Source organism: Streptomyces sp. NPDC059247, assembly GCF_042754005.1.
GTDB lineage: Bacteria > Actinomycetota > Actinomycetes > Streptomycetales > Streptomycetaceae > Streptomyces.
The window spans coordinates 397373-512715 of the sequence record NZ_JBHYZW010000003.1; the positions used below are offsets into that span (position 1 = coordinate 397373).

At 73.0% G+C, this 115343-nt stretch carries 92 protein-coding genes and 1 riboswitch (2 of these 93 running past the window's edge); of the genes, 49 read left to right on the forward strand and 43 right to left on the reverse strand.

All coding sequences use genetic code 11. The annotated features are described in order from the left end of the window. Positions 1 to 849, forward strand: partial view of a glycerate kinase gene (locus tag ACFXGN_RS08845; RefSeq protein ID WP_384855346.1) — the 3' portion only. The gene continues 303 nt to the left of window position 1, outside the view; the window shows 849 of its 1152 coding nt (coding positions 304–1152); its start codon lies beyond the left edge, outside the window; it ends in the stop codon at positions 847 to 849. 100 nt (positions 850 to 949) lie between these two features. Here the strand turns inward: ACFXGN_RS08845 and ACFXGN_RS08850 are convergent, their stop codons facing one another. From ACFXGN_RS08850 to ACFXGN_RS08875, 6 genes are all read right to left on the reverse strand, one after another. After that, positions 950 to 2374, reverse strand: a complete 1425-nt coding sequence (locus ACFXGN_RS08850; RefSeq protein WP_384855348.1) for an aminotransferase class V-fold PLP-dependent enzyme — start codon at positions 2372 to 2374, stop codon at positions 950 to 952. 215 nt (positions 2375 to 2589) lie between these two features. Continuing rightward, positions 2590 to 2706, reverse strand: a riboswitch (SAM riboswitch). 124 nt (positions 2707 to 2830) lie between these two features. Next, positions 2831 to 3895, reverse strand: a complete 1065-nt coding sequence (gene trpD, locus ACFXGN_RS08855) for an anthranilate phosphoribosyltransferase (protein ID WP_384855350.1) — start codon at positions 3893 to 3895, stop codon at positions 2831 to 2833. A gap of 143 nt (positions 3896 to 4038) precedes the next feature. Further along, positions 4039 to 5670 carry a cytochrome bc complex cytochrome b subunit gene (locus ACFXGN_RS08860; protein ID WP_384855352.1) on the reverse strand — a complete coding sequence of 544 codons (1632 nt, stop codon included), beginning with the start codon at positions 5668 to 5670 and terminating at the stop codon, positions 4039 to 4041. Beyond that, positions 5667 to 6719 carry a Rieske 2Fe-2S domain-containing protein gene (locus ACFXGN_RS08865; RefSeq protein WP_384855355.1) on the reverse strand — a complete coding sequence of 351 codons (1053 nt, stop codon included), beginning with the start codon at positions 6717 to 6719 and terminating at the stop codon, positions 5667 to 5669. The genes ACFXGN_RS08860 and ACFXGN_RS08865 overlap by 4 nt, the downstream gene beginning before the upstream one ends. Continuing rightward, on the reverse strand, positions 6716 to 7525 hold the full coding sequence (locus tag ACFXGN_RS08870) for a c-type cytochrome (RefSeq protein ID WP_384855357.1): 810 nt from the start codon (positions 7523 to 7525) through the stop codon (positions 6716 to 6718). Before ACFXGN_RS08870 ends, ACFXGN_RS08865 begins: the two co-directional genes overlap by 4 nt. Positions 7526 to 7600: 75 nt before the next feature. After that, the gene (locus ACFXGN_RS08875; protein WP_384855360.1) at positions 7601 to 8221 is read right to left on the reverse strand and encodes a heme-copper oxidase subunit III; all 621 of its coding nucleotides are present in this window, start codon (positions 8219 to 8221) and stop codon (positions 7601 to 7603) included. Positions 8222 to 8424: 203 nt separating this feature from the next. On the opposite strand from ACFXGN_RS08875, the gene ACFXGN_RS08880 reads away from it, so the two are divergent. Further along, on the forward strand, positions 8425 to 8826 hold the full coding sequence (locus tag ACFXGN_RS08880) for a hypothetical protein (RefSeq protein WP_384855363.1): 402 nt from the start codon (positions 8425 to 8427) through the stop codon (positions 8824 to 8826). A 14-nt stretch (positions 8827 to 8840) separates the two neighbouring features. Here ACFXGN_RS08880 and ACFXGN_RS08885 read toward each other — a convergent pair whose 3' ends face one another. From ACFXGN_RS08885 to coxB, 4 genes are all read right to left on the reverse strand, one after another. Further along, positions 8841 to 10094, reverse strand: a complete 1254-nt coding sequence (locus tag ACFXGN_RS08885; RefSeq protein WP_384855366.1) for an Ig-like domain-containing protein — start codon at positions 10092 to 10094, stop codon at positions 8841 to 8843. A 121-nt stretch (positions 10095 to 10215) separates the two neighbouring features. Continuing rightward, the gene (locus ACFXGN_RS08890) at positions 10216 to 10614 is read right to left on the reverse strand and encodes a cytochrome c oxidase subunit 4 (protein WP_351779510.1); all 399 of its coding nucleotides are present in this window, start codon (positions 10612 to 10614) and stop codon (positions 10216 to 10218) included. Further along, positions 10611 to 12347, reverse strand: coding sequence for a cytochrome c oxidase subunit I (gene ctaD / locus ACFXGN_RS08895; protein WP_384855369.1), 1737 nt, complete (start codon positions 12345 to 12347; stop codon positions 10611 to 10613). Before ctaD ends, ACFXGN_RS08890 begins: the two co-directional genes overlap by 4 nt. Further along, a complete protein-coding gene (gene coxB, locus ACFXGN_RS08900) occupies positions 12344 to 13339 on the reverse strand; it encodes a cytochrome c oxidase subunit II (protein WP_384855372.1) in 996 nt (331 codons plus the stop codon). The genes ctaD and coxB overlap by 4 nt, the downstream gene beginning before the upstream one ends. A gap of 332 nt (positions 13340 to 13671) precedes the next feature. Here coxB and ACFXGN_RS08905 point away from each other — a divergent pair, with 332 nt between their 5' ends. Then, positions 13672 to 15060: a cysteine desulfurase/sulfurtransferase TusA family protein gene (locus ACFXGN_RS08905; RefSeq protein ID WP_384855375.1), complete on the forward strand. Its 1389-nt coding sequence runs from the start codon at positions 13672 to 13674 to the stop codon at positions 15058 to 15060. 293 nt (positions 15061 to 15353) lie between these two features. Here ACFXGN_RS08905 and ACFXGN_RS08910 read toward each other — a convergent pair whose 3' ends face one another. Beyond that, the gene (locus ACFXGN_RS08910; RefSeq protein WP_384855377.1) at positions 15354 to 16328 is read right to left on the reverse strand and encodes a carbohydrate kinase family protein; all 975 of its coding nucleotides are present in this window, start codon (positions 16326 to 16328) and stop codon (positions 15354 to 15356) included. Positions 16329 to 16458: 130 nt separating this feature from the next. On the opposite strand from ACFXGN_RS08910, the gene ACFXGN_RS08915 reads away from it, so the two are divergent. Together ACFXGN_RS08915 and ACFXGN_RS08920 are read left to right on the forward strand one after the other, a co-directional pair. Next, positions 16459 to 16665 (forward strand): hypothetical protein, encoded by a 207-nt coding sequence (locus ACFXGN_RS08915; protein ID WP_384855380.1) that lies wholly within the window; start codon positions 16459 to 16461, stop codon positions 16663 to 16665. Between the two features lie 68 nt (positions 16666 to 16733). Further along, on the forward strand, positions 16734 to 18293 hold the full coding sequence (locus ACFXGN_RS08920) for a hypothetical protein (RefSeq protein ID WP_384855383.1): 1560 nt from the start codon (positions 16734 to 16736) through the stop codon (positions 18291 to 18293). Between the two features lie 204 nt (positions 18294 to 18497). On the opposite strand, the gene ACFXGN_RS08925 is transcribed toward ACFXGN_RS08920, so the two are convergent. Beyond that, positions 18498 to 18854: an iron-sulfur cluster assembly accessory protein gene (locus tag ACFXGN_RS08925; RefSeq protein ID WP_351752758.1), complete on the reverse strand. Its 357-nt coding sequence runs from the start codon at positions 18852 to 18854 to the stop codon at positions 18498 to 18500. A gap of 273 nt (positions 18855 to 19127) precedes the next feature. Between ACFXGN_RS08925 and nadA the strand changes: the two genes are divergently transcribed. Next, complete coding sequence (gene nadA / locus ACFXGN_RS08930; RefSeq protein WP_366441549.1) at positions 19128 to 20324, forward strand: quinolinate synthase NadA; 1197 nt, start codon at positions 19128 to 19130, stop codon at positions 20322 to 20324. A 116-nt stretch (positions 20325 to 20440) separates the two neighbouring features. On the opposite strand, the gene ACFXGN_RS08935 is transcribed toward nadA, so the two are convergent. The 5 genes from ACFXGN_RS08935 to ACFXGN_RS08955 all read right to left on the reverse strand — a co-directional run bounded on the left by ACFXGN_RS08935 (position 20441) and on the right by ACFXGN_RS08955 (position 27682). Further along, positions 20441 to 23611 carry an efflux RND transporter permease subunit gene (locus ACFXGN_RS08935; RefSeq protein ID WP_384855386.1) on the reverse strand — a complete coding sequence of 1057 codons (3171 nt, stop codon included), beginning with the start codon at positions 23609 to 23611 and terminating at the stop codon, positions 20441 to 20443. 187 nt (positions 23612 to 23798) lie between these two features. Then, positions 23799 to 24488: a response regulator gene (locus tag ACFXGN_RS08940; protein WP_384855389.1), complete on the reverse strand. Its 690-nt coding sequence runs from the start codon at positions 24486 to 24488 to the stop codon at positions 23799 to 23801. Further along, positions 24485 to 25714 carry a sensor histidine kinase gene (locus tag ACFXGN_RS08945; protein ID WP_384855392.1) on the reverse strand — a complete coding sequence of 410 codons (1230 nt, stop codon included), beginning with the start codon at positions 25712 to 25714 and terminating at the stop codon, positions 24485 to 24487. Before ACFXGN_RS08945 ends, ACFXGN_RS08940 begins: the two co-directional genes overlap by 4 nt. Positions 25715 to 26577: 863 nt before the next feature. Continuing rightward, a complete protein-coding gene (locus ACFXGN_RS08950; protein WP_384855393.1) occupies positions 26578 to 26856 on the reverse strand; it encodes a hypothetical protein in 279 nt (92 codons plus the stop codon). Between the two features lie 31 nt (positions 26857 to 26887). After that, positions 26888 to 27682 (reverse strand): PspA/IM30 family protein, encoded by a 795-nt coding sequence (locus ACFXGN_RS08955; protein ID WP_384855396.1) that lies wholly within the window; start codon positions 27680 to 27682, stop codon positions 26888 to 26890. Positions 27683 to 27955: 273 nt separating this feature from the next. Between ACFXGN_RS08955 and ACFXGN_RS08960 the strand changes: the two genes are divergently transcribed. The 3 genes from ACFXGN_RS08960 (at position 27956) to ACFXGN_RS08970 (ending at position 30768) form a co-directional block, all read left to right on the forward strand. Further along, positions 27956 to 28561, forward strand: coding sequence for a DUF3043 domain-containing protein (locus tag ACFXGN_RS08960; protein WP_384855398.1), 606 nt, complete (start codon positions 27956 to 27958; stop codon positions 28559 to 28561). Between the two features lie 107 nt (positions 28562 to 28668). Next, the gene (locus ACFXGN_RS08965; RefSeq protein WP_384855909.1) at positions 28669 to 29403 is read left to right on the forward strand and encodes a class I SAM-dependent methyltransferase; all 735 of its coding nucleotides are present in this window, start codon (positions 28669 to 28671) and stop codon (positions 29401 to 29403) included. A 291-nt stretch (positions 29404 to 29694) separates the two neighbouring features. Continuing rightward, a complete protein-coding gene (locus ACFXGN_RS08970; protein ID WP_384855401.1) occupies positions 29695 to 30768 on the forward strand; it encodes a S1C family serine protease in 1074 nt (357 codons plus the stop codon). A gap of 331 nt (positions 30769 to 31099) precedes the next feature. On the opposite strand, the gene ACFXGN_RS08975 is transcribed toward ACFXGN_RS08970, so the two are convergent. Further along, a complete protein-coding gene (locus ACFXGN_RS08975) occupies positions 31100 to 31306 on the reverse strand; it encodes a hypothetical protein (RefSeq protein ID WP_366441541.1) in 207 nt (68 codons plus the stop codon). 91 nt (positions 31307 to 31397) lie between these two features. Here ACFXGN_RS08975 and ACFXGN_RS08980 point away from each other — a divergent pair, with 91 nt between their 5' ends. From ACFXGN_RS08980 to ACFXGN_RS08995, 4 genes are all read left to right on the forward strand, one after another. Then, a complete protein-coding gene (locus ACFXGN_RS08980) occupies positions 31398 to 32600 on the forward strand; it encodes a bifunctional adenosylcobinamide kinase/adenosylcobinamide-phosphate guanylyltransferase (RefSeq protein ID WP_384855404.1) in 1203 nt (400 codons plus the stop codon). A 46-nt stretch (positions 32601 to 32646) separates the two neighbouring features. Continuing rightward, complete coding sequence (gene cobT, locus ACFXGN_RS08985; RefSeq protein WP_384855407.1) at positions 32647 to 33735, forward strand: nicotinate-nucleotide--dimethylbenzimidazole phosphoribosyltransferase; 1089 nt, start codon at positions 32647 to 32649, stop codon at positions 33733 to 33735. 105 nt (positions 33736 to 33840) lie between these two features. Continuing rightward, positions 33841 to 35637 carry a phosphatidylglycerol lysyltransferase domain-containing protein gene (locus ACFXGN_RS08990; RefSeq protein WP_384855409.1) on the forward strand — a complete coding sequence of 599 codons (1797 nt, stop codon included), beginning with the start codon at positions 33841 to 33843 and terminating at the stop codon, positions 35635 to 35637. Then, the gene (locus ACFXGN_RS08995) at positions 35634 to 36362 is read left to right on the forward strand and encodes a hypothetical protein (RefSeq protein ID WP_384855411.1); all 729 of its coding nucleotides are present in this window, start codon (positions 35634 to 35636) and stop codon (positions 36360 to 36362) included. Before ACFXGN_RS08990 ends, ACFXGN_RS08995 begins: the two co-directional genes overlap by 4 nt. On the opposite strand, the gene ACFXGN_RS09000 is transcribed toward ACFXGN_RS08995, so the two are convergent. Beyond that, the gene (locus ACFXGN_RS09000; protein ID WP_384855413.1) at positions 36302 to 37066 is read right to left on the reverse strand and encodes a hypothetical protein; all 765 of its coding nucleotides are present in this window, start codon (positions 37064 to 37066) and stop codon (positions 36302 to 36304) included. The genes ACFXGN_RS08995 and ACFXGN_RS09000 overlap by 61 nt on opposite strands. Before the next feature lie 67 nt (positions 37067 to 37133). On the opposite strand from ACFXGN_RS09000, the gene ACFXGN_RS09005 reads away from it, so the two are divergent. From ACFXGN_RS09005 to ACFXGN_RS09035, 7 genes are all read left to right on the forward strand, one after another. Further along, the gene (locus tag ACFXGN_RS09005; RefSeq protein ID WP_384855415.1) at positions 37134 to 37898 is read left to right on the forward strand and encodes an adenosylcobinamide-GDP ribazoletransferase; all 765 of its coding nucleotides are present in this window, start codon (positions 37134 to 37136) and stop codon (positions 37896 to 37898) included. A 1277-nt stretch (positions 37899 to 39175) separates the two neighbouring features. Further along, positions 39176 to 40684: a leucyl aminopeptidase gene (locus ACFXGN_RS09010; RefSeq protein WP_384855418.1), complete on the forward strand. Its 1509-nt coding sequence runs from the start codon at positions 39176 to 39178 to the stop codon at positions 40682 to 40684. A 280-nt stretch (positions 40685 to 40964) separates the two neighbouring features. After that, positions 40965 to 42353: a dihydrolipoyl dehydrogenase gene (gene lpdA / locus ACFXGN_RS09015; RefSeq protein WP_384855421.1), complete on the forward strand. Its 1389-nt coding sequence runs from the start codon at positions 40965 to 40967 to the stop codon at positions 42351 to 42353. Positions 42354 to 42415: 62 nt separating this feature from the next. Continuing rightward, a complete protein-coding gene (gene sucB, locus ACFXGN_RS09020; protein ID WP_384855423.1) occupies positions 42416 to 44197 on the forward strand; it encodes a 2-oxoglutarate dehydrogenase, E2 component, dihydrolipoamide succinyltransferase in 1782 nt (593 codons plus the stop codon). A gap of 120 nt (positions 44198 to 44317) precedes the next feature. Beyond that, complete coding sequence (locus ACFXGN_RS09025; protein WP_351779577.1) at positions 44318 to 44941, forward strand: GntR family transcriptional regulator; 624 nt, start codon at positions 44318 to 44320, stop codon at positions 44939 to 44941. Positions 44942 to 45220: 279 nt separating this feature from the next. Beyond that, positions 45221 to 47926, forward strand: coding sequence for a pyruvate dehydrogenase (acetyl-transferring), homodimeric type (aceE, locus tag ACFXGN_RS09030; RefSeq protein ID WP_384855427.1), 2706 nt, complete (start codon positions 45221 to 45223; stop codon positions 47924 to 47926). Between the two features lie 211 nt (positions 47927 to 48137). Beyond that, positions 48138 to 49097, forward strand: a complete 960-nt coding sequence (locus ACFXGN_RS09035; protein WP_384855429.1) for a helix-turn-helix transcriptional regulator — start codon at positions 48138 to 48140, stop codon at positions 49095 to 49097. A 207-nt stretch (positions 49098 to 49304) separates the two neighbouring features. Here ACFXGN_RS09035 and ACFXGN_RS09040 read toward each other — a convergent pair whose 3' ends face one another. Then, on the reverse strand, positions 49305 to 50240 hold the full coding sequence (locus ACFXGN_RS09040; RefSeq protein ID WP_384855432.1) for an SDR family oxidoreductase: 936 nt from the start codon (positions 50238 to 50240) through the stop codon (positions 49305 to 49307). A 97-nt stretch (positions 50241 to 50337) separates the two neighbouring features. On the opposite strand from ACFXGN_RS09040, the gene ACFXGN_RS09045 reads away from it, so the two are divergent. Then, entirely contained in the window at positions 50338 to 50859 is a 522-nt protein-coding gene (locus ACFXGN_RS09045) for a DUF4240 domain-containing protein (RefSeq protein WP_384855911.1), read from the forward strand. 85 nt (positions 50860 to 50944) lie between these two features. Here ACFXGN_RS09045 and ACFXGN_RS09050 read toward each other — a convergent pair whose 3' ends face one another. Together ACFXGN_RS09050 and ACFXGN_RS09055 are read right to left on the reverse strand one after the other, a co-directional pair. Continuing rightward, positions 50945 to 51778, reverse strand: a complete 834-nt coding sequence (locus ACFXGN_RS09050; protein ID WP_384855435.1) for an SDR family NAD(P)-dependent oxidoreductase — start codon at positions 51776 to 51778, stop codon at positions 50945 to 50947. Beyond that, positions 51778 to 52572: an SDR family NAD(P)-dependent oxidoreductase gene (locus ACFXGN_RS09055; RefSeq protein WP_384855438.1), complete on the reverse strand. Its 795-nt coding sequence runs from the start codon at positions 52570 to 52572 to the stop codon at positions 51778 to 51780. Before ACFXGN_RS09055 ends, ACFXGN_RS09050 begins: the two co-directional genes overlap by 1 nt. Before the next feature lie 133 nt (positions 52573 to 52705). On the opposite strand from ACFXGN_RS09055, the gene ACFXGN_RS09060 reads away from it, so the two are divergent. Then, positions 52706 to 53377 (forward strand): TetR/AcrR family transcriptional regulator, encoded by a 672-nt coding sequence (locus ACFXGN_RS09060; protein WP_384855441.1) that lies wholly within the window; start codon positions 52706 to 52708, stop codon positions 53375 to 53377. Here the strand turns inward: ACFXGN_RS09060 and ACFXGN_RS09065 are convergent. Continuing rightward, the gene (locus ACFXGN_RS09065) at positions 53364 to 53867 is read right to left on the reverse strand and encodes a GNAT family N-acetyltransferase (protein ID WP_384855444.1); all 504 of its coding nucleotides are present in this window, start codon (positions 53865 to 53867) and stop codon (positions 53364 to 53366) included. The genes ACFXGN_RS09060 and ACFXGN_RS09065 overlap by 14 nt on opposite strands. Before the next feature lie 963 nt (positions 53868 to 54830). Between ACFXGN_RS09065 and ACFXGN_RS09070 the strand changes: the two genes are divergently transcribed. Together ACFXGN_RS09070 and ACFXGN_RS09075 are read left to right on the forward strand one after the other, a co-directional pair. Next, positions 54831 to 55742, forward strand: coding sequence for a TIGR01777 family oxidoreductase (locus tag ACFXGN_RS09070; RefSeq protein WP_384855447.1), 912 nt, complete (start codon positions 54831 to 54833; stop codon positions 55740 to 55742). A 186-nt stretch (positions 55743 to 55928) separates the two neighbouring features. Then, positions 55929 to 57302, forward strand: a complete 1374-nt coding sequence (locus ACFXGN_RS09075) for an NAD(P)/FAD-dependent oxidoreductase (RefSeq protein ID WP_384855450.1) — start codon at positions 55929 to 55931, stop codon at positions 57300 to 57302. A 927-nt stretch (positions 57303 to 58229) separates the two neighbouring features. Here ACFXGN_RS09075 and ACFXGN_RS09080 read toward each other — a convergent pair. Then, a complete protein-coding gene (locus tag ACFXGN_RS09080) occupies positions 58230 to 59909 on the reverse strand; it encodes a regulator (protein WP_384855452.1) in 1680 nt (559 codons plus the stop codon). Between the two features lie 288 nt (positions 59910 to 60197). Here ACFXGN_RS09080 and lipB point away from each other — a divergent pair, with 288 nt between their 5' ends. From lipB to ACFXGN_RS09100, 4 genes are all read left to right on the forward strand, one after another. After that, entirely contained in the window at positions 60198 to 61058 is an 861-nt protein-coding gene (gene lipB / locus ACFXGN_RS09085; protein WP_384855454.1) for a lipoyl(octanoyl) transferase LipB, read from the forward strand. Between the two features lie 102 nt (positions 61059 to 61160). After that, positions 61161 to 62117 carry a lipoyl synthase gene (gene lipA / locus ACFXGN_RS09090; protein ID WP_384855457.1) on the forward strand — a complete coding sequence of 319 codons (957 nt, stop codon included), beginning with the start codon at positions 61161 to 61163 and terminating at the stop codon, positions 62115 to 62117. A gap of 292 nt (positions 62118 to 62409) precedes the next feature. Beyond that, the gene (locus ACFXGN_RS09095) at positions 62410 to 62625 is read left to right on the forward strand and encodes a hypothetical protein (RefSeq protein ID WP_384855460.1); all 216 of its coding nucleotides are present in this window, start codon (positions 62410 to 62412) and stop codon (positions 62623 to 62625) included. Between the two features lie 10 nt (positions 62626 to 62635). Beyond that, positions 62636 to 63340 carry a DUF4191 domain-containing protein gene (locus tag ACFXGN_RS09100; protein WP_351779616.1) on the forward strand — a complete coding sequence of 235 codons (705 nt, stop codon included), beginning with the start codon at positions 62636 to 62638 and terminating at the stop codon, positions 63338 to 63340. 177 nt (positions 63341 to 63517) lie between these two features. On the opposite strand, the gene ACFXGN_RS09105 is transcribed toward ACFXGN_RS09100, so the two are convergent. Continuing rightward, positions 63518 to 63985: an RDD family protein gene (locus ACFXGN_RS09105; RefSeq protein ID WP_366441517.1), complete on the reverse strand. Its 468-nt coding sequence runs from the start codon at positions 63983 to 63985 to the stop codon at positions 63518 to 63520. Positions 63986 to 64250: 265 nt separating this feature from the next. Between ACFXGN_RS09105 and glnA the strand changes: the two genes are divergently transcribed. Further along, complete coding sequence (gene glnA / locus ACFXGN_RS09110; RefSeq protein WP_384855464.1) at positions 64251 to 65675, forward strand: type I glutamate--ammonia ligase; 1425 nt, start codon at positions 64251 to 64253, stop codon at positions 65673 to 65675. Positions 65676 to 65755: 80 nt separating this feature from the next. Here the strand turns inward: glnA and ACFXGN_RS09115 are convergent, their stop codons facing one another. Next, positions 65756 to 66031 carry a hypothetical protein gene (locus tag ACFXGN_RS09115; protein WP_351779623.1) on the reverse strand — a complete coding sequence of 92 codons (276 nt, stop codon included), beginning with the start codon at positions 66029 to 66031 and terminating at the stop codon, positions 65756 to 65758. Positions 66032 to 66180: 149 nt separating this feature from the next. Between ACFXGN_RS09115 and ACFXGN_RS09120 the strand changes: the two genes are divergently transcribed. Together ACFXGN_RS09120 and ACFXGN_RS09125 are read left to right on the forward strand one after the other, a co-directional pair. After that, complete coding sequence (locus ACFXGN_RS09120) at positions 66181 to 66549, forward strand: arsenate reductase family protein (protein WP_384855466.1); 369 nt, start codon at positions 66181 to 66183, stop codon at positions 66547 to 66549. After that, positions 66546 to 67997 (forward strand): PLP-dependent aminotransferase family protein, encoded by a 1452-nt coding sequence (locus ACFXGN_RS09125; RefSeq protein WP_384855469.1) that lies wholly within the window; start codon positions 66546 to 66548, stop codon positions 67995 to 67997. Before ACFXGN_RS09120 ends, ACFXGN_RS09125 begins: the two co-directional genes overlap by 4 nt. Positions 67998 to 68457: 460 nt before the next feature. On the opposite strand, the gene ACFXGN_RS09130 is transcribed toward ACFXGN_RS09125, so the two are convergent. Then, entirely contained in the window at positions 68458 to 69357 is a 900-nt protein-coding gene (locus tag ACFXGN_RS09130) for a Gfo/Idh/MocA family protein (protein ID WP_384855472.1), read from the reverse strand. Positions 69358 to 69658: 301 nt separating this feature from the next. On the opposite strand from ACFXGN_RS09130, the gene ACFXGN_RS09135 reads away from it, so the two are divergent. From ACFXGN_RS09135 to ACFXGN_RS09150, 4 genes are all read left to right on the forward strand, one after another. Then, complete coding sequence (locus tag ACFXGN_RS09135; RefSeq protein WP_384855474.1) at positions 69659 to 71194, forward strand: hypothetical protein; 1536 nt, start codon at positions 69659 to 69661, stop codon at positions 71192 to 71194. After that, the gene (locus ACFXGN_RS09140) at positions 71191 to 72432 is read left to right on the forward strand and encodes a hypothetical protein (protein ID WP_384855477.1); all 1242 of its coding nucleotides are present in this window, start codon (positions 71191 to 71193) and stop codon (positions 72430 to 72432) included. Before ACFXGN_RS09135 ends, ACFXGN_RS09140 begins: the two co-directional genes overlap by 4 nt. Before the next feature lie 206 nt (positions 72433 to 72638). Next, positions 72639 to 73670 carry a glutamine synthetase gene (gene glnII / locus ACFXGN_RS09145; RefSeq protein ID WP_384855480.1) on the forward strand — a complete coding sequence of 344 codons (1032 nt, stop codon included), beginning with the start codon at positions 72639 to 72641 and terminating at the stop codon, positions 73668 to 73670. Positions 73671 to 74077: 407 nt separating this feature from the next. Then, complete coding sequence (locus ACFXGN_RS09150) at positions 74078 to 74641, forward strand: winged helix-turn-helix domain-containing protein (RefSeq protein ID WP_384855482.1); 564 nt, start codon at positions 74078 to 74080, stop codon at positions 74639 to 74641. Here the strand turns inward: ACFXGN_RS09150 and ACFXGN_RS09155 are convergent, their stop codons facing one another. Together ACFXGN_RS09155 and ACFXGN_RS09160 are read right to left on the reverse strand one after the other, a co-directional pair. Then, positions 74642 to 76210, reverse strand: coding sequence for a PepSY-associated TM helix domain-containing protein (locus ACFXGN_RS09155; protein ID WP_384855485.1), 1569 nt, complete (start codon positions 76208 to 76210; stop codon positions 74642 to 74644). It lies immediately after the preceding gene. A gap of 45 nt (positions 76211 to 76255) precedes the next feature. Further along, a complete protein-coding gene (locus tag ACFXGN_RS09160) occupies positions 76256 to 76879 on the reverse strand; it encodes a hypothetical protein (RefSeq protein ID WP_384855488.1) in 624 nt (207 codons plus the stop codon). A gap of 298 nt (positions 76880 to 77177) precedes the next feature. On the opposite strand from ACFXGN_RS09160, the gene ACFXGN_RS09165 reads away from it, so the two are divergent. The 5 genes from ACFXGN_RS09165 (at position 77178) to ACFXGN_RS09185 (ending at position 83714) form a co-directional block, all read left to right on the forward strand. Next, entirely contained in the window at positions 77178 to 78179 is a 1002-nt protein-coding gene (locus ACFXGN_RS09165; protein ID WP_384855491.1) for an NAD-dependent epimerase/dehydratase family protein, read from the forward strand. A gap of 199 nt (positions 78180 to 78378) precedes the next feature. Beyond that, entirely contained in the window at positions 78379 to 79179 is an 801-nt protein-coding gene (locus ACFXGN_RS09170; protein WP_384855494.1) for a tyrosine-protein phosphatase, read from the forward strand. A gap of 85 nt (positions 79180 to 79264) precedes the next feature. Beyond that, positions 79265 to 81664: a hypothetical protein gene (locus tag ACFXGN_RS09175; RefSeq protein WP_384855914.1), complete on the forward strand. Its 2400-nt coding sequence runs from the start codon at positions 79265 to 79267 to the stop codon at positions 81662 to 81664. A 101-nt stretch (positions 81665 to 81765) separates the two neighbouring features. Continuing rightward, positions 81766 to 82650, forward strand: a complete 885-nt coding sequence (locus tag ACFXGN_RS09180; RefSeq protein WP_384855496.1) for a metal-dependent hydrolase — start codon at positions 81766 to 81768, stop codon at positions 82648 to 82650. Next, on the forward strand, positions 82650 to 83714 hold the full coding sequence (locus ACFXGN_RS09185; RefSeq protein WP_384855499.1) for a PDR/VanB family oxidoreductase: 1065 nt from the start codon (positions 82650 to 82652) through the stop codon (positions 83712 to 83714). Before ACFXGN_RS09180 ends, ACFXGN_RS09185 begins: the two co-directional genes overlap by 1 nt. A gap of 182 nt (positions 83715 to 83896) precedes the next feature. On the opposite strand, the gene ACFXGN_RS09190 is transcribed toward ACFXGN_RS09185, so the two are convergent. Next, complete coding sequence (locus tag ACFXGN_RS09190; protein WP_384855501.1) at positions 83897 to 84481, reverse strand: hypothetical protein; 585 nt, start codon at positions 84479 to 84481, stop codon at positions 83897 to 83899. A gap of 37 nt (positions 84482 to 84518) precedes the next feature. Here ACFXGN_RS09190 and ACFXGN_RS09195 point away from each other — a divergent pair, with 37 nt between their 5' ends. Next, positions 84519 to 85253 carry a TetR/AcrR family transcriptional regulator gene (locus ACFXGN_RS09195; protein WP_384855502.1) on the forward strand — a complete coding sequence of 245 codons (735 nt, stop codon included), beginning with the start codon at positions 84519 to 84521 and terminating at the stop codon, positions 85251 to 85253. A gap of 166 nt (positions 85254 to 85419) precedes the next feature. Here the strand turns inward: ACFXGN_RS09195 and pulA are convergent, their stop codons facing one another. The 7 genes from pulA to ACFXGN_RS09230 form a co-directional block, all read right to left on the reverse strand. Next, complete coding sequence (gene pulA / locus ACFXGN_RS09200) at positions 85420 to 90651, reverse strand: pullulanase-type alpha-1,6-glucosidase (protein ID WP_384855917.1); 5232 nt, start codon at positions 90649 to 90651, stop codon at positions 85420 to 85422. A 133-nt stretch (positions 90652 to 90784) separates the two neighbouring features. After that, positions 90785 to 92500, reverse strand: coding sequence for a carbohydrate-binding module family 20 domain-containing protein (locus ACFXGN_RS09205; protein ID WP_384855505.1), 1716 nt, complete (start codon positions 92498 to 92500; stop codon positions 90785 to 90787). 123 nt (positions 92501 to 92623) lie between these two features. Further along, the gene (locus tag ACFXGN_RS09210) at positions 92624 to 93715 is read right to left on the reverse strand and encodes a LacI family DNA-binding transcriptional regulator (protein ID WP_384855508.1); all 1092 of its coding nucleotides are present in this window, start codon (positions 93713 to 93715) and stop codon (positions 92624 to 92626) included. Further along, the gene (locus tag ACFXGN_RS09215; protein WP_384855511.1) at positions 93703 to 95370 is read right to left on the reverse strand and encodes a glycoside hydrolase family 13 protein; all 1668 of its coding nucleotides are present in this window, start codon (positions 95368 to 95370) and stop codon (positions 93703 to 93705) included. The genes ACFXGN_RS09210 and ACFXGN_RS09215 overlap by 13 nt, the downstream gene beginning before the upstream one ends. Positions 95371 to 95419: 49 nt before the next feature. After that, entirely contained in the window at positions 95420 to 96322 is a 903-nt protein-coding gene (locus tag ACFXGN_RS09220; protein ID WP_384855920.1) for a sugar ABC transporter permease, read from the reverse strand. Continuing rightward, positions 96316 to 97329, reverse strand: coding sequence for a carbohydrate ABC transporter permease (locus ACFXGN_RS09225; protein WP_384855513.1), 1014 nt, complete (start codon positions 97327 to 97329; stop codon positions 96316 to 96318). Before ACFXGN_RS09225 ends, ACFXGN_RS09220 begins: the two co-directional genes overlap by 7 nt. Before the next feature lie 20 nt (positions 97330 to 97349). Next, positions 97350 to 98627 carry an extracellular solute-binding protein gene (locus ACFXGN_RS09230; protein ID WP_384855516.1) on the reverse strand — a complete coding sequence of 426 codons (1278 nt, stop codon included), beginning with the start codon at positions 98625 to 98627 and terminating at the stop codon, positions 97350 to 97352. Positions 98628 to 98974: 347 nt separating this feature from the next. On the opposite strand from ACFXGN_RS09230, the gene ACFXGN_RS09235 reads away from it, so the two are divergent. Further along, positions 98975 to 100009 (forward strand): LacI family DNA-binding transcriptional regulator, encoded by a 1035-nt coding sequence (locus ACFXGN_RS09235; protein ID WP_384855518.1) that lies wholly within the window; start codon positions 98975 to 98977, stop codon positions 100007 to 100009. Between the two features lie 76 nt (positions 100010 to 100085). After that, positions 100086 to 101012, forward strand: coding sequence for a phosphatase PAP2 family protein (locus tag ACFXGN_RS09240; RefSeq protein ID WP_384855521.1), 927 nt, complete (start codon positions 100086 to 100088; stop codon positions 101010 to 101012). Positions 101013 to 101120: 108 nt separating this feature from the next. On the opposite strand, the gene ACFXGN_RS09245 is transcribed toward ACFXGN_RS09240, so the two are convergent. Beyond that, complete coding sequence (locus tag ACFXGN_RS09245) at positions 101121 to 104108, reverse strand: bifunctional [glutamine synthetase] adenylyltransferase/[glutamine synthetase]-adenylyl-L-tyrosine phosphorylase (RefSeq protein ID WP_384855524.1); 2988 nt, start codon at positions 104106 to 104108, stop codon at positions 101121 to 101123. Between the two features lie 928 nt (positions 104109 to 105036). On the opposite strand from ACFXGN_RS09245, the gene ACFXGN_RS09250 reads away from it, so the two are divergent. Further along, positions 105037 to 107175, forward strand: a complete 2139-nt coding sequence (locus ACFXGN_RS09250; RefSeq protein WP_384855527.1) for a PIG-L family deacetylase — start codon at positions 105037 to 105039, stop codon at positions 107173 to 107175. Between the two features lie 231 nt (positions 107176 to 107406). Next, positions 107407 to 107838 carry a VOC family protein gene (locus tag ACFXGN_RS09255; protein WP_384855530.1) on the forward strand — a complete coding sequence of 144 codons (432 nt, stop codon included), beginning with the start codon at positions 107407 to 107409 and terminating at the stop codon, positions 107836 to 107838. A gap of 21 nt (positions 107839 to 107859) precedes the next feature. Here the strand turns inward: ACFXGN_RS09255 and ACFXGN_RS09260 are convergent, their stop codons facing one another. Further along, positions 107860 to 108354, reverse strand: coding sequence for a GNAT family N-acetyltransferase (locus ACFXGN_RS09260; RefSeq protein WP_384855532.1), 495 nt, complete (start codon positions 108352 to 108354; stop codon positions 107860 to 107862). 73 nt (positions 108355 to 108427) lie between these two features. Then, positions 108428 to 109789, reverse strand: a complete 1362-nt coding sequence (locus ACFXGN_RS09265; protein ID WP_384855535.1) for a glutamine synthetase family protein — start codon at positions 109787 to 109789, stop codon at positions 108428 to 108430. Between the two features lie 347 nt (positions 109790 to 110136). Between ACFXGN_RS09265 and ACFXGN_RS09270 the strand changes: the two genes are divergently transcribed. From ACFXGN_RS09270 to ACFXGN_RS09285, 4 genes are all read left to right on the forward strand, one after another. Continuing rightward, the gene (locus ACFXGN_RS09270; protein ID WP_384855923.1) at positions 110137 to 110496 is read left to right on the forward strand and encodes a hypothetical protein; all 360 of its coding nucleotides are present in this window, start codon (positions 110137 to 110139) and stop codon (positions 110494 to 110496) included. 71 nt (positions 110497 to 110567) lie between these two features. Beyond that, positions 110568 to 111245, forward strand: a complete 678-nt coding sequence (locus tag ACFXGN_RS09275) for a DUF3105 domain-containing protein (RefSeq protein ID WP_384855537.1) — start codon at positions 110568 to 110570, stop codon at positions 111243 to 111245. Between the two features lie 2 nt (positions 111246 to 111247). Then, positions 111248 to 111868, forward strand: coding sequence for a DUF305 domain-containing protein (locus tag ACFXGN_RS09280; RefSeq protein ID WP_384855925.1), 621 nt, complete (start codon positions 111248 to 111250; stop codon positions 111866 to 111868). A gap of 129 nt (positions 111869 to 111997) precedes the next feature. Further along, positions 111998 to 112417 (forward strand): CBS domain-containing protein, encoded by a 420-nt coding sequence (locus ACFXGN_RS09285; protein ID WP_384855540.1) that lies wholly within the window; start codon positions 111998 to 112000, stop codon positions 112415 to 112417. On the opposite strand, the gene ACFXGN_RS09290 is transcribed toward ACFXGN_RS09285, so the two are convergent. The 3 genes in view from ACFXGN_RS09290 to ACFXGN_RS09300 are tightly spaced (at most 13 nt apart) and all read right to left on the reverse strand, a layout consistent with a single transcriptional unit that may run on beyond the window. Continuing rightward, entirely contained in the window at positions 112402 to 113298 is an 897-nt protein-coding gene (locus tag ACFXGN_RS09290; protein ID WP_384855543.1) for an alpha/beta fold hydrolase, read from the reverse strand. The genes ACFXGN_RS09285 and ACFXGN_RS09290 overlap by 16 nt on opposite strands. Further along, a complete protein-coding gene (locus tag ACFXGN_RS09295; RefSeq protein ID WP_384855546.1) occupies positions 113295 to 114101 on the reverse strand; it encodes a DUF998 domain-containing protein in 807 nt (268 codons plus the stop codon). The genes ACFXGN_RS09290 and ACFXGN_RS09295 overlap by 4 nt, the downstream gene beginning before the upstream one ends. Positions 114102 to 114114: 13 nt before the next feature. After that, positions 114115 to 115343: the 3' portion of an APC family permease gene (locus ACFXGN_RS09300; RefSeq protein ID WP_384855549.1), read on the reverse strand. Its footprint extends 250 nt past the window's final position; only the last 1229 of its 1479 coding nucleotides appear in the window; its start codon lies beyond the right edge, outside the window — the gene reads right to left on this strand; the stop codon is at positions 114115 to 114117.

Genomic DNA, 115343 nt, shown 5'->3' on the forward strand with positions numbered 1-115343 from the left:
GCCGACCGGCGCGACCCGGGCGCCACCACCACCTACGGGGTGGGCGAACTGATCCGCGCCGCCCTCGACACCGGAGTCCGCCGCGTCCTGATCGGCTGCGGCGACTCCGGCACCTCGGACGGCGGGGCGGGAGCCCTCCAGGCCCTCGGCGCCCGCCTCCTGGACGTCCACGGGGCCGAACTCCCCCTCGGCGGCGCCGCCCTGACCCGGCTGCACCGGATCGACCCGACGGGCCTCGACCCCCGGCTCGCCCGCACCGAACTGCTGGTGGCCTGCAACCCGTACAACGTGCTGTGCGGCGAGCGGGGCGTGGCCCGGGTGTTCGGCCCGCAGAAGGGCGCCTCGCCCGAGCGGGTCGAGGAGCTGTCGACGGCGCTCGACCGCTGGGCCGCGCTCCTGGTACGGGACCTGGGCGCGCCCGCCGCCATCGGTACGGCCCCGGGGTCGGGGGCCTCGGGCGGGCTCGGCGCGGGGCTCGCCGCGCTGGGCGCCCGGCTGCTCCCCCGCTTCGACGTGCTGCTCGACCACGTGGACCTGGACGCCCGGCTGGCCCGCGCCGATCTGGTGATCACCGCGGAGGGCGCCCTGGACGGGCAGACCGTACGGGGCAAGATCCCGGCGGAGGTGGCGCGCCGGGCGAAGGCCCACGGGGTGCCGGTGCTCGTGCTGGCGGGGACGCTCGGCCGGGGCGCCCACGAGGTGCGGGCGGTCGGCGTCGACGCGTACGGCTCGATCCTGCCCGCGCCGATGGCCCTGCCGGAGGCGCTGGACCGGGGCGCCGAGTTCCTGGCGGACGCGGCCGAGCGGTCCCTGCGCATGGTCCTGGTGGGGACCCGGCTGGCGGCCTGAGGAACCGGCCCGCGCCCGGAGCGGCCGGGCGCCGCAGCGGCCGGGCGCCGGACCGGCCGGGTCCTGGTCCCCGCCGGTCGGCGCCGGGGTCCGGCAGGGGTCAGCCGCGGTCCGGGACGCAGCGGCCGTCCTCGGTGCGGTACTTCCACTGGGCGCCGTCGCGGACGAGCTGCTTCACCGCGCCGACGAACCGCTCCACGTGCTCGTCCGGCGTACCGGCGCCGAAGCTCACCCGGATGGCGTTGAGGGAGCGCTCGCCGGGCGCCGCCTCGGGGGCGCCGCACTCGCCCGGGTCCTGCGGGTCGCTGCCGAGCAGCGTGCGGACCAGCGGGTGGGCGCAGAACAGGCCGTCGCGGACGCCGATGCCGTACTCGGCGGAGAGCGCGGCGGCGAAGTGGGAGCTGTTCCAGCCCTCGACGACGAAGGAGATGACGCCGACCCGGGGCGCGTCGTCGCCGAAGAGCGAGAGCACCCGCACCTCGGGGACCTCGGCGAGACCGGTGCGGACGGTGTCGATCAGGTGCCGCTCGCGGGCGACGAGGGAGTCGAAGCCCGCCTCGGTGAGCGCCTTGCAGGCGGAGGCGATGGAGTAGACGCCGATGACGTTCGGGGAGCCCGCCTCGTGCCGGGCGGCGGTGGTGTGCCACTCGACGTCCACGCCGCCGTCGGCGCGGCGGGCCACCTTGCGGGAGGCGCCGCCGCCCGCGAGGTAGGGCTCGGCGGCCTGGAGCCAGTCGGCGCGTCCGGCGAGGACGCCGGAGCCGAAGGGCGCGTACAGCTTGTGTCCGGAGAAGGCGATCCAGTCCACGTCGAGGTCGCGGACGGAGACCGGGTGGTGGGGCGCGAGCTGGGCGGCGTCGAGGACGATCCGGGCGCCGTGCGCGTGGGCGGCGGCGGCCAGTTCCCGCACCGGCCACAGCTCGCCGGTGACGTTGGAGGCGCCGGTGACGCAGACCAGGGCGGGGCCGTGGGGGTCGCGGTCGGCGAGCGCGCGCTCCAGGGTCTCGACCGCCTGGGCGGGGGTGCGGGGGGCGCTCAGATAGGTGACGTGCGCGTCGCTCCAGGGCAGCAGCGAGGCGTGGTGCTCGGTCTCGAAGACGAAGACCTGGCAGTCCGCGGGGATCACGGCGGCGAGCAGGTTCAGCGAGTCGGTGGTGGAGCGGGTGAAGACGACCTGGTCGTCGGCGCGGCAGTCGAGGAACTCGGCGACGGTGACGCGGCTGTTCTCGAAGAGGTCGGTGGAGAGCTGGGAGAGGTAGCCCGCGCCCCGGTGGACGCTGCCGTAGTAGGGGGCGTAGGCGGCGACGTCGTCCCAGACCCGCTGGAGGGCGGGGGCGCTGGCCGCGTAGTCGAGGGCCGCGTAGGTCACCTCGCCGCCGGTGACGAGCGGGACGGTGACGTCCCGGCCGAGGACCGGCAGCGGGGCGGCGCAGCAGGGGTCGGCGGACTCGTCGGCCGTGGAGGAGACGGTGGTCCCGGCGGTGGCGGTCTCGACGGTGGCGACGGCGTCAGGGCGTGCGGACATGGCGGTATCTCCCGGCGGGCGGTGCTGAATGGCTTCGGTGGTCCCGTACGCGGCCGGGGACGGCGGGGTACGGGTGTACGCCTCGGACGGCAGGGGCGCGCGTGGGTACGCGGAAGTGGCCCGGTCCGGGGTGAAGTGGGGGCGGACTCGCCCTATCGCATTCGCTTGCTCACGGAAAACGCTCCTCGAGAGACCAGGACCCCTGGTGTTCGAGGGGTCCGCGCTTGCCGTAGACCTCGCTGCCTACGGCCTGGTCATCACCCGGGGCACCCCGCCACGGACGGAGGGTTGCCGGACAGCAAGCCGGGGCCAAAACGCTGTCACTCGTGACCTGAGAAGCATCCTGCCACATGATCGACGAAGCGCAAGACCCCGGTCCGCATGGTGGACCGGGGTCGTACGGCAGAGGGGACCGGGAGGGGCCGGAGGGGCGGGAGGCCGCCCCCGGGGCCCGTCCTAGGCGTTGCTGACGGTGATCCAGCGCTCCAGGGCCCGGCGGGCGGCGCCGGAGTCGATGGCCTCGGCGGCCCTCGTCATCCCCGCCGCGATCCGCTCCGCCAGGGTGCCGCCGCCCGGCTCCAGGGCGGTCAGCGCCGCCGCCGAGTTGAGCAGGACGGCGTCCCGCACCGGTCCGGTCTCCCCCGCGAGCAGCCTGCGGGCGACGTCCGCGTTGTACGAGGCGTCGGCGCCGCGCAGCGCTTCCACGGGGACCAGGTCGATGCCGACGTCCCGGGGGTCGAAGGACTCCTCGCGGACCGTGCCGTCCCGGACCACCCAGACCCGCGAGGTGGCGGTGGTGGTCAGTTCGTCGAGTCCGTCGTCGCCCCGGAAGACCAGCGCGGAGGAGCCGCGCTCGGCGAGCACCCCGGCGATGATCGGGGCCATCCGGGCGTCGGCCACGCCGGTCGCCTGGGCCCCGACGCGGGCCGGGTTGGTGAGCGGGCCGAGGAAGTTGAAGACGGTCCGCACCCCGAGCTGGCCCCGGGCGGTGGCGACGTGCCGCAGCGACGGGTGGAACTTCACCGCGAAGCAGAAGGTGATGCCCGCCTCCTCGGCGACCTCGCTCACCCGGCGCGGGGTCAGCTCCAGGTTGACGCCGAGCTTCTCCAGGACGTCGGAGGCGCCGGAGGCGGAGGAGGCCGCCCGGTTGCCGTGCTTGACGACCTTGGCGCCGGTGCCCGCGACCACGATCGCCGACATGGTGGAGATGTTGACGGTCTTCGCGCCGTCGCCGCCGGTGCCGACGATGTCCACGGTCCGGCCGGGCACCTCGATGGTGTTGGCGTGCGCGTACATCGTGCGGACGAGGCCGGTGATCTCCTCGACGGTCTCGCCCTTGGCGCGCAGCGCGACCGCGAAGCCCGCGATCTGCACGTCGGTGGCCTCGCCGCTCATGATGCGGTCCATGGCCCAGGCGGAGTCCTCGGTGCTGAGGTCGCCGCCGTCGAGCAGGGTGTTCAGCACGGCCGGCCAGGAGCGGCCCGCCGACGTAGGTCCTCCAGCGGGGGCAGCGGCGCTCATGGCGGCTCCTGGTCGGTGTGTGACGGATGTGCGTGCGGATACGGGCCCACCCTATCGACCCCCGGGGACGGCGAAGAGCCCCGTCCATCGAATGGACGGGGCTCTCACCGTGGCGACCTTCACATGGTCAGGTGTTCAGGTGATCAGTGGTGGCCGTGGCCGCTCTGGATCTCCTTGTACTCCTCGGCCGTGGGCTTGGCGATCTGGCTGTCGTCGCCGTAGTAGCCCTTGCTGAGCTTGACCCGGAGCTTCTCCAGACCGCTGACCTTGCGCGCGACACCGTTCTCGTCGACGGCCGGCGGCAGCTCGGCGGCCTCGTACTGCTCGTGCGCCGTGAGGCGGTACAGCTCGCCCTGGCTGAGCGGCTCGTGGACCTCGACGAACTCACCGTGCGGCAGGCGCTTGATGATGCCGGACTCGCGGCCGTGCAGCACCTTGTCCTTGTCCCGGCGCTGGAGGCCGAGGCAGATCCGCTTGGTGACGATGAACGCGATGACCGGACCGGCGAAGAAGAAGATCCGCACGAACCAGGTGATGGCGTTGATCGACAGGTGGAAGTGGGTCGCCCAGATGTCGTTTCCACCACCCACGAGCATGATCATGTACGCGGTGATCCAGGCGACGCCGAAGGCGGTGCGCGTCGGAGCGTTGCGCGGGCGCTGCGCGATGTGGTGCTCGCGCTTGTCGCCCGTGATCCAGGACTCGATGAACGGGTAGACCGCGATGGCCGCGAGGACCGCCGGGAAGATCGCCAGCGGGATCATCACACCGAGGACCAGCGTGTGGCCCCACAGGTTGATCTCCCAGCCCGGCATGACACGGATCAGACCCTCGGCGAAGCCCATGTACCAGTCGGGCTGGGCGCCGGTACCGACCTGGTCGGGGCGGTACGGGCCGATGGCCCAGATCGGGTTGATCGAGGCGATGGCCGCGATGACCGAGATGACACCGAAGACCAGGAAGAAGAAGCCTCCGGCCTTGGCCATGTAGACCGGCAGCAGCGGCATACCCACGACGTTGTTGTTCGTACGGCCGGGACCGGCGAACTGCGTGTGCTTGTGGAAGAACACCAGGATGAGGTGGGCCACCATCAGGCCGAGCATGATGCCGGGCAGCAGCAGGACGTGGGCCGAGTAGAACCGGGCCACGAAGTCGCCGCCGGGGAACTCGCCGCCGAACAGGAACATCGACAGGTACGTGCCCACGATCGGCACGGACAGGATCGCGCCCTGCATGAAGCGGACACCGGTGCCGGAGAGCAGGTCGTCCGGGAGCGAGTAACCGGTGAAGCCGGTGAACATGCCCAGGAAGAACAGCAGGAAGCCGAACAGCCAGTTGATCTCACGCGGCTTGCGGAACGAGCCCGTGAAGAAGACGCGCATCATGTGCACGAACATGCCGGCGAGGAAGATCAGCGCCGCCCAGTGGTGGATCTGCCGGATCAGCAGACCACCGCGCACCTCGAACGAGATGTGCATGGTCGAGTTGAACGCCTCGGACATCAGCTGTCCCTGGAGCGGGACGTACGGTCCGACGTACTCCACCTCGTTCATCGACGGGTGGAAGAACATCGTCAGATAGACGCCCGTCAGGATGATGATGAGGAAGCTGTAGAGGCAGATCTCGCCCAGCATGAAGGACCAGTGGTCCGGGAAGATCTTCCGCATGTTGGCCTTGGCCAGCGTGTAGATCCCCAGGCGGCCGTCGGCCCAGTCGGCCACCCGCTCACCGGCGGGGGCCTTCTTCGTCGTATCCGTATCGGTCACGGTGCTCATCCGCGCTCCCAGAAGGCAGGACCGACGGGCTCGTCGAAGTCGCCGAGCGCCTCGAGGAAGCCCTTGTCGTTCACGCCGATCCGCAGCTGCGGAAGGGCGTGTCCGGCCGGGCCGAAGATGACGCGGGCGCCGTCGGAGAGGTCGAAGGTGGACTGGTGGCACGGGCAGAGGACGTGGTGCGTCTGCTGCTCGTACAGGGAGATCGGGCAGCCCACGTGGGTGCAGATCTTCGAGTAGGCGACGATGCCCTCGTGCGACCACTCGAGCTCGCGCTTGTCCTTGATGTCCTGCGGCTCGATCCGCACGACCATGACGGCGGCCTTGGTGATCTCGGTGAGGAAGTCCTCGTCGTGCTCGGTCAGACCTTCCGGCATCACGAAGGTCAGCGAGCCGACCGCGACGTCCTCGGGACGCAGCGGCTCGTGGGTGTTCATGTTGATGAGCTGAAGCCCCTTGGCCCACCGGGTGGTCCGGAGCTTCTTCTCGGGCAGCGGGCCCATGTCACGCAGCAGCACGATGCCGGAGAGCGGTACGAGCGACAGCGCGCCGAACATCGTGTTGCGGATGAGCTTGCGGCGGCCCATGCCGGACTCGGCGGCACCGGCCGCGAAGTCCGCCATGACCTTCGCCTTGGTCTCGGCGTCGGCCTGGATGGGGTGCCGCTCGTCCGCGATCTCGACATCGGACATCAGGGTGCGGGCCCAGTGGACCGCGCCCGCGCCGATGAAGAAGAGGGCGAGGCCGAGGGTCCAGCCGAGCGCGAAGTTGAGCGCGGACACCCGGCCGAAGGGCCAGATGTACACGATCTTGTCGACCGGGAAGATCACGTACGAGGCGATGAAGCCGACGGTGGCCAGCATCGACAGCGTGAACATGAAGGCGACCGCGCGCTCGGACCGGCGGGCGGCCCGCTCGTCGATGTCCTGGATGCGGGGCTTGTGGGGCGGGAGGCCCGGGTCGGCGAACGGGTCGTCGGCGACCTTCACCGCGCCGTGCGCGGTGTCCTGCCCTGCCGGCAGGGTCTCTTCTGGAATCTCTTGGCTACTCATGACTTCTTGGCCTTAGCGGTGTGGGCCGCGACCCAGATGGCAACTGCGATCAGCGCGCCCAGGCCGAAGACCCAGGCGAACAGACCCTCGGCGACGGGGCCGAGACTACCGAGCGTCAGACCGCCCGGGTTGTCCGACTTGTCACTGTTGACGGCCTGGACGTACGCGATGATGTCCTTCTTCTGCTTCTCCGGCATGGTCGAGTCCGGGAAGGAGGGCATGTTCTGCGGGCCGGTCTGCATGGCCTCGTAGAGGTGCTTCGGGCTCACGCCTTCGAGGCTCGGGGCGTACTTGCCGTGGGTCAGCGCGCCACCGGCACCGGTGAAGTTGTGGCACTGGGCACAGTTCGTGCGGAACAGCTCGCCACCCTTCGCCGCGTCGGCACCGGCGGGGTTGTACTGACTCTCGGCCGGCGTGATCGGACCGGCACCGAGAGAGGCGACGTACGCCGCGAGCTGATCGATCTCAGCCTGCGAGTAGATGACCTTCTTCTTCGGGACCTGGGCGCCCGGCTGCTGGGCCGGCATCCGGCCCGTGCCGACCTGGAAGTCGACGGCGGCGGAGCCGACGCCGACGAGGGACGGGCCGTCAGTGGTGCCCTGACCCCCGGTTCCGTGGCAGCTGGCGCAGCCGACGGAGTAGAGCTTCTTGCCCTCCTCGATGGCGAGGGACTGGGCGGTTTCATCGGCCTTCGCGGTGCCTGCGGGCGCGAACGCGGCGTACAGCCCCCCAGTGGCCGCCAGCGCGAGAAGTAGGACGACGACCGCCGCCAGCGGATGGCGTCGTCGTGCGGAGAGCTTTTTCACGGATTACCCCGGTGTCAGGATCTTCTGCGTCGATGCTTGCTGGATGTCTCGGTCCGCCGGGTCGGCGGGGCCCGATTACTTGATCATGTAGATCGTGGCGAAGAGGCCGATCCAGACGACATCGACGAAGTGCCAGTAGTAGGACACGACGATGGCGGCGGTTGCCTGTTCGTGAGTGAACCTCTTGGCGGCGTACGTCCGGCCCAGGACCAGCAGGAAGGCGATGAGCCCGCCTGTCACGTGCAGTCCGTGGAAGCCGGTGGTCAGGTAGAAGACCGAGCCGTACGCGTCGGAGGACAGCGAGAGGCCGTACTCCTTGACGAGCTCGGTGTACTCGAAGACCTGTCCGCCGACGAAGATCGAACCCATCACGAACGTGATGATGAACCACGTCCTGAGCTTCTTCACGTCACCCCGCTCGGCGGCGAAGACGCCGAGCTGGCAGGTGAGGGAGGAGAGCACCAGGATCGTGGTGTTGGTCGCCGAGAACGGGAAGTTCAAGGCCGAAGCCTTTTCCGCCCAGAACTCGGCACCCGTCACCGATCGCAGGGTGAAGTACATCGCGAAGAGGGCCGCGAAGAACATCAGCTCGGAGCTCAACCAGATGATGGTTCCGACGCTGGTGAGGTTCGGTCGATTGACCGACGGGTGCGCGTGCCCTGTTTCTACTGTCGTTACTGTCGCCACGACCGACATTATGTCGGTCGCTTATCCCGCCCTCACTCCGGGGGGTGCCGTTCGGAGTGTCCGAGGGGTGTGTCCAGCCCGAACGGCCCAGTGCGAGGGCCCTCCGGGCACTCTTCGAACAGATGCTGAACGGGTGTTGACGGGGTGTGGACCGGAGTAGCATCCCGCGCATCGGTCGACGACGACCGCCCGCCTTCCCAGCCGGAGGAACGATGCAGTCGAGTGCCACGGTCCTGGTCTACAGCGACGACGCGAACACCCGCGAGCAGGTACGGCTGGCGGCGGGGCGCAGGCCCGCGTCGGACGTCCCCCCGGTGCGGTTCGTGGAGTGCGCGACACTGCCGGCGGTGCTGAAGCGCCTGGACGAGGGCGGCATCGACGTGTGCGTCCTGGACGGCGAGGCGGTGCCCGCCGGAGGCATGGGCGTCTGCCGTCAGATCAAGGACGAGGTGTTCCGGTGCCCGCCGGTGCTGCTGCTCATCGGGCGCCCTCAGGACGCCTGGCTGGCCACCTGGAGCCGCGCGGACGCCGCGGTCACCCTTCCGGTGGAACCGGTCGAGTTCGCGGCGTCCCTGGCGGCCCTGCTGCGCTCACGCCTGTCGATCGACGCGTGAGCCGGTCGGACTGATCAGATCGAGGGCCGGAGGCGGGCCTTCTCGGTGGCGGGGGTCGGGTCGCCGCTGGGCTCGACCAGCGCGCTGCCTTTGCGCCAGTCGGCCCAGTCCATGTTCCAGTCGCCGAAGCCGTTGCCGAAGGTGTCCATCTCCTCGCCCCAGCTGTTGACGGTCTTGACGATGTCGCCGGGGCGGACGGTCTCGTAGAACCAGGCCGCGTTCCCCGTCGACATGCCGACACAGCCGTGGCTCACGTTCTCGACGCCCTGGGAGCCGACGGACCACGGGGCGGCGTGCACGTACTCGCCGCTCCAGGTGACCCGGGTCGCGTAGTAGACGGGCAGATCGTACGAGTCGGAACTGCCCGTGGAGATGCCGATGCTGGTGCCGCGCATCCGGACGTAGTACTCCTTGCCGAGCACCACCTTGATGCCGTTCCGGGTGGAGTAGCCCGCCTTGCCGGTGGTCACCGGCATACTGTTGATCACTTCTCCGTTGCGCAGCACGGTCATGTAGTGCGCCCCGGCGTCCGTGATCGCCTCGATCCGGTCGCCGATGGTCAGCTTCAGCGGTGCGGAGGCGCCGCCGTAGAGCTTGTCGCCGATCTTGAGGCCGTCCAGGTTGCCGGTGACCGTGACGAGCGCCCCGGCGGGCCAGTACTCCTTCGGGCGGAAGTGCATCGTCTTCTCGTCCACCCAGTACCAGGAGCCCTCGACCGAGGGGGTCGAGCGGACCCTGAGGGCCCGCTCGACGACCCCGCGGGCCTTGCGGTCCTTGACCGGGAGGCTCAGTTCGGCCGTGATGGGCTGCCCGACGCCGTAGGTGCCCGCCTCCGGGCCGAAGGTCACCGTGAGGGCCGTCTTGGCCGGAGCCGTCTCGAACGTGAACGTACGGGCCCCTGGAGCGCCGTCCTCGTCCTCGGTGGCCACCCGGACCGTGTAGCGGGCTCCGGCCGCCAGGGAGGCCGTGGAGCGCCACCGGCGCCCGTCCGCGGTGAGTTCGCCCGCCAGGTGGTGGCCCGCCGAGTCGACGGCGCTGACGTCGGTGATCTGGCCCTCCTCGCCCTTGGCGGTGATCTCCAGGGGCTTCTCGGGATCCGCCTTGGCGCCCTTGGCGGGGGCGCTGACCACGAGCTGTCCGGCCGCGTCGTAGGCCCTCGCCGACAGCGGGTGGCCGTCGGAACCCCCGCACGCCGTTGCGGTGGCGGTGACGGTGACGGCCAGCAGGGTGCAGCTCACAACAGTCCGGATACGCGGCGTGTCGTTCATGCACCCACCGTAAGAACAATCACGTGGGACAGCGCGCCGAGTGCTGCAAAAGAGGGGCCCGGACACTTCGATGACGAAGTGTCCGGGCCCCTCGGGGTGCTCCGTGCGGAGCGGGGTACCGCTACTGGTTCTGGTTCTCGCCGCGGTAGAACTCGAAGACCCAGCCGAAGAGGCCGATCAGGAGCAGCGGGGCGGAGAAGTACAGGATCCACCAGCCCATGGCGACGGCGAGGAAGGCGAGCGCGCCACCCACGGACAGCGCCAGCGGCTGCCAGCTGTGGGGGGCGAAGAAGCCCACCTCACCGGCCTCGTCCGCGACGTCGGCCTCCTTGTCGTCCTGCGCCATCGCGTCGACCCGCTTGGCCGTGAAGGCCAGGTAGTAGCCGATCATGATGGACAGGCCGAAGGCCAGGAAGAGCGCCGTCGTGCCGACCGGCTCCTTGGACCAGACGCCGTACAGGACCGCCATGGCAAGGATGAAGACGCTCAGCCAGATGAACATCTTGCCCTGGATCTTCACTTGCCGGCCTCCTTGCTGCCCGTGAGGGCCTCGGCCTCGTGCGGCTTGTTCTCGAGCTGGTCGAGAGCGGCGATCTCAGGGTGGTGCAGGTCGAACGCGGGCGATTCCGACCGGATGCGCGGCAGCGTGAGGAAGTTGTGCCGCGGCGGCGGGCAGGACGTCGCCCATTCGAGCGAACGGCCGTAGCCCCACGGGTCGTCGACCTCGATCTTCTTGCCGTACTTGGCGGTCTTCCAGACGTTGTAGAAGAACGGCAGGACGGACAGTCCGAGCAGGAAGGAGGAGATCGTCGAGATCGTGTTCAGCGCGGTGAAGCCGTCGGCGTCCAGGTAGTCCGCGTAGCGACGCGGCATCCCCTCGGCACCCAGCCAGTGCTGCACCAGGAAGGTGCCGTGGAAGCCCACGAACAGCGTCCAGAACGTGACCTTGCCGAGGCGCTCGTCGAGCATCTTGCCGGTGAACTTCGGCCACCAGAAGTGGAAGCCGGAGAACATCGCGAAGACGACGGTGCCGAAGATGACGTAGTGGAAGTGCGCCACGACGAAGTACGAGTCGGAGACGTGGAAGTCCATCGGCGGCGAGGCCAGGATGACGCCGGTCAGACCACCGAAGGTGAAGGTGATCAGGAAGCCGACGGCCCAGAGCATCGGTGTCTCGAAGGACAGTGAGCCCTTCCACATCGTTCCGATCCAGTTGAAGAACTTCACACCGGTCGGTACGGCGATGAGGAACGTCATGAAGGAGAAGAACGGCAGGAGCACGCCGCCTGTGACGTACATGTGGTGGGCCCACACGGTCACGGACAGACCGGCGATGGCGATGGTCGCGGCCACCAGACCGATGTAGCCGAACATCGGCTTGCGGCTGAAGACCGGGATGACCTCGGAGATGATGCCGAAGAAGGGCAAGGCGATGATGTACACCTCTGGGTGTCCGAAGAACCAGAAGAGGTGTTGCCACAGCAACGCGCCGCCGTTGGCCGCGTCGAAGATGTGCGCACCGAACTTGCGGTCCGCCTCCAGGGCGAACAGCGCCGCCGCCAGCACCGGGAAGGCGAGCAGGACCAGGACACCGGTCAGCAGCACGTTCCAGGTGAAGATCGGCATACGGAACATCGTCATGCCGGGGGCACGCATACAGATGATCGTGGTGATGAAGTTGACCGAACCGAGGATCGTGCCGAAGCCGGAGAAGGCCAGGCCCATGATCCACATGTCGGCGCCGACACCCGGCGAGCGGACCGCGTCCGACAGCGGGGAGTAGGCGAACCAGCCGAAGTCGGCCGCACCCTGCGGGGTGAGGAAGCCGGCCACCGCGATGATCGAGCCGAACAGGTAGAGCCAGTAGGCGAACATGTTCAGCCGCGGGAACGCCACGTCGGGCGCGCCGATCTGCAGCGGCATGATCCAGTTCGCGAATCCGGCGAACAGCGGCGTCGCGAACATCAGCAGCATGATCGTGCCGTGCATCGTGAACGCCTGGTTGAACTGCTCGTTCGACATGATCTGCGTACCCGGACGGGCCAGCTCGGCGCGCATGAAGAGCGCCATGAGTCCGCCGATGCAGAAGAAGACGAACGACGTGACCAGGTAGAGCGTGCCGATCGTCTTGTGGTCCGTGGTGGTCAGCCACTTGATCACGACATTGCCGGGCTGCTTGCGCCGTACGGGCAACTCGTTCTCGTACGAGTCCTCAGCTGCGGCGGCACCCTGGGTTTCGTTGGGGATGCTCACAGTTGGTTCTTCTCCGCATTCCTGGCCGGGTCCGTCAGCTCGATGCCAGACGGGATGTAGCCGGTCTGCCCCTTCTCGGCCAGCTCCTTCAGGTGCTGCTGGTAGCGCTCCGGGGAGACCACCTTGACGTTGAAGAGCATCCGGGAGTGGTCGACACCGCACAGCTCGGCGCACTTGCCGAGGAAGGTGCCCTCACGCGTCGGGGTCACCTCGAAGGAGTTGGTGTGACCCGGGATGACGTCCTGCTTCATCAGGAAGGGGACGACCCAGAAGGAGTGGATGACATCACGGGAGGTCAGGACGAACCGGACCTTCTCGCCCTTGGGCAGCCACAGGGTCGGGCCCGGGTTGCCGGTCTGGGGGTTGCGGTCGCCGGGGATGCCGGCGTCGTAGACGCCGCCCGCGTTCTCCGGGAAGTCCTCGAGGAACTTGTTGGGGATCGAGGCGAGGTTCTTGTCCGTCTTGGCGTCACCCTTCACACCGGGCACGTTCTCGACGTAGTTGAAGCCCCAGCTCCACTGGTAGCCGACCACGTTGACCGTGTGGGCGGGCTTGTCGGAGAGCGCCAGGAGCTTCGACTCGTCACGCGCGGTGAAGTAGAAGAGCACCGAGACGATGATCAGCGGAGTGACCGTGTACAGCGCCTCGATGGGCATGTTGTAACGGGTCTGCGGAGGTACCTCGATCTTGGTCCGGCTGCGCCGGTGGAAGATGGTGGCCCAGAGGATCAGGCCCCACACCAGGACACCGGTAATGAGCGCGGCGGCCCACGACCCCTGCCACAGGGAGAGGATCACAGGCGCCTCTTCCGTGACGGGGGTGGGCATTCCGAGGCGGGGGAAGTCTTCCCAGTTGTACGAGCAGCCGGTGGCTGTCGCCAGGATCAGGCCCGCAGTCAGCACCTGCGGCAGCTTCCGCCGCATCGGGCGCCGCGACGTGGGGGTACCACCCGCGCCTTGGCTGCGGGGGAGGTCGGAGCCGTTGGGACTCACGTAGCGCCTTCCCGAGAGTCTCGGCCCGCGTTGGTCGGCCACGGTCGTCCGTCTCGCTGGTCGGTCGCCGCCCCGTGCCGCGGGCAGGGGTTTGGATGTTTATGCGGACCAAACCCTACTGGACGCTATTTGGGGTCGCGCGGGGAGGGTGCCCAACGCGCCGCCCGAGTCCCCGAAGGGGTGGACTCCGGGGTTCCGCAGGGGGTCCGGACTCGTCCGTCCGGGTGTCTCGCGGCGCGTCGCGCCCCCCTTCTGACGAGGGCTCACCGCCACCCGGCGGGTCCGGGGCGCCCGGCCGTACGGGGGTTCCCCGCAGGCCCTACCGTGGGCGGATGCCGTACTTCGACGCCGCGTCCGCCGCCCCGCTGCACCCCGTCGCCCGCCAGGCGCTGCTCGCCTCCCTGGACGAGGGCTGGGCCGATCCCGCCCGGCTGTACCGGGAGGGGCGGCGGGCCCGGCTGCTGCTCGACGCGGCGCGGGAGGCGGCGGCGGACGCCGTGGGCTGTCGCCCGGACGAGCTCGTGTTCACTCCTTCGGGGACGCGCGCGGTTCACGCCGGGGTCTCCGGGGCGCTGGCGGGGCGGCGGCGGGTCGGCGGCGGGCTCGTGGTCTCGGCCGTCGAGCACTCCTCGGTGCTGCACGCGGCGGAGGCGCACGCGGCGGCGGGCGGGACCGTGACCGAGGTGCCGGTGGGCCGGTCGGGTGCGGTGGACGCGGACGGGTTCGCGGCGGCGCTCGGCGCCGGGACGGCCCTGGCGTGTCTCCAGTCGGCCAACCACGAGGTGGGGACCGAGCAGCCGGTGGCGGAGGTCGCCGAGGCGTGCCGGGCGGCGGGTGTGCCGCTGCTGGTGGACGCGGCCCAGTCGCTGGGCTGGGGGCCGGTGGAGGGCGGCTGGTCGCTGCTCGCGGCGAGCGCGCACAAGTGGGGCGGTCCGGCCGGGGTGGGGCTGCTGGCGGTGCGGAAGGGGGTCAGGTTCGCGCCGCGAGGTCCTGCGGACGAGCGGGAGTCGGGCCGGGCGCCGGGCTTCGAGAACCTGCCCGCGATCGTGGCGGCGGCGGCCTCGCTGCGGGCCGTACGGGCGGAGGCGGCGGCCGAGGGGGCGCGACTGCGGGCCCTGGTGGACCGGATCAGGGCCGGGGTGGCGGAGCTGGTGCCGGAGGTGGAGGTGGTGGGCGACCCGGTGCGGCGGCTCCCCCATCTGGTGACGTTCTCCTGTCTCTATGTCGACGGGGAGACGCTGCTGCACGAGCTGGACCGGGAGGGTTTCTCCGTTTCGTCCGGTTCTTCGTGCACGAGTTCGACGCTGACGCCCAGCCATGTGCTGCGGGCGATGGGCGTACTGAGCGAGGGGAACGTCCGGGTGTCCCTGCCGGCCGGTACGGCGGCCGGGGACGTGGACCGGTTCCTCGACGTGCTGCCCGGGGTGGTGGCGGGGGTACGGGAGCGGCTGGGCGCCCCGGTCGGCCGGGCGGCGGCCCCGGCGGCGGGAGCGGGCCCGCTGGTGGTGGACGCGCTCGGCAAGCGCTGCCCGATCCCGGTGATCGAGCTGGCGAAGGTGATCGGCGACGTCCCGCCGGGCGGCACGGTGACCGTCCTGGCGGACGACGCGGCGGCCCGTCTCGACATCCCCGCCTGGTGCGAGATGCGCGGCCAGGAGTACGTGGGCGAGGAGCCGTCGGCGCGGGGCGGGACCGCGTACGTGGTGCGCCGGGTGGCCTGAGACGGGGGCCGGGACCGGGAGCCCCGGACCGGGGCGGCTCGGGCCGGTGGGCCTTGGGGCCGGGGCGGCTCGGGCCGGTGAGGCCTGGGGCCGGGGGCGGGCCGGGGTCTGCCAAAATCTGCCGAAGTCGGCCGGGGCGGCTCGGGCCTGGGGGCCCTGGGGCCGGAGGCGGGCCGGAGTCTGCCGAAGTCGGCCAGGTACGGCAGAGGCCCCGGGCCCGTGCGGGGGCGTCCCGGGGCCCGGAGGTTCCGCGGCCTGGAGTGCCCCGGTCCGCGCGGGACCGGGGCGGGCGGTCAGACCAGGTGGGTACGGACCTCGGCGGCGGCGTCCTCGCCGTACGCCTTGGTGAAGCGCTCCATGAAGTTGGCGCGGCGCAGGGTGTACTCCTGGGTGCCGAGGGTCTCGATGACCAGGGTGGCCAACATGCAGCCGACCTGGGCGGCGCGCTCCAGGCCGACGCCCCAGGACAGACCGGTGAGGAATCCGGCGCGGAAGGCGTCGCCGACGCCGGTCGGGTCGACCTTGGCGGTCTCCTCGGCGCAGCCGACCTCGATCGGGGTGTCGCCGACGCGCTCGATGCGCACTCCGCGCGAGCCGAGGGTGGTGACCCGGTGGCCGACGCGGGCGAGGATCTCCTCCTCGGTCCAGCCGGTCTTCGACTCGATGAGGCCCTTCTCGTACTCGTTGGAGAAGAGGTAGGTGGCGCCTTCGAGGAGGGTGCGGATCTCCTCGCCGTCCATGCGCGCGATCTGCTGCGAGAAGTCGGCGGCGAAGGGGATGCCCCGCGTCTTGCACTCCTCGGTGTGCCGGAGCATCGCCTCGGGGTCGTCGGCGCCGATCAGGACCAGGTCGAGCCCGCCGACGCGGTCGGCGACGGCCTTCAGCTCGATCAGCCGCGCCTCGCTCATGGCTCCGGTGTAGAAGGAGCCGATCTGGTTGTGGTCCTTGTCCGTGGTGCAGACGAAACGGGCGGTGTGCAGGACTTCGGAGATCCGTACCGAGCCGGTGTCGACGCCGTGCCGGTCGAGCCAGGCGCGGTACTCGTCGAAGTCGTACCCGGCCGCGCCCACCAGGATCGGGGCGCCGCCGAGCTGGCCCATGCCGAAGCAGATGTTGGGGCCGACGCCGCCACGGCGGACGTCGAGGTTGTCGACGAGGAAGGAGAGGGACACCGTGTGGAGCTGGTCGGCCACCAATTGGTCGGCGAACCGGCCGGGGAAGGTCATGAGGTGGTCGGTGGCGATGGAGCCGGTGACTGCGATACGCACGGCTGGGTGCTCCTGCGGGACGTGGGAAAGGACAGTTCACGCTACCCGCTGGGGCGCCCGCTGCCGAACAGTGGAAACTACCCCAGAGTAGGCCTTTTCCCCAGAGGTGTGTGGTGCGTACGGTGCGCCCATGACCACGTACCCCGCTCCTCGTGAGCGACACGAGTCCGAGTTCAGCCTCGCCGAGCTGCGGGGCGCGGGCGCGCGGATGGTCCCGCACTGGGTCACCCCGGTCCCCCCGGCGCCCGCGCCCGTCTCCCCCGCCGCGATCAACGGAGTGGTCGTCTCCCCGGCCTCGGCCCGGCTGATCGCGGCCACCGCCGAGTACGGCGGCTGAGGGACGGAACCGTCCGCCCGTCCGCTCCGTCCCACCGGCGTCCGCTGTCGAGACGAGGGAGCGTTGCGGTGAGTGATACGGAGAACGGGCGGAGGCGGCGGAAGACGCTCGCCGTCTCGGTGGCGGCGGGCGTGCTGCTCGCCGGGGGCGGCTATCTGGCCTTCGCCGCCACGGCACCCGGAGTCGCGACCGGGGACGTCGGCGTCGGCCCGATGGGCGGCGTGGCCACCGCCCCGGTGAGGAGCGGTACCGGCTCCGGTGACGCCCGGAACGGTCCCGGGATCGCGCCCGGCGAGCCCGATCCCGGCGGCGGTCCCGGCGGGACCGTCTACACAGCCAGGGGCCCACTCCCCCAAGGGCCCCCCTCGGCCGCGGTCCACCGGCCCGAGGGCCTGGTCACCTCCGCGGAGGTGACCAGGCTGGCCTCGGCGCTCGGCCTCGCCGGGAGCCCGGTCCTGGCCGGGGACGTCTGGACGATCCGCCCCGAGAAGGACGGTTCGGGTCCTCGGCTCGACGTGGCCCGGAAGGCGCCGGGGAACTGGTCGTACTCCTGGTTCGACGGCGGACCGATCGGTGACGCCTGCCTGAAGGGCCCCGCCTGCCCCCCGCCGGGCGAGGGCAAGCCCTCCACGGGTGGCGCCCCGCCGAGCGAGGCGGCGGCACGGGCGGCGGCGGCGCCCGTGCTGAAGGCGCTCGGGCAGGGTGGCGCGAAGATCACCGCGAACCGGGTGGTGGACGGCTCGCTGCGGCTGGTGAGCGCCGACCCGGTCGTGGACGGGCTGCCCACCACCGGCTGGTCGACGGGGCTGCACATCGGACGGGACGGGCGGCCGGTCTCCGGGAGCGGGATGCTCAAGAAGCCGGTGGGGGACGGCGGTCACCCGGTGATCGTGGCGGAGGAGGCGCTGGCCGCGCTGAACGAGGACACCAGGAACCCGGGCCCGGTCGGTACGGACCCCTGCCCCGCGGGCGCCCCGCGCGGCGGGGACGGCGCGGGGAAGCCGGGCGGACCCGGCGGGGCGGGCGGCACCGGAGGGTCCGGGGGCGGTGACCGGGTGGACGGCGCGGGGAAGCCCGACGTCGGCGCCACGGTCGGCGGGGACGGCGGGATCGCGCCGGAGCCCCCGTGCCGGAAGGTCGCGGGCACGACACCGCCGCGGGAGGTGCCGGTGACGGGCGCGGAGTTCGTTCTGGCCGCGCGGGACGTGGCCGGTGAGCGGCTGCTCGTACCGTCGTGGCTGTTCACGGCGGACCCGGTGGACGGCCCGCCCTACACGGTGGTGCGGGAGGCGGTCGCCCTGGAGCCGGTCGCCCGGTCGGAGAAGCCCTCGATCGCGCCGACGCCGCCCGCGGACGGTACGGCTCCGGCCCGGCGGGTCGAGTCGTACCGCGCGGAGGACGGTGGCCGGAAGCTGATGGTCTCGTTCTGGGGCGGGGTGTGCAGTACGTACACGGTGACGGCCGAGGAGCACCCGGAGCGGGTGACGGTGCGGATCGCCGAGAAGAGCACGGGCCGGGTGTGCGTCGCGCTCGCCCAGGAGTTCACGCGGACGGTGACCCTGGACGCCCCGCTGGGCTCCAGGCAGGTGGTGGACTCCGCGAGCGGCGAGGCGGTGCCCCGGCGCTGAGCCCCGGCGGGAGGGGGCGAGGGGCGAGGACCGGGCGGGCAGGCGCGAAGGACCCGGCGGGCGCGAGGCTCCGGAGCGCACGCGAGACCCCCGGATACCTGCGAGACGCCCGGGTGCCGGTGAGGTGCCCGGATACGCCGGAGGGCGGCGGGCCGGGAAGGTCTCCCGGGCCGCCGCCCTCCGGCGCGTACCGCTCGGTACGGCTTAGCTGAACGAGTCGCCGCAGGCGCAGGAGCCCGTGGCGTTCGGGTTGTCGATGGTGAAGCCCTGCTTCTCGATGGTGTCGACGAAGTCGATCGAGGCGCCGCCCAGGTAGGGGGCGCTCATCCGGTCGGTGACGACCTTGACGCCGTCGAAGTCCTTCAGGACGTCGCCGTCGAGCGAACGCTCGTCGAAGAACAGCTGGTAACGCAGGCCGGAGCAGCCGCCGGGCTGAACGGCGACGCGCAGGGCCAGGTCCTCGCGGCCTTCCTGGTCGAGGAGGGCCTTGACCTTGGCCGCGGCGGCGTCGGACAGGAGGATGCCGTCGCTGACAGTGGTCTTCTCGTCCGATACGGACATCTGCTTCTCTCCCGATGGTGTACGGAGACTGCTTGCCGACGTTGCAACCGTCGGTGCCCCGGATTCATTCCGGGTCGAGTGGGGTCCTCGCTCCTTTCATGCTCGCACACCCTGTCCAGCGGCGGAGACGGTGCGCCCGGGGGGAGGACGGCCGGTGGGGCGGGGGAGCCGGAAGGCGAATTCGTCACATCGACACTATGGACATCGTCAGCGTGACGTGAAGGGGTTATGATAGATAGCGTCATTTCGACGAAAAGGTTCCCCGAAGAAAGGGTGCGTGACGTGACCACGGCCCAGACCCGTACTGAGCTCGACGTGCAGCCCTCGCCGCTCGCCCTGCTCCTCCTCGGCCGCGAGGCCGACCCGAAGAGCGAGCGGGGCGTGGAGTGTCCCGGCGATCTGCCGTCGCCCTCCGACCCGGACCTGGTGGAGCGCGCCCGCGCGGCCAAGGAGAAGCTCGGGGACAAGGTCTTCGTGCTCGGCCACCACTACCAGCGCGACGAGGTCATCCAGTTCGCCGACGTCACCGGCGACTCGTTCAAGCTCGCGCGCGACGCGGCCGCCCGGCCCGCCGCCGAGTACATCGTCTTCTGCGGTGTGCACTTCATGGCCGAGTCGGCCGACATCCTCACCGGCGACGACCAGAAGGTCGTCCTGCCGGACCTCGCCGCGGGCTGCTCGATGGCCGACATGGCCACCGCCGAGCAGGTCGCCGAGTGCTGGGACGTGCTGACCGACGCGGGCATAGCCGACCGGGTCGTGCCCGTCTCGTACATGAACTCCTCGGCCGACATCAAGGCCTTCACCGGCAGGCACGGGGGCACGATCTGCACCTCGTCCAACGCCGAGCGGGCCCTGAAGTGGGCCTTCGAGCAGGGCGAGCAGGTCCTCTTCCTGCCCGACCAGCACCTGGGCCGCAACACGGCCGTCCGCGACATGGGCATGTCCCTGGACGACTGCGTGGTCTACAACCCGCACAAGCCGGGCGGCGGGCTGACCGCCGAGGAGCTGCGCGCCGCGAAGATGATCCTGTGGCGGGGTCACTGCTCGGTGCACGGGCGCTTCTCGCTGGAGTCGGTGAACGACGTCCGCGCGCGCATCCCCGGGGTGAACGTGCTGGTCCACCCGGAGTGCAGGAACGAGGTCGTGGCCGCCGCCGACCACGTCGGCTCGACCGAGTACATCATCAACACCCTGGAGGCGGCCCCGGCCGGTTCCACCTGGGCCATCGGCACCGAGCTGAACCTCGTCCGGCGGCTGGCGAACCGTTACGCCGACCAGGGCAAGGAGATCGTCTTCCTCGACAAGACGGTCTGCTTCTGCTCGACCATGAACCGCATCGACCTGCCGCACCTGGTGTGGACCCTGGAGTCGCTGGCCGAGGGCACCCTCGTCAACCAGATCCGGGTCGACAAGGAGACGGAGGGCTTCGCGAAGCTCGCCCTGGAGCGGATGCTCGCCCTGCCGTAACGATTCCCCGGACACGGTCGGAGACCGGACACCGGACATCGCCGGACACGGCGGAAGGGGCGCCCCGCGATCGCGGGGCGCCCCTTCCTCATGGCGTGCGGGCCCTCAGGCCGTGGTCACAGGTCGAGCGCCTCGACCATCACCCCGTCGGTGCTCGTATGCTCGAAGGGGTCGTCGGAGTCGCCCTTCGTCTTCTTCCTCTCCGCCTCCCTCTCCGCGTTCTTCGCCGCCTTCTTCGCCGCGCGGCGCTCCTTGCGGAGCTCGACCATCGCGTAGAGCGTCGGCACGAGGAGCAGGGTCAGCAGCGTCGAGGTGATCAGACCGCCGATCACCACCACGGCCAGCGGCTGGGCGATGAAGCCGCCCTCGCCGGTGATGCCGAGTGCCATCGGCAGCAGGGCGAAGACCGTCGCCAAGGCGGTCATCAGGATCGGGCGGAGCCGGTGCCTGCCGCCCTCGACCACCGCTTCGACGACTCCGAGGCCCTGGGCCCGGTACTGGTTGATCAGGTCGATCAGGACGATGGCGTTGGTGACGACGATGCCGATGAGCATCAACATGCCGATCATCGCCGGGACGCCCATGGCGGTGTCGGTGACCACCAGGAGACCGATCGCGCCGGTCGCCGCGAACGGGATCGAGACCAGCAGGATCAGTGGCTGGATCAGCGACCGGAAGGTCGCCACGAGCAGCATGAAGACGATCGCGACGGCCGCGAGCATCGCCAGGAACAGGTTGAGGAAGGCCTCGGACTGGTCCTCGGAGACACCGCCGATGGTGGCGGTGGCGCCCGCGGGCAGGTCCAGGGTGCTGATCTTCGACTGGAGGGCGCTGCTGACCGCGCCGGTGTTGTCGCCGAGCGGCTTGGCCGTGACGGTCGCGGCGCGGGCGCCGTCGATCCGGGTCATGGACACCGGGCCGGGGACCAGTTCGACGGTGGCGACGTCGCCCAGCCGCACCGGGCCGAGCGGCAGGTTCCTGAGCCCGTCGAGGGTGCCGACCGGGCGGGCGGTGGTGATGAGGACGTCCCGCTCGGTGTCGTCGAGGACCGCCTTGGCGGCCGGGGTGCCCCGGACGGCCTGGGCCACGATCATGCCGAGCGAGGCGGAGTCGAAGCCCGCGTCGGCCGCCCTGGCGTTCGGCCGGACGGAGATACGGGGCACGGACTGCGAGAGGTCGCTCTGCACGTCGGTGACGTCCTTGAGCCCGGCGACCGCCGTGCGGACCTGCTCGGACGCCTTCTTCAGGACCTCCGCGTCGGAGGCCTTGACGACCACGCTCAGGCCCTGGCCGCCGAAGCTCTCCCCGGCCGACAGCCGGGTGTCACCGATGCCGTCGAGGGCGGCGAGGCCCTTCTCCAGGGCGTCCTTGGTCTTCTCGTACGCGCCGGAGTCCGCCAGGCTGACCTTGAAGGTGGCCTGGTTGGTGCCGGTGCCGCCGCCGAAGGCCGCCATGAAGCCGGAGGAGCCGATGTTGACCTGGTAGTCCTTGACGCCCTCGGTGTCCGCGAGGAGCTTCTCCACCTTCTTCGCGGCGGCGTCGGAGGCGTCGAGACCGGTGCCGGGCGCCAGCTCCTGCTGGATGGTGAGGACGTCCTGCTCGCCCTGGTCGAAGAAGTTGGTCTTCAGGAGCGGGGCCATGCCGAAGGTGACCACGAGGACGACCAGCGCGATGGCCAGGCTCATCGCCCGGCGCCGGGTCGCGAACCGCAGGACCGGCACGTAGAGGCGCTGGAGACGGCTCTTCTCCTCCTTCTCCTCGGCGATCCTGCGGGCCTCCGCGAGGTCCTCGGGGGTGCCCTTGGGGGCGCGCAGGAACCAGTACGAGAGGACGGGGACCACGGTCAGGGAGACGAGCAGCGAGGCCAGCAGGGCCGCCGTGACCGTCAGCGAGAACGAGCCGAACAGTTCGCCGATCATGCCGCCGGCCAGGCCGATCGGCAGGAAGACGGCGACGGTGGTGAGGGTCGAGGAGGTGACCGCGCCCGCGACCTCGCGGACCGCCGTGAGGATCGCGCTCTGCCGCTCCTCGCCGTAGCCCAGGTGCCGCTTGATGTTCTCCAGGACCACGATCGAGTCGTCGACGACCCGGCCGATGGCGATGGTGAGCGCGCCGAGCGTCAGCATGTTGAGCGAGAGGTCACGGGTCCACAGCACGATCAGGGCGAGGACCACCGAGAGCGGGATGGAGACCGCGGTGACCAGGGTGGAGCGGATCGACGCCAGGAAGACCAGGATCACCAGGACGGCCATGACGAGACCGAGGGCGCCCTCGGTGGTGAGACCGGCGACGGCCTTGGCGACGGCCGGGCCCTGGTCGGAGACCACGGTCAGCTCGGCGCCCGCGCCGAGGTCGCGGCGCAGGTCGGGCAGTGCCTTCTCGACGGCGTCGGAAATGGCGACGGCGCTGCCGTCCTTGTCCATGGTGGCCATGACGGCGAGGCTGGGCTTGCCGTTGGTGCGGGTGAGGGAGACGCGCGGCGACTCCTGCTGGCGGACGGTGGCCACGTCGCCGAGGCGGACCGCCTTGCCCTGGCCGGGCACGGCGGCGGGGATGCGGAGGTCCTCGATCTGGCGCAGCGAGGTGTAGCCGCCGCCGACCTGGACCGTGCGGTTCTTGCCCGCCTCGGAGAAGGCGCCCGCCGGGAGGGTCGCGCCGCCGGAGCGCAGTGCCTCGGCGAGCTTCATGGAGCTGATCCCGGCCTCGGCGAGCTTCGCCTCGTCGGGGGTGACGGAGACCTGGAGGTCCTGGACGCCGCTGACGGCGACCTGGGCGACGCCGTCGATGCCTTCGAGGGCGGGCACGACGGTCCGCTCCAGGAGGGCGGCGAGGGCCTGCTGGTCCTTGCCGCCGGAGGCGGCGAGGACGACGGTCGGGATGTCGTCCGTCGAACCGGCCACGACCTGCGGGTCGACCGTGTCGGGCAGTTGGGCGCGGGCCCGGTTGACGGCCTGCTGGACGTCCGCGACGAGCTGCTTGGTGGACTCGTCGCCGTAGTCGAAGGAGGCCATGACGACGGCCATGCCCTCGGAGGCGGTGGAGGTGAACGACTTCAGGCCGTCGACGGCCTTCAGGTTGCTCTCCAGCGGCTCCACGACCTGCTTCTCGACCACATCGGGAGAGGCGCCCGGGTAGGGAGCGAGGACCGAGACCATCGGCAGCTCGATCGAGGGGAACAGCTGCTGCTTGAGCTGCGGTATCGCGATCGCCCCGAACACCAGGGCGACGATGGAGATCAGCCCGATCAGGGCCCGTTGCGCGAGGCTGAATCTGGACAGCCAGGACATGGGGTCTCTCTTCTGTGGCGTACTCGTCGGCGGGCGGGAGCGGCCAAGGCCCCGGCCCGGACCCGATGGATCCGCCGGAGGTGCCCCCCTTCCATACGATCTGCCATCGGACGCCGGAAGTCCTCGCCCCCCGGGTCCACTTCCTTATGCCGGGCATACCGCGTCCGCAGTACGCCGGGGCCCGCGGTCACTCCACCCTCGGACGTACCAGTCCCGATTCGTACGCCGTGACCACCAGCTGGGCCCGGTCGCGGGCGCCGAGCTTGGCCATGGCGCGGTTGACGTGGGTCTTCACGGTGAGCGGGCTGACGTCGAGCCGGTCCGCGATCTCGTCGTTGGAGAGACCGCCCGCGACCAGGACGAGGACCTCGCGCTCCCGGGCGGTGAGGGCGCCGAGACGTCCGGCGCGGGCGCTGCCGGCCGGGTCGGCGGGGTCGGTGCCGGTGCCCTGCGCGAGGAACGAGGCGATGAGGCCCTTGGTGGCCACCGGGGAGAGCAGCGCCTCGCCCGCGTGCGCGATCCGGATCGCGCCGAGGAGTTCCTCGGGCTCGGCGCCCTTGCCCAGGAAGCCGGAGGCTCCGGCGCGCAGCGACTGCACGACGTACTCCTCGACCTCGAAGGTCGTCAGCATGACGATCCGTACGTGGGAGAGGGCGGGGTCGGCGGTGATCGCGCGGGTGGCGGCGAGGCCGTCGGTGCCCGGCATCCTGATGTCCATCAGGACGACGTCGGCGCGCTCCGAGCGGGCGAGGGCGACCGCCTGGGCGCCGTCCGCCGCCTCGCCGACGACCTCCATGTCGGGTTCGGAGTTCACCAGGACCTTGAAGGCGCTGCGGAGCAGGGCCTGGTCGTCGGCGAGCACTACCCGGATCGTCATGTGTCCTCCCCCGTGCGGGACGTCACGGGAAGTATCGCCTGCACCCGGAATCCGCCGCCGTACCGGGGGGCGGCGGTGAGGGTGCCGCCGAGCGCCCCGACTCGTTCGCGCATCCCGAGCAGACCGTGGCCGCCGCCGGGGGCGGGGTCGTGGTCGGCGGGGGGCGTGCCGTTGTCGAGGACGGTGATCTCGACCGTACGGCCCACCCGTACGACGCTGACCTCGGCCTCGGCGGCCGGTCCCGCGTGCTTGCGGACGTTGGTCAGGGCCTCCTGCACGATCCGGTACGCGGCCAGGTCGACGGTCGCGGGCAGCGGGGCGTCGCCGTCGGCGCGGGCCAGGGCGACGGGGAGCCCTGCCTTGCGGAAGCTGTCGAGGAGTCCGTCGAGGACGGCGAGGCCGGGGGCCGGTTCGGTGGGGGCCTCGGGGTCGCCGGACTGGCGCAGCAGGCCGACGGTGGCGCGCAGTTCGTCGAGGGCGGAGCGGCTGGCCTCGCGGACGTGCGCGAGGGCCTCCTTCGCCTGGTCGGGGCGCCGGTCCATGACGTGGGCGGCGACGCCCGCCTGGACGTTGACCAGGGCGATGTGGTGGGCGACGACGTCGTGGAGGTCGCGGGCGATCCGCAGCCGTTCCTCGGCGACCCGGCGGCCCGCTTCCTCCTCCCGGGTCCGTTCGGCCCGTTCGGCGCGTTCCCTGATGGCGTCGACGAAGGCCCGGCGGCTGCGGACGGCGTCCCCGGCCGCGGCGGCCATGCCCGTCCAGGCGAAGACGCCGAGGTTCTCCTGCACGTACCAGTGGGTGGGGCCGAAGGCCATGGCGGCGACGGTCAGCACCGCCATGGTGAGGAGCCCGACCCGCCAGGTGGTGGGCCGGTCGGTGCGGGCGGCGACCGTGAAGAGGGCGACGACGGCGCTCATCGTGACGGGGGCGGGGCGGCTGTCGCCGATCAGTTCCACGAGGGTGACGGCGACGGTGAAGGCGAGGACCCGGAGCGGGAAGCGGCGGCGCAGCACGAGCGCGACGGCCCCGGCGACCATGATCAGCACGCTGGTCGCGCCGGGCACCTGACGGCCGAACGTCGGACCGCCCGGCTCACCGTGCGGGCCGGTCAGCGACCCGGCGATCATGCAGAGGAGCACGCCGAACGCCAGCGACGCGTCGAAGGCGAGCGGATGCCCGCGGAACCAGCCGCGGAGCCGGACGAGAAGGGTGCCGGTGGAGGTCACGGGGAAACGGTACGGGTCGAGCGCCCCGGCCGAACCGGACGGACCGGACGGACCGGCTGAACCGGACGGACCGGCACGGGGCGGGGCCGGGACGAGGCCCGGCAGGTCCGGGTGGTGGACGTACGGACCCGGGCCCGGCAGGTCCGGGCGGCGGGCGTGCGGACCGGGCGTCGCGGGTCCGGGCCGGACGGTGGACGTACGGCCCCGGGGCCCGGCGGGGTGGAGACCGGGGGCGGCCGAGGGCAGTCGGCGGCCCGGTGGGACCGGGAGCCGACACGACGGTGTCACGGCGGAGCCCGGCCGGGGCATCCGCAGACGGAGAGGGTGACCGAAGAGCCCGGCAAGACGCGGAGGCACGGTACGGGACGGGGACCGGGCGGGGACCGGGCGGGGACCGGGCGGGCGTCGCGGGTCCGGGCCGACGGTGGACGTACGGCCCCGGGGCCCGGCCGGGCGGAGACCGGGGACGGCCGAGGGCAGTCGGCGGCCCGGGGGGACCGGAGCCCGACGCGACGGTGTCACGGCGGAGCCCGGCCCGGGGCACCCGCGGGCGGAGAAGGTGACCCGGCAAGACGCGGAGGAGCGCGGTACGGGACGGGACCCGGCACCTCGGGAGGTGGCGGGCCCCGGTGGGTCACGGTGCTCGGCGGTCGCGGTACGGGACGGGGCCCGGCACCTCGGGAAGTGGCGGGCCCCATGGGTCACGGTGCTCGGCGGCCTGCGCTCGGCGGCCCGGACTTCGTCGGCCGGGTTCCGGCGACCCGGATTCCTTCGGCCCCGGACTTCGTCAGCCCGGGTTCCGTCGGCCCGGGTTCCGGGCTCCCGGATTCCGGCGGCCCTGGTCCCGGCGGCCCCCGGCTTCGTCAGCCCGGGATGAGGCCGTCGTCCGAGAGCATCTCCCTGACCTCGTGCAGGGACGCGTCAGGGGACGGGAGGATCAGCTCCGAGGGTTCGAGCGCGTCGTCGGCGAGTGGCTCGCCGAGGCGGCGCACCGCGTCCAGGAGACCGCCCAGCGTGCGCCGGAACCCGGTCTCGTCCCCCGACTCCATCTCCGCGAGCAGCTCGTCGTCGAGCGCGTTCAGCTCGGCGAGGTGGCTGTCGGCCAGCTTCCACTGGCCCTCCCCCATGATCCGTACGATCATGACGCGTCCTGTTCTGCCGTAGAGCGGTCGGCTACTTCTCGAAGCGCGGGCGGGACTGCTGCTGGCTGTCCTGCGGCGCGGCCGTACCTCCGCCTTCGATCGCCTGCTGCTGCGCCGACGGGCCGCCCGCCAGCTCCGCCTTCATCCGCTGGAGCTCCAGCTCGACGTCCGTACCGCCGGAGAGCCGGTCCAGTTCCGCCTGGATGTCGTCCTTGCCGAGCCCGGACTGGTCGTCGAGCGCGCCGGAGGCGAGCAGCTCGTCGATCGCGCCCGCACGGGCCTGGAGCTGGGCGGTCTTGTCCTCGGCCCGCTGGATCGCGAGGCCGACGTCGCTCATCTCCTCCGAGATGCCGGAGAAGGACTCGGCGATCCGGGTCTGCGCCTGGGCCGCCGTGTAGGTCGCCTTGATGGTCTCCTTCTTGGTGCGGAAGGCATCCACCTTGGCCTGCAGCCGCTGGGCGGCGAGGGTGAGCTTCTCCTCCTCGCCCTGCAGCGTCTGGTGCTGCACCTCCAGGTCGCTGACCTGCTGCTGGAGCGCGGCGCGCCGGGACAGCGCCTCACGCGCCAGGTCCTCGCGGCCGAGGGCGAGCGCCTTGCGGCCCTGGTCCTCCAGCTTGGCGGACTGGCCCTGCAGCTGGTTCAGCTGGAGTTCGAGCCGCTTGCGGGAGGTGGCGACGTCGGCGACGCCGCGCCGTACCTTCTGGAGCAGCTCCAGCTGCTTCTGGTACGAGTAGTCGAGTGTCTCGCGCGGGTCCTCGGCCCGGTCCAGGGCCTTGTTCGCCTTCGCGCGGAAGATCATCCCCATACGCTTCATCACACCGCTCATGGGCTTCGCGCGCCCCCTTCTGACGGACTACGGGTCCAGCTCTTCGACAGGTTCCACAGTACGGTCCCTGGCTCCATTACCGCACTGTTCGGAGGCGGATGCGCTCCTCCCCAAGGACGACTGCGTCCCCGGGCGCCTCCCGCGCAAGGAGTAGACGGATCTAGGGGAAGACCAGGTCCGCCCTCCGTGCGTACCGCCGAAGACGCACTCCGTTAGCGGATCGTTCCCGCCCGGCATGGGGTTCATGCCCACCACCCCGTACCCTTGGGTTTTGTGTTCCGTAGCCGTTCGAAGGACGAGAAGGCCCCCACCGACAAGGTGACGGCGGACCTCTCCACCAGCCAGCCCCGCGACCCCGAGGCCCCCAAGGGCCGCCCGACGCCGAAGCGGAGCGAGGCGCAGAGCCAGCGCCGACGCGCCGCGACGGTGCCGACCGACCGCAAGGAGGCCAACAAGCGCCAGCGCGAGGCCCGCCGCTCGGACCTGGCCCGTCAGCGCGACGCGCTGGCGAGCGGCGACGAGCGTTACCTGCCCGTCCGCGACAAGGGTCCGGTCCGCCGCTTCGTGCGCGACTTCGTCGACTCGCGGTTCGCGATCGCCGAGTACTTCCTGCCGATGGCCGTGGTGATCCTCGTGCTGTCGCTGTTCGGCAACGCCAACCGGGCGCTGCAGAACATCTCGCTGCTGTTGTGGCTCGGTGTGATCATCCTGATCGTCATCGACTCGGTCGGCATCTGGCTCCGGCTGCGGAAGCAGCTGAACGAGCGCTTCCCGGACCAGCCGAAGCGCGGCGCGGTGGCCTACGGCCTGATGCGTACGCTCCAGATGCGCCGACTGCGACTGCCGAAGCCGCAGGTCAAGCGCGGAGAGCGGCCCTGAGCGCCGACAGTTCGGAGTCCGGCGTGCCCGCTTCCGGTGCGGTCACGTCGGAGAACGGCGGGCCGGTGCTGCCCGTCGTCGCGCACTGGCCGGTCGGGACCGGCGGGCTGCGCGACACCATCCGGCAGGAGATAGTCGCCCGGCAGGTGGACGAGCAGATATCCGGCCGCTACCCGGTCGGGCAGCGGCTGCGGGTCCTCGACGCGGGCATGGGACAGGGCGCGCAGGCGCTGCGGCTGGCCCGCGCGGGCCACACCGTCACCGGCCTCGAAGCCGATCCCGGTCTGCTGAAGGCGGCCCGGGCCTCGCTGGCGACCGAGCCCGCCGGGATCCGTGAGCGGGTCCGGCTGATCGAGGGCGACGGACGCGAGACCGGGGTCCACTTCCTCCCCGGCAGCTTCGACGTGGTCCTCTGCCACGGTGTGCTGATGTACGCGGACGAGCCCGACGCGCTGCTCGCCGGCCTGGCCCGGATGCTGGCCCCCGGGGGCCTGCTGTCCCTGGTCGTACGGAACGCGGAGGCCCTGGCGATGCGGCCGGGGCTCGCCGGTGACTGGTCCGGGGCGCTCGCGGGCTTCGACTCGGACGTCTACACGGACGACAACGGCGTGAAGGTGCGGGCCGACCGGCTCGACGCGCTGATGGCGACGCTGGCGGGGATCGCCGCGCCGCTGCACGCCTGGTACGGGGTGCGGGTCTTCACGGACGGCGTCCCGGCCGAGGCGGGTCTGCCCGCCGCCGAGGAGCTCGACCGGCTGCTCGCCGCCGAGGACCGGGCGGGCCGCACGGACCCGTACCGGCGGATGGCGTCCCTGCTGCACCTGTGCGGGGTCCGGGGCTGACCCCCGGCCGAACCCCCGTCGTACCCGGGCCGAACCCGGGCCGGCACCCTGATCCGCCTCCTGACCCGACGGCCCGGTTCCCGCCTCCGGCCCGGCCCACCGGGCCCGACACCCCGGGCCCGGCATCCCGGGTCGGCGCGCCCGCACCGGGTCTCCCGGTCGGCCGTCGCCCGGTCCGTGGTCCTTCCCCGGGTCTCCGGGTCTCCGGGTCTCCGGGTCGAACGTGCTCGGTTCCCCCTGATCGGATGCGCTCGCCGGGCCGGGGGGCGGGGCGGAACGGATACTCCGGACATGGACGTATCCCGTGCCCACGCCCGTACTCCTCGCCGTCTCCTCCCCCTGACCGCCGCCGCCTGTGCCGCCGCGCTCGTCGGCGGCTGCTCCTCCGGCGAGCGGGCGAGCGCGCCCGAGCGCGCCACACAGGCGGCGGCGCCGCTCGTCGCCAACGACCTCCAGTCCGACTACGAGGCGGTCATCAAGAACGTCCTGCCGTCGGTGGTGCAGATCGACGCCTCCGACAGCCTCGGTTCGGGTGTCGTCTACGACGACAAGGGGCACATCGTCACCAACGCGCACGTGATCGGCGAGGAGAAGACCTTCAAGGTCACCGCCGCCACCGGCGGGCAGGCGATCAGCGCCCAGCTGGTCTCCTCCTACCCCGAGCAGGACCTCGCGGTGATCAAGCTGGACACCCTGCCGCAGGGCCTGAAGGCGGCGAAGTTCGGTGATTCGGCCGCCGTCGACATGGGGCAGATCGTCCTGGCGATGGGCTCCCCGCTCGGACTGTCCGGCAGCGTGACCCAGGGCATCGTCTCGGCGACCGGCCGCACGGTCAGCGAGGGACGGGCCGGTGGCGGCACGGGCGCGACCATCCCGAACATGGTGCAGACGTCGGCGGCGATCAACCCCGGCAACAGCGGGGGCGCCCTGGTGAACCTGGACAGCGAGGTCATCGGCATCCCGACGCTCGCGGCGACCGACCCGGAGCTGGGCGGCGGCTCGGCGCCCGGCATCGGCTTCGCGATCCCCGCGTCGATGGTGCGGACGGTCGCGGACCAGATCATCAAGGACGGCCGGGTGACGGACTCCGGCCGGGCGGCCCTGAACGTCACCGGCCGCACGGTGGTGAACGACGACTACGAACCCGCCGGGGTCGCCGTGGTCGAGGCTCCGGCCGACGGCGCGGCGGGCAAGGCGGGCCTGAAGCCCGGCGATGTGATCACCCGGCTCGGGGACACCGACATCACCACGATCACCTCCCTGTCCGAGGCCCTGGCCTCGATGAAGCCCGGTGACAAGGTGGCCACGACGTACGTCCGGGGGACGCAGACGCTCAAGACCGAGGTGACGCTCGGGGAGATGTAGCGGGGCGGGCGCCCGTGGCCGGAGCGCGTGCGGTCCCGGAGGCCGCCGGGCTCGGGCGGGCGCCCCTGGGGTCACCGGGCCCGCGCCCGGCTCCCCGTACCTCTGGAGGCCGTACGGGCTCGGGGCCGTGATTCCGTGCCCCCTGAGGAGTGCCGGGCCCGGGGCCGTGCCCCTCAGCGCCCGTCTCCCCGGAGGCCGCCGGGAGTCCCGTCCCCCTGGTCCCTGGAGGCTCGGGGCCGTCCCTCTTTCGGCCGCCCCCGGGGGTTCCGGGGGCGGACCTCGTTCGGTGGGGCTCGCCGGGGCGGGGGCTCCGGATCTCGCCCGGACCGTCCTAGCCCTCGGCGTCCAGCGGCATCGGGCCGTAGATCTTGGTGCCGTCCTCCGACAGGGTCACCTGGTCGGCGCCGCCGCCCAGCAGGTCACGCCAGTTTTCCCCGATCCAGCTCTCCGCGTCGCCCTGGGTGGGGAACTCCTCGGGGGTCACCACCGGCTCGACCTCGGTGCCGTCGGTCTTCTCGAACCGCCACGTCCATGCCATGTACGCCTCCTGGCGCTCACCGGATGATCGGTTTCCTGCCCGCAGCGTAGCCGGGCGCGCACCGCTCGCGGTGGCGCGGGAGGATCTGAGGGTGGAACTGACTCTGCTCGGCACCGGCGCCCCGCTCGGACTCCCCCGTCCCGGCTGTCCCTGCGCCGTGTGCGCGCTCTCCCGGGGCCCCCGGGTCCGCGCGGCGACGTCGCTGCTCGTGGACGGGGCCCTGCTGCTGGACCTGACCCCGGGGGCCGCGCTCGCGGCGGCCCGCGCGGGTCACTCGCTCGTGGGGGTGCGGCAGGTGCTGTTGACGCATCCGCACGACGGGCCCGCCGTGGAGGTGCCCGCCGGGCTGCCCGTCGCGGGCCGGGTGCCGGACGGGCGGGAGCTGACCCTGATCTCCGGCCACCGGGTGCGGGCGGTCGCGATGGACTCCCCCGGCACCGGGTACGAGGTGGTGTCGGCGGACGGCGAGCGGCTGCTGTACCTGCCGCCCGGCGGCGCCCCGGCCGGTCTCCCGGACGGGCACCGGACGCCGTACGACATGGTCGTCGCCGATGTGACGGGCCGCCCGGACGCGCTGGCCCGGCTGCGGGCGACCGGCGCGGTGGGCCCGGCGACCGAGGTGATCGCGGTGCACCTGGACCACGACGGGCCGACCGGCCCCGAACTGGACCGGCGGCTCGCCTCGGCGGGCGCGCGGGCGGTGCCGGACGGGACGACGCTGTACGTGGGCGAGTACCACGAGGTGCCGGACGTGCCCCGCCGGACCCTGGTGACGGGCGGGGCGCGGTCGGGGAAGTCCGTGGAGGCCGAGCGGCGTCTGGAGACCTTCCCCGAGGTGCTGTACGTGGCGACGGGCGGCGGCCGGGAGGGCGACCGGGAGTGGGCGGAACGGGTGGGGCTGCACCGGGAGCGGCGGCCCGCGTCCTGGCGGACCGCCGAGAGCTGCGACCTGGTGCCGCTGCTCGACGGGGAGGGGCCCGCGCTGCTCGTGGACTGTCTGTCGCTGTGGCTCACGGACGCCATGGACCGGGTGGACGCCTGGGACGACGCGGCGTGGGACTCCGGCGGGCGCGAGGCGCTGCGGGAGCGGACGGCGGAACTGGTGGCGGCGGTGCGGGCGACCCGCAGGACGGTGGTGGCGGTGACGAACGAGGTCGGTTCGGGGGTGGTGCCCGCGACGGCTGCCGGGCGCCGGTTCCGGGACGAGCTGGGGCGGCTGAACGCGGCCTTCGCCGACGAGTGCGAGGAGGTGCTGCTCGTGGTCGCCGGTCAGCCGTTCGTGCTGCGCGGGTAGGGTGCGAGCACCGATGGCCCCGGCTGACAGTCACAAGGCGGAACCCGTGAATCTGGACGACTTCTCCGATCTGATCGAGCGCGCCGACGGCGGCGTCCGGCGCGACGCCGAGGAGCGCCGCCAGCGGCTGGCCGTGCCGCCGGGGGCGCTCGGGCGGCTCGACGAGCTCGGGGAGTGGCTGTCGGCCGCGCAGTCCTCCGTCAAGGTGCGGGCGGTCGAGCAGCCGAAGGTGGTGCTCTTCGCGGGCGATCACGGGATCGCCTCGCTCGATGTGTCGGGCCGGGCGGCGGGCACCGCCCACGAGCTGGTGCGGGCCGTCCTGGACGGGGAGAGCCCGGTCGCGGTGCTGGCCCGGGTCTCGAACGTGCCGGTGCGGGTGGTGGACGCCGGTCTGGACTGCGATCCGGCGCTGCTGCCCGCCGACGTCACACGGCACCGGGTGCGGCGCGGCAGCGGCCGGATCGACGTGGAGGACGCGCTGACGGTCGAGGAGACCGAGGCGGCCGTCCGGCTCGGTGTCGCGATCGCCGACGAGGAGGCGGACTCGGGCACCGATCTGGTGGTGCTCGGCGATCTGAGCGTCGGCGGGACGACTCCGGCGGCCACGCTGATCGCGGCCCTGTGCGGGACGGACGCGTCCGTGGTGACGGGCCGGGGCGGCGCGGGCATCGACGACCTGGCGTGGATGCGCAAGTGCGCGGCGGTCCGGGACTCGCTGCGGCGGGCCCGGCCGGTCCTGGGCGATCAGCTGGAGCTGCTCACGGCGGTCGGCGGGGCGGACCTGGCGGCGATGACCGGTTTCCTGCTGCAGGCCTCGGTGCGTCGGATGCCGGTGATCCTGGACGGTGTGGTCGGGGCGGCCTGTGCGCTGGTGGCGCAGCGGGCTGCGTTCCGGGCGCCGGACTGGTGGCTGGCGGGCCAGCTGAGCGGGGAGCCCGCGCAGGCGAAGGCGCTGGACCGGATGGCGCTCAACCCTCTGCTGGACCACGGCGTCCATGTGGGTGAGGGAACCGGGGCTCTGCTCGCGCTTCCCCTCGTCAGGGCCGCGGCGGCACTCGCCGCGGAGCTGCCCGAACGTCCGGACCCGACCGCTCCGGACGACGTGGACGGTGCCGGGGACGACTCCGGCGACTGACGGGGAGCGGCGGACCGGGCGGCACCGGGACGGCTCCGCGCGACGCGCGCGCGGCCGTCTCCGGCGTCGCCGCATGACCAGCGGCGCCCCATATGATCGCTTTTTATGGGAGAGGTCCGTTTGTCCGCCGAAGGAGCGCCCAGGGGCACCAGCGCCCGGTCGCGGCGCGCCGCCGCGTTCGCCGTCTGGTACCTGCGCGCCGTCACGTTCATCAATTTCCTGAGCGCCGTCTGGGTGTCGTTCGGACAGGACCTGCGCCGTCACAACGAGGCCGACTTCTTCACCCCGTACATGCTCACGGCGGGTTTCGCCTCGGGGGTCTTCACGCTCTTCCTGGCGATCACCATGCGGCGCCGCAAGCGGGCCGCGTGGATCCTCAACCTCGTGCTGAGCGGCCTGTTCCTGCTGCTGTTCGCGCTGGTGATGTTCCTCCCGGAGATCCGGCAGCACACCCAGAACTGGATCTCGCTGGTCCTGACCGCCGCCTTCGTGCTCGCGCTGCTCCTCGGCCGCAAGGAGTTCTACGCGAAGGGCGACCGTTCCAACCCGCTCCTCGCGGGGGCCGTCGCGGTCGGCGGGCTGCTCGTCACCTCGCTGGTCGCCGCCTTCCTCGTCACCGTCACCAACACCTCCTCCGCCCATCCCGGGTTCCTGGAGCGCTGGCGGTACGGCGTGATGCGGCTCGTCACCCTGGCCTCCTCCGGCGACTCCCGCTTCCCCGACATCCACACCCCCGGCTGGGTGGACGTCACCATCAACGTGCTGTCCACGCTGCTGCTCTTCGCGGTGCTGTTCGCCGCCTTCCGCTCCCGCCGGGCCGTCGACCCGCTGACCGAGGCGGACGAGGAGCGGCTGCGGGCCCTGCTCGACAAGTACGGGGAGCGGGACTCCCTCGGCTACTTCGCGCTGCGCCGCGAGAAGAGCGTGGTGTGGTCGCCGAGCGAGAAGGCCGCCGTCACCTACCGGGTGGTCGGCGGGGTGTCGCTGGCCTCCGGCGATCCGATCGGCGATCCCGAGGCCTGGCCCGGGGCCATCGAGCCCTGGCTCGCCGAGGCCCGGGAGCACGGCTGGATCCCGGCGGTGATGGGGGCGAGCGAGGAGGCGGGCACGATCTACGCCCGGCACGGCCTCGACGCCCTGGAACTGGGCGACGAGGCGATCGTGGAGACCGACGAGTTCACCCTGGACGGGCGGGCCATGCGGACCGTGCGGCAGGCGTACAACCGGGTGAAGCGGGCCGGGTACGAGGTCCGGGTCCGCCGCCACGAGGACATCCCGGCCGACGAGATGGCCGAGCTGCTGCGGAAGGCCGACGACTGGCGGGACGGCGCCACCGAGCGCGGCTTCTCGATGGCCCTCGGCCGCCTCGGCGACCCCCACGACGGCCGCTGCGTGATGCTGGAGTGCCGGGACGCCGGGACCGGCGGCGCCGGGGAGGAGGCCGCCGAGGGCGAGCTGCGGGCCGTGCTGTCCTTCGTGCCGTGGGGCCCTGAGGGGCTCTCCCTCGATCTGATGCGCCGCGACCGCGACTCCGAGAACGGCCTGATGGAGTTCATGGTCATCGAGCTGCTCCAGCGGGCGAAGGAGATCGGGATCACTCAGGTCTCACTGAACTTCGCGATGTTCCGTTCCGTCTTCGAACGCGGCTCGAAGCTCGGAGCGGGACCCGTGCTGCGCATGTGGCGTTCCCTGCTCAGTTTCTTCTCCCGTTGGTGGCAGATCGAGTCGCTGTACCGCGCCAACGCCAAGTACCGACCGATCTGGGAGCCCCGATTCATGCTCTTCGAGAAGAGTGCGGACCTGCTGCGCATCGGCCTCGCGGCCGGTCGCGCGGAAGGATTCCTGGAGGCCCCGGGGCTTCCGAAGTGGCTGCACCGCCGACATCTGGAGAGCGGCCGTTGAGCCGGTCCGGCGTCCGGGGCTTCGTCCGCCGCGAGTGGGGCCCGCTGTTCGGCACGGTGCGCGCGGCGCTGGCCGCCCGTGGGTGGCGGGCGGTGCCGATGACCCTGACCGCCGTCTGTCTGACCGCTCTCTTCCAGCTCGTCCAGAACCAGGACTGGGGCTATCAGCCGGTCCAGGCCATCGGCTCCGTACGGGCCGAGGACCCGCTGTGGCTCTCGCTGCTGCGCACCCCGCTCTCGCTCTTCGTCCCGGCGCTCGACCTGCCCGTGTGGGGCGCCCTCGCCCAGATCCTGCTGGTCTTCGGGATCGCCGAGATCTGCCTCGGCCGGTGGCGGACCCTGGCCGTCGCCTATCTGGCGACCCTCGCCGGGACGCTGTACGCGCGTCTGGGCATCGCCCTGGGCCCCGACGGGCCGCTCGGGCTGCCCGCCTCGGACGCGCGGGTCGTGGACACCGGCCCCTCGGCCGCCGTGGTGGGGCTCGCGGTGTACGTCTGCTGGCGGCTGCGGGCCCGCTGGACGGGCGCGCTGGTGGTGCTCGCGATGGTCGTGGAAGTGATCGTCAAGCCGAACCTGGCGGGCAAGGAGCATCTGGCGGCCATCGCCGCCGTCCTGGTCCTGATCGCCGTCCGGCGCGGCTGGGACCGCCGTCGGCGCGGGCCGGGTCAGGACGACGAGGAGCCCCGCCCGGGGACCCGTTCCTGGAAGCCGCCGATCACGTCCTGAAAACGGCGCCTGACCTTGGTCCAGCGTTTGTCGTGGCGGTACGCGCGGACCAGGGAGCGGGCGCGCGCCCGGTGGCGGCGGGGGTAGAGGCGGCGGGCCCACCAGGAGCCGGGGCGGGCGAGCCGGACGGCCCCGACGACCGCGACGAACGGGACCAGGGTCCCGATCAGGGCCATCCGGAACTTCCCCTTCACCAGGGTGACCAGGACGAAGAGGAAGTTGATCGTCAGGGTCAGGACGAAGGTGGTCCGGTCGGTGCGCTCCTCGGCGGTCATGTCGTCGACGCCGAGCGGCGAGAAGCCGCTGAGGGCCAGCAGCACCAGGGCCGCGGTGAGCACCACGACCTCGACGCTCTGGCGGCCCTCCTCGCTCCAGTAGACGTCGTCGAGGTGCAGGATCAGCGCGAACTCGTCCAGGACGAGACCCGCACCGATCCCGAAGACCACGGCGAAGACGGCGGCGCCGGGACCGTGCCGGTCGCTGCCCACGGCGCCGAACCCGCCGAGCACGGTGAGCACCACGCCGGGCACGACGTGATGGATGTGGAGCCCTCCAGAAGAAACGTTTCGGAAAGGTCCCTTGCCCGCCCGGATGAGCCGGGTGACCGCCCGGGTGACCAGGAAGGTCACAACGAACGAGGTCAGCGCCAGGAGCGTCGGGAGTTTCCCGGGCTCGACGATGTTGCGGGCGAACCAGTGACCCATGCCACCCCGATCCGAAATGAGCCGTATGCGCAATCTACCGTCCGGGTCCGACGATTACCCTGCCCGGATGGACGGCCTGCGTTTCGCCTTCGGCACCCTCACCGTGTTCCCCGCCCGCATCACCCGCTGGGACCGGGACGCGGCACGCGCCGGGATGCTCTGCGCCCCGGTCGCCGGGCTCGCCGTCGGGGTCTGCGCGGCCACCCTCGGCAGCGCCTTCCTGCTGCTCGGCTCCGGCCCACTGCTCGCCGCCGTCGCCACCACCGCCGTACCCGCCGCCCTCACCCGCGGCCTCCACCTCGACGGGCTCGCCGACACCGCCGACGGCCTCGGCAGCGCCAAGCCCGCCGAGGACGCGCTGCGCATCATGAAGCAGTCGGACATCGGCCCGTTCGGGGTCATCACCCTGGTCCTGGTGCTCCTCGCCCAGGTCGCCGCGCTCTTCGAGCTGTACGGGGAGGGCTGGGCGCAGGGCGCCGCCGGGACGGTCCTCGCGGCGGTCGTCGCCCGGCTCACCCTCACCCACGCCTCCCGGCACGGCGTCCCCGCGGCCCGCCCGGAGGGCCTCGGCGCGATCGTCGCCGCCACGGTCCCGGTCCGCTCCGCGACCCTCACGACCGCGCTGGTCCTGGTCCTCTGCGCGGCGACGGGCCTGCTGTTCTCCTCGTACGACGCCGTCCACCAGGTCCTGGCGGCGGGAGCCGCGATGGGCGCGGCGGCGCTGCTGCTCCGCCGGTGCGTGCGCCGCTTCGGCGGGGTCACGGGGGACGTGTTCGGCGCCCTTGAGGAGACGGCGGCGACGGTGGCCCTGGTGGCGCTGACCCTGGGCTGACCCCGGGCCGGACCGGGGCGTGGCCGCTCCGGGGCCGTACTCCGGGCGGGCTCGGCGGACTTGGCGCCGCGGCCCGGCGCGTACCGTTCCCGCGACGGGCCGAGGACGTCGTCGGCGCGGGCGGAGGGGCGGTCGCGGCTCCGGCCGAAGTGGGCACCCTGGGCTGTCCGTTCGGCGATGCTCCGGGCGGGGGGCCCGGAACTGCCGCCGGTACCGGTCGCGGTCGGAGGTGACGACGGGTTCGCGGCGCCCGTCGGCGGTGCGCCCACTCGGGAGCCGGGCCCGGCCGCCACCCTCGACGGGGACGCCGAGGCAGCCGGTGCGGGGCGGCCCGTACAGCCGTGACTCCCGCCGCCCGAAGGGGCGTTGCCCTCGGAGGTGAGGGTTCCGGACGGCCGAAGGGGCCCGCCCTCCCGGCGGTGGTGGCGCCCGTCGTGATGCCGTCGAGGACGCCGGACCGGCCGGTGCGGTCGAGTCCGACGCCGGGGTGCGCCCAAGTGCGGGCGTCGACCTGCGGAATCCCGAAGGTCCGTTCGTACGCCCTGAGGGCGGTCCGCTCGGCGGAGCCGTCGCCGAGGGCGGTCCCGTGGGGCGGGACGATCCCCCCGGCACTCGGCGCGGGGGCGCCCGGTCGCGCTGTCGGAGGGGTCGCCGGGGAAGGCGGTGCCCGGCACCGGCCGGTGCCCGTCGTCCGGGCCGATCCGGCGGTACGGGACACCGGGGCCCTTCGGCTCGACGGCGATCGCCCCGAACCCGCCGCCCCGCCGCCGACGACGAGGCCGGTGAGGCGGGTGAGGTCGGTGATGCCGGTCCGGGACGCCGGGCCTGCGCGGACGGCGCGGTGGGGTGGCGAGCGGGGCGGCGGTGGCGAGCGCGGCGATCCGGGACGTACGGGGTCCGGCGCGGGAGCCCCGGCGGGCGCGGGGCCTGGTTCCCGGCGTACGGATTCGGCCGGAGTGCACCGGGGGAGATCCCCCCTCGGCGGGACCTTCCGCGTCCGGGACGGGGGCGGAGGGCCCGTGGAGACGCCGCAGATGGTGCGAGGACGCGCGTGCCGCCCCCGCGCGAATGAGGCATGTGCGCGGGAGCGCCCCGAGCCCGGACGGTAAACATGAAAGAGACATCACGGACGAGTGAACCAACGCCGCCGTGAGCGAACCGGGCACGCGAGCGTAGGCTCGTTCTCGGCGCTCTTCGGGCCGAAATACGATGCGGCGGGCACGGTCGGCCCATCCCTCGACCGCCACAGAACTCAATGGAAGCGAGATTTCACCACCGTGACTGCTCTCACTCTCAGCACTGCCGGTGCGGCGACGCTGCGCGCCGACGTCCTCGTCGTCGGCGTCGCGAAGTCCGGGAAGGCGCTGGTCGTCGCCCCGGGCGCCGAGGCCGTCGACAAGGCCTTCGAAGGCCGGCTCGCCGACGTCCTGGAGACCCTGGGCGCCTCGGGTGCCGAGGGAGAGGCGACGAAGCTGCCCGCCCCCGCCGGCCTCAAGGCTCCCGTCGTCCTCGCCGTCGGTCTGGGCTCCGCGCCCGAGGACGGCGAGTCCTACGGCGCCGAGGTCCTCCGCCGTGCGGCGGGCACCGCCGCCCGCATCCTGACCGGTACGAAGAAGGCCGCGTTCGCGCTGCCGATCGCCGCCGCCGAGGACGCCGGTGCCGTCGCCGAGGGCGCCCTGCTGGGCGCGTACGCCTACACCGCGTACCAGGAGGCCGGCAAGGACGCCAAGAAGCCGCTGGGCGAGGTGGCCCTGCTCGGCGCCAAGCCGCGCGACAAGGCCCACAAGGCCGCCGCCGAGCGCGCCCTGGCCGTGGCCGAGGAGATCAACCGCGCCCGCGATCTGATCAACATGCCGCCGAACGACCTGACCCCGGCCGCGTTCGCCGCCGCCGCCCAGGCCGCGGGCAAGGAGCACGGCCTGAAGGTCCAGGTGCTCGACGAGAAGGCGCTCGCCAAGGGCGGCTACGGCGGCATCCTGGGCGTCGGCAAGGGCTCCGAGAACCCGCCGCGCCTGGTCCGCGTCGCCTACACCCACCCGAAGGCGGAGAAGACCCTGGCCCTGGTCGGCAAGGGCATCACCTACGACTCGGGCGGCATCTCCCTGAAGCCGGCCGGGCACAACGAGACGATGAAGTGCGACATGAGCGGTGCCGCCGCCGTGTTCTCCTCCGTCGTCGCGGCGGCCCGCCTCGGCCTGGAGGTCAACGTCACCGGCTGGCTCGCCCTCGCCGAGAACATGCCGTCCGGCTCCGCCACCCGCCCGGGCGACGTGCTGCGCATGTACAGCGGCAAGACCGTCGAGGTCCTGAACACCGACGCCGAGGGCCGGCTCGTCCTCGCCGACGCGCTGACCAAGGCGTCCGAGGAGAACCCGGACGCGATCGTCGACGTGGCGACCCTGACCGGCGCCATGGTCCTGGCGCTCGGCAACCGCACCTTCGGCATCATGGCCAACGACGACGACTACCGCACCGCGATCCACGAGATCGCGGACGAGGTCGGCGAGGCGTCCTGGCCGATGCCGCTCCCCGCGGACCTGCGCAAGGGCATGGACTCCCCCACCGCCGACATGGCGAACATCGGCGAGCGGATGGGCGGCGGCCTGGTCGCCGGTCTCTTCCTCCAGGAGTTCGTGGGCGAGGGCATCACCTGGGCGCACCTGGACATCGCGGGCCCGGCCTACCACGAGGGCGCGCCGTACGGCTACACCCCCAAGGGCGGCACCGGCTCCTCGGTGCGCACCCTGGTGAAGCTGGCCGAGCGCACGGCGGCCGGCGAGGTCTGAGCGAAGCGCTGACGGTACGGCCCCGGGGACGGCGTCCCCGGGGCCGTACCGTTCGCCCACGACGAAATCCGCACATTCGTACCAGCTGACAACCCCTGCGTACGGACGAGAGGCCGGTCTCACACACCGGCCCCGCGTCCCGTCCGCCGTCAACAAGTGCGAAGATGGGTTCTCGGCAGGACAGGGCCCCCACCACAGGGCCGAAAATAAGCGGCCGGACACCAGCCGCCGCCTGGTCATCGAGGACCGGCGACGAGCGCACATGCATGGAGGACGTGACGTGGCGAACGACGCCAGCACCGTTTTCGACCTAGTGATCCTCGGCGGCGGTAGCGGCGGTTACGCCGCGGCGCTGCGCGGAGCTCAGCTGGGCCTGGACGTCGCACTGATCGAGAAGAACAAGCTCGGCGGCACCTGCCTGCACAACGGCTGCATCCCCACGAAGGCCCTGCTCCACGCCGGTGAGGTCGCCGACCAGACCCGCGAGGCGGAGCAGTTCGGTGTCAAGGCCTCTTTCGAGGGCATCGACATCAAGGCCGTGCACAAGTACAAGGACGACGTGATCTCGGGCCTGTACAAGGGTCTGCAGGGTCTCGTGGCCTCCCGCAAGGTGACCTACATCGAGGGCACGGGCCACCTGTCCTCGCCGACCTCCGTGGACGTCGACGGGCGTCGCGTCGAGGGCCGTCACATCCTGCTCGCCACCGGTTCCGTGCCGAAGTCGCTGCCCGGTCTGGAGATCGACGGCAACCGGATCATCACCTCGGACCACGCGCTGACGCTGGACCGGGTGCCGGAGTCCGCGATCATCCTCGGCGGCGGTGTCATCGGCGTCGAGTTCGCCTCCGCGTGGAAGTCCTTCGGCACCGACGTGACGGTGATCGAGGGCATGAAGCACCTCGTCCCGGTCGAGGACGAGAACAGCTCGAAGCTTCTTGAGCGCGCGTTCCGCAAGCGCGGCATCAAGTTCAACCTCGGCACCTTCTTCCAGTCCGCCGAGTACACCGACAGCGGCGTCAAGGTCACCCTGGCCGACGGCAAGACCTTCGAGGCCGAGGTGCTCCTGGTCGCCATCGGCCGCGGCCCGGTCTCCGCCGGTCTCGGTTACGAGGAGCAGGGCGTCGCCATGGACCGCGGCTACGTCCTGGCCGACGAGTACATGCGCACCAACGTGCCGACGATCTCGGCCGTGGGCGACCTCGTCCCGACGCTCCAGCTGGCGCACGTCGGTTTCGCCGAGGGCATCCTCGTCGCGGAGCGGCTGGCCGGTCTGAAGACCGTCCCGATCGACTACGACGGTGTGCCCCGGGTGACGTACTGCCACCCCGAGGTCGCCTCCGTCGGCATCACCGAGGCCAAGGCCAAGGAGATCTACGGCGCGGACAAGGTCGTGGCCCTGAAGTACAACCTCGCGGGCAACGGCAAGAGCAAGATCCTCAAGACCGCGGGTGAGATCAAGCTCGTCCAGGTCAAGGACGGCGCCGTGGTCGGCGTCCACATGGTCGGTGACCGCATGGGCGAGCAGGTCGGCGAAGCGCAGCTGATCTACAACTGGGAGGCGCTGCCGGCCGAGGTCGCGCAGCTCATCCACGCCCACCCGACGCAGAACGAGGCGCTCGGCGAGGCCCACCTGGCCCTGGCCGGCAAGCCCCTGCACTCCCACGACTGACGCTCACGTCATCACAGGGCGCGACGACCACTTCCCGCAATTCGTTAGGAGCAACTGAAACCATGTCGGTTTCCGTAACCCTGCCGGCGCTCGGCGAGAGCGTCACCGAGGGCACCGTCACCCGCTGGCTCAAGGCCGAGGGCGAGCGCGTCGAGGCCGACGAGCCGTTGCTCGAGGTCTCGACCGACAAGGTCGACACCGAGATCCCCGCCCCCGCCTCGGGCATCCTGGCCTCCATCAAGGTCGCCGAGGACGAGACCGTCGAGGTCGGCGCCGAGCTGGCGATCATCGACGACGGTACGGGTGCCCCGGCCGCCGCTCCGGCTCCGGCCGCCGAGCCCGTGGCCGCCCCGGCGCCGGTCGCCGAGGCCCCCGCCGCCCCCGCCCCGGCCCCGGTGGCCGAGGCTCCGGCCGCCCCGGCGGGCGGTGCCACCGGCACCGACGTCGTGCTGCCCGCGCTGGGCGAGTCCGTGACCGAGGGCACCGTGACCCGCTGGCTGAAGTCGGTCGGCGAGACCGTCGAGGCCGACGAGCCGCTCCTGGAGGTCTCCACGGACAAGGTCGACACCGAGATCCCGGCGCCCGCCTCCGGCGTGCTCCTGGAGATCGTCGTCGCCGAGGACGAGACCGCCGAGGTCGGCGCCAAGCTCGCCGTCATCGGTGCCGCGGGTGCGGCTCCGGCCGCCGCCCCGGCCCCGGCCGCTCCGGCCCCCGCCGCCGCCCCGGCCCCCGCCGCCGCCCCGGCTCCGGTCGCGGCCCCGGCTCCGGTGGCCGCTCCGGCGCCGGTCGCCGCCCCCGCTCCGGTCGCCGCTCCGGCTCCCGTGGCCGCTCCGGCCCCGGTCGCTCCGGCTCCGGCCGCCCCGGCCCCGTCCATCGCCCCGGCGCTGGTCACCCCGGTCCCGGCCGCTCCGGCCGAGGACGGCGCCTACGTGACCCCGCTGGTCCGCAAGCTCGCCACCGAGAACGGTGTCGACCTGACGGCCGTCAAGGGTTCGGGCGTCGGCGGTCGCATCCGCAAGCAGGACGTCCTCTCGGCCGCCGAGGCCAAGAAGGCCGCCCAGGCCCCCGCCGCCGCTCCGGCCGCCGCCGCGCCGAAGGCCCCCGCCCTGGAGGTCTCCCCGCTGCGCGGCCAGACGGTCAAGATGACCCGTATGCGCAAGGTCATCGGCGACAACATGATGAAGGCGCTGCACGGCCAGGCCCAGCTGACCTCGGTCGTCGAGGTCGACATCACCAAGCTGATGAAGCTGCGCACCCGCGCCAAGGCCTCGTTCGCCGCCCGTGAGGGCGTCAAGCTCTCCCCGATGCCGTTCTTCGTGAAGGCGGCGGCCCAGGCGCTGAAGGCCCACCCGGTCATCAACGCCCGGATCAACGAGGGCGAAGGCACGATCACCTACTTCGACACCGAGAACATCGGTATCGCGGTGGACTCCGAGAAGGGTCTGATGACCCCGGTCATCAAGGGTGCGGGCGACCTGAACATCGCCGGCATCTCCAAGAAGACCGCGGAGCTCGCCGGTGCGGTGCGCGCCAGCAAGATCACCCCGGACGACCTGGCCGGTGCGACCTTCACCATCTCCAACACCGGCTCGCGCGGCGCGCTCTTCGACACGATCATCGTGCCGCCGAACCAGGTCGCCATCCTGGGCATCGGCGCCACCGTGCGCCGTCCGGTCGTCATCGACCACCCGGACCTGGGCGAGACGATCGCGATCCGCGACATGACGTACGTCGCGCTGTCCTACGACCACCGTCTGGTGGACGGCGCCGACGCCGCCCGCTACCTGACCTCGGTCAAGGCGATCCTGGAGGCCGGTGAGTTCGAGGTCGACCTCGGGCTGTAACCACGTGCGCCGGAAGGCAACGTAACGAGCCTCACCTGCGGCGCCCCCGTCCGGAAGTGTTTCCGGACGGGGGCGCCGCCGTATTGTCTTGAGAGTCAACACTCCCCGAGGAGCCGCGTCATGACCGTCCCCGTCGTCCACTCGCTGCGCGAGCAGATCCGCGAGCACATCGTGGAGGGGATCGTCAGCGGTCGCTGGAAGCCGGGCGAGCGCATCGTGGAGCGCAGGATCGCGACCGAGCTGGAGGTCTCCCAGACCCCCGTCCGGGAGGCGCTGCGCGAGCTGGAGTCACTGCGGCTGATCGAGTCGGCGCCGAACAAGGGCGTCCGGGTCCGCAATCTGACCGCCGCCGACCTGGAGGAGAGCTATCCCGTCCGGGCCGGTCTCGAACAGATCGCGGCCGAGCTGGCGGCGGGGCGCCTGTCGGCGGACTGCTCGGCCCTGGAGCCTCACGTGGCGGCCCTCTACGAGGCGGACGCCACCTCCGACGGCACGGCGCAGGTGCGGCACACGGTGGCCTTCCACCGGGAGCTGGTGAAGGCGGCGGGGAACAGCGTGCTGCTGCACACCTGGGAGACGCTCGGCATCGAGGTCTTCACGGCGCTGTCGATCCGCTGGCTGGGAACCGTCCAGAAGTCGTACGCGGAGGAGCACCAGGAACTGGTGGAGGCCTTCCGCAGGGGTGATCCGCAGATCGGCGCGCTGGTGAAGGCGCACGTCCTGGGATGCGCGCCGCGCGCCTGAACCTCTAGAACTTCCCGGTGGCCCCGCACTGACGGGGCTTCGCTCATTTGTGCGACGCCCCTCTCATGAAAAGCCCCCCACCTGCGAAAACCAGGCACCCGGTGCCCCATTTCGCGGCACCCTGTGCCGACTTTCTCGATCTGAAGAGATTTTCCCCTTCATCCTTTGATCGATCATCGATCGTCGGTTTAGAGTCTTCGGCGGGCCCACCCGGCCCTTCGCCCTGTCCTGCCAGACACGGCCCCCATCTCCACCCCACCTGTCCGGAAGGCGGCGATCATGACCGATCCCGTAGGCAAGATTCCGAGCGAGCTCGACCAGCTCCCGGACCGTGACACCGAGGAGACCGCCGAATGGGCGGCCTCCCTCGACGCCGTCACCAAGGCCGCCGGCCCCCATCGGGCCGCCTACCTGATGCGCCGCACGCTCCAGCACGCCGAAGGCGCGGGCCTCGCCCTGCCGAAGCTCCTGGAGACGGACTACGTCAACACCATCCCGACCTCCGCCGAGCCGACGGGCGCCGACTTCGACGGCGACGAGGCCATGGAGCGCCGCATCACCGCCTGGAACCGCTGGAACGCGGCGGCGATGGTCACCCGCGGCTCGAAGTACGGCGTCGGCGGTCACATCGCCACCTTCGCGTCGGCCGCCTGGCTGTACGAGACCGGCTTCAACCACTTCTTCAAGGGCAAGGAAGCCGACGGTTCCGGCGACCAGCTCTACATCCAGGGCCACGCCTCCCCCGGCATATACGCCCGCGCGTTCCTGGACGGGCGCCTGAACGAGGCCCACCTCGACAACTTCCGGCAGGAGTCCGGCGGCAACGGCCTGCCCTCCTACCCGCACCCGCGCCGACTGCCCTGGCTGTGGGAGTTCCCCACCGTCTCCATGGGTCTGGGCCCGCTCTCCGCGATCTACCAGGCGCGCTTCAACCGCTATCTGACCAACCGCGCCATCAAGGACGTCTCCGCCTCGCACGTGTGGGCGTTCCTCGGTGACGGCGAGATGGACGAGCCGGAGTCGACCGCCGCCCTGGCGCTCGCCGCCCGCGAGGGTCTGGACAACCTGACCTTCGTCATCAACTGCAACCTCCAGCGCCTCGACGGCCCGGTCCGCGCCAACTTCAAGATCGTGCAGGAGCTGGAGGCCCAGTTCCGCGGCGCCGGCTGGAACGTCGTCAAGTCGCTGTGGGGCAACGCCTGGGACGAGCTGTTCGCGCTCGACACCACCGGCGCCCTGGTCCGCCGTCTGCGCGAGGTGCCGGACGCCCAGGTCCAGACGTACCAGACGCGTGACGCCGCCTACATCCGCCAGGACTTCTTCGGCAAGGACCCGGCGCTCGTCGAGATGGCGAAGCTGCTCTCCGACGACAAGATCCTGGAGTGCTTCCACCTGTCGCGCGGCGGCCACGAGCCCCGCAAGGTGTACGCCGCGTACAAGGCGGCCGTGGAGTTCAAGGGCGCGCCGACGGTCATCCTCGCGCAGACCGTCAAGGGCCACACCCTGGGTGAGGGCTTCGCGTCGAAGAACGCGAACCACCAGATGAAGAAGCTGTCCACGGACGAGTTCAAGAACATGCGGGACCTGCTCGAACTCCCCATCTCGGACGACCGGTTCGCCGACGGCCAGGTGCCCTACGGCCACCCCGGCGCCGACTCCCCCGAGGTCCGCTACCTCCAGGAGCGCCGTGCGGCCCTCGGCGGTCCGGCCCCGGCCCGCCGCACCCACGCGCTCGCCCCGCTGCCCGCCCCCGCCGAGAAGGCCTTCGCCGCCTTCGACAAGGGTTCCGGCGCGCAGTCGATGGCCACGACGATGGCGTTCGTCCGGCTGATCAAGGACCTCATCCGCGACAAGGAGACCGGCAGGCGCTGGGTCCCGATCGTCCCGGACGAGGCCCGCACCTTCGGCATGGAGTCGCTGTTCCCGTCGCTCGGCATCTACTCGCCGAAGGGGCAGACGTACGAGCCGGTCGACCGCGACCAGCTGATGTACTACAAGGAGGCCAAGGACGGCCAGATCCTCAACGAGGGGATCACCGAGGCCGGTTCGATGGCCGACTTCATCGCCGCGTCCACCGCGTACTCCACGCACGGTGAGGCGATGATCCCGTTCTACATCTTCTACTCGATGTTCGGCTGGCAGCGGACCGCCGACCAGATGTGGCAGCTCGGCGACCAGCTCGGCCGCGGCTTCCTCGTCGGCGCGACCGCGGGCCGTACGACGCTGACGGGCGAGGGCCTCCAGCACGCCGACGGGCACTCGCCGGTGATCGCGGCGACCAACCCGGCCGCCCTGTCGTACGACCCGGCGTTCGCCTACGAGGTCGCGGCCATCGTCAAGGAGGGTCTGCGCCGGATGTACGGCGAGGCCGCCGAGGGCGAGGACCGGGACGTCTTCTACTACCTCACGGTCTACAACGAGCCGATGCCGCAGCCCGCCAAGCCGGCCGGGATCGACGAGGGCATCGTCAAGGGCCTCTACCGCTTCAACACGGCGGAGTCGGCCGGTCTCGACCTGCCCGCGAACGCCTCGCGCATCCAGCTGCTCTCCTCCGGCACGGCGATCCACTGGGCCCTGGAGGCGCAGCGGCTGCTCGCCGCCGAGTGGGGCGTGGGCGCCGACGTGTGGTCCGCGACCTCCTGGACGGAGCTGCGGCGCGACGCCCTGGAGGCGGACGCGGCGCTGCTGCGCGGCGAGGAGCGGGTGCCGTACCTCCGCAAGGCCCTCGAAGGCGTCGAGTCCCCGGTGCTCGCCGTCTCGGACTACATGCGCCAGGTCCCGGACCAGATCGCGCAGTGGGTCGAGCAGGACTGGTCCTCGCTGGGCGCGGACGGCTTCGGTCTGTCGGACACCCGGGACGCGGCCCGTCGTCACTTCGGCGTCGACCCGCAGTCGATCGTCGTCGCGGCCCTCGCGCAGCTGGCCCGCCGGGGCGAGGTCCCGGCCACGGCGGTCAAGGAGGCGCGCGAGCGCTACGGCCTGTAGGCCACCGGCCCGACCGGGTCCGAGGGGCCGCGCCCGTACCTCTGGTACGGACGCGGCCCCTCGGGCGTTTCCCGGCCCGACCGTGCGGCGGGGTCGCGGGGCGCGGCGGTCCGGCTCCGACGCGGCCCTCCCCCGGACTCCCGCCGGGCTTCCCCCGCGCTCCCGCCGGGCTCCGTGCCCGGGGCCCCGGTACGGATGGCAGGGTGGGGTCATGCGTGCCGCCCGGCTGATCAAGATGGTCCTTCTGCTGCAGTCCCGTCCCTCGATGACGGCGGCCGAGCTCGCCGCCGAGCTGGAGGTGTCGGAGCGGACCGTCGCCCGTGACGCGCTCGCCCTCTCGGAGGCCGGGGTTCCGGTGTACGCGGACCGGGGCAGGACCGGCGGGTACCGGCTCGTCGGCGGGTACCGCACCCGGCTGACGGGGCTGGAGCGCGGTGAGGCGGAGGCGCTGTTCCTGTCCGGTCTGCCGGGCGCGCTGCGGGACATGGGGCTCGCGGACGCGGCCTCCTCGGCGCGGCTGAAGGTGAGCGCGGCCCTGCTGCCCTCGCTGCGGGACGCGCCCGCCGCGGCGGCCCGGCGGTTCCATCTGGACGCCCCGGGCTGGTACCGGGAGCCGGAGACGCCCCGGTGGCTGGCGCCGCTCGCGGAGGCCGTCTGGGACGACCGGTCGGTCCTGGCCGGGTACCGGCGCGGGGAGACCGAGGTGGAGCGGGCCCTCGATCCGTACGGGCTCGTCCTGAAGGCGGGCGTCTGGTACGTGTGCGCCAGGGCCGGTTCCTCGTTCCGCACCTACCGGGTGGACCGGTTCGTGTCGGTGGAGGTCGGCGGGGAGCGGTTCGTACGGGAGGAGGGCTTCGACCTGGCCGCCTTCTGGGCGGAGCGGTCGGCCGGGTTCGCGCGGTCGATCCTGCGGGCCGAGGTGGTGCTGCGGCTCACGGAGGAGGGCGCGCGCAGGCTGCCGCACGTGACGGACCGGGCGGCGGCCGAGGAGGCGCTGGCGGCGGGGACCGCCGGGGACGGCCGGGTGACGGTGACGCTGCGGGTGGAGAGCGAGGAGGTGGCCTTCGCCCAGCTCTTCGGGCTCGGGCCCGAGGTGGAGGTGGTGGCGCCCGGCTCCCTGCGCGAGCGGTGCGCCGAGGCGGCGCGGAGGACGGCCGGGCTGTACCGGTAGCGGGGCGCGCCGTCGGCGCGGCGCGGGTGGGCGGCCGGACACGACCGGGTGGCTCGGGCCCGGCCGCCCGGGAGACTCCCGTACGGGTACGGCCCCGGCCGGTGCCGGGCACGCGACCCGTTGGGGCGGTGGGGGGGGCGGGCACGTGCCCGCCCCGTCGGCCGCGCCGGAGACCGCGCCCAGGGGCCGCGCCCGGTGCCGGTGGCCCTACCGGTAGTCGTTCGCGTCCGGTTCGCCCGTCTCACCGGCCGTGATGAAGGCCCAGGCGTCGGGCCGTGAGCCGTCCGCGTCGGTGAAGCCGTACTCCTTGGCCAGGGCGCCGCTGGAGGTGGAGCGGCCGTTCCAGCGGGCCCGGTCGGGGTCGGCGGCGAGGGCGGCGAGGGCCCGGCCCACGTAGACGGGGGACTCGGAGACCGCGAAGCCGGGGACCTTCTCGACGGCGTCCCGCCAGTTCTCCTCGGTGACGCCGAAGCCCGCGAGCATCTGTTCGGAGCGGAGCCAGCCGGGGGTGACGCAGACGGCGGTGGCGCCGTGGTCCGCCAGTTCCTCGCCGAGGCCGAAGGCCATCCGGACCGGGGCGGTCTTGGCGAGGTCGTAGAAGAGGTTCTCGCGGAAGCGGGTGCCGTTGTAGTCGGCGGTGCCGTCGGTGACCTCGACGACGAGCCCGCCGGGGTGGCGGATCAGCAGGGGGACCGCGAGGTGGGAGGTGATGACGTGGGAGCGGACGCCGAGTTCCAGCATCCGCAGGCCGTCGGTGAGGTCGATCTCCCAGGTCCTGCTGCCGAAGACCCCGCCGATGAGGTGCTCGCCGCCCCAGATGTCGTTGACGAGGACGTCGAGGCGGCCCCGTTCCCGGTCGATCCGTTCGACCAGCGCCCGGACCTGTGCGGGGTCGAGGTGGTCGGTGGGGACGGCGATCCCCTCGCCGCCCGCGGCCGTCACCAGTTCGGCGGTCTCCTCGATGGTCTCGGTGGTCCGGCCGACCTCGCTGGCCCTCTCCCGGGTGGTGCGGCCGGTGACGTACACGGTGGCTCCTGCGGCGCCGAGCTGGACGGCGATGGCCCGGCCCGCGCCCCGGGTGGCCCCGGCGACCAGGCAGATCCGCCCGCGCAGCGGCTCGGTTTCCGTCGTCTTCGTTTCCATGGGGCCAGCGTGGCAGGAATGCACGACACCTTCTGTCCGGATTCCTCGGGGCTTTCCGGGTGCGTCGCGCGCGGCGAGCCGTGATGCTGGTCCCGTGATGGACGAGACCGAGTTCTGGGAGATCATCGACGCCGGCCGCGAGGCCGCCGAGGGCGACCCCGAGGAGCAGGCGGACCTGCTCGTGGAGCGGCTGACCGGGCTGGATCCGGACTCCGTGCTCGACTACGCGCGCCATTTCGAGGCCCGGTTCAACCGCGCGTTCCTGTGGGACCTGTGGGGTGCTGCGGCGGTGCTGTTCGACGGGGCGGGCGACGAGGCGTTCGACTCGTTCCGCTGCTGGCTCATCGGGCAGGGCCGGGAGGTGTACGAGGGCGCGGTGCACGATCCGGACGCGCTGGCGGAGCTGCTCGGCGACTTCGACGCGGAGATCGACGGGGACGGTGAGGAGATCGGTTTCGCGGCGGACGAGGCGTACGAGCGGCTGACCGGGGCGGAGACCCCGGACCTGGGGCTGCCGATGCCGGGCGCGGAGCCCTCGGGGACCCCGTTCGACCTGGCGGACGACGAGGTGCTCGCGGCCCGGTTCCCGCGTCTGTGGGAGCGCTTCGGGACGGTGTAGGACGGCGCCGGAGGAGGCCGGGGACGGGACAAGGGGAGGTACGGACCCGGGCGCCGTCCCGCGCCGGGCCCGTACCGTTCGGGGGTCAGCCCCGCGGCGGCCGGGGGTTCTCCTGGCGCAGGATCATGTCCGTGCGGGGCTGGAGCGCCGGGAAGAGCTGCTCGGGCTGCGGGATCGCCCAGTACTTCCCCTCGGCGACCATTTCGAAGACGCGCTCGGCGTGCTCCTCCGGGGTGAGGCCGTGCTCGTCGGCGAGGGTCTGGAGGTGCTCGTTGAAGGCGGTGACCTCGGGCGGGAGGCTCTCGCCGGGGCGGGCGGCCCGGAAGATCTCGCTCTTGACGGAGCCGGGGGTGACCACGGAGACCTGGATGGGCGCGCCCTTCATCAGCATCTCGTGGTGGAGCGACTCGGTGAGCGCGAGGGTGCCGAACTTGGTGACGCTGTACGGGGCCATGAGCGGGCTGGGGAGCATCCCGCCGACGGAGGACACGTTCACCACCCAGGCCTTCTCGCCGCGTTCCAGCATCCGTGGCACGAAGGCGCGGATGCCGTTGACGTAGCCGCCGATGTTGATCCGGAGCATGGCGTCCCAGCGTTCGGCGGGGATCTCCCAGGACCAGCCCATGGACATGATCCCGGCGTTGTTGACCAGCAGGTCGACGACGCCGAAGCGCTCGTACGCGCGGTCCGCGAGGGCCGTCACGGAGGCGGGGTCGGCGACGTCGGTCGGCACCGGCTCCACCTCGGCGCCGGTGGCCCGCAGTTCCTCGGCGAGGGCGGTGAGCCGGTCGGCGGCGATGTCGGCGAGGACCAGTCGCATCCCGAGTCCGGCGGCGTGCCGGGCGAGTCCGGCGCCGATCCCGGAGGAGGCGCCGGTGATGACGGCCGTACGGCCGTGGAAGACCTCGGAGGCGCTCATCAGAAGTGGGTCCCGCCGTCGACGCGGACCTCGGTGCCGGTGATGAAGCGGCCGTCGTCGGAGGCGAGCATGGCGACGACCCCGGCGACGGTCTCGGGGCCCGCGAAGCCCTGGCCGAGGGCGGGGGCGAGCTTCGTGAAGAGCGACATGTCGGCGTCGGCGGGCAGGCCGGGGCCCGTGGACCGGCGGCTGGCACCGGAGCCGTCGGTCATGCCGGAGGAGATGGAGCCGGGCTGGACGGCGGTGAAGCGGATGCCCCGCTTGGCGTACTCGGCGGCGAGGGCGTGGGTCATGGACTGGATGCCGCCCTTGCTGGCCGCGTAGGCCGCCATGTAGGGGTGGGCGAACATCGCGGAGGTGGAGGAGAAGTTCACGACGGCGGAGCCGTCGCCCGCGAGGAGGGCGGGGATCGCCTCGCGGATCATGAGGAAGGTGCCGGTGAGGTTGATCCGGAGCACCTGCTCGAAGGCGTCGAGGCTGGTCTCGTGGGTGTGCGAGGAGCGCAGCACCCCGGCGGCGTTGACCAGGACGTCCAGACCGCCGAGGGCCTCGACGGCGGTGGCGACGCCCGCGCGCACGGAGTCCTCGTCGGCGACGTCCACGACGACGGTGGTCAGGCGGTCGGCGGCGTCGCCCGCCTTGGCGACGGTGTCCTTCAGGCCGTCCTCGCTGATGTCGGCGGCCACGACCCGGCCGCCCTCGGCGAGCACCCGCAGGACGGTGGCCTGGCCGATGCCGGAGCCGCCGCCGGTGATGAGGGCGCGGCGCCCTTCGTAACGGGTCAGCTGGTTCATGACGAAACCTCTCGATATCAAGATTCCGGGGAACGACTTTCCGGGGAATGCGACCACCGTACGTCCAAGTGGCACGTTTTGCCATAGATGCATGTCGTGCACGCTCAGCGGTCGTGGGCGTACGCTTCGTACGGTGAGCACCAAGCCCGCGGGCGCCACGCCCCCCACCAGGACGCTGACGGAACGCCGCAAGGCCGCCACCCAGCTGGACATCGCGCGCGCCGCCGCCGAACTCTTCACCGAGCGCGGGCCCGACGGCACCACCGCCGAGGACATCGCCCTGCGGGCGGGCGTCGCACTGCGCACCTTCTACCGCTACTTCCGCTCCAAGCAGGACGCCGTCGCCCCGCTCCTCGCGGGCGGCGCCGACCGCTGGCGCGCGCTCCTCGCCGCCGCCGAGCCCGGCGCGGACCTGCCCGGCGCCCTGGAGAGCGCCGTCGTCGCCTCGCTCGCCGCCGACGGCGACGAGGCGGAGGAGGGGCTCCGGTGGACCCGTGGGCTGCTGCGCGCCGCCGCCGAGGACCCCGCCCTGCGGGCCGTCTGGTACCGGGTCAACCAGGAGTCGGAGGAACGGCTGCGCGTGGTCGTCGCCGGGCTCGCGGGGCCGGACGCCGACCCGCTGGAGGTACGGCTCGCGGCGGCGGCGGCCACCGGCGCCATCCGGATCGCCCTGGAGACCTGGGCCGAGGGCGACGCCCCCACCCGTGGCGAGGGCTCCCCCGCCGTGCTCGCCGTCCGCTGTCTGCGCGAACTCATGGGCGGGCTGCCGCTGCCGACCCCGGGCGGGGAGCTCAGGAACCGGTGAGCGACCGCCCCATCAGGACGTCGTCCACGTACGCCCCGCCGACGAACAGCTCGCCCGGCAGGACCCCCTCGACCGCGAAGCCCTCGGAGGCGTAGAGCGCGCGGGCCGGGGCGTTGTGCCCGAGCACCCGGAGCGTCATCCGGACGGCGCCGTCGGCCCGCGCCCTGTCCATCGCCGCCCGCAGCAGCGCCCGCGCGACCCCCTGCCCCCGGGCGGACCCGGCGACGACGAGACCCTGGATCTGGCGTACGTGTGCCATCGCCGCGAGCGGGGTCGGCGGCGCCGCCCGGACGTACCCGACCACGACGCCCGCGCGCTCCGCGACCAGATAGTCCTCCGGCAGGTGCCGCTCGTCGAAGAACGGCCCGTACGGCGGGACGGGGGCGGGCAGCACCGCGTGCAGCGGCGACCAGGTCACCCGGTCGAGCTCGGCGAGGACGTCGTCGTCTTCGGGGGCGGCGGCCCGTATCAGCGTCTCCGGCACGATCATGACAGCCACTGTGCCACGCGGCCCCCGGGAAGCGGGAGGCGCTCCGGCCCGAAGGAGGTGCCGGACGACCGCCCGCCCGATCCCCGGCGGCCGGGGTGCTCACCCTCCGGGCGGGCCGGGGAGGTGGCGGAGACCGGCGGGAGCGGAGCGGCACGGGGACGCCGGGGCTCCGGGCTTTCGGGACGCCGGGCCTTCGGGCGCCGGGCCTTCGGGCGCCGGGCCTTCGGGGCGCCGGGCCTTCGGGGCGCCGGGCCTTCGGGGCGCCGGGCCTTCGGGGCGCCGGGCCTTCGGGCGCCGGAGGACGCCCGCCCGGGTGCCCCGGCACCGGGATGCCGGGCACCCGCCCGCGCGGCCCGCGACGACGGAGGGCACCCGCCCACGGCCACGGACGGGCCCGGTGAGGCCGCTCTGCCGTCTCCGCCGGGAGCGGACGGAGGACGCCCCGAACCCCGGAGACGGGAGGCGCGCCTCCTCGACCCCGTACGGCCGGGAAGGAGGGTGGCCGTGCCCGCACCCCTCGCGGTGGGACGGCGGCGGGACGGACCCGGGTCTCGCCGCCACGGCCTCCGGGAGCGAAGGCCCCGCCGCCCCGGGCGGCCGGGACAGCCAGGGCGGGACGAAACGGCGGGCGGTCCTCTCAGCCGGTACGGGTACCCGTACCCATACCCGTACGGCGGGGAGGAAGGCCCCGGCGCGGGCATCGGGACCGCCTTGTCGCCCCCTGGGCCCGGGACCGACGGCCTGAGGCCAGGACCGAGGCCATGGACCGAGGCCGCGGACCAGGACGACCGCCCGGCCCGACGACGGCGGAGGCGGACGGCGGACGGCAGACGGCAGACGGCAGACGGCAGACGGCAGACGGCAGACGGCAGACGGCAGAAAACGAACGACTGACAACGGACGACAGACGACGACCCGGCGGCGGACGGGACGCCCCTCCTCCCGGGGAGGCAGGATGGCCCCATGCAGCGTTCCGCCTCCCGCAAGCGCGTCGCCGTCACCGGCGCCTCCGGTCTCATCGGCTCCGCCCTGGTCCGCTCCCTGCGCGCCGACGGGCACGACGTCCTCCGCCTCGTGCGCCGCCCGGCCCGTACCGCCGACGAGGTCGAGTGGGACCCGAAACGGCTGTACGTCGACGCCGCCGGGCTCGTCGGCGTCGACTCCGTCGTCCACCTCGCGGGCGCGGGCGTCGGCGAACGCCGCTGGAACGAGGCGTACAAGCGGGAGATCCGGGACAGCCGGGTCCTCGGCACCACCGCGATCTCCCAGGCCCTCGCCTCCCTCGCCGAACCGCCGGAGTCCCTGGTGTGCGGCACCGCACTCGGCTGGTACGGCGACACCGGCGACCGGCCCGTCGACGAGAGCGCCCCCGCCGGGACCGGCTTCCTGCCCTCCGTCTGCGTCGAGTGGGAGGCCGCCGCCGCCCCCGCCGAGGAGTCCGGCATCCGTGTCGCGTATGCCCGCACCGGCCTGGTCGTCGCCCGCGAGGGCGGCGCCTGGGGACGCCTCTTCCCCCTCTTCCGCGCCGGGCTCGGCGGCCGGATGGGCGACGGCCGCCAGTACTGGTCGTTCATCTCCCTGCACGACGAGGTGGCCGCCCTGCGCCACCTCATGGACACCCCCGGACTCTCCGGCCCGGTGAACCTGACCGCCCCCGACCCCGTCACCAACCGCGAGGTCACCGCCGCGATGGGCCGGGTGCTGCACCGCCCCACCCTGTTCACCGTCCCCGCGCCCGCCCTCAGGCTGGCGCTCGGCGACTTCGCGCAGGACGTGCTGGGCAGTCAGCGGGTGCTGCCGGGGCGCCTCCTGGAGACCGGGTTCACGTTCGCGTTCCCCACGATCGACGACGCGATCCGGGCCGCGGCGCACTGACCGGGGCACTCCCTCCCCCTCCTCCGGCGCCCCTGCGCTCCCCCGTGCCGCACGTACCCCGCCCGCGCGCGGATGGCACCCGTGGGAGCGCTGCCTACGCTCGACGAGAACGGCGTACTCGGGCATTCCGACGGCCCGTTGGGGGCATAGGCCCCCCACTGGCCGGGCCGACCTGGGGAGGGGCACGTGCTCAACAGCGCAGACAGCGCGCACAGCGCAAGGACCGCACAGCGTACGGACGTCGACGTCGTCATCGTGGGGGCCGGAGTCGCGGGGCTCGCCGCCGCGCACCGGCTCACCCGCGCCGGGCTCTCCGTCGCCGTCCTGGAGGCGGAACCCCGGATCGGGGGCCGGATGGCCACCGAGACCGTCGACGGCTTCCGGCTCGACCGGGTCGGCCCCCTGCTGACCCAGTCGTACGAGGAACTCCGGGCCGTCCCCGGGCTCGACGGCCTGGCGCTGCGCCCCTTCACCCCGGGGGTGCTCGTGCACAGCGACGGCCGGTACGCGCGATGGGGCGCCCCGCACCCGCGCCGGTCGGCGGCCGGGCCCCGGGGCACGGGCCACCGGAGCGTGGGGGGAGCGTTCAGCATGGCACGCGCCCTCGCGAGCGCCCCCCGGCATCCGGCGGCCTCGCTCGACCAGGCGCGCCTCGGCGCCTCGCTCGTCCGGCTCGCGGCGACCCCGACCACCCGGATCCTCGCCCGCCCCGAGCGGACCGCACGCGAGGCACTGACCGCCCGGCTGCCCGCCAGGACCGTGCAGGGGGTGCTGCGTCCGCTGCTCGCCGCGCTCCTCGGCGACCCGGACCTCGGTGTGTCGAGCCGCCGCGCGGACCTGGCGCTGCGGGCCTTCGCCCGGGGCAGGCTGGCGGTCCCCGAGGGCGGTTCGGCGGCGCTGCCCGAACGGCTGGCGGCGGCGCTCCCGGCGGACACGGTACGGACCGGTGTCCGGGTCACGGAGGCGTCGGTCTCGCGGGTCAGGACGGCGGAGCACGGGGTGTTCCGGTGCCGGGCGGTGGTGATCGCCACCGGGGCGCGGACCGCCGCCAAGCTGCTGCCGGGGCTGCGGACCCCGGCCTTCCACGGGGTGACGGTGCTCCACCACACGGCTCCGGCGGCGCCCACGGGCGACCCGACGCTGTTCCTGGAGTCCGACCCGGGCGGGCCGGTGTCCCACACCGCCGTGATGAGCGCGGTGGACCCGAGCCGGGCGCCCCGGGGCCGGGCCCTGATCACCTCGACGGTCCTCGGGACGGCCCCGGACGACACGGAACGGCGGGTCCGCAAGCACCTGTCGACGCTGTACGGCACCTCGACCGACGAGTGGGAGCTGCTGGCCCTGCACCACACGCCGGACGCGGTCCCCTCGATGGCGCCGCCGCACGACTCCCGCCGCCCGGTCAGGCTCCTCGCGGGCCTGTACGCCTGCGGCGACCACCGGGCCACGAGCACCCCCCGGGGCGCCCTCGCCTCGGGCCACCGCGCCGCCGAGGCCCTCCTGACGGACCTGGGCCTCCCTCCGGGAGAACCCCTGCGGGAGGAGGAGACAGCCGCCTGAGACAGCGGGGGCGACGGCTGCCCGGTCCGCCGTACGGGACCGGTGCGCGCGGGACCCGTAGCGAGGGCCCGGAGCGCCCGGCCCCGGTCCGGGACGACCGGGCAGGGCGTACGGGGGCGGAGCCCCGGGAGCACCCGCACACGGGGACGACGGGGGCACCCGACTACGGGGGAATCGACCGCGCCCGGGTGGGAGGAGCCGAGCGGCTCGGCTCCTCCCACCCGGGACCGAGAGAGCCGGAGCGCCCGTCCCACGGCGAACGCCGGGGCCGGGCGCTCCGGGGCTTTCGGCCACCGGGCCACCGGCTACCGGCTACCGGCTACCGGCTACCGGCTACCGGCTACCGGCTACCGGCTACCGGCTACCGGCTACCGGCTACCGGCTACCGGCTACCGAGAGGATCGGCCGCGCCCGGTCCGTACGGAACCGAGTCCCGGGCTCCTCACGCCCGGGACCGGAAGACCCGGAGTCCCCGGCCCACGGAGAGGCGAGCGGGCCGGGGCCTCGCCGGGCCGAGTGCCCGACGTGCTCCGCACCGGGGTGGAGGGCCCGGAGCGCCCGGCCCACGGCCTCACCGAACCCGGAATCGGGACCCCGCGCGCGGCGGAGAGAGCGAAAGCCCGAGGCCCCGGCACCGGCCCGGTGAAGCGACCAGGGCCGGGAGGCCTCACCCGTCAGGGACCGTCCGATGGAGAGCCGACGCGCACAGCGCCGATGCACCCGGCCCCGGGCCCAGGCCCGGCCTCCGGCCCGGACGACCGGGCCGGGCCAGGACAACGGGCGGGCCGAGACGACGAGGGCGCGGGCCGGGACGACCAGACCAGACCGAGCCGATACGACAGGCGGGCCCGGACGACCGGCCCCGACCCCGGCGCGGACAGGACCTCCCGCTTCGACCCCCCGCGCCCCGCGCGCCGCCCGCTCCCGTCAGCCGATCGCCGCGACCCGGTCGCGGTACGTGCGGGCCGCCGCCGCGTCCCGGTAGGGCTCCAGACGGCGCTCGAAGTCGCGGACGTACTCGACCGCGCGGGCCGAGCGCATCTCGGAGGCCTGCTGGGCGGCTTCCGCACCGAGCGCGCACGCCTGTTCGAGTTCCCCGAGGGCCAGCCGGGAGGTGGCCAGGACCACCCGGCAGAAGAGCCGGCTGCGGGCGAAGCCGGGGGCGCGGAGCTGGAGCGAGCGCTCGGCGTGCTGAGCGGCGGTGCGGTACTGCTGGAGGTCCCGGTGGCAGTGCCCCAGCTCGTCGGCGAGCTGGGCCTCGTCGAACGTCCGGGCCCAGTGCGGCACCTCGTCGCCCGGCCGCGCCGCTTCGAGGGCCCGCTCGGCCCGCACCAGGGAGGCGGTGCACGCGCGGGCCTCGCCGAGGACCGCGTGGCCGCGCGCCTCGACGGCGTGCAGCATCGCCTGGACGACGGGCGGGGCGGCGGGCCCGACGCCCTGCTGGGCGACCCGGGCCAGCTGCACCGCCTCGCGCCCGTGGCCGAGGTAGACGGCCTGGCAGCTCATGGTGAGGAGCACGTACGAGCCGTAGGCCCGGTCCCCGGCGGCCTGGGCGAGGCGCAGCGCCTGCACGAAGTAGCGCTGGGCGAGACCGTGGGCGGCGATGTCGTACGAGGTCCACCCGGCGAGCCGGGTGAGGTCCGCGACGGCGCCGAACAGCCTGCGGCCGGTGGACTCCCCGTACGTGCCGCGCAGCATCGGCTCGGCCTCGTGCTCCAGATAGCGGACGAGGGCCTGCCGGGCGTGGCCGCCGCCGTAGGCGTGGTCGAGGGTGCGGAAGAGTTCGCCGACCGAGCGGAGGGCGGCGATGTCCCCGCCGGAGACCCGCTGGCCGGGGCCCCGGTCGGTGCCGCGCTGCCGGGGCACCGAGAACCGGCCCTGCTGGGGCACCCGGGCGTCCTGCGGGGCGCGCCCCTCGTGGCCCGCGCGGCCGGGGTCGTACGGTGTCCGCCCCTCGTGCGCCGCCCGGCCCTCGTAGGGCTGCCGTCCGTCCTGCGGGGCGCGGCCGTCGGCGGTCCTGAGGTCGTGCCCGGCGCGCCCGTCGTGCGGGGCGCGGGGGTCCGACGGGAACCGGGGGTCGTACGGGAGGCGGGTGTCGTGTCCGGCGCGGACCACGGCGGCGGGCGTGCGGACCGCGGCGGGCTGCGGCTCGCCTCGGGCGACCCGGTCGTCGGCGCGGCCGATGAGCCAGTCGCGGCTGGGCACGACCAGGCCCGCCGGGGTGAAGGCGATCTTGCGGAGTTCGGCGTGGCTGCCGGAGTCCTTGCGCCAGAGCCCGCTGACGATGTCGACCGCCTCCTCGGGGGTGGCGGCGAACTCCAGGCCCGCGTAGACCGGGGCGCAGGCGTCGAGGCCGAGGTCCTGGGCGGAGAGGCGGCGGCCGAGGCGACGGGTGAAGACCTCCGCGATGAGCGCGGGTGTGGTGCCGCGCGGCTGCTGGCCGCGCAGCCAGCGGGTCACGGACGTCTTGTCGTACCGCAGATCGAGGCCGTGCTCCAGACCGAGCTGGTCCACCCGTCTCGCGAGCCCGGCGTGGGAGAACCCGGCTTCGGCGATGAGCGCGGCGAGCTGGCGGTTCGGGATGCGCTGCGGGGGTCGTTCCGTCATCAGCTGTGCGGTCTCCTGCCTTCCGGGTCCTGGCGGCAGACCCGTCGGACCCTCATGGAACGGCGCGAATTTAGCGGTCCTCACGGCCCGTACTGCCAGCTTCGCCCCACATTCATCCGATCGTGTGAGGATTGGGGGCATCGCTGACGCGATGCCCCCGTCCACCTGCCGGACGGGTGTTCCCGCCGCCGCCGTACAGTGGCAGGGGCGCGAACGACGCAGGGTGTCGCACCGGTCCGGGACGATCCCCGGTCCCCGGTCCGCGGCGCCCCAGGAGGAGGCATGGCCGTGAGTGAGCTGCGATTCGTCCGCCTGGGGTTCGGCGGGGAAGCCGTCGAGTACCAGGAGGCCTGGGACAAGCAGCGCGAGGTGCACGCGGCACGGTTCGCCGACGAGATCGACGACACCTGTCTGCTCCTCGAACACCCCCCGGTCTACACCGCCGGGCGGCGCACCACGCAGAGCGAGCGGCCCCTCGACGGGACGCCCGTGGTGGACGTGGACCGCGGCGGCAAGATCACCTGGCACGGTCCCGGCCAGCTGGTCGGCTACCCGATCATGAAGCTGCCCCGGCCGGTGGACGTGGTCGCGCACGTGCGCCGTCTGGAGGAGGCGCTGATCCGCACCGCCGCCGAGTTCGGCCTGGAGACGAGCCGGATCGAGGGGCGCAGCGGGGTCTGGGTGCTCGGCGATCCGGTCGAGCTGCGCCCGTCGCCGGGCGGCCTGTCGCTGGACTTCGACCCGCGCCTGGCCGACGAGGAGTTCGACCCCCGGCTGAACGGCCCGGAGTACGCCCCGTCCAACGCGGGCCAGCGCCGCGAGGACCGCAAGCTGGCCGCGATCGGCATCCGGGTCGCCAAGGGCGTCACGATGCACGGCTTCGCGCTCAACGTGAATCCGGACAACACCTGGTTCGACCGGATCATCCCGTGCGGCATCCGGGACGCGGGCGTGGCCTCGCTGGCGAACGAGCTGGGCCGGGACGTGCCGATCGCGGAGGTCCTGCCGGTGGTGGAGAAGCACCTGCGGGAGGTCCTGGAGGGCGCGGAGCCGAAGCCGCGCGCGGTCGAGCGCCCGGCGGAGACGGTCGCGGCGGCCCCGGCTCCGGAGCCGTCCCGGAGCTCCGCTCCGGCCCCGGTATCGGCCTGAGGAATGCGTGGCCCTGGCCAGAGGTTGGCCAGACGTAATAAGGCATGGGAAGCAACGGCGTACCCTGGTGTGCGCCGAAGAATCGAAGCTACAGGAGCCGATGTGTCCGCAGTCGCACCCGACGGACGCAAGATGCTGCGCCTGGAGGTCCGGAACGCCCAGACCCCCATCGAGCGCAAGCCCGAGTGGATCAAGACCCGGGCGAAGATGGGGCCCGAGTACACGAAGATGCAGGGCCTCGTGAAGAGCGAGGGCCTGCACACGGTCTGCCAGGAGGCGGGCTGTCCCAACATCTTCGAGTGCTGGGAGGACCGCGAGGCCACCTTCCTCATCGGCGGTGACCAGTGCACCCGGCGCTGCGACTTCTGCCAGATCGACACGGGCAAGCCCGAGGCGCTGGACCGGGACGAGCCGCGCCGGGTGGGCGAGTCGGTCGTCACGATGGACCTGAACTACGCCACCATCACCGGCGTCGCCCGCGACGACCTGGAGGACGGCGGCGCCTGGCTGTACGCGGAGACCGTGCGCCAGATCCACCGGCAGACCGCCGAGCGGGCCGACGGGCGCACCAAGGTCGAGCTGCTGGCCCCCGACTTCAACGCGGTGCCGGAGCTGCTGGAGCAGGTCTTCGACTCGCGCCCCGAGGTCTTCGCGCACAACGTCGAGACGGTGCCGCGGATCTTCAAGCGGATCCGCCCCGGCTTCCGCTACGAGCGGTCGCTGGACGTCATCACGCGCGCGCGTGACTACGGTCTGATCACCAAGTCGAACCTGATCCTCGGCATGGGCGAGACCCGCGAGGAGGTCAGCGAGGCGCTCCAGCAGCTGCACGACGCGGGCTGCGAGCTGATCACCATCACGCAGTACCTGCGCCCCTCGGTCCGGCACCACCCCGTGGAGCGCTGGGTGAAGCCGCAGGAGTTCGTGGAGCTGAAGGAGGAGGCCGACGAGATCGGCTTCTCGGGCGTGATGTCGGGCCCGCTCGTCCGCTCCTCGTACCGGGCCGGTCGGCTGTACGCGCAGGCCATGGAGAAGCGGGCGTCCGCGCAGGGCGCCTGAACCAGCGCCCGATTCGGCGCCCGCATCGGCGTGTGAATCCGAGCACAAATGGTTACCGGCCAGTAGCAGCCGGATCGGACGCGGCCCGTACGGCCCCGCAGCTCAGCGGGGACGTACGGGCCGCGTCCCCGTGCGCCCGTTCCCCCGACCGGCCCCATCAACGTTTCATCAGTGTTTGACCACCGGGTCACGTGCTGGTAACACCGATCTGTGAGCCTGGTTCCACCCCACCGCGACCATCCGCTCACGTCCCCCCGCCTCGCCTCACCCGTCATCGAGGAAGGACCCCGACATGCCGGCCGCATCGACGCACGTACGCGTCACCGCGATCCCGTCCGTCACCGACGCCCTGAAGGCCGTGGAGGCGCTGTTCCTGGGCGCCGGACAGCGCACCGCCCGGCGGAACGCCTGGAACTCGGTCCTGGAGGACCGCCGCCGCGCCAAGGACCGGGTCGAGGCCCAGCACGTGATGGAGGCCGCGTCGGGCCGGGCTTCCCGGGCCACGTAAACTTCGGAGTATGGCGAGGAAGGCAAACACGGGCAGCGCTGACGCTGCGAACCAGGGGCGGCTCAAGCAGATCGCCCTCACGTACAAGATGACCCGGAAGGCCGACCCGAAGGTCGGACTTGTCGTCGCCGGCGTGGGCATCGTCGTACTCGGTGTCCTCCTCGGAATCGGCTTCCTCATCGGGCATCCGGTCTACCTGGGCATCCTGGGCTTCGTCCTGGCGCTCCTGGCGGCGGCCATCGTCTTCGGACGGCGTGCCGAGCGCGCGGCCTTCGGGCAGATGGAGGGCCAGCCGGGCGCTGCCGCGGCGGTGCTGCAGAACGTCGGACGCGGCTGGACGACGACCCCCGCGGTCGCGATGAACCGCAGCCAGGACGTCGTCCACCGGGCCGTCGGCCGGGCGGGCATCGTCCTGGTGGCCGAGGGCAACCCGAACCGGGTCAAGACGCTCCTGGCGGCCGAGAAGAAGCGGATGAACCGCGTCGTGCTCGACGTACCGGTGCACGATCTCATCGTCGGCAACGACGAGGGTCAGGTGCCGCTCAAGAAGCTCCGCACCACCATGCTCAAGCTGCCCCGGGTACTCACCGGTCCGCAGGTGACGGCGGCCAACGACCGGCTGCGGGCGATGGGCGACCTGATGAGCAACATGCCCCTGCCGAAGGGGCCTATGCCGAAGGGTATGCGAATGCCTCGGGGCGGAAAGATGGGCTGACGCGCTCCCGACAGCGACACATGAAGGGCCCCGGACCGTGGAGACGGTCCGGGGCCCTTCGTCATGCGCACGAGCCCGCGTACATACGAGTCGACACGTGTACGAGTCCGCGTACGGCACCCGTACGGCACGGGTCTCCGTGGGCACGGGCCGTACGGGCGAGCGGGGGGCGAGGGATCAGATGCGGACCTGGACGGCGCCGGAGAGCCGGTCGTGGAGGCCGCGCCCGTCGCGGTCCCAGATGAGGGCCGGGATCGCCAGGCAGACGAGCAGCGACCGCAGCGCGACGCGCGGGAGGCCGAGGCGCCCGCCGCGCGCCGAGACGACCCGCAGACCGAAGAGGCGCTTGCCGGGCGTCGAGCCCACGGTGCCGACCGTCAGGACGCTCAGGACGAGCAGGATGACCAGGGCCCAGTTGCCGGTGGCCTGGTTGTAGCCGTTGGTGATCAGGCCGTATGCGATCAGCGTGCAGAGGGCCCAGTCGACGGCGAGGGCGCCGAGACGCCGCCCGGGACGGGCGATCGAACCGGGGCCCTCCTCGGGCAGCCCCAGCTGCTGACCGCGGTAGCCGAAGTCGACGCCTGCGTCCTCGGCCGCCGCGCGGGGGCCGGAGAGCCAAGATCCGAGTGCTTGCCTGTTGTCCACCCGACCACGGTACTGTGCCCGTTTTCGATCACTTGGGTCCGGGTGGGCGAAGCCCGGATCGAGCGGGCCGTACGGGGACGGCGGGCGGGCCGGAGCGCGGTACGGCCCCGGGGAGACACCCACCCCGGTTAACTTCGACGAAACAATTGGGTCATGCTTGAGAAATCCCGTCTGCCTATGGTCGGGTCCAGCGTGGGCCACCGCACTGGCCGCACGACCGAGCTGCAACCCCGCCCCTCCCCGGGCCGGGAGTAGGAGGAGTTGGATGTCCGAGAAGCACGGGTTCCAGAACGCCGACGAGGTCAACAAGTTCATCAAGGACAACGACGTCAAGATGGTCGACGTCCGGTTCTGCGACCTCCCGGGCGTGATGCAGCACTTCTCGATCCCGGCCACGGCCTTCGACCCGTCGGAGGAGCTCGCGTTCGACGGCTCGTCGATCCGCGGCTTCCAGGCCATCCACGAGTCCGACATGTCGCTCCGCGCCGACCTGTCGACGGCCCGTGTGGACCCCTTCCGCCGCGACAAGACGCTCAACATCAACTTCTTCATCCACGACCCGATCACGGGCGAGCAGTACAGCCGTGACCCGCGCAACATCGCGAAGAAGGCCGAGGCGTACCTCGCCTCCACCGGCATCGCCGACACCGCGTACTTCGGCCCCGAGGCCGAGTTCTACGTCTTCGACTCGGTCCGCTTCGAGACCTCGGCGAACCAGGGCTTCTACCACATCGACTCCGAGGCCGGCGCCTGGAACACCGGTTCCGAGGAGAACAACCGCGGCTACAAGGTCCGTTACAAGGGCGGCTACTTCCCGGCCCCGCCGGTCGACCACTTCGCCGACCTGCGCTCGGAGATCTCCCTGGAGCTGGAGAACGTCGGCCTCCAGGTCGAGCGCCAGCACCACGAGGTCGGCACCGCCGGCCAGGCCGAGATCAACTACAAGTTCAACACGCTGCTCGCCGCGGCCGACGACCTGATGCTCTTCAAGTACATCGTGAAGAACGTCGCCTGGCGCAACGGCAAGACCGCGACCTTCATGCCGAAGCCGATCTTCGGCGACAACGGCTCGGGGATGCACGTCCACCAGTCGCTGTGGGCCAACGGCGACCCGCTGTTCTACGACGAGACCGGCTACGCGGGCCTCTCGGACACCGCCCGCTACTACATCGGCGGCATCCTCAAGCACGCCCCGTCGCTGCTCGCCTTCACCAACCCGACGGTGAACTCGTACCACCGCCTGGTGCCGGGCTTCGAGGCGCCGGTCAACATGGTGTACTCGCAGCGCAACCGCTCCGCCGCCATGCGCATCCCGATCACGGGCTCGAACCCGAAGGCCAAGCGCGTCGAGTTCCGCGCGCCGGACCCGTCCTCGAACCCGTACCTCGCCTTCTCGGCGCTGCTCCTCGCGGGCCTCGACGGCGTCAAGAACAAGATCGAGCCGATGGAGCCGATCGACAAGGACCTCTACGAGCTGGCTCCCGAGGAGCACGCCAACGTCCCCCAGGTCCCCACCAACCTGGAGGCCGTCCTCTCCGCCCTGGAGGAGGACAACGAGTACCTCCAGGCCGGCGGCGTCTTCACCTCGGACCTGATCGAGACCTGGATCGACTACAAGCGCACCAACGAGATCGCCCCGATCCAGCTCCGCCCGCACCCGCACGAGTTCGAGCTGTACTACGACCTGTAGAGCGCGCGCGTTCCCACGAAGGCCGCCGCCCCCGGTTCGGGGGCGGCGGCCTTCGCCGTCGCCCCGCCGGATTCCCGGGGTCAGCGGCCGTAGCGGATCAGGGTGCGGACCATGCGGCAGGTGGTGTCGGAGGGCGGGTGGATGCCCAGGGTGGTGGCCGTGGTGCGTATTTTCGTGTTCGTCGCCTTCGACGGGACGTAGACGCCCGCGTCGAGGAGGGCGATGGCCAGGCGCATGGCCTTCAGGCGCCTGTTGTGCGACACGTACCACTCGCGGGGGCGGCCCGCCGGGAGCGGCTGCCTGCGCAGGGGCTTCCAGGGTTCGAGGGACGGTGTCCGGATCACGGCGAGAGCCATGGGCTACCTCCTGGCGAACGGCGGGGTGCGGGCCCTCCCCGGGACCCTCACCTTCACCCCCCATTTTAGTGCCCCCCACTGACAATCGCCCCTGGCCAGACAGGGTTTGGGGGGTGGTGGAGCGGGCCTTGGGGGGTACCGTGTGGGCCATGGAGATCTGGATCAATCCCGACTGTTCCAAGTGCCGTGGAGCGCTCGCGCTGCTCGACGCCGAGGGCGCCGACTACACCGTCCGGCGCTATCTGGAGGACGTCCCCACCTCCGACGAGATCCGGGGCGTGCTCGACCGGCTCGGGCTCGAACCGTGGGACATCGCCCGGACCCAGGAGGCCGTCGCCGGGGAACTGGGGCTGAAGGACTGGGGCCGCGACGCCGCCCACCGCGACCGGTGGATCGACGCCCTGTCCGCCCATCCCCGGCTGATCCAGCGGCCCCTCATCACCGCCGAGGACGGCACCGCCGTCGTCGGCCGGTCCGAGGAGGCCGTCAGGGACGCCCTCTCCCGCCGGCTCCCGTGACCTCCCCCACCCCCTCCCCCGCTCCCTCCCCGGCAGCCCCGCCCGGTGGGCTCGGGGTCGATCTGCATCTCGATCTGAGCGGGGCCGGAAGCCGTCGGGCCGCGCTCATCGGGGCCCTGCGCGAGGCCGTGCGCCACGGGCGGCTCGCCCCCGGCACCCCGCTGCCGCCCTACCGGACGCTCGCCGCCGATCTCGGCGTCGCCCGGAACACCGTCGCCGACGCCTACGCCGAACTGGTCGCCGAGGGCTGGCTCACCTCCCGTCAGGGCTCCGGCACCCGGGTCGCCGAGCGGGTCGCCGCCCCCTCCCCCGGGCCCGTACGGACCACCGCGCCGCCGCCCCTCCCGTACGACCTCGTGCAGGGCAAGCCCGACCCCGCCGCCTTCCCGCGCGCCGCCTGGCTCGCGGCTGCCCGGCGGGCGCTGACCGACGCGCCCGACGAGGCCTTCGGGATCGGCGACCCGTACGGCCGGACCGAGTTGCGGCGGGCGCTCGCCGAGTACCTCGCGCGCGTCCGGGGCGTCCGGACCTCCCCGGAGCGGATCGTGATCTGCTCGGGCGCCGCGCACGCCCTGCGGCTGCTCGCACGGGTCCTCGGCCCGGGCCCGTGGGCCGTCGAGGCCTACGGGCTCCCCTTCCACCGGGGGCTCCTCGCCGGGGCCGGGGTCGCCACCGTGCCGGTCGCCGTCGACGCGGAGGGGGCGCGGACCGCCGACCTCCCCCGGCACGCCCGCGCGGTGCTCCTCACCCCGGCCCACCAGTTCCCCACCGGCGGACCTCTGCACCCCGGGCGCCGGGCCGACGCCCTGGAGTGGGCGCGGGCCTCCGGCGGTCTGGTCGTCGAGGACGACTACGACGGGGAGTTCCGTTATGACCGGCGGCCGGTGGGCGCGGTGCAGGCGCTCGATCCCGACCGGACCGTCTTCCTCGGTTCCGTCAGCAAGAGCCTCTCCCCCGCGCTGCGGATCGGCTGGATGTGCCTGCCGGGTTCCCTGGTGGAACCGGTCGTCGCCGCGAAGGGGCTGCGCGAGCCGCACACCTCCGCCCTGGACCAGCTGACCCTAGCGGAGTTCCTGGTATCCGGCGGGTACGACCGGCACGTCCGGCGGATGCGGCAGCGGCACCGGGCCCGCCGCGACCGGCTCGTGGCGGTGCTCGCCGAGCGGGTGCCGGGGGTGCGGGTGACGGGGATCGCCGCCGGGCTGCACGCCGTGGTGGGACTGCCGTCCGGCACCGAACGGGCGGTGCTCGCCGCCGCCGCCCGGCACGGGGTCGCCGTGGAGGGCCTCGCCCCCTACCGGCATCCCGACGCGGAGCCCGTACCCGGAGGTCTCCCCGACGGCCTCGTCGTCGGATACGCCACCCCGCCGGAACGGTCGTACGGCCCCGCCCTGGACGCCCTGTGCGCGGCCCTGCGGGAGGCCCTGGAAGAGACCCGGGCCCGCTAGCCTTCCGGGCCCGCCGGGAGGGCGGGAGGGCGGGAGGGCGAGATTGGGCTCCGGCCCTGTAGTGGGCGGCCGTCTCGCGGCGCTCGACCGTGTTCCGGCTCGGTGGCGGGGCCGTGCGTAGAGGCGCGCATGAACAGGCTCAGTCGGTAGGCGGTCGCCCGGTCCGGGCATCCGTCCGAGCATCCGGTTTGGGCATCCGCAGAGGACGTCGAACCGGGTCGGCGTCCGCAGTCGATCCGCTCCTGCCCGGCGCGCGGACGCCCGACGCGGTCGTGTCGCTCCGGCTCGTCCCGCGTCCCGGAGAGCGCCTCCCGGCGGCCAGCGCCCGTGGCGGGACCGGCTCCCGCCCCGGCCGGTGGCGTACGCGGGGGCCGCCGGGTCGGCCACGCGCGGCCCGCACTCGTCCGGCGCCCGCGCCGGTCGCCGTCCCCGCTCCCGCCGGACCGACCGGCGGCCCTGCTCAGCCCGCCAGTTCCTCCGCCTTCGTCAGGATCTCCGTGAGGCGCAGGCCGAAGCGGGCGTCGCACGGGTGGGGGTCGCCCGTGCGGGCCGCTTCGGTCAGGGCGTCCACCGCCGCGCCGAACGCGTCCACCGCCCCGTCCCAGCGCGGGAGTTCGGCCCGGCCGCCGGTGCCGTACAGCGTGAGGGCCGCCTCCGCCGCCTCCGCCGGGGCGCTCAGGGTGAGGGTGGCCGTGCTGCTCGCGCCCGAGGCGTGCCGCAGCACCAGATGGTGGCTGTCCGCCGCGCCCCGGACCGCGGTGATCCCGGTGACGTCGCCGAGCACCGGCAGCAGGACGGAGAGCAGGTGCGGGCCCACGTCCCACAGGCCGCCCTTCTCCCTGCGCCACGGCGAGGACGCGTACGCGCTGTCCGAACCGGGGCCGTAGAGCGAGCCGAGCCAGTGCCCCTCGGCCAGGAACCAGCCGTCCTCCGCCGTCCGTTCCGCGATCCAGCGGGCCGTCGGCTCCGCGAAGCGCAGGGTGCAGAACACCACGGACGCGACCCCGGCCCCCTCCACCGCCTCCGCCACCGCGCGCGCCCCCTCCACCGTCGTGGCGACCGGCTTGTCGAGCAGCACGTGGCAGCCCGCCTCGGCCGCCCGCACGGCCAGGGGCGCCTGGACGTCCGGCGGGAGCGCGAGCGCCACGGCGTCGCTGGCGGCGAACAGGGCGTCCACGTCGTCGTACGCGCGCGTGCCCGAGGCGGCGGCGAGGTCGACCGCCGCCTCGGGGCGTCTGCCCCACACCCCGCTGAACTCGATCCCCGGATGCCCGGCCAGCGCGGGCGCGTGCGTGTTTCCGGCCCAGGGGCCGGTGCCGAGGAGTCCGATACGGGGCTTCCCGCCCAGGTGCTTCACCATGGCCCCAGTCTGCCGGTCGCCACCGACAACCGGGGCCGGACCGCTCCATGGCTACGCCTCCGGCCCGGAGCCGGAGCCGGAGCCCGAGCCGCCGGACCGTCCGACGCACCGCCCCGCGTCCCCGCCCCGGCAGGCCCGGAAATCCGCTCGCTCCCCTCCCCCTTCCGGGTGTTAGCGTTTCCCCGCCGGCCGCGGGACTTCGGTGCGACTTCCGGAACCTGCCTCTGAAGCAACGTCTTCGCTGTTCGTGCCCTCATTCCCCGGCCGGCGTCCATGCCGGGGGAAGAGCCGAGGGGGAGCCTTGTCCGAGCTCGTCGCCGCCGAGGACGTGCTCCTCTTCGTCAATGCCGCCGTGACCGCCACCGGACAGCGCGAGTTCCGCTCCTCGGCCGCCGCCCAGCGTTTCTCGCTGGCGTTCGTCCACGAGTACGTGCGGGTCAACTACCGCCCCGTGTACGCGGCTTCCCTGGCGCTCGACATCAACCACCACAACGCCGCCCTCGTCGTCGAGGGGCTGCTGCGCACCGCCGACGAGGCCGGTGGAGCCGAGGAGAAGCGGGCCGAGGGGCGGCTGATCGCGGCGCGGCTCGCACTGCTGCCGCCGCAGCGGGTCTACCGGCTGTTCCGCGCGCTGCGCGCGGCCGGGGTCAACAACCGGCGCACCCGCGCGATCGTCCGCGACTGGCTCGCGGCCCGTCGCGATCCCGCGCACGACGCGGTGAAGTACCGGTCCGGTCTCAAGGCGGCCCTGCGCCATGTCCACGGGCGGCTGCCCGACGCCGAGACCGGGGACTTCCTGTTCGCGCCGCGCCGCCGGGTCCGGTACGAGAACCCGACGCTCGACGCGTTCCGCCGGGCCAGGTACGAGCAGGGAGCCCTGTACGAGCTGCCGTTCACGGTCGCGGAGGGCTTCGCCGCCGCGCACGGGGTGCCCCGGCCGGTGTTCCTGGAGCGGATCGCGCCCCGGATGACCCGTCTCGAACGGCTGCGGACGGCGCGGGCGGCCGATCTGTCCGCCATGCCGCTGACCCGGCTCGCCGTGTACGTGCTCTCGCTGCCGTTCGGCGAGCGGGTGGCGCGGCGGGCCGAGCTGACGGGGGCGCTGCGGGCGGCGGCGCGGCGGGCCGCGGGGCCGTACGCCGGGAGCTGGGGCCGGGTCACCGGTGTCCTCGACGACAGTTTCTCCTCGTCGGGTTCGGCGGTGAAGCGGCGCCGTCCGCTGGCCGTCGCGCTGGGCTGCCACTTCCTCCTGGAGGCCCTCGCGGCTCCGGGGGCGTACGTCCCGCTGTGGACGTCGGGCGGTGACGACGCGCTGCTCGTCCGGCCGTACGGGCCGACTCCGCTGGGCTCGCGCGTCCTGGACGCGCTGGAGACCGGTCCCGACCGGCTGGTGATCGTGTCGGACGGCTGGGACAACGCTCCGCCGGGGCTCGCGGGCGAGGTGCTGCGGGTGTGGCGGACGCGGCTCGATCCGGAGCGGCGGACCAGCGTGGTGCATCTGAACCCCGTGTACGACGCGGAGGGTTTCGACGTGCGCGCCCTGGCTCCGGGCGTGCCGGTGGCGGGCATCAGGGACGCGGAGGACCTGGCGGCGCTGGTGGAGATCGCGCAGTTCGCGGAGGGCCGGACGGGCTTCGGGGAGCTGCGGGCGTATCTCGACCGGCGGGTGGAGCTGTTCCTCACGGCGGCGGGCGCGGGGTCGGCGGCGAGTGCGGGGGCGGGGCCCGACGGCCAGCCGGGCGACGCGCCGGGCGAGCAGCCGGGGCCCGTCCCGGAAGGCGGGGCGGCGGATCGGCCGGGCGGCAGTGCCATCGGCGGGGTGGAGGAGCGGGCGTGACCAGGATCGATCTGACGGGGCTCGACGTGCGGCCCGCGCAGGTGTGGGGCGGGGTGCGGCTGGTGCCGCTGGTGCGGGCCGAGCCCGTCCCCGGGCTGCGGCTGCGCCGGGAGCTGTACGGGGGGCTCGGCTCGGTGGAGCTGCCCGACCGGACCACCTACACCTCGTACGTCCCGCACGGTTTCGTCGCCGACTGGTCGGGGACCGGGCGGGGCGCCGAGGCCGCCGCGTACGGGACGCTCCTCGGCGGGGAGGCGGACGGCCGGGACCGGGACCGGGACCGGGCGGGGGAAGGCGGCACCGGGCCGTCGTCCTGTCTGCCCGTGCGCCGCATCCACCGGATGGCGAAGCGGCGGCGCGACAGGGACGGACGGGTGGAGCGGCGGCTCCGCTTCCTGCCCCTGCACCTGGCCCTGGAGGGGTATCTCGCGCTGCACTTCGGCGGGCCGTCGATCGTCTGGGACGAGTGGTCGCGGGAGGCGCTGCGGCACGGTCTGTCGCCGCGCGCGGAGGCGGCGTACGCGGGGTGGGCGGTGCCGGGGCTCGCGGAGGCGCTGCGGGTCTTCGAGGTGCATCCGGGTCAGTGCGGGCTGCTGCTCTACGTGGCCGACTCGCTGGCCGCGGCCTTCGTGGTGCCGCACCCGGACGACTACCGGCTGCTGCATCCGACGCTGGTGGAGGACCTGTACGGGGAGCTGGTGCACCAGTACGCGTACTACGGCGGCGCGGTGCCCGAGTTCACCGCGCGGATCAGGGACGGGGCCGGGGGCATCCGTACCCTGGCCGACCTGCGGGCGGCGGCCCGGGAGCAGGAGCGGGCGTGGGCGGTGGCGCACGACGGTCTGATGGCGCGGGACCTCCTGGAGACCCCGTACGCCTTCGAGCGCGTGCACCGGGCCGGGCCGTTCGGTCTGTACCGGTTCCTGCCGCCGTTCGAACGGGGCGGGCGCGAGCAGCACATCGGTGAGGTGATCACCGACAGGAAGGGGCGGACGGCCTATCTGAAGACCTTCCGATTGTCGGAGAAGCAGATCCGCAAGGGGTACCTGCTGCGGCGGCTCGCGGACTGCGACTGGCACCTGGAGCGGACGGCCGAGGCGCTGGGCACCTCGTACGCGGAGCTGGTGCGACGGGTACGGGCGGCGGGGCTCGGGCCGTTCCTGGACGCCGGGACGGTCGGGCGGCGGCTGAAGGAGCTGTCGGAGGACTGCGCGGACGCGCCCCACCGGCCCGTGTGACGCCGCTCACCGGCCGGTACGGGTCCGGTGTGACGCAGCCCACCGGCCGGTACGGGGCCCGCCCACCGCCCCGTACGCGATCCCTCCGCACAGGGCCATTCGTGTAACACGGGGTTCACACGAGGGTCACGGACGGGAAATCCCGTGTTGCGAAGCTGCGACAGCGAAACCGAACACCGCAGCAGCACGCCCAAAGGATGAGACCCGTGACCTTCAAGGCTGAGTACATCTGGATCGACGGCACCGCGCCGACCGCGAAGCTCCGTTCCAAGACGAAGATCATCGCGGGTGACGTCCTCCCCCTCGACGAACTGCCGCTCTGGGGCTTCGACGGTTCCAGCACGAACCAGGCCAAGGGCCACGCCTCGGACCGCGTGCTGCGCCCGGTGTTCTCCTGCCCGGACCCGATCCGCGGCGGCGACGACATCCTGGTGCTGTGCGAGGTCCTGAACACGGACATGACGCCGCACGAGTCGAACACCCGCGCCGCGCTCGCCGAGGTCTCCGCCCGGTACGCCTCCCAGGAGTCGATCTTCGGCATCGAGCAGGAGTACACCTTCTTCGAGGGCACCCGTCCGCTGGGCTTCCCGGCCAACGGCTTCCCCGCCCCGCAGGGCGGCTACTACTGCGGTGTCGGCGCGGACGAGATCCACGGCCGCCCGATCGTCGAGGCGCACCTGGACAACTGCCTCACGGCCGGTCTCGGCATCTCCGGCATCAACGCCGAGGTCATGCCCGGCCAGTGGGAGTTCCAGGTCGGCCCGCTGGCCCCGCTGGAGGTCTCGGACCAGCTGTGGATCGCCCGCTGGCTGCTGTACCGCACGGCCGAGGACTTCGACGTCACGGCGACGCTGGACCCGAAGCCGGTGAAGGGCGACTGGAACGGCGCGGGCGCGCACACCAACTTCTCCACCCGGGCGATGCGCGAGGGCTACGACGCGATCATCACCGCCTGCGAGTCCCTCGGCGAGGGCTCGAAGCCGCTGGACCACGTCAAGAACTACGGCGCGGGCATCGACGAGCGCCTGACGGGTCTGCACGAGACCGCCCCCTGGGACGAGTACACCTACGGCGTCTCGGACCGCGGCGCCTCGGTCCGCATCCCGTGGCAGGTCGAGCAGGACCGGAAGGGCTACATCGAGGACCGGCGTCCGAACGCGAACGTCGACCCGTACGTGGTGACCCGGCTCATCGTGGACACCTGCTGCGAGGCCCTGGAGAAGGCCGGCCAGGTCTGATCCGCGCCGCTCCGAAGGTTTTCCCACGGGAGGCGTCCACCGTTCGCGGTGGGCGCCTCCCGGCGTGACGGGGGCCTGTTCCGTGCCCCCCGCGCGGCCGGGTCCCTCCCGGCATGTGGGAAGGACTACACGGGGTTTGGCCGGTCCGGGGCTCGTCGGGGCCATTCCCTTCTGCTTCAATAGGGATATGGCCATCACAGAGAACGACACCGCGAAGGGTCGTCACGACCTGGAGCCGTTCTGGCCTTCCCGGCAGCACCACGACTTCGACCGGGTGTGTTGCCGCGCGAGGAACGCGTCGGCCCTCTAAAGCCCCGATCGGCACGGTCCGGTCCCCGGCCTTCGGCCCACGCGCACGACGTACGACTCCTGTCCGTCCGTTTCTCCGCGCGAAAGAGCTGACTTCCATGGCGCATCCCCAGGTCCACTCCCCGAGTGCCTCCCTCACCGCCGTCCGTCCGGGACGGCACCGGCTCCGCGCCGTCGACCCCAACGAGGTCGTGGACCTCGCCCAGGTCGCGGACTTCCTGCCGCCCGGCGCGACCTTGCTGCCCGCCCCGCCGCACACCCTGCCGACGCTGCCGGGCCGCCCGCCGATGGTCGGGTACCTCGTCCTCGTACCGGCCGACCAGCAGCGGCCGTCCGTCGCCACCCCCGCCCCCGCGCCGGTGTCCGCACCGGCGGAGGAGCAGGGTCCGGTGACGATCGACGGGGTCCAGCGGCTCGCCGTCGTCGACGGACAGGCCCTCGACCTGACGTACTTGGAGTTCGAACTCCTCGCCCATCTGGTGGCGCACCCCCACCGGGTCCACACCCGCGACCAGTTGGTCACCACGGTGTGGGGCTACGGGCACGTCGGCGACGGCCGCACGGTCGACGTGCACGTGGCCCGGCTGCGCCGCAAGCTGGGCGCCGAGCACCGCCACACGATCCAGACCGTGCGGCGGGTCGGCTACAAGTACACCCCCTGATCAGCCGGTCCGGGTGGGCCTCGCCCTGATCCTGGCGACCAGCGCCAGGGCGAGGTCCACCGCCAGGAACAGCAGCAGGCTCAGGCCGAGCAGCGGGACGAACCACGCCACCAGGGCCGTACCCGCGAGCAGCGGGAGCAGCAGGTGCGCCGGGATCCTCCGCCACGCCCCGCGCGCCGCCGGGCGGCCCGGACGGCGCAGCCACCACATGCGGTAGCCCCAGAGGATCAGCAGGACCAGGGCGAGGGCCAGGGCGGCCAGGGCCAGTTGGTTGAACAGGCCGAGGAACACGCCGCTGTGCGCGTCGATGCCGATCCGGGTGAGCTTGGCGAGCAGCGGGTAGTCGGCGAAGGCCAGCCGGTCGATGACCGTGCCGTCCGCCGGGTCCACCGCCACCGAGTCCAGCTGGAGCGGGAACTGGGTGTCGGTCTCCTTGATCACGTACCCCTTGCCGTCGGCGGGCGGCGCGACGGACAGGCGGGGGCTGTCGATGCCCGCCGCGCGGGCCGCTTCGAGGGCCCGGTCGATGCCGATGTCGGGGCCCTGGGCGGTGGGGGCGGTGCCGGTGTGGCCGCCGCCGTGGCCCTCGTGCTCCGAGGAGCCGCCGGGCGCGCCGCCGAGGGTCGCGGTGAGGGTGGGGGTCGCGCCGCCGAGACCGTCCTGGACGACGCCGATGTTCTCGCCCGCGTACCGGGACCAGGTCAGTCCGGTCGCGGACAGCAGGACGAGTCCGGTCACCGCCCACAGGCCGACCGAGCCGTGCCAGGACAGGGTGCGGCGGCGGGAGGCGGGGCCGCCCTCCGGGAGGAACAGGGCGCGGCGGGTGCGGCGGCGCCTGCCGAGCCAGAGGAACAGCCCGCCGAGCGCGACCACCCACAGCCAGCTCGCGGCGAGTTCGCTGTAGTTGCGGCCGAACTCGCCGAGGTGCAGGTCGCGGTGGAGTTCGTCGGTCCAGGTGCGCAGCGGGAGGGCGCCGGAACTGCCGTAGCTGGGCAGCTGGCCGCGTACGTCACCGGTGTACGGGTCGACGAAGACGGCGAGCGAGGTGCCTTCGGGGACGTCGGGGTCGGCCATCAGGACCCGGGTGGTCGCCCCGGGTTCGGCGCCGGGCCAGACCGCGGTGACGGTGCCGCCCGGGTTGACCTTGCGGGCGTTGTGGACCTGCTGGGAGAGCGGCAGGACGGTGTCGCCGACCGGGACCTCCAGTTCGTGCGCGTACACGATCTTCTCCGCCTGGAAGGAGAGCGCGTACAGCAGACCGCTGAGGGCGGCGACGAGGAGGAACGGGGCGACGAGGACGCCCGCGTAGAAGTGGACGCGGAGGACGAGGGGGCGCAGCGCGCTCCAGGTGCCGGGCCGGGCGGGCGGTCCGGCGGGGGCGGGCTCGGCCGTGGCCGTGGGGCCGGTGGCGGTCGCCGTGGCGGATGCGGTCGTGGGGTCGGTGGTGGCGGATGCGGTCGTGGGGTCGGCCGGGGCGGACGCGGTCGTGGGTTCGGTCGTGGTGGGCTGTCGGGGCTTCGACGGTGGCGCCTCGGGCGTTTCCGGGCGTGCGGGATCGTCGACGGTCATGGGTGTCCTCGGGGACGGTACGGACAGGGGGAAGGGACCCCCGGGTCAGACGTGTGCTCCGAGGGTCGTGGCGCGGGGTGCGGGCGGCCGGGGCGGGCCGCGCCGGGAGAGGCTGTGGGCGAGGACGACGGCGACCGGCGGCCGGGCGTCGCGGCGGGCCCGCCGGAGGACGCGGCACGGAGGGCCGGGGACCCGTACCCGGGCGAGGGCCAGACGGACCGGGGTGAAGGCGTACGCGAGGGCCGCGCGGGCCAGCGTGAGGAACGCGGCCTCGCCGTGGGCCAGCCAGAGCCCGCAGAGGAGCGCGGCGAGGAGGTGGACGGCGGCCATGCCGAGACCGCCGGTGGAGACGAGGTCCATGGAGGCGCCCGTGGCCGGGTCCGCGCCGACGCCCCTGTCCATGAGGCCGGAGGGGGGCGCGAGGGGGTGGCCGGTCATGCCGTGGACGCCGTGCGCGGTGGGGGCGGGGGCCGCCGTCGCCGGGTGGGCGGGGTGCCCCGTGTGGGCGCCCGCCGTCGAGAACATCAGGTGGAGCGCGCCCTGGAGCACCCCCATGGCGGCGGCGACCGTCGGCGCGCCCCGGCGGCGGCCCGCGGCGGCCCAGGCGAGGGCCGTCGTCGCGGCGAACGCGGCGAGCAGGGTCACCGCCGGGAGCCGGTGCGCAGACATGGACGAATGCCCCACGGCGGCCAAGGCCACGCAGACCACCGCGAACAAGGCGGCTCTCAAGGCGCGCAGGGGCGACCGGGCATCCGTCATCGCCGGACATGTTGTCACCCGAACGGGTGTGGCACGAGCCCCCCTCCGCTTCCGGTGGCGGCGTTCACGCGACTGTGACGTCCGCCGGGCGTCCGGCACCTCTCCCGGGGCGTCTCGTTCGTTCCGCTTCGCCCGTTCCTCCCGTGGCGGAATCCTCCCCGAGCGGAACCCCCTGGCCTCCGGCCGGAGGGCGCGGCAGGCTCGGCCCATGAGACTGCTGATGCTCGGAGGTACGGAGTTCGTGGGCCGCGCGGTCGTCGAGACCGCGCTCGCCCGGGGCTGGGACGTGACCGTCTTCCATCGCGGACGGCACGAACCCCCCGCCGGGGTGACCACCCTGCTCGGCGACCGCACGACCGGCCCTGAGGGGCTGGCCGCGCTGGCCGACGGGACCTGGGACGCCGTCGTGGACACCTGGTCGGCCGCGCCCTCGGCGGTGCGGGACGCGGCCCGGCTGCTCGCCGGGCGGGCGGGCCGGTACGCGTACGTGTCGAGCCGGTCCGTGTACGCGGGACCGGAGCCCGCCGGGCTCGCCGAGGAGGACCCGGTCGTGGACGGCTCCCCGGACGCCGGGGACGTGCCGTACGCGGAGGCCAAGCGGGGCGGCGAGCTGGCGGCCGAGGGGGCGTTCGGCGCGGACCGGACGCTGTCCGTCCGGGCGGGGCTCGTCCTCGGCCCGTACGAGAACGTGGGCCGTCTGCCCTGGTGGCTCGGCCGGATCGCGCGCGGCGGCCCGGTCCTCGCCCCCGGCCCCCGGACGCTGCCGGTCCAGTACATCGACGCCCGCGACCTCGCCGGATGGACCCTCGACGCGGTGTCCGCCGGGCTGCACGGCCCGTACGACCTGGTCTGTCCGCCCGGCCGGACGACCATGGGCGAGCTGCTCGACGCCTGCGTACGGGTCACCGGTTCCGGTGCCTCGCTGCGCTGGACCGGCCCCGAGGAGCTGCTCGCCGCCGGTGTCGCGCCGTGGACGGAGCTGCCGGTGTGGCTGCCGCCGGGCGGGACGTACGACATGATCCACACCGCCGACGTCGGCAAGGCGCTCGCCGCCGGGCTGCGCTGCCGTCCGGTCGACGAGACCGTCGCCGACACCTGGGCCTGGCTGGAGTCGCTCGGCGGGGTCGCGCCGCAGCGACCGGACCGCCCGGCGCCCGGCCTCACCCCGCAGCGGGAGGCGGAGGTGCTGGCCGCGCTCACCGGGCCCTGACGCGCTGGTACCGATCGCGTCGGTGCCGGTCGCACGGGTACCGGTCCCGCAGGTACCCGTCGCATCGGCACCGGTCGCGCAGGTGCCGGTCGTACCGGTACGGATCCGCTGGAACTGCCCGGACCGGGGTGTTCCCTTACGGTCGGCAGCAGAACGTACGCACGGGCGCGGACCCGTACGAGCCGGAGGAGCCGACGCCATGCCCGCCATTCCCGCCACCTCCGTCGCCAACCTGCGCGACCTGGGCGGTCTCCCGCTGGGCGGGGGCCGGACCGTCCGTCCGGGACTCGCCCTGCGGTCCGCGCAGCTCGACCGGCTCGACCCCGCCGAACCGGTGGTGGCCCGCCTCGGCGTCCGCACCGTCGTGGACCTCCGCACGGAGAACGAGCGCACCGCCCGGCCCGACCGGCTGCCCGCCGGGGCGCGGGCGGTCCTCGCGGACGTGCTCGCCGACCAACTGTCGATCAGCGGGCTGCCGCCCGCCGCCCAGCTGAGAACGCTGCTCTCGAACCCGGCGCTCGCCGAGGAGCACCTCGGCGGGGGCCGGGTCAGGGAGGCGTTCGCCCGCACCTACCGGACCCTCGTCTCCGGCGAGGCCGCGCGCACCGCGTACCGGACGCTGCTCACCGTGCTGGGCGGGCCGGACGCGGGGCCCGTGCTCTTCCACTGCACGGCGGGCAAGGACCGGACGGGCTGGGGCGCGACGGTCCTGCTGTCGCTGCTCGGCGCGGACGAGCGGACCGTGCGGACGGAGTACCTCGCCGTCAACCCGGCGGTGCGGCAGGCGTTCGCGCCGATGATCGAGGGGTTCACCGCACAGGGCGGCGACCCGCAGCTGGCCCTCGACCTGATCGGGGTCGTCCCCGAGTACCTGGAGGCGGCGCTCGACGAGGTCGCGGTCCGGCACGGGTCGATGGAGGCATACGTACGGGAGGGGCTCGGCGTCCCCGACGGGACGACGGCATGCCTCCGCGAGCGCCTGACCGACCCGGGCACTTGAACTGTGCCTGAATGAGGGCGACTTGACGGTCCGGCACGGTCCGGGCGGGGCCCGGCCGGGGTGACCATCGGAAGAATCGCTCGTTCTGCTGAACGTGAGCACCCAGGATCTCGTCCCCTCGCCCGTGGGCCCGGTCGACGTCGAGCAGGCCGAGGCCGCGCTCGTCGAGCGCTATCCGCGTCTGGTCCGCATCGCCTACCTCGTCCTGCCGCCGTCGCTCGGCCGCAACCGCCGGGTGCTGACCGCGCACGCGCTCGTCCAGCGTTCACTGCCCCGCCGCCGGGTCCCCGGGCCCGCCGTGCCCGCGCCCCGGCCCGCCGAGGACGCGGTCGATCCCGGATACGCGTACGTGCGGGGCGAGGTGCTGCGGCAGGCGCTGGTCGCCGGGCTCCCGCTGCGGCGGTTCGCGCTGCCGCGCCGGGCGCAGTTCCCGCCGCTGCTCCCGCACGTGTGGGGGCTGCGGCTCTTCCCCCGGGTGGGCGGCGCGGACGAACTCGCCCTGGACCAGCGCCTGTCCCGTCTCTCCGGACCCGGCCGGGCGGCCTATGTGCTGCGCGGACTCGAACGCCAGGGAGACCCGGAGGTCCTGCGGGTCCTGGCGGCGGCCGGAGTGCCGGACCCGGCGGCGGCACTGGCGGAGGCGGACGCGGTGGACGCGGTGGACGCGGTGGACACGGCCGAGCAGGGCTTGGAGGGGCAATGGGCCGCCCCGATGGGCGACTTGGGGACGGCGGGAGGCTCGGGGCTGGTGGGGCCGGGGCTGGCAGGGCCAGCGGGGTCGGTGGGGCCAGCGGGGGCCACGGGGCTGGTGGGACCAGTGGAGCCCACCGGGTTGGTGGGACCGGTGGGGCCGGGCCTCCCCGATCCGAGGGGCTCCCGCTCCCTCGGCCGCGCCGACCGGGCTGACGGGCAGGGCGGACCGGGCCGCGCCGCCACGAACGGCTCGGGCCATGCGGGCACGGACGGATCGGGCCGCGCCGACGTGGATGGATCGGGCCGCCCGGGTACGGCTCCGAGGGGCGGGGCGTCCGAAGGGGCGGTCGGGGCGGACCGCGCCGCCCACCGTCCCGGCGCGCCCGGGTCCGCACCCCCCGTCGGCGGTGGTCCCCGGGCCTTCGATCCCGGGCCGCGCCGCAGCGGCGGCGCCCTGCTGGAGTCCGACGAGTTCGACCCCTGCGCGCTCCAGGCGCGGCCCACGGACCTGCTGCGGCGGCGCCAGCACCTGCGGGCCTCGCTCGTCGCCCTCGTCGCGCTGCTGGTGTGCGGTGCGCTGCTGGGCCTGCCCGGGGACGGCTGGGGCAGGAACGGCGCCGCCGCGCCCTCGTACGCCCGCAATCCCGCCGCCGAGGCCGCCCTCGACCCGGGGGCGCTCAGGCGGGTGGAACCGGCCGTCTGGCCCGGTTCCACCCGGCAGGACTTCTCCGTGTGGCCCGCGCGCGGCGGGCTCGTGCGGGACCGCGCGCTGCTGCGGCGGGCGCTCGCCGTCTGGGCCCGCCCCGGGCCGTCCGTACGGTCGTCCGCGACGCCCGGCACCCCGGTGGGCCCGCCGATGGGACCGCCGCAACTCCTCTTCGCGGGGCTGGTCGACGGGGTCCGGGTGGTCCTCCTCCACGACGGGCTGCGGGCCGTGCGGTACGCGGAACCGGTCGAGGGCGCGGCGGGCGCGGCGCTCGACTTCGCCAGGACCGACGGCGCCGACACACCCGGTGCCGCCGCGCTCGTGGTGTCCCGCGCGGCGGGCAACGTCCGCTATCTGACGGCCCCCTGGGTGGAGGAGACCGGGGTGCAGGACCTCCTGAGGCCCCTGACGCGGGCGCGTCCGCTGGCGCGGGACGCCGACGGGGTGACCGATCCGATGACGAGCCCCGCCCTCGCGCGGGACTGCGTCCGCTGGAACGCCCTCCAGCTGCGGGACGGTTCGGGGCCGCGGCTCCTCACGGACCTGGGCGAGCTGGCCCCCGTCCGGCTGCTGTGGGGCGCGCCCGCCGCGCCGGTGGACGCGACGGGCCCGGAGGCGCGGACCGCGTGGGCGCGGACCGCCTGCCAGCTGGCGGCGGTGCGGGCGCGCGGGGTCCGGTCGGTGAACGCCTGGCCGTTCGCCCGGCAGACGCTGCCGGAGGGCGCCGGGCGCGGCACCTGGATCTGCACCCGCGCGGAGACCTGGCGGGGCACGGGGAGCAGGGTCCTCGCCCAGTTCCTGGTGCCCTCGCCCCGGGTGCCCGCGGTGCTCGCGGCACGGGCGGAGGGTTCGCCCTCCTGCGGAGTGCGGGACCCCCGGGTGCTCGCGGGCGTACTCTGGCAGGCGCCGCGCGGCGCCTGGTACGTCCTGGCGGCGGGCGGCGGGGACTTCGCGTCCCTGGAGGCCTCGGGCGGGGTGACGGGCCGTGCGGACGGTCCGGTCCTCGCGGTACGGGCCTCGGCCGGGGCGCGGGCGGAACTGGGCGGTACGTTGAAGGACGGGAGGCGGGTGGGCGCGCTCCGGTGACCTGCCGGGGGCGGGCCCCGGCGGGCGGGGCCTCCTCCCGTACGGCAGAAAGACGCCGCAGGGGCCTGTCGCGGCGTCATACCGCTCAGTACATTGACGGCATGTCTAATACGCAGCCCGCACCGGTGGCGTCGGAGCACGTCGAACTCAAGGCCCGCGAGGTCTCCTTCGACTGGGAGGCGACCCCGCTCCACTGGGTGCCCAACGATCCCTTCACCACGCACACCATCAACGTGCTGCATCTGCTGCTCCCGGCGGGCGAGCGCTGGTTCGTGCACGTCTACCGGCAGGCCCTGCCGTTCGTCACCGACGACCGGCTCCGCGAGGACGTCATCGGCTTCATCGGTCAGGAGGCCGTCCACTCGCAGGCCCACGACGACGTCCTGCCCCATCTGCGGGCACAGGGCCTCGACCCCACCCCGTACACCGCGCAGGTCGACTGGTTCTTCGAGAAGCTCCTCGGCGACCGGACGCTGCCGCCGGGCCGTCCGCGCCGCTGGTGGCTGATGGAGCGGGTCGCGATGATCGCCGCCATCGAGCACTACACCGCCTTCCTCGGCGACTGGGTCCTCAACGCGGACGCGCTCGACCGCGCCGGTGCCGACCCCACCATGCTCGACCTGCTGCGCTGGCACGGCGCCGAGGAGGTCGAACACCGCGCGGTCGCCTTCGAACTGTTCATGCACCTCGACGGCGGCTACCGGCGGCGCGCCCGCACCTGGGCCCTCGCCTTCTCCACGCTCGTCTTCCTCTGGCAGCGCGGCATCCGCTTCTTCATGGAGAACGACCCCACCCTCCTCGACGGGAAGGCGTCCCTGGGCCAGTTCGTCCGCAAGGGCCGTCAGGGCGTGCTGCCCGCCACCCCCGACATGCTCCGCTCCGTCCCCCGCTACCTCAGCCGCGCCTACCACCCCTCCCAGGAGGGCGACACCGCGCAGGCCGTGGCCTATCTGGCCACCTCCCCCGGCGCCAACGGAGGCCGCTGATGGCCCGGTTCGCCGCCGTCGCCGTGGTCGCGGGGGCCGCGCTGCTGGTCCGCCGCGCGGTCCGGAGCCGGATGTCCACCGCCCCGCTCTGGCCGATGCCCGCGCTCGACGAGCCCGTCTCCGGACACGGCCGGGGCCGCACCGTCTCCCGCAGGGTCCGCGTCGCCCGTCGCACCGAACCCGCCGAGGGCGTCGTCGAACTGCGCCTGGAGGGAACCGGGTTGCCCGCCTGGCGGCCGGGCGCCCACATCGACCTCGTCCTGCCCTCGGGGCTCGTCCGCCCCTACTCGCTCTGCGGCGACCCGGCCGACACCGCCGCGTACACCGTGGCGACCCGGCTGATCGAGGAGGAGCGGGGCGGGCGCGGCGGCTCCCGCGAGGTCCACGAACGGCTCCACGAGGGCGTCGAGATCGAGATCCGGGGCCCCCGCAACCGCTTCCCGCTGACCGGAGCCCCGGCGTACGTCTTCGTCGCGGGCGGCATCGGCATCACTCCGGTCCTGCCGATGGTCCGCGCCGCGGAGGCGGCCGGTGCGGACTGGCGGCTCGTCTACTGCGGGCGCGACCGGGCCTCGATGCCGTATCTCGCGGAGCTCGCAAAGCTGGGCGGGGCCGAGCGGTCGACCGTGGTCGCCGAGGACGAGTCGGGCCGCCCCGACCTGGGCTTCCTCGCGGAGGTGCCCGCCGGGACGCTGGTGTACTGCTGCGGTCCCGAGGGCCTGATGGACGCCGTGACGGCCGCGCTGCCGGAGGGCAGGGCGCCGCGCCTGGAGCGCTTCTCGGCGGCGGCACCGGCCGGTGGCGCGCCCTTCGAGGTCGAACTGCGGCGCTCCGGGCGCGTCCTGGAGGTCGCGGCCGACCAGTCCCTGCTCTCGGCGGTCCACGCGGAACTGCCAGGGCTCATGTACTCCTGCCGGCAGGGGTTCTGCGGCACGTGCCGACAGCGGGTCCTGGAGGGGGAGATCGACCACCGGGACGATCTGCTCACCGACGCCGAACGGGCCGACCAGATGCTGATCTGCGTCTCCCGCTGCGCGGGGAGACGGCTGGTGCTGGACCTCTGACCCGGCGGATCCCCGGCCCCCGGACCGGAGTTCGGCGTCTGGGCCGTGCCCGGTCCCCGGCCGGTGCACGCGCCCGGCCGGTGCACGCGCCCGGCCGGTGGACGCTCCCGGCCGGGGCCCGCTCCCGACCCGCGCCCGGCACCCGGCACCCGGCACCCGGCACCCGGCACCCGGCCCGACCTCTACGGCAGGACCAGCCAGTCCAGGGCGAGGGCGGCGAGGAGGCCGCCCACCAGGAGCCAGGTGCCGAGCCGGGTGCGGCCGTTGCGGGACAGTTCGATCACGACGCCGCAGAGGATCATGGCGAGTCCGTACACACCGACGACCAGGACGGACGTACGGCTCGCCAGGCGGATCACCAGGACCACGGCCATCGCGACCAGGAGCACGGAGGCGACGGCGACGCGCAGCCGCCGCGCCTGCTTCGGGGTGAGCCCGGTCGCCGGGACCGACGCCTCGCCGGTCTCCGCCGCCTCTTCCTCGGCCTCTTCCCCGTCGGCCTCGTCGTCGGCCTCCCCGTCGGCCCCCTCCCGGGTCCCGTCCTCGTGCTCCGGCTCGCGCGCGGGGACCCCGCCGGTTTCTCCGCGCTTCTCCGGCTTCTCGAACTCCGCTTCCCCTTCGGCCTGTTCGGACCGGGGGGTCCCGGTGGGCTCCGGAGACTTCCGGGGAGTCCCCGGGGAGGTCTTCTCGCCGGTCCCGTCGCTCGCGGGGGCCTCGGTGGCCTCCGGGGGCTCGGCGGCCTGGGTGTCCTGGTCGGAAGCGCTCATGGGGCAGGAGCGTAACGGACCCCGTTAGGCTGTTCGTATGACGACCGGGGTACGCCGCAGGATGGGCGTCGAGGAGCGCAAGCAGCAACTGATCGGGGTGGCCCTCGAACTCTTCAGCCACCGCTCTCCCGACGAGGTCTCCATCGACGAGATCGCCGCCGCCGCGGGCATCTCCCGCCCGCTGGTCTACCACTACTTCCCCGGCAAGCAGAGCCTCTACGAGGCGGCGCTGCGGCGGGCCGCCGACGAGCTGGCGGCCCGGTTCGTGGAGCCGCCGCAGGGCCCCCTCGGCGCGCGGCTGCTGCGGGTGATGGGCCGCTTCTTCGACTTCGTGGACCATCACGGACCGGGGTTCGCGGCGCTGATGCGGGGCGGTCCCGCCGTGGGTTCCTCCACGACGAACGCGATGATCGACGAGGTGCGGCAGGCCGCGTACGTGCAGATCCTGGCGCATCTGGGGGTCGAGAAGCCCTCGGCGCGGCTCGAACTGGTCGTCCGTTCCTGGGTGTCGCTCGCGGAGTCGACGGCGCTGATCTGGCTGGACGGGCGGCGGGTGCCGCGCGCGGAGCTGGAACTGCAGCTGGTGCACGACTTCGCGGCCCTCGCGGCGGTGAGCGCCGCGTACGACGACGAGATGGCGGCGATCCTGGTGGGCCTGCTCGCGGACGAGCCCGCCGACGGGCCCTTCGGGGAGCTGGTGGCGCGGCTCGTGGCGCTGGTGCCTTCGGCCGGTGCGGTGGAGCCGTCCGTCCCGGACCAGCGCGGGCGCTGACCCGGGGAACCGGAAGACCCGAAAACCCGGAGACCCGGAGATCCCGAGAACCGGAAGAACCGAAGAGCCGAAGAACCGACGGGGACGCCCCGGCGCCGGAAGTCCGGTGCCGGGGCGTCCTGTCGGAGCGGAGGTAGGGAGGTGAAGGTGCGGAGGTGCGGACGGGTCAGCCGGTGGCCTTGAAGACGGCGACCGTACGGGCCGGGACCGTGAAGGTGCCCGAGGCGGCCGTGTAGGAGGCGGTCTTCACGACGGTGTCCGCTCCCCCGGCCTGGACGGGGTGGAGGGCGTACCCCCGGCCCGTCAGGGCGGCGACCCGCTGGGTGGTGGCGCCCGGGGTGGCGTTGAGGACGACGACCAGGTCCCCGAGGCGCATGGTGAGGACGCCCGGGGTCTCGTCGCGGCCGGAGAGCGGGAAGGACAGGGCGTCCTGGACCCGCTCGGTGGTGGCGAGGGAGAACACCGGCTCGGTGGTGCGGATCTTCTGGAGGTCCCGGTAGGCGGCGGAGGCGCCGTCGATCTGGGCGCAGCCGACGGTGAGGGCCGGGTTCACCAGGAGCGGCCTTCCGTGGGACCACTTGTCCTTGTTGTCGGCGGCGGGCGGCAGGCCCCGGCCGAAGCCGTTGCCGTCGCGGCAGTCCCAGTGGATGGCGTTGAACCAGTCGCCGCTGTCGTAGGAGTTGCGGTCGAGGGACTTGGAGCGGAGCAGGTCGGAGCCCGCCTGGGAGAGCGCCGGACCCTGGGAGAGGGTGGCGGTGGCCATGGCGAGGACCTGGGCGCGGGCCCGGTCGGCGGGGCCGGTGTCCGCCGGGAGCTTGAAGGCGAGCGCGTCGTACAGGGTCTCGTTGTCGTGGGCGTCGGCGTAGGCGAGGGCGTCGCCGGGGGCGGCGGCGTATCCGGCGGGGGCGCCGTTGTAGTCGACCTCGGAGCCCTTGACCGTACGGCCCGAGGTGTCGGTGAAGGTGTAGGAGGCGAGGTTGCCGGTCAGGCCGACCTTGATGAGGTCCTGGTAGTGGAGGAGGCGGGCCTTCTGCTGCTCGGGGGTGCCGTTGGCGGCGGAGGCGTTGGGGTCGGTGTAGAGGCCGGAGGCGAAGCCCTGGACGCCGGGGTCCTCGTCGAAGGGGCCGCCGCCCCGGACGGCGTCGCGGGCCCGGTCGGAGAAGGTGGCGATGCCGGTTCCGGCCATGTTCTTCTGGGTGGCCTGGACGAACCGGGCGTCGTCGGCGATCTCGCCGAAGTTCCAGCCCTCGCCGTAGAGGACGATCGCCTTGCCGTCGACGCCGTCCTCGGCGACGGTGAGGGCGTCGAGGGCCCCCCGGACGGCGAGGATGTTCTCCTTCGGGTGGTGGCCCATGAGGTCGAAGCGGAAGCCGTCGACCTTGTACTCCCTGGCCCAGGTGACGACGGAGTCGACGACGAGCTTGCCCATCATCGCGTTCTCCGGCGCGGTGTTGGCGCAGCAGGTGGAGGTGGCGACGGTGCCGTCGGCCTGGAGGCGCTGGTAGTAGCCGGGCACGATGCGGTCGAGGACCGACTTGTCGGACTGTCCGGCGGCGACGGTGTGGTTGTAGACGACGTCCATGACGGTGCGCAGGCCGTCGCCGTTGAGGGACTGGACCATCCGCCGGAACTCGACCGTGCGGCGGGTGCCTTCGGGGTCGGTGGCGTAGGAGCCCTCGGGGACGGTGTAGTGCAGGGGGTCGTAGCCCCAGTTGTAGGCGTCGGTGGCCGCGGTGGCGGCGACGCACTTCTGCTGTTCCTCGGAGTCGGGGGCGTAGACCTTCAGGTCGCAGGCGGGGGCGGTCTGTCCTGACTTCTTCTCGGGGACGGTGCCGAGGTCGAAGGCGGGCAGGAGGTGGACGTAGGAGGTGCCGGAGGCGGCGAGGGCGCGCAGGTGCTTCGAGCCCGCGCTGTCCTTGTCGGTGAAGGCGAGGTAGGTGCCCCGGTGGTCCGCGCGGGCGGTGGTGTCCGCGACGGAGAAGTCACGGATGTGGAGTTCCTGGATCTGGGCGTCCCGCAGCGGTACGGCGGCGGGCTTGCGCAGGGTGTTCCAGCCCCGGGGGGCGAGCTTCGGGTCGGTGAGGTCGACGGCGAGGCTGCGGGCGGAGTCGGTGGTGAGGGCGGTGGAGTAGGGGTCGGTGACCTTGTTGGTGACGGTCTTCCCGACGGTGGGGGCCCAGACCTTCACCACGTACCGGTAGGGCTTGCCCGTCCAGGACTTCGGGCCGGTGGCGGACCAGACGCCGGAGGTGTCGTCGCGGCGCATGGGCACGGTCCGGCCGTCGAGTTCGAGGGCGACGGTCCGGGCGGTGGGGGCCCAGACGGAGAGGGTGACTCCGCCCTTGCGGAAGACGGGGCCGAGGGCGGCGCCGGTGGCCTTCTTCGCGTAGAGGTCGTCGAGGACTCCGGCGGTCTGGACGCCGGTGGCGGCGAGCAGGGCCCCGTTGGCGGCGCGCTGGGTGGCGATGAGCTGGCCGCGCAGGGAGTCGCGGACGCGGTCGGCGTCGCGCGGGTCGACGGTGAAGGCGGGGTACTCCTTGAGGTGCGGGAACTTGGCCTTCTGGGCGTCGGTGAGGGTGCTCCGGCCGAGCCGGAGCCACTGGCCCTCGGTGTTCAGGGCGCCGTCGGTGACGGTGATCCCGCCGTCCGGGGCGTACACCAGCTGCTGGCTGGTGGCGTCGGTGGCCCTGACCTTCCAGACGACGGTGTTCCGGTCGATCCACTGGGCCTCGGCCTTGCCGAGGTCGAGCTCGGGGGCGGCGCCGGAGGTGGGCAGCAGGTAGGCGGGCTGTCCGGAGAGCAGCCAGACCTCGTTGCCGTGGGTGGCGAGGTCGAGGGACTGGTCGGTGGGCAGGTCCTTCTGGTCGCCCTTGTGGAGGATGTACGACAGGGAGCGGGCGCCTTCGGCGAGGGGGACCTCGTAGACGGCGCCGTAGGCGTCGAAGCGCACGGGCATGAGGGGCTTGGACCAGTCGGTGGGCTGGGCGGCGCCGGTCCAGGTGTGGAGGCCCCAGCCCTCGTGGTCGCCGTCGGCGCGCTGGTAGTGCAGGACGGCCTTGGTGCGGTCCGGGACGGTCGGGGCGGGGTGGGTGTCGGACTGGCCGTCCTCGCCCCGGGCGATCCAGACCTCGCCGGTGCGGCCGAGGACGACGGTGCGGCGGGGGCCGTCGGCGGTGCCGTCCTTCTCCACGGTGTACGGGACGGTGGAGGCGCCCTCGGGGACCTTGACCCAGGCGAAGGCGCCGTAGGAGTCGCGGCCGGTGAAGGCGGCCTCCTGGCCCGCGGCCTTCAGCTTCCAGCCGTCGTAGTTCCCGTCCTCGCGCTGGTAGTGGACGACGGCGTAGGGGCGCTGGACGGCGACCGGCTTCTCGGGGGCCGGGGGCGCGCCCGCGGTGGTGGCGGCGGTGGCGCTCGCGGTGCGGCCCTCGGTGTCGACGACGACGGCCTTGTAGCGCAGGGCGGTGCCGGCGGGGGCGGTGAGGTGCTGGGTGACCTTGTAGGGGGCGTGGTCGGCGGTGCCGAGGGTCTGCCAGCGGCCGTTGCCGGTCTGGGCGGCGAAGACGACCCGGTTGAGCTGTCCGCCGGTGACGTCGGCGGTGAGTTCGACGGTGCCGGTGGCTCCGGCGGCGGGCGCCCTGAGGGTGACGGCGGGCGCGGTGGCGGGGGCGGGCAGGGGCTTGTCGGCCTTGAGGACGACGGAGGAGAGGGCGGGGACGGTGAGGGTGACTTCGCCGCCGGTCGCGGTGACCGTGCCCCGGCCGCCGTAGAGGGTGCGGAAGGCGGTGGAGTCGACGGGGACGGTGACGGTCCTCGGGGTGGTGCCGCCGTTGGCGGCGACGAGGTATTCGGTCCTGTCCCCGGCGTCCGTACGGGAGAAGGCGTAGACGGAGCCTTCGGCGTACCGTTCGCGCTGGATGCCGTCGCGGAGGGCGGGGTGTTCGCGGGTGAGCTTCGACAGGGCGGCGATGGAGCGGTAGAGCGGGTGGCCGGTGTCGTAGGCGTCGGTGGCGTGGGTGCGGTCGGTGCCGATCTGGTCGTCGTCGAGGTAGTCGGCGGCCCGGGAGGCGAAGAGGGGCTGGCGGGCGTCCTTGTCGCCGCCCGCGCCGGTGAAGCCCTGTTCGTCGCCGGAGTAGATCACCGGGTTGCCCCGGGAGAGGAACATCAGCTCGTTGGCGAGGCGGTCGCGGCCGAGGAGTTCGGCGTCGGAGGCGTTCGGGTTGTCCTGCTTGAGGAAGGTCCCGAAGCGGCCCATGTCGTGGTTGCCGAGGAAGGTGACCTGTTCGTAGGCGTTGGCCTTGTCGGTGGTGTAGCGGTAGTCCTCGGCGAAGACCTTGGCGAGGCGGTCGGCTCCGGCGCCCTGGGAGGCGAAGGCGCGGGCGGCGTCCTGGAAGGGGAAGTCGAGGGTGGCGTCGAGGCGGCCCCGGGTGACGTAGGGGGCGGTGACGGCGGTGTCGGCGGAGTAGACCTCGCCGAACATGAAGAAGTCCTCGCGGCCCCGCTTCTTCGCGTAGGCGTCGAGGGCGGTGGCCCACTGGGTCCAGAAGTCCAGGTCGACGTGTTTGACGGTGTCGACGCGGAAGCCGTCGATCTTGAAGTCGCGGACCCACTTCTCGTAGATCCGCTTCATGCCCTCGACGACCTCGGGGCGTTCGGTCCACAGGTCGTCGAGGCCGACGAAGTCGCCGTACTCGGTGGACTCACCGGCCCAGGTGGAGTCGCCCCGGTTGTGGTACATGGTGGGGTCGTTGAGCCAGGCGGGGACCTTGGTGTTCGCCTTCTCGACGGGGGTGTACGGGAAGGAGTCCGCGTCGACCCTTGCGGCGGTGGTGCGGTCGTCGAAGGGGCGGCCGTCCTCGTCGAGGTAGGGGTAGGCGCCCTTGGGGCGGTAGCCGTACTCCTTCTCGGCGTAGTCGACGGTGTCGGCGGTGTGGTTGGTGATGACGTCGAAGAAGACCTTCATGCCCTTGGCGTGGGCGGCGGCTATCAGCTTCTTCAGGTCGTCGTTGGTGCCGAAGTGCGGGTCGACCTGGGTGAAGTCGGTGATCCAGTAGCCGTGGTACCCGGCGGAGGCGTCCTTGCCCTCGCCCTGCACGGGCCGGTTCTTGAAGATCGGCGCCATCCAGATGGCGGTGGTGCCGAGGCCCTTGATGTAGTCGAGGCGCTGGGCCAGGCCCTTGAGGTCGCCGCCCTGGTAGAAGCCCTTGTCGGCGGGGTCGAAGCCGGTCTGTGTCCGGCTGCCGGTGAGTCCGCCCCGGTCGTTGGAGGGGTCGCCGTTGGCGAAGCGGTCGGGCAGCACGAAGTAGAACTGTTCGCGGGTGAGTTCCTGGCGGGCGGGTTCGGCGGCCAGTGTCCGGTCGGAGGGCGGGGCGGGGGGCCGGGGCGCGGCGACGGCGGGCATCGCGGGCACGAGGGCGGCGCACAGGGCGGCGGCCAGTACGACCGCCGTTCTCTTGCGTGTCACGGGGTTCTCCCTGGAGGTACGGGAAAGCGAGGGCCGCCCCGGCCGGGGCGGTCCCTGGGGGTGCGGGGGTTCAGCCGCGGAAGGTGTCGTTCAGGTCGACGCGGCCGGTGGCGGGGACGGTCGCGGTGCGGTTGGCGCCGGACTCCCAGGTGACGTTCCCGGCGGCGTCCTTGCGGAGGTACTTGTACGCGAAGGCGGTGCCGGCGGGGAGGCCGGCGGTCAGCTTCCAGACGGGGTACGTCGCGGGGTCGAGCTTCAGGGCGGCGGCCGGGGACCAGTTGCCGAGTTCGGCGCGGTCGCCGGTGACGTAGACGTCCTGGCCGGGCACGGTGGTGGCGGTGACGGCGAAGGAGGCGCCCGACGCGGCCGGAGGGGTGGTCGGCGGGGTGGTGGGGGTGGTGCCGCCGCAGCCCGCCGCGTTCACGTGCAGGGCGAGGGCGGTGTTCGCGCCGAGGGTGGCGGTGAACCGGCCGGAGCCGTCGACGGTCACGGGCCTGTTCGACTGCACGTCGCAGTAGGTGCCCGCGGGCAGCGAGGTCTGGAAGGCGCGGGTGAGCGCCGTGGGCTCGTGGTTGACGGCCACGTACGCCTTGGAGCCCCGGCCGAACGCGATGGCGTTGTTGCCGTTGTCCCACCAGCCGGTGACGGCCTGGCCTCGCGCGGTGTTGCGGAGGGCGACCATGGAGGAGATCTCGCGCCAGGCGTGCTGGCACTTCCAGCCGTCGGTGTAACAGGCGCCGACCTGGCCGCCGTTGGGCGGGCCCGCGTCCTTGTCGGTCCACTCGTAGCCGGAGTGGACGTCCGGGGAGCCGTAGGGCCAGGCGAGCATGAAGACGGAGGCGAGGGTGTAGTCCGCGCCGTCCTTGTAGGAGAGGGTGTCGCCGCCGCGCTCGGTGTCGTGGTTGTCGACGAAGACGCCGGACCGGCCGGAGGGCATGTACCCCCAGCCTTCGCCGAAGTTCTTGAGGTAGGCGAGCTTCTCGCCCTGGAACACGCGCTTGAGGTCGCGGGCGTAGCGGAACTCCTGGACGTCGCCGCTGCCGAGGTACTCGGACGGGGAGACGGCCTCTCCGGCGCCGAAGATGGCCTCCTGCTTCCAGTAGGCGTTCGGGTCGCTCAGCCGGGACTTGATGTCGGCGAGGTCGGCGGCGGGCATGTGCTTGGCGGCGTCGATGCGCAGACCGTCCACGCCGAGGGAGAGCAGGTCGTTCAGGTACCCGGCTATCTTCCCCCGGACGTACTCCTCGCCGGTGTCGAGGTCGGGGAGCTGGACCAGTTCGCAGTTCTGGACGTCGGCCCGGTTCCGGTAGTCGGTGATGGCGGTGCGGCAGTCGTCCATGTCGGCGCCGGAGTAGAGGCCCGGGTAGTCGTACTTGGAGAACCGGGTGCCGCCCGTTCCCGTGCCGGAGCCGTTCGCCATGTGGTTGACGACGGCGTCGGCGACGACCTTGACGCCCGCCGCGTGGCAGGTGTCGATCATGTTCTTGAAGGCGGCGCGGTCGCCGAGGCGTCCGGCGATCTTGTAGCTGACCGGCTGGTACGAGGTCCACCACTGGGGGCCCTGGAGGTGTTCCTGCGGCGGGGAGACCTGGACGTATCCGTATCCGGCGGGGCCGAGGCGTTCGGTGCACTCGCGGGCGACCGAGGCGAACTTCCACTCGAACATCACGGCGGTGACGTCCTTCTCGCCGGGCGGGACGGCCTGTGCGGGAACGTTTCCCGTGACGGTCACGGCGGCGGCTCCCGCCACGAGGGCGAGTGCGGCGGCCACGGTTCTTCTGGCCATGGTTCCTCCTGTACGACGTCGGTGTCGCAAGAAGTTGCCGAAAGAATCAGCAACTGTTTTCAGCCGTGACCGTACGAGCGCCCCGGCGCCCGGTCAATACTCCGGACGCCCGAACGCGACTTCTTACGGGAGGACTTGCGGCGCCCCGGCGGAAACGGGCACGGGAGGCTGCGCGGTCGATCCCCGGACCACCAGCTCCGGCTGGAAGACGAACTCCGTGCGCTGCACCGGGTTCCCCTCGATCTCCTCCAGGAGCGCGCCCACCGCCGCCGTCGCCATGGCCTGTACGGGCTGGCGCACGGTGGACAGCGGGGGGCTGGTGAACGCGATCAGCGGCGAGTCGTCGAAGCCGACCACGGAGACGTCCCGGGGCACGTCGAGGCCACGGGCCCGGACCGCCCTGACCACCCCGAGCGCCATCAGGTCGGAGCCGCAGACGATGCCGGTGCAGCCCTCGGCGAGCAGGATGTCGGCGGCGGCGTGCCCGCCCTCGACCCCGAACAGGGTGGGCCTGATGAACCGTTCGGCCTCCGCGCGCTCGACGCCGAGGGACTCGTACAGCTCGGCGGTGAAGCCCTCGGCCTTGCGCCGCGAGGGCACGTACCGGGTGGGGCCGACGGCGAGCCCGATGCGCTCGTGGCCCAGCTCGACCAGGTGCCGCACGGCCATCCTGGCCGCCGCCCGGTCGTCGGGGGAGACGAAGTTGGCGTCGATCCGTTCGTTGTAGCCGTTGATGAGGACGTACGGGACGCCCCGGGCGGTCAGCCGGGCGTACCGCGCCGGATCGGCGGAGGCGTCCGCGTGCAGCCCGGACAGGAACACGATCCCGGCCACCCCGCGCTCCACCAGCTGCTCGACCAGTTCGTCCTCGGTGGCGCCGCCGGGCATCTGGGTGCAGAGCACCGGGGTGTAGCCGTGCCCGGCGAGGACCTGCTCCACGACCTGCGCGAAGGCGGGGAAGATCGGGTTGGTCAGCTCCGGGATCACCAGTCCGACCAGGCCCGCGCTGCGCCGTTTCAGCCGTACGGGACGCTCGTAGCCGAGCACGTCCAGGGCCGCGAGGACCTTGTGCCGGGTCGCTCCCGCGACCCCCGCCTTGCCGTTGAGGACCCGGCTGACGGTGGCCTCGCTGACCCCGGACTGGGCCGCGATGTCCGCGAGCCGCGGGGTGCCGGACCCGGCACCCCTCGGCAGGGGAACCGTCACACCGCCCACCAGGCGGTGGTGTCGGCGGGCAGGACCGCCGTGCCGTCGACGGTCCCGACCTCCTCGTTGGCAAGGAGGAACCGGCCGGGCAGCGGGACGGAAAGGGCCCGGCCGGTGGTGTTGGCGGTGCAGACGAAGCCGTCGCGCCGGAAGACGAGGAGCCCCTCGGGGGCGTCCTGCCACTCGACGGCGTCGCCCGCGCCGAGACCGCGCCGCTCCCGCCGCACGGCGAGCGCGCGGCGGTACAGCTCCAGGGTGGAGCCGGGGTCGCCGGTCTGCGCCTCGACGCTCAGCGCGCCCCAGCCCTCGGGCTGCGGCAGCCAGGAGCCGCCCGCGCCGAAGCCGTACGAGCCGCCCGCGACGGTCCACGGGATCGGCACCCGGCAGCCGTCGCGGAAGCCGTCCTGGCCGCTGGCCCGCCAGAAGGAGGGGTCCTGCCGGACCTCGTCGGGCAGGTCGGTGACGTCGGGCAGGCCCAGCTCCTCGCCCTGGTAGACGTAGGCGGAGCCGGGCAGCGCCAGCATCAGCAGGGTCGCCGCGCGGGCCCGGCGCAGGCCCAGCTCGCGGTCGCCCGGCTCGCGCAGCTGGGTGCCGAGGCCCGCCGGGTTGGCGAAGCGGGTGGCGTGCCGGGTGACGTCGTGGTTGGAGAGCACCCAGGTGGTGGGGGCGCCGACCGGGCGCATCGCGTCCAGCGACTCGTCGATGACCCGGCGCAGCTCGGCGGCGTCCCAGTGGGTGCCGAGGTACTGGAAGTTGAAGGCCTGGTGCATCTCGTCGGGGCGCACGTAGTTCGCGGTGCGGTCGACGGTGGGGGTCCACGCCTCGGCGACGAGGACGCGCTCCTCGTCGTACTCGGCGAGGATCTTGCGCCAGGAGCGGTAGATCTCGTGGACGCCGTCCTGGTCGAAGAAGGGCATGACGTCGTTGCCGAGCAGCTTCAGCTGGTCGTGGTCGCCGATGTCGGGCAGTCCGGCGGCCTTGACCAGGCCGTGGGCGACGTCGACGCGGAAGCCGTCCACGCCCATGTCGAGCCAGAAGCGCAGGATGGAGCGGAACTCGTCGCGTACGGCGGGGTGTTCCCAGTTGAAGTCGGGCTGCTCCGGGGCGAAGAGGTGCAGGTACCAGTCGCCGGGGGTGCCGTCCGGGTCCTCGGTGCGGGTCCAGGCCGGGCCGCCGAAGATGGACTCCCAGTCGTTGGGCGGCAGTTCGCCGTCCGCGCCCTGGCCGGGGCGGAAGTGGTAGCGCTCGCGCAGCGGCGATCCGGGGCCCTCGCGCAGGGCCCGCTGGAACCACTCGTGCCGGTCGGACGAGTGGTTGGGGACGAGGTCGACGATGATGCGCAGGCCCAGGTCGTGGGCCTCGCGGATCACGGCGTCGGCGTCGAGGAGCGAGCCGAACATGGGGTCGATGGACCGGTAGTCGGCGACGTCGTAGCCCGCGTCGGCCTGCGGCGAGGCGTAGAACGGGGAGAGCCAGACGGCGTCGACGCCGAGCGACTTCAGGTACGGCAGTCGGCCGCGGACGCCCTCCAGGTCGCCCATGCCGTCGCCGTTGCCGTCGGCGAAGCTGCGCGGGTAGACCTGGTAGATCACCGCGTCTCTCCACCAGCCCGTGTGCGTGCCGGTGGTCGGGGCGTCGGCCGGGGTGGCGAGATGCTGGGTCATGTCTTCCCTGGGAGGTAAGGAGGTGCGTACGGAAGGCGTGATCGGGCCGTCAGCCCTTGACGGCACCGGCGGACATGCCGGTGACCAGGTGCCGCTGGGCGAAGAGGAACACCAGGGCGGCGGGGATGGCGATGAGCACGGAGGCCGCGGACATCGGGCCCCACTGGGCGCCGTACTGGTTGACGAACTTCTGCAGTCCGCCGGCCAGGGTGAGGTTCTCGTCGCCGACCATGAAGGCGGAGGCGTAGGCGACCTCGCCCCAGGCGGTGATGAAGGAGTAGAAGGCGGTGACCGCGATGCCGGGCTTGGCGAGCGGCAGGATCAGCCGCCAGAACGTGCCGAACGGGGTGAGGCCGTCGACGTGGCCGGACTCGTCGATCTCGCGCGGGATGCTGTCGAAGAAGCCCTTCATCATCCACGCGCAGAACGGGACGGCGATGGTCAGGTACGTGACGACCAGGCCGACCGGCCGGTTGAGCAGGCCCATCGCCGCCATGATGTTGTAGATCGGCACGATGAGGACGGCGACCGGGAACATCTGGGTGATGAGCAGGGTCCACATCAGACCGCGCTTGCCGGGGAAGCGGAAGCGGCTGACGGCGTATCCCGTGGTGGCGGCGATGAAGACGCCGATGACCGTGGTGAGACCGGCGACGAGGAGCGAGTTGCCGAACCAGGTGAGGAACGGGGTGTCCCGCAGCAGGTTCGTGTAGTTCTCGAACGTCGTCTCCTTGACGAAGTCCGAGGTCGTCGCGTACTTCGCGGGCTTCAGCGAGGTCAGCAGGACCCACAGCACCGGGAAGACGGCGATCACCGAGGCGATGATCAGGGTGAGGTGCAGTCCGGCCGAGGCCAGCGGCGAACGGCGGCCTCGTACGGGGGTGTTCACGGCCGGGGCGGCCACGGTCCGGGCGGTGCGGCTCGTGGGGGTGGGGGTCGTGGTGGTCACCAGACTTCTCCCTGCTTGCGGAGGACGCGCCGGTAGATCGCGGCGAAGACCATCAGGAGGACCAGGATCAGGACGCCCCAGGTCGAGGACTGCGCGAAGTCGCGCGGGCTGATCTCGAAGGAGAACTTGTACGCCTGGGTGACGAGGATCTGGGTGGCCTCGCCGGGCCCGCCCCGGGTGAGCAGGAAGATCACCGGGAACATGTTGAAGGTCCAGATGGTGGAGAGCAGGATCACCGTGGTCGACACCGTGCTGAGGCCGGGCATCGTGATGTTGCGGAAGCGCTGCCAGGCGTTCGCGCCGTCCATCTCGGCGGCCTCGTACAGCTCGCCGGGGATGGACTGGAGCCCGCCGAGGAGGGCGACCATCATGAACGGGACGCCGAGCCAGACGTTCACGAGGATGACGGAGAACTTGGCCCAGGTCGGGTCGTTGAGCCACGGGACGCCGTCGAGGCCGCCGCCCGTGAGGATCTGGTTGAGCATTCCGCGGCGCTCGTCGTAGAGGAAGCGCCAGGCGAAGACGGAGACGAAGCCGGGGACGGCCCAGGGCAGGATCAGCAGCATCCGGTAGACGGAGCGGCCCGCGATCCTGCGGTTGAGGACGTTGGCGAGGGCCAGGCCCAGGGCGAAGGTGACCGCCACGCAGGAGACGGTCCAGACGACCGTCCAGAGCAGCGTGCCGAGGAACTGGTTCCCGGTGAGCGCTTCGGTGTAGTTGTCCAGGCCGACGAACTCGTAGGTGGCCGGGATCTCGTTGACGCCGATCGACCGCGCCACGTTCCGCTCGTTGGCGTCGGTGAACGACAGATAGACGCCACGGACCAGCGGATAGCCGATGATCACGCCGAGTACGACCACCACCGGCAGGACCATCGCCCAGGCGTACCAGTAGGTGGAGAAGGAGCGCTTCGCCGCGCGGCGCGGCGTGCCAGTTCCGCGGCTCCGGCCGCGGGCGACGCTGTCGCCCGCGGCCTTCGCCACCGACTGGCTGGGAGTGTCCACAGCCATGAGCCGGCCTGCCTTCTTTCTTACTTCCAGTCCTTCAGGAGCTTGCGGTAGGAGTCACCGATCGCCTTGGCACCGGCCTCCGGGGTGGTCTGGCCGGTGAGCACCTTGGTGTACTCGACCTTGACCGGCTCGAAGAGGCTGCCGCCCTCGGGGATCCACGGGCGCTGGACGGCCTTGTCCACGACGGGCTTGAAGAAGGTGATCATCTCGTTGGTCGCGACGTCCGGCTTGATGTAGACGGACTGGCGGGTCGGGAGGAGGCTCAGCTCCTTGGCGACCGTGGCCTGGGTCTCGGCCGAGGTCATGTACTCGGCGAAGGCGTAGGAGGCGTCGAGGTTCTTGGAGCCCGCGTAGACGGCGAGGTTGTGGCCGCCCTGCGGGGCGCCCTGTCCGGCCGATCCGGCCGGGACCGGGGCGATGCCGAGGTTCGCCTTGTCGGCGAACTCCTTGCCCGCGTAGGTGTCGGCGACGGCCCACGGGCCGTTGATCATCATGGCGACCTTGCCGTCCTTGAAGGACGACTGCATGTTGTCCCAGCCGTTGGTCGCGTCGGTGATCGCGGCCTTCGAGTCGACGAGGTCCTTGACGGTCGCGAGCGCCTTCACGCCCTTCTCGTCGTCGATGACGATCTTCTTCTGTCCGGCGTCGACCAGGTCGCCGCCCTCGCCGTACAGGAAGGAGAGGAACCAGTACGGGTCGTCGCCGCGCAGGTACAGACCGGTCTTGCCGGTCTTCTCCTTGATCTTCGCGGAGACGGTCTTGAGCTCGTCGATGCTCTTGGGGACCGCGACGCCCGCGTCCTTGAGGATCTTCTTGTTGTAGAAGATGCCCATGGAGTCGATGACCTGCGGGACGGCGTACGTCTTGCCGTTGTACTTCGTCGAGGCCGCGGCCTGCTCCAGGAAGTCGTCGGCGCCCTTGAGGGCCGGGGTGCCGTCGAGCGGGGCGAGGTAGCCGAGGTCGGCGAACTCGGGGGTCCAGGCGACCTCGGAGCGGATGACGTCGGGAGCGCCGGAGCCGGACTGCGCGGCGTTCTTGAACTTGTTCTGCGCCTCGCCGAACGGGACGTTCACGTACTTGACGGTGACCTTGGGGTGCTTCTTCCCGAAGTCCTCGGCGACCTTCTTGAAGACCTTGTCCTCGGAGCCGACCGTGGAGGTGTCCCACCAGGTCACGGTGCCGGAGAGCTCGCCCGATCCCTTGGAGCCGCCGCCGTTCGAACCGCTGTCGCTCCCGCACGCCGCCAGGGTCACGCCGAGGGCCGCGACCAGCGCGGTGGCCGCTATGCCACGCCGCATGTGAACTCCTTCAACTGATCCCGGGAGACGAGGGGCCGGAACCTTCCTCATGCGACCGCTCCCTTGCGGCGCTCCGGGTTGCCAGGAACGTAACAGGGATGAAAACGAGCCGAAAGACCTTGCGAGAATTTTCTGCAAGGACCGTCGATCGTTACATCCACGTGTCCCTAAGGTTGCCGTCGCATCGCTTGACAGCAGTTGGGAGCGGGGTTCCAGGTGCGTTCCGGCCACTTATGCGCGCCTCTCGCCCCGTGCGGGCGCCCCGCAAGAACTGCAAGAGCTTGCGGAGTGGCTTGCACCAGCTGTCCGGTGGGCAATACGCGCGGTGACCGGTACAGTCCATCCACATGACCGCGCGGCTCTCCGACATCGCAGCCCAGGCGGGGGTCAGTGAGGCCACAGTCAGCCGCGTGCTCAACGGCAAGCCCGGTGTGGCCACCGCCACCCGCGAATCCGTCCTCGCCGCGCTCGACGTGCTCGGCTACGAGCGTCCCGTCCGGCTGCGGCAGCGCAGCGCGGGGCTCGTCGGCCTCATCACCCCCGAACTCGACAACCCGATCTTCCCCGCGCTCGCGCAGGTCATCGGGCAGGCCCTGACCCGGCAGGGGTACACCCCGGTCCTCGCCACCCAGACCCCCGGCGGGTCCACCGAGGACGAACTCACCGACATGCTGGTGGAGCGGGGCGTCGCCGGGATCATCTTCGTCTCCGGGCTGCACGCGGACACCACCGCCGACATGACCCGCTACGACCAGCTGCGCGGCAAGGGCGTCCCGTACGTCCTGCTCAACGGCTTCTCCCCCAAGGTGCGGGCGCCCTTCGTCTCCCCCGACGACCGGGCCGCGATGCGGCTCGCGGTGACGCATCTGGCGTCGCTCGGCCACACCCGGATCGGGCTGGCCGTCGGGCCCAAGCGGTTCGTGCCGGTGCTCCGCAAGATCGAGGGCTTCCAGCAGGGCATGACGGAGCGGTTCGGCCTCTCCCCCGAGGAGTCCGAGGAACTGATCCAGCACTCCTTGTACACCCTGGAGGGCGGTCAGGCCGCCGCCGGGGCGCTGATCTCCCGGGGCTGCACGGCGGTCGTGTGCGCCAGCGACATGATGGCGCTCGGCGCGATCCGCGCGGCCCGGCAGCAGGGGCTCGACGTGCCGAGGGACGTCTCGGTCGTCGGCTTCGACGACTCCCCCCTCATAGCGTTCACCGATCCGCCGCTGACCACCATCCGGCAGCCGGTGCAGGCGATGGGGCAGGCCGCGGTCCGGGCGCTCCTGGAGGAGGTCGGGGGCACCCCGACCCCGCACTCCGAGTTCGTCTTCATGCCCGAGCTGGTCGTGCGCGGCTCGACCGCGTCGGCCCCGTCATCCTCCAGGCCTCCTTCCTGAGACGGACCCGGGTGCGCCCCGAACCCGTCCGGGGGATGATCGGTCGGGGGGAAGGGATCTGGCAAACTCTCTCCCTATGGGTGAAGCGACCGTGAAGAGTGTGGACGACCGGACGACCCCGTCGCCATCCATGGTGGGCGACGGGCGGCTGGCGCGCCTGCGCGCGCGGGTGCCCCGGCGCCCCACGATCTGGTTCGAGATCCTGCTCATCGCGGTGAGCTACTGGGTCTACTCCCTGATCCGCAACGCGGTGCCGGAGCAGAAGGCCCAGGCGCTGAAGAACGCGGACTGGATCTGGCAGGCCGAGGAGTCCCTCGGCCTGGCCTTCGAGCACACCGTCAACCACGCCGTGAACTCGGTGACATGGCTGATCGTGTCGATGAACTACTACTACGCCACCCTGCACTTCATCGTGACGATCGGTGTGCTGGTGTGGCTGTACCGGTGGCAGCCGGGCCGTTACGCGGCGTTCCGCACCGTCCTGTTCGCCACCACCGGGGTGGCCCTGGTCGGTTACTACCTGTACCCGCTCGCGCCGCCCCGGCTCATGAACGGCCAGGACTTCATCGACACCGTCCTGGTCCACCACACCTGGGGGTCGATGGCCTCGGGCAACCTCAAGCAGGTGTCGAACCAGTACGCGGCGATGCCGTCGATGCACATCGGCTGGTCCCTCTGGTGCGGCGTCACGATCTTCCTGCTCGCCAAGGCGCCCTGGGCGAAGATCCTCGGCCTGCTCTACCCGACGGCCACCCTGGTCGTCATCGTCGCCACCGCCAACCACTTCTGGCTGGACGCGGTCGGCGGCATGGTCTGCCTGGCCTTCGGCTTCCTCGTCTCCTACTGCTGGTACGGCTCCCGGCCGCACCGCCTGCCCAAGCTGGTGGAACCCCCGGCGGGCCCGGTGGCGCGCGGCGGGCCCGCCCCGGCGCGTACGGACGGCGCGGAAGAGGCTCTCGGCACGCCGGAGAAGTCCGGCTCCTCGGTCGCCTCCGGGCGCTGACCCGTACGGGGACCAGCCCCCTCGGACCCCCGGCCCGGCATCCGGGGGACGGCGGGCGGGGAACGGCGTCCGGGCGTCGCCCGGACGCCGGACCCGTGGCCCCCGGCGTCACGCCCCGTAGAACAGCTCCTCGACGACGGCCCTCGCCCGGCGGGTGATCCGCCGGTAGTCGTCGACCATCTCCCCCACGTGCCCGGCCTCGTACCCCAGGTAACGGCCCACCGCCGCCAGCTCCCTCGGAGCCGTGGGGAAGGTGTCCCCGGCCCGGCCGCGCACCAGCATCACCGCGTTGCGGACCCGGCTCGCCAGCACCCACGCCTCGTCCAGGGTCCCCGCCTCCTCGGTCGGGATCAGCCCGGCCGCGTGCGCGGCGGCCAGCGCCCGCCGGGTACGGGTCGTCCGCAGCCCCGGCTCCGCCCAGCCGTGCCGCATCTGCAGCAGCTGGACCGTCCACTCGACGTCGCTGAGCCCCCCGCGCCCCAGCTTGGCGTGGAGCGTCGGGTCGGCGCCGCGCGGCAGCCGCTCCGACTCCATCCGGGCCTTCAGCCGCCGGATCTCGCGGATCGCGTCCTCGCCGAGGCCCTCCGCCGGATAGCGCAGCGGGTCGACCAGCTCGACGAACCGCTCCCCGAGCTCCCGGTCACCGGCCATCGGCTCGGCGCGCAGCAGCGCCTGGCTCTCCCAGACCAGCGACCAGCGCTGGTAGTAGGCCGCGTACGACTTCAGGGTGCGGACCAGGGGGCCGCTCTTGCCCTCCGGCCTGAGGTCCGCGTCGATCAGCAGCGGCGGATCGGCGGTGGGCAGCTGGAGCAGCCGGCGCATCTCCGCGACCACCCGGTTCGCGGCCCGCGCCGCCTCCTGCTCGTCGACGCCCTCGCGGGGCTCGTGCACGAACAGGACGTCCGCGTCGGAGCCGTACGCCAGCTCGTGCCCGCCGAAGCGGCCCATGCCGATGACCGCGAACCGGGTCGGCAGCTCGTCGCCCCACTCGGCGCGCACGGCGGCCCGCAGCGCGCCCGCGATCGTCGCCGCGTTCAGATCGGTGACGGCCTCGCCCACCCGGTCCACCAGCGCCCCGGGATCGGACTCCCGGGGGCTCTCCTCCGTGCCGTACGAGCCGATGAGGTCGGCCGCGGCGGTCCGGAACAGCTCCCGCCGCCGCACCCCGCGCGCCGCCGCGACGGCCTGCTCGGCGTCGTCCGCGCGGCCCACCGCGGCCAGGACCTCCTGCTCCAGGTGCTCCCGGCCGCGCGGCTTCAGACCGCCCGGGTCGCCGAGCAGCGCGACCGCCTCGGGGGCGCGCAGCAGCAGGTCGGGGGCGAACCGTCCGGCGGACAGCACCCGGGCCAGGTTCTCGGCGGCGGCGCCCTCGTCGCGCAGCAGCCGCAGGTACCAGGGGGTCTTGCCGAGGGCGTCGGAGATCTTGCGGAAGCCGAGGAGCCCGGAGTCCGGGTCGGCCGAGTCCGCGAACCAGCCCAGCAGCACCGGCAGCAGCGTCCGCTGGATCGCGGCCTTCCTGCTCACCCCGGAGGACAGCGCCTCCAGGTGCCGCAGGGCGGCGGCCGGGTCCGCGTACCCCAGCGCTTCGAGGCGCTGTCCGGCCGCCTTCGGGCTGAGCCGGATCTCGCCGGGGGCGAGCTGGGCGACCGCGTCGAGCAGCGGACGGTAGAAGAGCTTCTCGTGCAGCCGCCGGACGACGGCCGCGTGCCGCTTCCACTCCTTGTTCAGCTCGGCGACCGGGTCGGTGCGCAGTCCCATCGAGCGGCCAAGCCGCCGCAGATCGGCCTCGTCCTCGGGGACGAGGTGGGTGCGGCGCAGCCGGTACAGCTGGATGCGGTGCTCCATGGCCCGCAGGAAGCGGTACGCCTCGTCGAGCTGGGAGGCGTCGGCCCGGCCCACGTACCCCCCGGCGGCGAGGGCGGCCAGCGCGTCGAGGGTGGTGCCGCTGTGCAGGCTCGGGTCGCTGCGGCCGTGCACCAGCTGGAGCATCTGGACGGCGAACTCGACGTCCCGCAGGCCGCCGGGGCCCAGCTTCAGCTCCCGGTCGACCTGGGCGGCCGGGATGTTGTCGACGACCCGGCGGCGCATCCGCTGCACGTCGGTGACGAAGTTCTCCCGCTCGGCGGCGTGCCAGACGAGCGGGGAGACGGCGTCGATGTACTGGGTGCCCAGCTCCGGGTCGCCCGCCACCGGGCGCGCCTTCAGGAGGGCCTGGAACTCCCAGGTCTTCGCCCAGCGCTGGTAGTACGCCAGATGGGAGGAGAGCGTACGGACGAGGGGGCCGTTGCGGCCCTCGGGGCGGAGATTGGCGTCGACCGGCCAGATGGTGCCCTCGACGGTGGTCTCCGAGCAGATGCGCATCAGGTGCGCGGCGAGCCGGGTCGCGGCCTGGACCGCCTTGCCCTCGTCGGCGCCCTCGACCGGCTCCCCGACGAAGATCACGTCCACGTCGGAGACGTAGTTCAGCTCGTGGCCGCCGCACTTGCCCATCGCGATCACCGCGAGGCGGCACTGGGCGGCGTCGGCGGGCGCGGCGGTACGGGCGATGGCGAGGGCCGCGCGCAGGGTCGCCGTCGCCAGGTCGGCCAGCTCGGCGGCGGTCTCCGACACGTCGGTGGTGCCGCACACGTCCCGGGCCGCTATGGCGAGGAGGCAGCGGCGGTAGGCGATCCGCAGGGCCACCGGGTCGTCGGCCGCCGCCAGCTCGCGCTCGAACTCGGGGACCCCGGGGTGCAGGTCGGCCGCCTCGTAGGTGACCAGCGACTCCCAGTCGCGCGGGTGCCGGGCCAGATGGTCGCCGAGCGCCTCGGAGGCGCCGAGCACCCCGAGGAGCCGGTCGCGGAACGGCTTCGCGGAGAGCAGGGTGGCCGTGAAGGTCTGCCGTTCGGTCTCCGGCTGCGCCTCGACCAGCCGGACCAGACCGCGCAGGGCGAGGTCGGGGTCGGCGGTGGCGCCGAGCGCGTCGAGGAGGACGGAGTCGCCGCGCAGCGCGGACAGCTCGGGCACGTCCAGGAGCCGTTCGGCCCCGGACGGGTCGGTGAACCCGTGCCGCAGCAGCCGTGAGAACGTGCTGCTCCTGCGTCCCGGAACCGTCATTCCGCCGCTCCCTCCGAGCAGGTCCGCCCCGGGGTGGCGCCGGGGTGGAGCGAGCCTATCCGGAGCGGACCGCCGGAGGGCGCGGGCCGTGGCTTCACAGCGCGTCACGGGGTGGGTGGGGGTGGGTCGGGGTGGCTCGGTACGGCCGGGGGCGGCGGGCCCGGGAGGGGGTCCCGGGGCGGCGGGGGCGGGCTTCGCGGGCGGGGCATCGCGGCCGGGGCTCGGGGGCGGGCTTCGCGGCCAGGCCCCTGGGCGCGGCCCCACGTGGACGCCCGGCGCCGGGCCGGACCCCGGAGCGCGGCTCCCGCGCGGACGCCCGGCGCTGACACGAATGGCCCCGTGGCAGGCCACGGACGACACTCACGGCGTGTCACCGCACGGGCCCCCACGGGAGGTCGGGGAGGGTCGGGGAGGAAAGCCCGGGGTGTCAGGGGCCGGTGGGCCGCACCGCACCACCACCGGGGCGCGCTGCACGCCAGGGGCGGGGCACGCACCGGCCGGGCGGCACACCACGGCCGGGCCCGCACCGCTCCACCGCCGGGCCGCACCGCCGCCCGGCGGGGCGCACTTCGCGGAGGAGGACCGCACCGCGCCACCCCGGGGCCCACGGCACATCAAGGAGTGGGCTCCCACCGGGCCAGGGCCCGGTCCGGCGGGGCTCGGCACGGCGAGGAGGCGGGCCCGTACGGGTCAGGGGTGGGGGTCACAGCGCGTCACGCGTGACGTCCGGCACAAAGGTGGCTTTTCGTGTCGGATGAACCGTATCTCTTGAAAGTTCGTCTTGCTTCGGGCGGAAGCCTCCGTCCGCCCGAAGCCCGACCGATCCGAAGACCCGGCCCCTCGGCTCCGTACCCCGCCGAACCGCCTCCTGACCGCCCGACCGGCGCCCCCCGTCCGACCCCGGTCCCCGTCGAAAGCGCCATCGACCATGCCCGTACGACTCCGCCGCCGCCCCCTCCCGTCCCGCCTCGGGACCGTGTCCGTCGTCGTGACGGCCGTCCTGGCGGGGGGCGCCTTCGCCGGACTGCTCTCGGTGACGGGCGCGTCGAGGACGCCGTCGGCGCACGCGGCACCGGAGGCGAAGGGCCCGGGGGCCCGGACGACCGGCACGGGCACGGGCACGAGGGACCTCCCGGCGCGGGCGACGGGCCCCTGGACCGTGACGCCGAAGCAGCCCGGGAAGGGCGGCACCTCCGTCCTCCAGATCGTGGCGCACCCCGACGACGACCTGTTCTTCATGAACCCGGACACCTCCCAGTCGTTGCGCTCCGGCAACCCGCTGACCTCCGTGTACCTCACCGCGGGCGAGTCCGACGGGGTCAACGCGCGCCCCCGGGACGTCGCCGCGACCACGCCCGACAAGGCGGGCTACGCCGAGGCCCGGCAGAACGGCATCCGGGCCGCGTACGCCGAGATGGCGACCGGCGACCGGACCAGCCCCTGGGACCGGGTCTCGATCCCCACGGCGGGCGGCGGCGCCGCCGAGCTGGACACCCTGCGCGCCCTGCCCCGGATCGGGCTGGTGTGGGTGCAGCTCCGCGAGGCCGGTTCGACCACCGGCGACCGCCCGCACAGCCTGAACGGCCTCTGGCACGGCCGGATCGGGACGCTGGAGTCCCAGCGGTCCGCCGGGACGCCGGTCGCGGCGGACTTCACGTACACCAAGGAGCAGGTCGTGGCGACGATCACCGGGCTGCTCGACCGGTTCCGGCCGACCTTCGTCCGGATGCAGGACCCGACGCCGGGCACGGACCCGAAGACGGGCCGGGCGAAGGACCACCAGGACCATCTGTACGGGGCCCGGTTCGCTCAGGCGGCGCTGGCCCGGTACGCGGATCTGCCCGGACGTCCGCGCGTCGGCGTGCAGAACTACCTGGGCTACCCCACCAGCGCCCTGCCGCACACCCTCGACCCCGAGACGGCCGGGGCGAAGCTGAAGACCCTCAAGACGTACGCCTGGCTGGACGGCGTGCGGGACTGCGGCACGATCGCGGGCTGCGGGGACCTGAAGGTGGCCGCCCGGCCCGCCGGACGCGGCTGGGCGCAGACCGTGCGCTACGCCCGGGGTACCTCCACCTCCTGGGTGCAGCGCGACGGGAGGGGCGGGCTGAACGCCTTCTCCGTGCTCGACGGTCAGCTCGCGGCCTGGCGGATGCCCGCGCGCGGCGGCTGGCTCGGCCCGACGCTGCTGCCCGGCGGCGGAATGGACAGCGGGGTCACCTCGGTGGCGCTGCCCGACGGCCGGATCGAGGTCTACGGCACCCGGACGACGCAGACCGGGCTCACCGGGACGGGCTCCGGCGGCTACCGCCGGGAGGTCGTGACCACCGCGCAGACGTCCCCGGGCGGCCCGTTCGGCCCGTGGCGCTCGCTCGGCACCCCCGAACGGGACGACGCGAGCGGCACCTCGGACATCAGCGCGCCCGCCGTGACCGTGGACGGCGCGGGTCTCGCGACCGTACTGCTGCGGGACAGCCACCACCGGCTGACCGCGCGCGAGCAGCGCGCGGACGGCGGCTGGGGGCCGTGGGCGGTGCTCGGCGGCACCGACGTGTACGGCGACCCGGTCGCGGCGACGGACGGCGAGGGCCGGAGCTATGTCTTCGCCAGCACCCCCCGCACGGTCCTGGTCTGGGCCCGGCCGGAGCCCGGCGCCCCGCTGAAGGGCCCGGTCAGGACCGGGCTCCCGGCGACGACGCTCGCCCTGAGCGCGAGCCCGGCACCGGACGGCGAGGGCGTACGGCTCTGGTTCCGCAAGCCGTCCTCCGGTGATCTGCGCAGCGCCGACTTCTCGGGCGCGGCCCCGGTGTCCCCGTTCACCGAGCTGCCCGGCGGGGTCGCGGGCTTCGGCCCGGTGAGCGGCGGTGACGGCGTCCTCGCCGTCCGGTCGAGGACCGGTTTCCTGGCGACGGCCCCGCACGGCAGGACGAGTTCGGGCCCGGTGTGGACGCTGGAGCGGTTCCTGTTCTCGGGGGCGCCGGACGCGGGCCCGGACGGGGTCGCGGCGATCGGTCTGGACGGCCGGCTGCACTGGACCCCGGCGGGACCGACGAGTGCCGCGCCGTAGGACCCGGGGCGGGAGCGGGGCGGGACCTGGAGGCGGGGGCGCCCGGCAGCGCGCGTGGGGGCGCGCGTAGTGGGGTGCGAGCGCGCGTTGCGGCCCGAAGTGCGGGACGGGGCGGTCCTGGGGGATGGTGGTACGGCCCCGGTGTCCACGGCCGCGCCGCGTCCGGCGTACGGCTCCGCCCGGGGCGCAGCCGTACGGGCAGAGCCGTCGGCGTCGCTGAGGAGACCCCCCATGAACTGGACCCTGGAAGTCGTCACCGTCCCGGTCGCCGACCTGGACCGCGCCAAGAAGTTCTACGCCGAGAAGTGCGGCTTCACCATCGACGTGGACAGGGAGGTGGCACCGGGCCTTCGCGTCATCCAGGCGACCCCGCCGGGCTCGCGGTGCTCCATCTCGATGCAGACCGGGATGCCGAGGATGCCCCGGGCGGCGGAGATGGCCCCGGGCGCGCTGAGCGGCCTCCAGCTCTGCGTCACGGACATCGAGGCGGCACGGGCCGAACTCGCCGACCGGGGCGTCGAGGTGTCCCCGGTGCTGCACGTGGGCGCGACGGGCTGGGAGGAGGGCAGGGGCGACACCTGGAACTCGTTCCTGTCCTTCGAGGACCCGGACGGCAACAGCTGGGTGGTCCAGGAGGTCCCGGCGGAACTGTCGGAGCGCTAGCGACGGCCGGGAGCCCGGTCGTCAGAGCGCCAGGTAGTGGTGGCTCAGTCCGTCGGTCTCCGCGACCCGGAGGAGGCCCGCGGCCTCCATGACCCGGTGCGAGGCCACGTTGTCGAGGTCGGCGTCGCCCTTCACCCCGGAGGCACCGGCCCGGCGGGCGACACCGACGAGCCCGCGCAGGGCCTCGGAGGCGTAGCCCCGGCCGCGCGCGCCCGGGACCAGCCCGTATCCGACGGTGACGACGCCCAGTGCGTCGGGCGGCCCGTGGAACCCGATCCCGCCGACGGTCTCCCCGCCGTCCCGGAGCCGTATCGCGTACGGCCGGAACGCCCCCGGGTCGCCGCGCTCGGCGACCCCCCGCAGGAACCCGGTGCACGAGCGTACGTCGCCGTCCCCGGGGTATGCCTCGGCCCACAGGTCCCCGTCCCCGGCGGTCCGGGTGACGATCCGCTCGGCCTCGGCGACGCTCAACGGGTCCAGCAGGAGCCGTGCGGTGGTGACGCTCTCGTTCTTCACCGACGCAGTGTGAACGGCCCAGGGGCCGGGGGGCAACGCGGTTTCCGCGCCCCTCGGCCCCCCGGCGGAACCGCTACAGCACCGGCAGGTTCTTCCGCAGTTCGAAGGCGGTCACCTCGGAGCGGTACTCCTCCCACTCCTGCTTCTTGTTGCGGAGGAAGAAGTCGAAGACGTGTTCGCCGAGGGTCTCCGCGACGAGTTCGCTCCGCTCCATCAGGGAGATCGCCTCGCCCAGGTTCTGCGGGAGCGGTTCGATGCCCATCGCCCGGCGCTCCGCGTCGGAGAGGGCCCAGACGTCGTCGTCGGCGCCCGGCGGGAGTTCGTACCCCTCCTCGATGCCCTTGAGGCCCGCCGCGAGGAGGACCGCGTAGGTCAGGTACGGGTTGGCGCCCGAGTCGATGGAGCGGACCTCCACGCGGGACGAACCGGTCTTGCCCGGCTTGTACATGGGGACGCGGATCAGCGCGGAGCGGTTGTTGTGGCCCCAGCAGATGTACGAGGGGGCCTCGCCGCCCGAGCCCGCCGTGCGGGACGAGCCGCCCCAGATGCGCTTGTACGAGTTGACCCACTGGTTGGTGACGGCGGAGATCTCGCCCGCGTGCCGCAGCAGACCCGCGATGAACGAGCGGCCCACCTTGGAGAGCTGGTACTCGGCGCCCGACTCGTAGAACGCGTTCCGGTCGCCCTCGAAGAGGGACAGATGGGTGTGCATCCCCGAACCCGGGTAGTCGGAGAAGGGCTTGGGCATGAACGTGGCCTGGACGCCCTGCTCCAGCGCGACCTGCTTCATGACCAGGCGGAAGGTCATGATGTTGTCGGCGGTGGAGAGCGCGTCGGCGTAGCGGAGGTCGATCTCCTGCTGCCCGGGGGCGCCCTCGTGGTGGCTGAACTCCACCGAGATGCCCATCGATTCGAGCATCGTGATGGCCTGGCGGCGGAAGTCCATGCCGACGTTCTGCGGGGTGTGGTCGAAGTAGCCCGAGTTGTCCGCCGGGGTGGGCCGGGTGCCGTCGAGCGGCTTGTCCTTGAGGAGGAAGAACTCGATCTCGGGGTGGGTGTAGAAGGTGAAGCCGAGGTCCGAGGTCTTGGCGAGGGCCCGCTTCAGGACGTAGCGCGGGTCCGCGAAGGACGGCGAGCCGTCCGGCATGAGGATGTCGCAGAACATCCGGGCCGTGCCGGGGGCCTCGGCGCGCCAGGGCAGGATCTGGAAGGTGCCCGGGTCCGGCTTGGCGATCATGTCGGACTCGTAGACCCGGGCGAAGCCCTCGATCGCGGAGCCGTCGAAGCCGATGCCCTCGTCGAACGCCTGCTCCAGTTCGGCCGGTGCCACGGCGACCGACTTGAGGAAACCGAGCACGTCGGTGAACCACAGACGTACGAAGCGGATGTCGCGCTCCTCGAGCGTACGGAGCACGAATTCCTGCTGCTTGTCCATTTCCACACCCATCCTCGCTGGTCAGGCCGCCTGCTCCCACCGCCTCGGGCAACGTCGGGGGGCACCTGAGCATCCCACCACATGGTTTCGCGCACGTTGCACACCCATAGTGCCCGCTCGGGTGTGACTCAGGTAACGGGAGAACACCCGTGCGCCCGTGCCGTACGCCCGTCCCGCCGTCACCCCTCCGCCGTCCCTCCGCCGTCCCTCGGTCGTCCCTCGGTCGTCCCTCCGGTACCGAGAGGTACCCCGTTCGGCCCACAGAGCGTCCGCGCCCACTACGATCTGCGCACATGGGGGCCCCACGGCTCGAACGCCCGTCCCGGTACGCGCGTCCCGTGGCACTGATGAGTGCCGTGGCGACGCTCCTCGCCGCGCTCTTCTTCTGTCTGGGCGCGGGACCGGGCGCGGAACGCCATCACGGCACCCCCGCCGAACGGGCCTCCCGGGCGGCCACCGCCCCGGCCACCGCCCCGGCCGGGGCCTTCGCCGCCGCCGAGTACGTCTGTCCGTACGACCGCGGCGGCTGCTCCCTCTTCCCGTCCCTCTCCCCCGCGGTGCTCAGCGCGCCCCCGCTCGATCCCCCGCCGTACGCGGCGGACGGGCCGCCGCGCCCCGCGCCGTCGGTGGACGGGGGCCGGGCGGTGCGTACGGCCGCCCGGGCCCGCGCGCCCGACCTGCACGTCCTTCAGGTTCTCCGGACGTGACGGCGGCGGGCTCCCGCCCCGCACGTCCCGCACCGAACTCCCTCCCGCCCCCGAAGAAGGACGACACCACCATGGCCGCCAACCGCTCCGCCACCGCCGACCGCCGCGCCCGAATAGAGGAGATGCGCCGCGCCGAGCAGGCCCGCGAGCGCCGCAACCGACTGATCACGATCGGCATCTCCGGTGTCGTCGTGCTGGGCCTCGTCGGCTTCGGCACCGTCGTGCTGATGAAGAAGTCCGACGAGCAGGACGCCAAGGACGCCGCCGCGAAGGCGCCGATCGCCGCCGAGAAGTCCTGGGACGCGAAGAAGCTCGGCCGCAACCACGTCGAGACGGCCGTGAAGTACGACATGAAGCCCGCGGTCGGCGGCGACCACCACCCGGTCTGGGCGAACTGCGACGGCGTCGTCTACAAGAAGACGATCGCCGAGGTGAACGCGGTGCACTCGCTGGAGCACGGCGCCGTCTGGGTGACGTACAACAAGAAGGCCTCCCCCGGCGACGTGAAGAAGCTGGAGGAGAAGGTCGGCAAGACCAAGTACACGATGATCAGCCCGGTGGACGACCAGACCGGGGCGCTCATGCTCACCGCGTGGGGCAAGCAGGTCACCGTGGACAGCGCGAGCGACCCCCGGATCGACGCCTTCCTCACCAAGTACGTCCAGGGCCCGCAGACCCCCGAGCCCGGTGCCGCCTGCACCGGTGGCGTCGGCGAGGACGGCCTGGGCGGCGCCGGGATGGGCCAGTGAGGCTGAACCGCACGCAGGGCGCGGCGATCACCGCCGTCGCCCTCGCGCTGCTCTTCGCCGGGGGCGCGGTCACCGTCGCCACGGGCGGTGAGGAGGCGCCCCGTACGCCCGCCTCCCTGTCGGCGGACGCCGGGTTCGCCCGGGACATGTCCGTCCACCACCAGCAGGCCGTCGAGATGTCGTTCATCGTCCGGGACCGCACCCGGAACGAGGAGGTGCGCCGTCTCGCGTACGACATCGCCAACACCCAGGCCAACCAGCGGGGCATGATGCTCGGCTGGCTGGACCTGTGGGGGCTGCCCAAGACCGAGTCCGCCGTGGAGCCGATGGCCTGGATGGGCATGGGCGCCTCCGGTGACACGGGCCCGCTCGACGGGGCCCTCATGCCCGGGATGGCGACCGACGCGCAACTGGACGAGCTGCGGAAGGCCGACGGCCGCGAGGCCGAGGTGCTGTACCTGAAGCTGATGACCGAGCACCACAAGGGCGGTGTCCACATGGCCGAGGGCTGCGTCCAGAAGTGCTCGGTGGACGTCGAACGGAACCTCGCGCAGGGCATGGTCGACGCGCAGCGGTCCGAGATGGCGCTGATGGCGGACATGCTGAGGAAGCGCGGCGCCTGAGGCCCCGCGCCCGGTCCGCGTACGACGGGGCCCCCGTGACCACTGCGGTCGCGGGGGCCCCGTCGCGCGCCGAGAATGGGGGTGCTCGGGGACGTACGCCTGACCGCGTCCGACGAAAGGTGCTCCCCCATGACCACGGCGAAGGACATCATGCACCCCGGGGCCCAGTGGATCCCGGCACACGAGACGCTCGACCGCGCCGCCCAGCTGATGCGGAACCTGGACGTGGGCGCGCTGCCCATCGCCGACGAGAACGAACGCCTCTGCGGCATCCTCACCGACCGGGACATCGTGGTCGGCTGTGTGGCCATGGGACACGATCCGGCGAAGGTGACCTGCGGGGAGATGGCGAAGGGCACCCCGCGCTGGGTGGAGGCGGACGCGGACGTCGGCGCCGTCCTGGAGGAGATGCAGGGCCACCAGATCCGGCGGCTGCCGGTGATCGAGGAGAAGCGGCTGATCGGCATGATCAGCGAGGCGGATCTGGCGCAGCACCTGTCGGACGAGCAGATCAAGGGGTTCTGCGCGAGCGTCTACGCGGCTTCCTGACCGGACCCGCGCGGTTCCCCCGCCCCGGACCCGCCCGGTCCGCCCGGTCCGCCCGGTCCGTCGGGTCCGTCGGGTCCCGCCGGTGTGCCGGTGCGCAGGACCGCCGCCGCCACCGCGTCCGGGCGGTCCCGCATGACCAGATGGCCCGACGGCACGGCCGCCTCGTAGCGGGCGCCGAGCCGCCGGGCCAGCGCGCGCTGGCGGGCCTCCCAGCGGGCGGAGCCGTCGGGCGCGGCGAGGACGGTGACGGGCAGGCCGGGCGGGAGCGGGTGGGCGGCCCGCAGGGCGTCGAGTCCGGCGGCGACGGCTCCGTAGCGGGAGTTCTCCAGGAGGGTGCCCCGGAAGACCCGTGAGGTGCGGTAGACCCGGCGGACCAGCTCGGCGGGGGCCGGGTCGTGGCGGACGGCCGCGCGGCGCAGCGTGGGGCCGAGGGCGGCGGGGAGACCGGCGGCGGCGAGTACGGCTCCGAGGGCGCGCGGGACGGCCCCCGGCAGGCGGGCGGGGCGGGGGCGCTCCTCCACCGAGGAGTCGACGAGCACGAGGGCGGCGGTCCGGTCGGGGTGCAGCCGGGCGAAGCCCTCCGCGTGGAACCCGGCGATCGAGTGCCCGACGACGGTGACGGGTCCGGGGTGGCCGAGCGCGTCGAGGAGGGCGGCGATCCGGTCGGCCTCGCCCTCGGCGGTGGGCGGCGAGGCGGCGGGGGCGGAGAGGCCGTGTCCCGGCCGGTCGAAGCGGACGACGGTGCGGTGCGGGGCGAGGAGCGGCACGACGGGGTCCCAGTCGAACCAGCTCAGGCCGAGGCCCGCGGCGAGGACGCAGACGGGTCCCGTGCCCTCGACGGTGACGTGGTGGACGGTTCCGGCGATCCTGACGAAGGTCACGGCCGCTCCCTGCGGTCCTCGGTGGCCAGCGCGTACGCGAGGACCCCGATCCAGACGGCGACCAGGAGGACCTGGAGCCGCTGGCCCGCGCCCAGCGACCAGATGCCCTTCCCCGCCTCGAAGGCGGCGACGGCGACGAGGGTCCAGGCGGTGGCGGCGAACTCCAGGACGACGAGGACGGGGCCGGTCCTGGCGAGGGGCCGCAGACGTCCGTGGCGGCGGGCGGCGACGGTCAGGGCGACTATGGCGACCAGCGCGCCGGTCATGGCCAGACTGGAGCTGACGGCATGGGCCGCATGGGTGGCGGGCACGAGCCCGGCGGTCTCGCGGGCGGCGCACGCGGGGTCCACGGTCGGGGCGCAGCTGAGCGGGAGGCGGGAGTCGGCGACGGTGGCGGCGCCGAAGAGCGCGAGGGCGGCCCAGCCGACGACCTCCCAGGGCCGTCGGCGTCCGGCCGGTGGGCCGCCGGGGCCCGCCCCGGTCCCGGGTGCGGACCCGAGGGCGGCCGGGGCGGCCTCCGGCGGGGAGCCGACGGCGGCCGTTCCGGCCCCCGCCCCGGACCCGTACCGCCGGGTCGTGGTGAGGAGGCCCGCGAGCGCGCCCGCCAGGACGAGGGCGCCGGCCGCGAGGTCGGTGGCACGGAAGAGGCCGCCGAGCGGCTGGTCCTGGGCCGCCAGCTCGGAGACGTACGTCCGGATCGGGTCGAGGCCGGTCTGGACGACGACTTCGACGACCCACGTGGTGTACGCGAGCGCGCCGAGGGCGAGCAGGACGGCGGCGGCGCGGGTGACCTTTGCGGGCATATCGGGTGGGACGTCAGATCGCGTCGGAAGGTTGCCTGTGATCCGGGTGGATCCAGCTGGGCTTGCGGTACCTGAGGAGCGCCGCCGGGATCACCAGGCCGAGGACCAGCAGTCCGCCGCCGACGATCAGCAGATAGCGCCAGAGCGGCTGGTCGCCGAACTGCTCCGGCGGGACGAAGCCGATGGCGAGCGCGACGACCGAGGCGACGAAGCCGGTGCCCGCGACCCAGGCGACGGCGGGCACGCGGAAGCCCCGTTCGACGTCGGGCCGGGTCCCGCGGAGCCTGACCACGGCGACGAACATCAGCAGGTACGCGATGAGGTAGATCTGCACCGTGACGACGGAGAACATCCAGTACGCGCTGGAGACGTCGTCGCTGAAGGCGTAGAGGACGCCGATCAGGGTGGTGACGACGCCCTGCGCGACCATGATGTTCCGGGGTGCGCCGTCCTTGTTGAACTTCTGGAGCGAGGGCGGCAGATAGCCCTCCTGCCGGGAGAGCAGGACGAGGCCCTTGGCGGGTCCCGAGAGCCAGGTGAGCATTCCGCCGAGGGCCGCGCAGACCAGCATGACGCCGACGACCTTCGTCATCCAGCCGATGGAGAAGTGGTCGAAGAACGCCTGGAACGCCTGCATCAGACCGGCGGTCAGGCTGAGCTGCGCGGACGGCATGACCCAGGCGATGGCCAGGGCCGGGAGGATGAAGATCAGCAGGACCAGGCCGGTGGCCAGGAACATGGACCTCGGGTACTCGCGCCTGGGGTCGCGCAGCGAGGAGACGTGGACGCCGTTCATCTCCATGCCCGCGTAGGACAGGAAGTTGTTGACGATGAGGACCAGGCTCGCGAGGCCGGTCCACGGGGGCAGCCAGTGGTCGGGGCTCATCGGCTGCGCGGAGGGGTTGCCCTGGCCGAGGAAGACGATGCCGAGGCCGACGAGGAGCACCCCGGGGACGAGGGTGCCGATGATCAGGCCGAAGGAGGAGAGTCCGGCGATCGTCCGGGTGCCGCGTGAGGAGATCAGGACCCCGGACCAGTAGACGACGACGATGACGATCGCGACGTAGGGGCCGTTCTCGGCGAGGGAGGGGTCGATGACGTACGCGAAGGTGGAGGCGACGTACGCGAGGAGGCTCGGGTAGTACGCGATGGTCATGGCGAACTGGCACCAGACCGCGAGGAAGCCGAGCGGTTTGCCGAGCGCCTCGCTCACCCAGCGGTAGATGCCGCCGCTCCAGCCGG

Excerpts from the sequence above, each read along its gene's own strand:
- trpD (WP_384855350.1), bottom strand. The coding sequence starts at position 3,895 with ATGAGCGCCGCTGCCCCCGCTGGAGGACCTACGTCGGCGGGCCGCTCC.
- ACFXGN_RS09080 (WP_384855452.1), bottom strand. The coding sequence starts at position 59,909 with ATGACGGAACGACCCCCGCAGCGCATCCCGAACCGCCAGCTCGCCGCG.
- ACFXGN_RS09040 (WP_384855432.1), bottom strand. The coding sequence starts at position 50,240 with ATGGAAACGAAGACGACGGAAACCGAGCCGCTGCGCGGGCGGATCTGC.
- ACFXGN_RS09245 (WP_384855524.1), bottom strand. The coding sequence starts at position 104,108 with ATGACGGTTCCGGGACGCAGGAGCAGCACGTTCTCACGGCTGCTGCGG.
- ACFXGN_RS09115 (WP_351779623.1), bottom strand. The coding sequence starts at position 66,031 with ATGGCTCTCGCCGTGATCCGGACACCGTCCCTCGAACCCTGGAAGCCC.
- ACFXGN_RS09250 (WP_384855527.1), top strand. The coding sequence starts at position 105,037 with ATGCCCGTACGACTCCGCCGCCGCCCCCTCCCGTCCCGCCTCGGGACC.
- ACFXGN_RS08935 (WP_384855386.1), bottom strand. The coding sequence starts at position 23,611 with ATGTCCTGGCTGTCCAGATTCAGCCTCGCGCAACGGGCCCTGATCGGG.
- ACFXGN_RS09185 (WP_384855499.1), top strand. The coding sequence starts at position 82,650 with ATGGCCCGGTTCGCCGCCGTCGCCGTGGTCGCGGGGGCCGCGCTGCTG.
- ACFXGN_RS09235 (WP_384855518.1), top strand. The coding sequence starts at position 98,975 with ATGACCGCGCGGCTCTCCGACATCGCAGCCCAGGCGGGGGTCAGTGAG.
- ACFXGN_RS09055 (WP_384855438.1), bottom strand. The coding sequence starts at position 52,572 with ATGAACCAGCTGACCCGTTACGAAGGGCGCCGCGCCCTCATCACCGGC.
- glnA (WP_384855464.1), top strand. The coding sequence starts at position 64,251 with ATGTCCGAGAAGCACGGGTTCCAGAACGCCGACGAGGTCAACAAGTTC.
- ACFXGN_RS09205 (WP_384855505.1), bottom strand. The coding sequence starts at position 92,500 with ATGGCCAGAAGAACCGTGGCCGCCGCACTCGCCCTCGTGGCGGGAGCC.
- ACFXGN_RS09180 (WP_384855496.1), top strand. The coding sequence starts at position 81,766 with ATGTCTAATACGCAGCCCGCACCGGTGGCGTCGGAGCACGTCGAACTC.
- ACFXGN_RS08950 (WP_384855393.1), bottom strand. The coding sequence starts at position 26,856 with ATGATCGTACGGATCATGGGGGAGGGCCAGTGGAAGCTGGCCGACAGC.
- ACFXGN_RS09275 (WP_384855537.1), top strand. The coding sequence starts at position 110,568 with ATGGCCGCCAACCGCTCCGCCACCGCCGACCGCCGCGCCCGAATAGAG.
- ACFXGN_RS08915 (WP_384855380.1), top strand. The coding sequence starts at position 16,459 with ATGACCACGTACCCCGCTCCTCGTGAGCGACACGAGTCCGAGTTCAGC.
- ACFXGN_RS09270 (WP_384855923.1), top strand. The coding sequence starts at position 110,137 with ATGAGTGCCGTGGCGACGCTCCTCGCCGCGCTCTTCTTCTGTCTGGGC.
- ACFXGN_RS08885 (WP_384855366.1), bottom strand. The coding sequence starts at position 10,094 with ATGAACGACACGCCGCGTATCCGGACTGTTGTGAGCTGCACCCTGCTG.
- ACFXGN_RS09120 (WP_384855466.1), top strand. The coding sequence starts at position 66,181 with ATGGAGATCTGGATCAATCCCGACTGTTCCAAGTGCCGTGGAGCGCTC.
- ACFXGN_RS08975 (WP_366441541.1), bottom strand. The coding sequence starts at position 31,306 with ATGGCATGGACGTGGCGGTTCGAGAAGACCGACGGCACCGAGGTCGAG.
- ACFXGN_RS08875 (WP_384855360.1), bottom strand. The coding sequence starts at position 8,221 with ATGTCGGTCGTGGCGACAGTAACGACAGTAGAAACAGGGCACGCGCAC.
- ACFXGN_RS09100 (WP_351779616.1), top strand. The coding sequence starts at position 62,636 with ATGGCGAGGAAGGCAAACACGGGCAGCGCTGACGCTGCGAACCAGGGG.
- ACFXGN_RS08860 (WP_384855352.1), bottom strand. The coding sequence starts at position 5,670 with ATGAGCACCGTGACCGATACGGATACGACGAAGAAGGCCCCCGCCGGT.
- ACFXGN_RS08865 (WP_384855355.1), bottom strand. The coding sequence starts at position 6,719 with ATGAGTAGCCAAGAGATTCCAGAAGAGACCCTGCCGGCAGGGCAGGAC.
- ACFXGN_RS09160 (WP_384855488.1), bottom strand. The coding sequence starts at position 76,879 with ATGTCTGCGCACCGGCTCCCGGCGGTGACCCTGCTCGCCGCGTTCGCC.
- ACFXGN_RS09295 (WP_384855546.1), bottom strand. The coding sequence starts at position 114,101 with ATGCCCGCAAAGGTCACCCGCGCCGCCGCCGTCCTGCTCGCCCTCGGC.
- ACFXGN_RS08850 (WP_384855348.1), bottom strand. The coding sequence starts at position 2,374 with ATGTCCGCACGCCCTGACGCCGTCGCCACCGTCGAGACCGCCACCGCC.
- ACFXGN_RS09165 (WP_384855491.1), top strand. The coding sequence starts at position 77,178 with ATGAGACTGCTGATGCTCGGAGGTACGGAGTTCGTGGGCCGCGCGGTC.
- ACFXGN_RS09230 (WP_384855516.1), bottom strand. The coding sequence starts at position 98,627 with ATGCGGCGTGGCATAGCGGCCACCGCGCTGGTCGCGGCCCTCGGCGTG.
- ACFXGN_RS09215 (WP_384855511.1), bottom strand. The coding sequence starts at position 95,370 with ATGACCCAGCATCTCGCCACCCCGGCCGACGCCCCGACCACCGGCACG.
- ACFXGN_RS09195 (WP_384855502.1), top strand. The coding sequence starts at position 84,519 with ATGACGACCGGGGTACGCCGCAGGATGGGCGTCGAGGAGCGCAAGCAG.
- ACFXGN_RS09035 (WP_384855429.1), top strand. The coding sequence starts at position 48,138 with ATGCGTGCCGCCCGGCTGATCAAGATGGTCCTTCTGCTGCAGTCCCGT.
- ACFXGN_RS08880 (WP_384855363.1), top strand. The coding sequence starts at position 8,425 with ATGCAGTCGAGTGCCACGGTCCTGGTCTACAGCGACGACGCGAACACC.
- ACFXGN_RS09240 (WP_384855521.1), top strand. The coding sequence starts at position 100,086 with ATGGGTGAAGCGACCGTGAAGAGTGTGGACGACCGGACGACCCCGTCG.
- ACFXGN_RS09285 (WP_384855540.1), top strand. The coding sequence starts at position 111,998 with ATGACCACGGCGAAGGACATCATGCACCCCGGGGCCCAGTGGATCCCG.
- ACFXGN_RS09000 (WP_384855413.1), bottom strand. The coding sequence starts at position 37,066 with ATGGGTCACTGGTTCGCCCGCAACATCGTCGAGCCCGGGAAACTCCCG.
- aceE (WP_384855427.1), top strand. The coding sequence starts at position 45,221 with ATGACCGATCCCGTAGGCAAGATTCCGAGCGAGCTCGACCAGCTCCCG.
- pulA (WP_384855917.1), bottom strand. The coding sequence starts at position 90,651 with ATGCCCGCCGTCGCCGCGCCCCGGCCCCCCGCCCCGCCCTCCGACCGG.
- ACFXGN_RS08925 (WP_351752758.1), bottom strand. The coding sequence starts at position 18,854 with ATGTCCGTATCGGACGAGAAGACCACTGTCAGCGACGGCATCCTCCTG.
- ACFXGN_RS09045 (WP_384855911.1), top strand. The coding sequence starts at position 50,338 with ATGGACGAGACCGAGTTCTGGGAGATCATCGACGCCGGCCGCGAGGCC.
- ACFXGN_RS09070 (WP_384855447.1), top strand. The coding sequence starts at position 54,831 with ATGCAGCGTTCCGCCTCCCGCAAGCGCGTCGCCGTCACCGGCGCCTCC.
- ACFXGN_RS09155 (WP_384855485.1), bottom strand. The coding sequence starts at position 76,210 with ATGACCGTCGACGATCCCGCACGCCCGGAAACGCCCGAGGCGCCACCG.
- ACFXGN_RS09170 (WP_384855494.1), top strand. The coding sequence starts at position 78,379 with ATGCCCGCCATTCCCGCCACCTCCGTCGCCAACCTGCGCGACCTGGGC.
- ACFXGN_RS08990 (WP_384855409.1), top strand. The coding sequence starts at position 33,841 with ATGGGAGAGGTCCGTTTGTCCGCCGAAGGAGCGCCCAGGGGCACCAGC.
- ACFXGN_RS09225 (WP_384855513.1), bottom strand. The coding sequence starts at position 97,329 with ATGGCTGTGGACACTCCCAGCCAGTCGGTGGCGAAGGCCGCGGGCGAC.
- sucB (WP_384855423.1), top strand. The coding sequence starts at position 42,416 with ATGTCGGTTTCCGTAACCCTGCCGGCGCTCGGCGAGAGCGTCACCGAG.
- ACFXGN_RS09130 (WP_384855472.1), bottom strand. The coding sequence starts at position 69,357 with ATGGTGAAGCACCTGGGCGGGAAGCCCCGTATCGGACTCCTCGGCACC.
- ACFXGN_RS09005 (WP_384855415.1), top strand. The coding sequence starts at position 37,134 with ATGGACGGCCTGCGTTTCGCCTTCGGCACCCTCACCGTGTTCCCCGCC.
- ACFXGN_RS09190 (WP_384855501.1), bottom strand. The coding sequence starts at position 84,481 with ATGAGCGCTTCCGACCAGGACACCCAGGCCGCCGAGCCCCCGGAGGCC.
- ACFXGN_RS08940 (WP_384855389.1), bottom strand. The coding sequence starts at position 24,488 with ATGACGATCCGGGTAGTGCTCGCCGACGACCAGGCCCTGCTCCGCAGC.
- ACFXGN_RS08970 (WP_384855401.1), top strand. The coding sequence starts at position 29,695 with ATGGACGTATCCCGTGCCCACGCCCGTACTCCTCGCCGTCTCCTCCCC.
- ACFXGN_RS08905 (WP_384855375.1), top strand. The coding sequence starts at position 13,672 with ATGCCGTACTTCGACGCCGCGTCCGCCGCCCCGCTGCACCCCGTCGCC.
- ACFXGN_RS09050 (WP_384855435.1), bottom strand. The coding sequence starts at position 51,778 with ATGAGCGCCTCCGAGGTCTTCCACGGCCGTACGGCCGTCATCACCGGC.
- ACFXGN_RS09095 (WP_384855460.1), top strand. The coding sequence starts at position 62,410 with ATGCCGGCCGCATCGACGCACGTACGCGTCACCGCGATCCCGTCCGTC.
- ACFXGN_RS09065 (WP_384855444.1), bottom strand. The coding sequence starts at position 53,867 with ATGATCGTGCCGGAGACGCTGATACGGGCCGCCGCCCCCGAAGACGAC.
- ACFXGN_RS08955 (WP_384855396.1), bottom strand. The coding sequence starts at position 27,682 with ATGAGCGGTGTGATGAAGCGTATGGGGATGATCTTCCGCGCGAAGGCG.
- ACFXGN_RS09025 (WP_351779577.1), top strand. The coding sequence starts at position 44,318 with ATGACCGTCCCCGTCGTCCACTCGCTGCGCGAGCAGATCCGCGAGCAC.
- ACFXGN_RS09255 (WP_384855530.1), top strand. The coding sequence starts at position 107,407 with ATGAACTGGACCCTGGAAGTCGTCACCGTCCCGGTCGCCGACCTGGAC.
- ACFXGN_RS09265 (WP_384855535.1), bottom strand. The coding sequence starts at position 109,789 with ATGGACAAGCAGCAGGAATTCGTGCTCCGTACGCTCGAGGAGCGCGAC.
- ACFXGN_RS09150 (WP_384855482.1), top strand. The coding sequence starts at position 74,078 with ATGGCGCATCCCCAGGTCCACTCCCCGAGTGCCTCCCTCACCGCCGTC.